This is a genomic window from Streptomyces sp. NBC_01217 (assembly GCF_035994185.1).
In the GTDB taxonomy this organism is placed as follows: domain Bacteria; phylum Actinomycetota; class Actinomycetes; order Streptomycetales; family Streptomycetaceae; genus Streptomyces.
Genome location: NZ_CP108538.1, coordinates 2,585,660 through 2,701,002, shown reverse-complemented (window position 1 = coordinate 2,701,002; position 115,343 = coordinate 2,585,660). Strand labels below are relative to the sequence as shown.

At 68.7% G+C, this 115,343-nt stretch carries 78 protein-coding genes, 1 other RNA gene and 10 pseudogenes (2 of these 89 running past the window's edge); 46 read left to right on the top strand and 43 right to left on the bottom strand.

Annotated features, from left to right (window positions below; genetic code table 11):
* Positions 1–922: the 3' portion of an RNB domain-containing ribonuclease gene (locus tag OG507_RS11730; protein WP_327367129.1), read on the top strand. Its footprint begins 521 nt before the window's first position; the window shows 922 of its 1,443 coding nt (coding positions 522–1,443); its start codon lies beyond the left edge, outside the window; the stop codon is at positions 920–922.
* A gap of 51 nt (positions 923–973) precedes the next feature.
* An RNA gene (rnpB, locus tag OG507_RS11725) (RNase P RNA component class A) lies at positions 974–1,375 on the top strand.
* A gap of 252 nt (positions 1,376–1,627) precedes the next feature.
* Here rnpB and OG507_RS11720 read toward each other — a convergent pair.
* On the bottom strand, positions 1,628–2,920 hold the full coding sequence (locus tag OG507_RS11720; protein ID WP_327367128.1) for an NAD-dependent epimerase/dehydratase family protein: 1,293 nt from the start codon (positions 2,918–2,920) through the stop codon (positions 1,628–1,630).
* Positions 2,921–2,974: 54 nt separating this feature from the next.
* On the opposite strand from OG507_RS11720, the pseudogene OG507_RS11715 reads away from it, so the two are divergent.
* From OG507_RS11715 to OG507_RS11695, 5 genes and pseudogenes are all read left to right on the top strand, one after another.
* A pseudogene (locus OG507_RS11715) lies at positions 2,975–3,205 on the top strand (phosphotransferase); the annotation flags it as partial.
* Between the two features lie 65 nt (positions 3,206–3,270).
* Positions 3,271–3,490, top strand: a pseudogene (locus OG507_RS11710) (NUDIX domain-containing protein); the annotation flags it as partial.
* 172 nt (positions 3,491–3,662) lie between these two features.
* A pseudogene (locus OG507_RS11705) lies at positions 3,663–4,002 on the top strand (helix-turn-helix domain-containing protein); the annotation flags it as partial.
* Positions 4,003–4,250: 248 nt separating this feature from the next.
* Positions 4,251–7,274, top strand: a complete 3,024-nt coding sequence (locus OG507_RS11700; protein ID WP_327367127.1) for an AfsR/SARP family transcriptional regulator — start codon at positions 4,251–4,253, stop codon at positions 7,272–7,274.
* A gap of 546 nt (positions 7,275–7,820) precedes the next feature.
* Positions 7,821–9,086, top strand: a pseudogene (locus OG507_RS11695) (IS256 family transposase).
* 50 nt (positions 9,087–9,136) lie between these two features.
* On the opposite strand, the gene OG507_RS11690 reads toward OG507_RS11695, so the two are convergent.
* Positions 9,137–9,448, bottom strand: a complete 312-nt coding sequence (locus OG507_RS11690) for a helix-turn-helix domain-containing protein (RefSeq protein WP_327367126.1) — start codon at positions 9,446–9,448, stop codon at positions 9,137–9,139.
* Positions 9,449–9,677: 229 nt separating this feature from the next.
* Complete coding sequence (locus OG507_RS11685) at positions 9,678–10,436, bottom strand: SAM-dependent chlorinase/fluorinase (protein WP_327367125.1); 759 nt, start codon at positions 10,434–10,436, stop codon at positions 9,678–9,680.
* 258 nt (positions 10,437–10,694) lie between these two features.
* Here OG507_RS11685 and OG507_RS11680 point away from each other — a divergent pair, with 258 nt between their 5' ends.
* Complete coding sequence (locus OG507_RS11680; protein WP_327367123.1) at positions 10,695–11,561, top strand: class I SAM-dependent methyltransferase; 867 nt, start codon at positions 10,695–10,697, stop codon at positions 11,559–11,561.
* A 55-nt stretch (positions 11,562–11,616) separates the two neighbouring features.
* Here the strand turns inward: OG507_RS11680 and OG507_RS11675 are convergent.
* A pseudogene (locus tag OG507_RS11675) lies at positions 11,617–11,909 on the bottom strand (IS1380 family transposase); the annotation flags it as partial.
* A gap of 503 nt (positions 11,910–12,412) precedes the next feature.
* Here OG507_RS11675 and OG507_RS11670 point away from each other — a divergent pair.
* Positions 12,413–13,186, top strand: a complete 774-nt coding sequence (locus OG507_RS11670; RefSeq protein ID WP_327367122.1) for a response regulator transcription factor — start codon at positions 12,413–12,415, stop codon at positions 13,184–13,186.
* Between the two features lie 807 nt (positions 13,187–13,993).
* Here the strand turns inward: OG507_RS11670 and OG507_RS11665 are convergent.
* The 11 genes from OG507_RS11665 to OG507_RS11615 all read right to left on the bottom strand — a co-directional run bounded on the left by OG507_RS11665 (position 13,994) and on the right by OG507_RS11615 (position 35,090).
* A complete protein-coding gene (locus OG507_RS11665) occupies positions 13,994–17,413 on the bottom strand; it encodes an amino acid adenylation domain-containing protein (protein WP_327367121.1) in 3,420 nt (1,139 codons plus the stop codon).
* Positions 17,410–18,534 carry a capreomycidine synthase gene (gene vioD / locus OG507_RS11660; protein WP_327367120.1) on the bottom strand — a complete coding sequence of 375 codons (1,125 nt, stop codon included), beginning with the start codon at positions 18,532–18,534 and terminating at the stop codon, positions 17,410–17,412. The genes OG507_RS11665 and vioD overlap by 4 nt, the downstream gene beginning before the upstream one ends.
* The gene (locus tag OG507_RS11655; protein WP_327367119.1) at positions 18,531–22,550 is read right to left on the bottom strand and encodes a non-ribosomal peptide synthetase; all 4,020 of its coding nucleotides are present in this window, start codon (positions 22,548–22,550) and stop codon (positions 18,531–18,533) included. The genes vioD and OG507_RS11655 overlap by 4 nt, the downstream gene beginning before the upstream one ends.
* A gap of 26 nt (positions 22,551–22,576) precedes the next feature.
* Positions 22,577–23,830: a cytochrome P450 gene (locus OG507_RS11650; protein WP_327367118.1), complete on the bottom strand. Its 1,254-nt coding sequence runs from the start codon at positions 23,828–23,830 to the stop codon at positions 22,577–22,579.
* Complete coding sequence (locus OG507_RS11645) at positions 23,830–25,185, bottom strand: MFS transporter (RefSeq protein WP_327367117.1); 1,356 nt, start codon at positions 25,183–25,185, stop codon at positions 23,830–23,832. The genes OG507_RS11650 and OG507_RS11645 overlap by 1 nt, the downstream gene beginning before the upstream one ends.
* Entirely contained in the window at positions 25,182–28,550 is a 3,369-nt protein-coding gene (locus tag OG507_RS11640) for an amino acid adenylation domain-containing protein (protein WP_327367115.1), read from the bottom strand. Before OG507_RS11640 ends, OG507_RS11645 begins: the two co-directional genes overlap by 4 nt.
* Before the next feature lie 178 nt (positions 28,551–28,728).
* Positions 28,729–29,568: a hypothetical protein gene (locus tag OG507_RS11635; RefSeq protein WP_327367114.1), complete on the bottom strand. Its 840-nt coding sequence runs from the start codon at positions 29,566–29,568 to the stop codon at positions 28,729–28,731.
* A gap of 58 nt (positions 29,569–29,626) precedes the next feature.
* A complete protein-coding gene (locus OG507_RS11630) occupies positions 29,627–31,201 on the bottom strand; it encodes a carbamoyltransferase C-terminal domain-containing protein (protein ID WP_327367113.1) in 1,575 nt (524 codons plus the stop codon).
* Positions 31,195–32,001 carry a thioesterase II family protein gene (locus OG507_RS11625; protein ID WP_327367112.1) on the bottom strand — a complete coding sequence of 269 codons (807 nt, stop codon included), beginning with the start codon at positions 31,999–32,001 and terminating at the stop codon, positions 31,195–31,197. Before OG507_RS11625 ends, OG507_RS11630 begins: the two co-directional genes overlap by 7 nt.
* A 24-nt stretch (positions 32,002–32,025) precedes the next feature.
* On the bottom strand, positions 32,026–33,306 hold the full coding sequence (locus tag OG507_RS11620; RefSeq protein ID WP_327367111.1) for a cytochrome P450: 1,281 nt from the start codon (positions 33,304–33,306) through the stop codon (positions 32,026–32,028).
* 2 nt (positions 33,307–33,308) lie between these two features.
* Positions 33,309–35,090 carry an amino acid adenylation domain-containing protein gene (locus tag OG507_RS11615; RefSeq protein ID WP_442810964.1) on the bottom strand — a complete coding sequence of 594 codons (1,782 nt, stop codon included), beginning with the start codon at positions 35,088–35,090 and terminating at the stop codon, positions 33,309–33,311.
* Between the two features lie 434 nt (positions 35,091–35,524).
* Between OG507_RS11615 and OG507_RS11610 the strand changes: the two genes are divergently transcribed.
* Positions 35,525–36,475 (top strand): TauD/TfdA family dioxygenase, encoded by a 951-nt coding sequence (locus tag OG507_RS11610; RefSeq protein WP_327367109.1) that lies wholly within the window; start codon positions 35,525–35,527, stop codon positions 36,473–36,475.
* A gap of 619 nt (positions 36,476–37,094) precedes the next feature.
* Here the strand turns inward: OG507_RS11610 and OG507_RS11605 are convergent.
* Both OG507_RS11605 and OG507_RS11600 read right to left on the bottom strand, forming a co-directional pair.
* Positions 37,095–38,036: a D-2-hydroxyacid dehydrogenase gene (locus OG507_RS11605; RefSeq protein WP_327367108.1), complete on the bottom strand. Its 942-nt coding sequence runs from the start codon at positions 38,034–38,036 to the stop codon at positions 37,095–37,097.
* Entirely contained in the window at positions 38,037–38,255 is a 219-nt protein-coding gene (locus OG507_RS11600) for an MbtH family protein (protein WP_327367107.1), read from the bottom strand.
* 294 nt (positions 38,256–38,549) lie between these two features.
* Between OG507_RS11600 and gntD the strand changes: the two genes are divergently transcribed.
* The 11 genes from gntD (at position 38,550) to OG507_RS11545 (ending at position 51,427) form a co-directional block, all read left to right on the top strand.
* Positions 38,550–40,268: a guanitoxin biosynthesis L-enduracididine beta-hydroxylase GntD gene (gene gntD, locus OG507_RS11595; protein ID WP_327367106.1), complete on the top strand. Its 1,719-nt coding sequence runs from the start codon at positions 38,550–38,552 to the stop codon at positions 40,266–40,268.
* Positions 40,269–40,418: 150 nt separating this feature from the next.
* Positions 40,419–41,489, top strand: coding sequence for a pyridoxal-phosphate-dependent aminotransferase family protein (locus tag OG507_RS11590; RefSeq protein WP_327367105.1), 1,071 nt, complete (start codon positions 40,419–40,421; stop codon positions 41,487–41,489).
* A gap of 287 nt (positions 41,490–41,776) precedes the next feature.
* Positions 41,777–44,095, top strand: coding sequence for an amino acid adenylation domain-containing protein (locus OG507_RS11585; protein ID WP_327367104.1), 2,319 nt, complete (start codon positions 41,777–41,779; stop codon positions 44,093–44,095).
* A gap of 135 nt (positions 44,096–44,230) precedes the next feature.
* Complete coding sequence (locus tag OG507_RS11580) at positions 44,231–44,959, top strand: hypothetical protein (protein WP_327367103.1); 729 nt, start codon at positions 44,231–44,233, stop codon at positions 44,957–44,959.
* Positions 44,952–45,269 (top strand): 4a-hydroxytetrahydrobiopterin dehydratase, encoded by a 318-nt coding sequence (locus OG507_RS11575; protein WP_327367102.1) that lies wholly within the window; start codon positions 44,952–44,954, stop codon positions 45,267–45,269. Before OG507_RS11580 ends, OG507_RS11575 begins: the two co-directional genes overlap by 8 nt.
* 130 nt (positions 45,270–45,399) lie before the next feature.
* On the top strand, positions 45,400–46,743 hold the full coding sequence (locus tag OG507_RS11570; protein ID WP_327367101.1) for a PEP/pyruvate-binding domain-containing protein: 1,344 nt from the start codon (positions 45,400–45,402) through the stop codon (positions 46,741–46,743).
* 419 nt (positions 46,744–47,162) lie between these two features.
* The gene (locus OG507_RS11565; RefSeq protein WP_327367100.1) at positions 47,163–48,401 is read left to right on the top strand and encodes a sensor histidine kinase; all 1,239 of its coding nucleotides are present in this window, start codon (positions 47,163–47,165) and stop codon (positions 48,399–48,401) included.
* Positions 48,373–49,068, top strand: a complete 696-nt coding sequence (locus OG507_RS11560; protein ID WP_327367099.1) for a response regulator transcription factor — start codon at positions 48,373–48,375, stop codon at positions 49,066–49,068. The genes OG507_RS11565 and OG507_RS11560 overlap by 29 nt, the downstream gene beginning before the upstream one ends.
* Positions 49,069–49,308: 240 nt before the next feature.
* Entirely contained in the window at positions 49,309–49,779 is a 471-nt protein-coding gene (locus OG507_RS11555) for a hypothetical protein (RefSeq protein ID WP_327367098.1), read from the top strand.
* 220 nt (positions 49,780–49,999) lie between these two features.
* Entirely contained in the window at positions 50,000–50,422 is a 423-nt protein-coding gene (locus tag OG507_RS11550) for a hypothetical protein (protein WP_327367097.1), read from the top strand.
* A 138-nt stretch (positions 50,423–50,560) separates the two neighbouring features.
* The gene (locus OG507_RS11545) at positions 50,561–51,427 is read left to right on the top strand and encodes a metallophosphoesterase family protein (RefSeq protein WP_327367096.1); all 867 of its coding nucleotides are present in this window, start codon (positions 50,561–50,563) and stop codon (positions 51,425–51,427) included.
* Positions 51,428–51,464: 37 nt separating this feature from the next.
* Here OG507_RS11545 and OG507_RS11540 read toward each other — a convergent pair whose 3' ends face one another.
* The 3 genes from OG507_RS11540 to OG507_RS11530 form a co-directional block, all read right to left on the bottom strand.
* Positions 51,465–52,367, bottom strand: coding sequence for a glycosyltransferase family 2 protein (locus tag OG507_RS11540; protein WP_327367095.1), 903 nt, complete (start codon positions 52,365–52,367; stop codon positions 51,465–51,467).
* A gap of 107 nt (positions 52,368–52,474) precedes the next feature.
* Entirely contained in the window at positions 52,475–52,858 is a 384-nt protein-coding gene (locus tag OG507_RS11535; protein WP_327367094.1) for a MazG-like family protein, read from the bottom strand.
* A 31-nt stretch (positions 52,859–52,889) separates the two neighbouring features.
* Positions 52,890–53,552, bottom strand: a complete 663-nt coding sequence (locus OG507_RS11530) for a ScbR family autoregulator-binding transcription factor (protein WP_327367093.1) — start codon at positions 53,550–53,552, stop codon at positions 52,890–52,892.
* A gap of 133 nt (positions 53,553–53,685) precedes the next feature.
* Between OG507_RS11530 and OG507_RS11525 the strand changes: the two genes are divergently transcribed.
* Positions 53,686–54,762 carry a ScbA/BarX family gamma-butyrolactone biosynthesis protein gene (locus tag OG507_RS11525; RefSeq protein ID WP_327367092.1) on the top strand — a complete coding sequence of 359 codons (1,077 nt, stop codon included), beginning with the start codon at positions 53,686–53,688 and terminating at the stop codon, positions 54,760–54,762.
* Positions 54,759–55,709 (top strand): NAD-dependent epimerase/dehydratase family protein, encoded by a 951-nt coding sequence (locus OG507_RS11520; RefSeq protein WP_327367090.1) that lies wholly within the window; start codon positions 54,759–54,761, stop codon positions 55,707–55,709. The genes OG507_RS11525 and OG507_RS11520 overlap by 4 nt, the downstream gene beginning before the upstream one ends.
* Before the next feature lie 49 nt (positions 55,710–55,758).
* Here the strand turns inward: OG507_RS11520 and OG507_RS11515 are convergent, their stop codons facing one another.
* From OG507_RS11515 to OG507_RS11505, 3 genes are all read right to left on the bottom strand, one after another.
* Complete coding sequence (locus tag OG507_RS11515; RefSeq protein WP_327367088.1) at positions 55,759–56,640, bottom strand: PhzF family phenazine biosynthesis protein; 882 nt, start codon at positions 56,638–56,640, stop codon at positions 55,759–55,761.
* An 83-nt stretch (positions 56,641–56,723) separates the two neighbouring features.
* The gene (locus OG507_RS11510) at positions 56,724–57,191 is read right to left on the bottom strand and encodes a lamin tail domain-containing protein (RefSeq protein ID WP_327367087.1); all 468 of its coding nucleotides are present in this window, start codon (positions 57,189–57,191) and stop codon (positions 56,724–56,726) included.
* A gap of 156 nt (positions 57,192–57,347) precedes the next feature.
* Entirely contained in the window at positions 57,348–58,124 is a 777-nt protein-coding gene (locus tag OG507_RS11505; protein ID WP_327367086.1) for an SDR family oxidoreductase, read from the bottom strand.
* Between the two features lie 261 nt (positions 58,125–58,385).
* On the opposite strand from OG507_RS11505, the gene OG507_RS11500 reads away from it, so the two are divergent.
* The gene (locus OG507_RS11500; protein WP_327367085.1) at positions 58,386–60,014 is read left to right on the top strand and encodes an alkaline phosphatase D family protein; all 1,629 of its coding nucleotides are present in this window, start codon (positions 58,386–58,388) and stop codon (positions 60,012–60,014) included.
* Between the two features lie 19 nt (positions 60,015–60,033).
* Here the strand turns inward: OG507_RS11500 and OG507_RS11495 are convergent, their stop codons facing one another.
* On the bottom strand, positions 60,034–61,038 hold the full coding sequence (locus OG507_RS11495; RefSeq protein WP_327367084.1) for a Gfo/Idh/MocA family protein: 1,005 nt from the start codon (positions 61,036–61,038) through the stop codon (positions 60,034–60,036).
* Between the two features lie 86 nt (positions 61,039–61,124).
* On the opposite strand from OG507_RS11495, the gene OG507_RS11490 reads away from it, so the two are divergent.
* Positions 61,125–62,474 carry a multidrug effflux MFS transporter gene (locus tag OG507_RS11490; protein ID WP_327367083.1) on the top strand — a complete coding sequence of 450 codons (1,350 nt, stop codon included), beginning with the start codon at positions 61,125–61,127 and terminating at the stop codon, positions 62,472–62,474.
* Between the two features lie 21 nt (positions 62,475–62,495).
* On the opposite strand, the gene OG507_RS11485 is transcribed toward OG507_RS11490, so the two are convergent.
* Positions 62,496–63,803, bottom strand: a complete 1,308-nt coding sequence (locus OG507_RS11485) for a hypothetical protein (protein ID WP_327367082.1) — start codon at positions 63,801–63,803, stop codon at positions 62,496–62,498.
* A 141-nt stretch (positions 63,804–63,944) separates the two neighbouring features.
* On the opposite strand from OG507_RS11485, the gene OG507_RS11480 reads away from it, so the two are divergent.
* A complete protein-coding gene (locus tag OG507_RS11480; protein WP_327367081.1) occupies positions 63,945–64,952 on the top strand; it encodes a small ribosomal subunit Rsm22 family protein in 1,008 nt (335 codons plus the stop codon).
* A 73-nt stretch (positions 64,953–65,025) separates the two neighbouring features.
* On the opposite strand, the gene ddaH is transcribed toward OG507_RS11480, so the two are convergent.
* Positions 65,026–65,910, bottom strand: a complete 885-nt coding sequence (ddaH, locus tag OG507_RS11475) for a dimethylargininase (protein WP_442810963.1) — start codon at positions 65,908–65,910, stop codon at positions 65,026–65,028.
* A gap of 100 nt (positions 65,911–66,010) precedes the next feature.
* Between ddaH and OG507_RS11470 the strand changes: the two genes are divergently transcribed.
* Positions 66,011–66,628, top strand: a complete 618-nt coding sequence (locus OG507_RS11470; protein ID WP_327367079.1) for a TetR/AcrR family transcriptional regulator — start codon at positions 66,011–66,013, stop codon at positions 66,626–66,628.
* Positions 66,629–66,814: 186 nt separating this feature from the next.
* Positions 66,815–67,546 (top strand): bifunctional DNA primase/polymerase, encoded by a 732-nt coding sequence (locus tag OG507_RS11465; protein WP_327367078.1) that lies wholly within the window; start codon positions 66,815–66,817, stop codon positions 67,544–67,546.
* A gap of 53 nt (positions 67,547–67,599) precedes the next feature.
* Here the strand turns inward: OG507_RS11465 and OG507_RS11460 are convergent, their stop codons facing one another.
* The 5 genes from OG507_RS11460 to OG507_RS11440 all read right to left on the bottom strand — a co-directional run bounded on the left by OG507_RS11460 (position 67,600) and on the right by OG507_RS11440 (position 72,839).
* Entirely contained in the window at positions 67,600–68,532 is a 933-nt protein-coding gene (locus OG507_RS11460) for a hypothetical protein (RefSeq protein ID WP_327367077.1), read from the bottom strand.
* Entirely contained in the window at positions 68,465–69,436 is a 972-nt protein-coding gene (gene efeU / locus OG507_RS11455) for an iron uptake transporter permease EfeU (protein ID WP_327367075.1), read from the bottom strand. Before efeU ends, OG507_RS11460 begins: the two co-directional genes overlap by 68 nt.
* A 34-nt stretch (positions 69,437–69,470) precedes the next feature.
* Positions 69,471–70,751, bottom strand: coding sequence for an iron uptake transporter deferrochelatase/peroxidase subunit (gene efeB / locus OG507_RS11450; protein ID WP_327367074.1), 1,281 nt, complete (start codon positions 70,749–70,751; stop codon positions 69,471–69,473).
* 20 nt (positions 70,752–70,771) lie between these two features.
* On the bottom strand, positions 70,772–71,908 hold the full coding sequence (gene efeO / locus OG507_RS11445; RefSeq protein WP_327367073.1) for an iron uptake system protein EfeO: 1,137 nt from the start codon (positions 71,906–71,908) through the stop codon (positions 70,772–70,774).
* Between the two features lie 187 nt (positions 71,909–72,095).
* Positions 72,096–72,839: an ATP-binding cassette domain-containing protein gene (locus OG507_RS11440; RefSeq protein WP_442810962.1), complete on the bottom strand. Its 744-nt coding sequence runs from the start codon at positions 72,837–72,839 to the stop codon at positions 72,096–72,098.
* On the opposite strand from OG507_RS11440, the pseudogene OG507_RS11435 reads away from it, so the two are divergent.
* From OG507_RS11435 to OG507_RS11425, 3 genes and pseudogenes are all read left to right on the top strand, one after another.
* A pseudogene (locus tag OG507_RS11435) lies at positions 72,796–73,143 on the top strand (HtaA domain-containing protein); the annotation flags it as partial. The gene OG507_RS11440 and the pseudogene OG507_RS11435 overlap by 44 nt on opposite strands.
* Positions 73,144–73,205: 62 nt before the next feature.
* Positions 73,206–74,734, top strand: a pseudogene (locus OG507_RS11430) (HtaA domain-containing protein).
* 81 nt (positions 74,735–74,815) lie between these two features.
* The gene (locus OG507_RS11425) at positions 74,816–75,538 is read left to right on the top strand and encodes a PhzF family phenazine biosynthesis protein (protein WP_327367072.1); all 723 of its coding nucleotides are present in this window, start codon (positions 74,816–74,818) and stop codon (positions 75,536–75,538) included.
* 148 nt (positions 75,539–75,686) lie between these two features.
* Here OG507_RS11425 and OG507_RS11420 read toward each other — a convergent pair whose 3' ends face one another.
* The 3 genes from OG507_RS11420 to map all read right to left on the bottom strand — a co-directional run bounded on the left by OG507_RS11420 (position 75,687) and on the right by map (position 79,014).
* A complete protein-coding gene (locus OG507_RS11420) occupies positions 75,687–76,352 on the bottom strand; it encodes a biliverdin-producing heme oxygenase (protein ID WP_327367071.1) in 666 nt (221 codons plus the stop codon).
* Positions 76,353–76,645: 293 nt separating this feature from the next.
* A complete protein-coding gene (locus OG507_RS11415) occupies positions 76,646–77,863 on the bottom strand; it encodes an IS110 family transposase (RefSeq protein ID WP_327367044.1) in 1,218 nt (405 codons plus the stop codon).
* Between the two features lie 293 nt (positions 77,864–78,156).
* The gene (gene map / locus OG507_RS11410) at positions 78,157–79,014 is read right to left on the bottom strand and encodes a type I methionyl aminopeptidase (protein WP_327367069.1); all 858 of its coding nucleotides are present in this window, start codon (positions 79,012–79,014) and stop codon (positions 78,157–78,159) included.
* A gap of 58 nt (positions 79,015–79,072) precedes the next feature.
* On the opposite strand from map, the gene OG507_RS11405 reads away from it, so the two are divergent.
* Complete coding sequence (locus tag OG507_RS11405) at positions 79,073–79,315, top strand: hypothetical protein (protein ID WP_327367068.1); 243 nt, start codon at positions 79,073–79,075, stop codon at positions 79,313–79,315.
* Between the two features lie 108 nt (positions 79,316–79,423).
* Here OG507_RS11405 and OG507_RS11400 read toward each other — a convergent pair whose 3' ends face one another.
* Both OG507_RS11400 and OG507_RS11395 read right to left on the bottom strand, forming a co-directional pair.
* Positions 79,424–80,725, bottom strand: a complete 1,302-nt coding sequence (locus OG507_RS11400; RefSeq protein ID WP_327367067.1) for an MFS transporter — start codon at positions 80,723–80,725, stop codon at positions 79,424–79,426.
* 119 nt (positions 80,726–80,844) lie between these two features.
* Positions 80,845–81,447, bottom strand: coding sequence for a hypothetical protein (locus OG507_RS11395; protein ID WP_327367066.1), 603 nt, complete (start codon positions 81,445–81,447; stop codon positions 80,845–80,847).
* 88 nt (positions 81,448–81,535) lie between these two features.
* Between OG507_RS11395 and npdG the strand changes: the two genes are divergently transcribed.
* The gene (npdG, locus tag OG507_RS11390) at positions 81,536–82,246 is read left to right on the top strand and encodes an NADPH-dependent F420 reductase (protein WP_327367065.1); all 711 of its coding nucleotides are present in this window, start codon (positions 81,536–81,538) and stop codon (positions 82,244–82,246) included.
* 96 nt (positions 82,247–82,342) lie between these two features.
* The gene (locus OG507_RS11385; RefSeq protein ID WP_327367064.1) at positions 82,343–82,519 is read left to right on the top strand and encodes a hypothetical protein; all 177 of its coding nucleotides are present in this window, start codon (positions 82,343–82,345) and stop codon (positions 82,517–82,519) included.
* 59 nt (positions 82,520–82,578) lie between these two features.
* On the opposite strand, the pseudogene OG507_RS11380 reads toward OG507_RS11385, so the two are convergent.
* Together OG507_RS11380 and OG507_RS11375 are read right to left on the bottom strand one after the other, a co-directional pair.
* Positions 82,579–82,731: pseudogene (locus OG507_RS11380) on the bottom strand (phytanoyl-CoA dioxygenase family protein); the annotation flags it as partial.
* A gap of 104 nt (positions 82,732–82,835) precedes the next feature.
* A complete protein-coding gene (locus tag OG507_RS11375) occupies positions 82,836–83,855 on the bottom strand; it encodes a LacI family DNA-binding transcriptional regulator (RefSeq protein WP_327371936.1) in 1,020 nt (339 codons plus the stop codon).
* Between the two features lie 408 nt (positions 83,856–84,263).
* Here OG507_RS11375 and OG507_RS11370 point away from each other — a divergent pair, with 408 nt between their 5' ends.
* The 5 genes from OG507_RS11370 to OG507_RS11350 all read left to right on the top strand — a co-directional run bounded on the left by OG507_RS11370 (position 84,264) and on the right by OG507_RS11350 (position 91,804).
* A complete protein-coding gene (locus tag OG507_RS11370) occupies positions 84,264–85,550 on the top strand; it encodes an ABC transporter substrate-binding protein (RefSeq protein ID WP_327367063.1) in 1,287 nt (428 codons plus the stop codon).
* A gap of 133 nt (positions 85,551–85,683) precedes the next feature.
* A complete protein-coding gene (locus tag OG507_RS11365; RefSeq protein ID WP_327371935.1) occupies positions 85,684–86,553 on the top strand; it encodes a carbohydrate ABC transporter permease in 870 nt (289 codons plus the stop codon).
* A complete protein-coding gene (locus tag OG507_RS11360; protein ID WP_327367061.1) occupies positions 86,550–87,410 on the top strand; it encodes a carbohydrate ABC transporter permease in 861 nt (286 codons plus the stop codon). Before OG507_RS11365 ends, OG507_RS11360 begins: the two co-directional genes overlap by 4 nt.
* A 55-nt stretch (positions 87,411–87,465) precedes the next feature.
* Positions 87,466–88,719, top strand: a complete 1,254-nt coding sequence (locus tag OG507_RS11355) for a glycoside hydrolase 5 family protein (protein ID WP_327367060.1) — start codon at positions 87,466–87,468, stop codon at positions 88,717–88,719.
* A 55-nt stretch (positions 88,720–88,774) separates the two neighbouring features.
* Positions 88,775–91,804 carry an alpha-mannosidase gene (locus OG507_RS11350; protein ID WP_327367059.1) on the top strand — a complete coding sequence of 1,010 codons (3,030 nt, stop codon included), beginning with the start codon at positions 88,775–88,777 and terminating at the stop codon, positions 91,802–91,804.
* Positions 91,805–92,272: 468 nt separating this feature from the next.
* Here OG507_RS11350 and OG507_RS11345 read toward each other — a convergent pair whose 3' ends face one another.
* Entirely contained in the window at positions 92,273–93,070 is a 798-nt protein-coding gene (locus OG507_RS11345; RefSeq protein WP_327367058.1) for a site-2 protease family protein, read from the bottom strand.
* Between the two features lie 225 nt (positions 93,071–93,295).
* Here OG507_RS11345 and OG507_RS11340 point away from each other — a divergent pair, with 225 nt between their 5' ends.
* Positions 93,296–96,661, top strand: coding sequence for an AfsR/SARP family transcriptional regulator (locus OG507_RS11340; protein ID WP_327367057.1), 3,366 nt, complete (start codon positions 93,296–93,298; stop codon positions 96,659–96,661).
* A 34-nt stretch (positions 96,662–96,695) separates the two neighbouring features.
* Here OG507_RS11340 and OG507_RS11335 read toward each other — a convergent pair whose 3' ends face one another.
* From OG507_RS11335 to panB, 3 genes are all read right to left on the bottom strand, one after another.
* A complete protein-coding gene (locus OG507_RS11335; RefSeq protein WP_327367056.1) occupies positions 96,696–97,544 on the bottom strand; it encodes an ABC transporter permease in 849 nt (282 codons plus the stop codon).
* Positions 97,541–98,554, bottom strand: a complete 1,014-nt coding sequence (locus tag OG507_RS11330) for an ATP-binding cassette domain-containing protein (protein ID WP_327367055.1) — start codon at positions 98,552–98,554, stop codon at positions 97,541–97,543. Before OG507_RS11330 ends, OG507_RS11335 begins: the two co-directional genes overlap by 4 nt.
* Positions 98,555–98,704: 150 nt before the next feature.
* Positions 98,705–99,592, bottom strand: coding sequence for a 3-methyl-2-oxobutanoate hydroxymethyltransferase (panB, locus tag OG507_RS11325; protein WP_327367053.1), 888 nt, complete (start codon positions 99,590–99,592; stop codon positions 98,705–98,707).
* Positions 99,593–99,796: 204 nt separating this feature from the next.
* Between panB and OG507_RS11320 the strand changes: the two genes are divergently transcribed.
* The 6 genes and pseudogenes from OG507_RS11320 (at position 99,797) to OG507_RS11295 (ending at position 114,844) form a co-directional block, all read left to right on the top strand.
* Complete coding sequence (locus OG507_RS11320) at positions 99,797–101,410, top strand: MFS transporter (RefSeq protein WP_327367051.1); 1,614 nt, start codon at positions 99,797–99,799, stop codon at positions 101,408–101,410.
* Positions 101,411–101,538: 128 nt separating this feature from the next.
* Positions 101,539–102,195, top strand: coding sequence for a TetR/AcrR family transcriptional regulator (locus OG507_RS11315; RefSeq protein WP_442811096.1), 657 nt, complete (start codon positions 101,539–101,541; stop codon positions 102,193–102,195).
* Between the two features lie 203 nt (positions 102,196–102,398).
* Positions 102,399–103,439, top strand: coding sequence for an endonuclease/exonuclease/phosphatase family protein (locus tag OG507_RS11310; protein ID WP_327367049.1), 1,041 nt, complete (start codon positions 102,399–102,401; stop codon positions 103,437–103,439).
* A 561-nt stretch (positions 103,440–104,000) separates the two neighbouring features.
* Positions 104,001–107,633: pseudogene (locus OG507_RS11305) on the top strand (LamG-like jellyroll fold domain-containing protein).
* 197 nt (positions 107,634–107,830) lie between these two features.
* Positions 107,831–114,382: an RHS repeat domain-containing protein gene (locus OG507_RS11300; RefSeq protein WP_327367047.1), complete on the top strand. Its 6,552-nt coding sequence runs from the start codon at positions 107,831–107,833 to the stop codon at positions 114,380–114,382.
* A 192-nt stretch (positions 114,383–114,574) separates the two neighbouring features.
* Complete coding sequence (locus OG507_RS11295) at positions 114,575–114,844, top strand: hypothetical protein (protein ID WP_327367046.1); 270 nt, start codon at positions 114,575–114,577, stop codon at positions 114,842–114,844.
* Positions 114,845–114,874: 30 nt separating this feature from the next.
* Here the strand turns inward: OG507_RS11295 and OG507_RS11290 are convergent.
* Positions 114,875–115,343, bottom strand: a pseudogene (locus OG507_RS11290) (mechanosensitive ion channel domain-containing protein) (its annotated part continues 13 nt past the right edge of the window); the annotation flags it as partial.

The window sequence follows — 115,343 nt, the reverse complement described above, 5'->3', positions numbered from 1 at the left end:
CTACGCAGGCGTCCAGCGTCAGATCGACACCGGCACCGCCGAAGAGCCCCTGGCCCTGCTCCGGAACATCGGACGGCTCCGCGAGGAACAGGAGGTCGCCCGCGGCGGCATCTCCCTCAACGTGCCCGAGCAGGAGATCATCGAACGCGACGGCACCTACGGCCTGGAATACCGCGCCCCGCTGCCCGCCGACGGCTGGAACGCCCAGATCTCCCTCCTGACCGGTACGGCCGCCGCCCACCTCATGGCCCAGACCGGCACCGGCATCCTGCGCACCCTGCCGGTCGCCCCCGACGGCGCCGTGGCCCGACTCCGGCGCTCGGCCGAGGCGCTGCACATCGACTGGCCGCACCATGTCCCGTACGCCCAGGTCGTGCGCTCCCTCGATCCGAGGAGGACCGACCACGCCGCGTTCCTCCAGGAGTGCACCACCCTGCTGCGCGGCGCCGGCTACAGCGTCTTCGAGCACGGCGAACTCCCCACCCCCGCCGTCCACGCCGCCGTCGCCGACCTCTACACGCACTGCACCGCCCCGCTGCGCCGCCTCGTCGACCGGTACGCGTCCGAGCTCTGCCTCGCCGCCGTCGCGGAACAGAACCCGCCCGAGTGGGTCCTCGCCGCGCTGCCCGGCCTGCCCAAGGAGATGGCGGACGGAACCAGGCGCGCCAACACGGTGGAGCGCGAGTGCGTCGACGTGGTCGAGGCCGCGCTGCTCAAGGACCGGATCGGCGAGATCTTCGACGCGTACGTGGTCGACGTGTTGGAGGAGGAACCCACCACGGGCACCATCCACATCGACAACCCGGCCGTCGTCGCCCGGGTCGAGGGCGGCACGGAGAAGCTCCCCCTGGGCGAGCGGCTGCGGGTCAGACTCGCCCGGGCGGACCCCGGCTCGGCAAAGGTCCTCTTCGCCCCCGCATGACCGTAGCCACGACGGCCTCCACCAGGCGGGTAGCATGGTCGGCACGGCAGACGAGCCGGGCGGACGGCCGCGTGGGGATCCTCGGATCCCCCCGAGGAACGTCCGGGCTCCACAGGGCAGGGTGATGGCTAACGGCCACCCGGGGTGACCCGCGGGACAGTGCCACAGAAAACAGACCGCCGGGGACCTCGGTCCTCGGTAAGGGTGAAACGGTGGTGTAAGAGACCACCAGCGCCTGAGGTGACTCAGGCGGCTAGGTAAACCCCACCCGGAGCAAGGTCAAGAGGGGCCGTCGCAAGACGGCCCTGCGCGAATGATCGAGGGCTGCCCGCCCGAGTTCGCGGGTAGACCGCACGAGGCCGGCAGCAATGCCGGCCCTAGATGGATGGCCGTCTCCCCGGCCGCCGCGAGGCGACCGGGCGACAGAACCCGGCGTACAGCCCGACTCGTCTGCCCGTAAGCCAGAGGTTCTTTCGTGTTCCGGGTGGGCGGCGTGGCTTGCTCACTCTTTGTGACTATTGTTCGCTGATTTCAGGCGCTGTGTGGCGATCCCGTGGAGGTGAATCGGCCGACCTCTGCTCGGGAGTGCTGCAGTTCGTCAGCCATCAAACGCAGATCCAGTCGGCGGGACCGGAGTGTTCTGCGCAAAGTCGATCAGGGCGCTCAGAGCTGCTGGGGCGTAGCGAGTGTCGCGCGCCAGCCACGTCAAGTACCCCCCGCTGCTCCGCAGACCTCGCGCCCGGCCAGCTCCTGAACGGCGATCTGGAATCCGCGGTAACGACTCTGGGCCCGGTGTTCGAGCTGCCACCCGAGAAGCGAGTGGACGGCCTCCTGTCCCGTCTCCAGGGTGTGCGCACACAGCTCACGGTCCCCGCGTTGCACAGGCACCGCGAGGCGACGGAGCTGGGGCGTCAGCTCGAAGGCTTCGGGCGGGACTCCGCCAGGTCCACCCTGCCTGGAACCCCGCGCTACGAAATCAGTACCTAGCGAGCATCCCAAGCAGCGAGCAGGGCGGCCTCCTTCTCTTCGGCCAGGCCGTGATGGGCCGCCCGCTCGTTGTCGACGGCAGTCTCCCCCCGAGGTCAGCCACGACCTGGTGTCAGTGACGGTTTCCGACAGCGGCCGGCACTCAAAGCCTGCCTCCTGAGCGCGCACGCCTGAAACCGCCCACGTCCCCGGGTGCGTCCTCCACAGCGGCAGCTCGGTCCACTGCTTCGCCCCGTGGTCGAGCAAGAAGCCGCCATCAACCCACTCCAAGGCGGCGTCGGAACCGGTGACCTCGATGCAGGCTCTGAGGAAGCGTTCCATCGTCGCGTGATTCTTAGGGGCGGTCAGATTGAATACCTCGGCTTCTCGGGCGGCCACCGTGCGGTCGCACGCGAACGTCGCCACGTCGCGCGCATCCACCGGGGCAATGGGCTGGTCCGGATCGCCGGGAGCCAGGACGCGCCCACCGCGCTCTACGCGCTTCAGCCACCAGGGGAGTCGGCCGACGTACTCCTCGGGCCCCAAGATCACACCTGGGCGCAGGATCGTGAGGAAATCCTCGAGATTCGTCAGGGCTGCTTTCTCGGAATCGGCCTTGTCCAGGCCGTAGGCCACGTTCGCGTCGCTCGGAACATCCGCCATCGGCTCGGCCTCGGACAGGGTCGGAAGATCCTCGGTGAGAGGCAGTAGCGGCCAACCCGCGTACACCGAGACCGTAGATACGTAGACGTACCGGCTCGTCGCCAGGGCGAGCGTCTGCGTCGCGCGGTCCACCACGTCCGCCGAAGCACCTGACGTGTCGATGATCGCATCCCAAGGACCGAGGCCGGCCAGGTGGGAAAGGTCCGCCTGATTCGTCCGGCCACCCTGGAGGGCGCGGACGCCCACGGGGTTCCTGCCGGTCTTGCCGCGGTTGAACACGGTCACGGACCAGCTGCGCCGCAGGGCCTCAGCCGCAACGGCTCGACCGAGGAAGTGGGAACCGCCCATCACCAGAACGGAAGTCGTCATGGGGCACACGCTACGGACTGGCTTCCCGTTCCATCAGGCGAGGAGACTTCCGACGTGACGCTTCATGAGAACGAGATCCCCGTCGACGAGATGCTGGTCCGAGCACTGCTGAAGGCACAGCGCCCGGAGTGGGCTGGCCTACCGTTGTCGTCCGCAGGCGCGGGCACGGACAACACCATGTACCGGCTGGGCCATGACCTGCTCGTGCGACTTCCACGAACCGCCGACAACGGACAGTCCGTGCGGAAGGAACAGGAATGGCCTCCTCGCCTGGCGCTCCACCTTACCTACGCCGAGAGCTTCGAGGCGGTGTGGGCGACGGCGACGCCCGTACGAGAGGAAGGCTGACCGTGGCCCGCACCGAGTTACTACGACGACCCCCATGCGCCCAAGCCGAACAGCATGGTCGTCGCTGCATCCGCCGTCGTCACCGACGGCCACGGACGCATCCTTCTCCAACGCCGGCGAGACAACGACCTATGGGCACTGCCAGCAGGAGGCATGGACCTCACCGACTCCCTGCCCGGCACGGCCGTCCGCGAAGTCAAGGATGGGCTCGACGTCGAGATCAAATGAGTGGAAGCGAGCGGCCTGCGCATTCAATATTCCGATGTCCAGGCTCTTGACGTGTCGATCAAAGAAGCGGATGGGGCGCTGCCCGTTCGGGCAGCCTGCAATTGAATGAGGCGCTTCCGCATGGGCATTCTCGACGTTGTGCCGGACGTCATGGAACGATCTTGCGGTGGCTGGTGTGATCGCGGCGTCGGAGCCGTCATGGATAGCCCCGTTCACTGGGGCTGAGCCTGCGGCAGTTCGGGAAGCTGGTGGCGGTTCTGCGGCGCAAGGGTGCGGAAGCGGTCCGCAGGGGCCGACCGTGGAGCCTGGCGCTGGAAGACCGGGCACTTCTGGTCGCGGCCTACTGGCGAACGAACCTGACCATGCGCCAACTGGCCCCGCCGTTCGGGGTTTCCAAATCCGCGGTGGACCGGATCATCGATCACCTCGGGCCGATGCTCGCCCTCCAGCCCCGCAAGCGGTTCGCGAAGGACACCGTGCTGATCGTGGCCCGCCTCTCGATGCCCGAGCCGCCGGTACCACCGAACAGCACTTCCAAAACAGGACATTGGGGGTAGGGCTGTTCAGTGACATCAAGTTGTTCAGCGATATCAATGCGATTGTGCTGAGGGGAACCGTCGTACACATGACACAGTTGTATACCCGCAGGGCTCCTCAGGACCTCCGCGCTGCTGAGACTCGCGCAGCTGGGAAGCAACATGGTGGCACTGCGAAGAACGGTCATCCCGAGACATGGCACGCCGATGGGGGAATCGTGGCACACATCAGGGTGTCTGTACTGGGTCCGCTGCGCGTGAGCCGCGGCGAGACGGAAGTCAACCTGGGCAGTCCGCAGCAGCAAGCCATGTTCGCCACGTTGCTCATGAGGCCAGGCCGGTCGGCAACGGCGGCGAGCCTCGTTGAGGCGCTGTGGGGCGAGGACGGGCCGGCCTCTGCCATAACCACGCTGCGCACGTACGCCTGGCGGCTGCGCAAGGCGTTGGAGGCGAATGGCACCTTCCCTCGCCTCCTGCAGTCGGTCGGTGACGGCTACCGGCTTGCCTTGCCCGACTACCATCTCGACTACCGCCAGGTGGAAGAGTATGCCCATGCGGCCCAACGGGCTCGCCGCGCAGATGAACCCGCCCGTGCCTACGAAGCGATCGAGTCAGCGCTGTCGCTGTGGCAGGGAGAACCCCTGGCGGCGATGCCCGGGCCGTTTGCTGCCAGCCAGCGCCACCGGTTCAACGAACTGCGGCTGATGCTGATGGAGGAACGTCTCGACCTGGGGCTCGAGCTTGGACTCAGTAGCGGATATGTCGCCGAACTCCACTCGCTGATCGACCAGCATCCCCTGAGAGAACGCCTCTACTACCTGCTGATGCGTGCACAGTCCCTGGCCGGGCGGCGGGCTGAAGCGCTGGCGACCTACCGGGACGCGCGAAAGGTGCTCATCGATGAACTCGGGATCGAAGCCGGACCTGAGTTGGCGGGCCTGCATCAGCGCATATTGAGCGGAGAAGTACTCGCGTCCGAGCGCCGGGTCGAGAGTGCCACGAAGCCGGCACCCTCCGCGGTCACCTCGCCGGGCGCGTCTGACTCCGCCTTGCCCAGGAAAGCGGCCGTCGACGACCCACCTGCCTCTGAGCCGCCCAGGCAACTCCCGCCCCAGCCGAGCGACTTCCTCGGCCGGTCCCATCTGGCGGTGACGCTCGCCTCCGCGCTGACTGTGGAGAAGCGCTCCGCCCTGCCGGTTGTGGTTCTTGTGGGCATAGGGGGTGTCGGCAAATCTGCTCTGGCCCTTCATGTGGCTCACCACATCAGCCACGCGTACCCAGATGGCCAGTTGCACGCGGAACTGCGGTCCGCCGACGGTGGCGCCGTGAATCCCGAGATCGTGCTTGCTGCCTTCCTCACGGCGCTCGGCCTACGGCAGGACCAGATCCCAGAGACATTGCAGGAGCGGAGCACACTGTTCCGGACCGTGGTCGGCCACCGACGCATGCTGATCGTCTTGGACGACGCTCAGCAAGCAGGCCAGGTCACCCCCCTGCTGCCGGGCGAGGCCCGCTGCGGGGTACTCATCACCAGCCGTTTCCGCCTGGGCGGTCTGCCCGCGGCTTTCCAGGCAGAGCTCACCGGGTTCCACCCGTCGGAGGCACTGGACCTGATGGCTCGCACCATCGGCAAGGAACGAGTGGAGGCAGAGCCTGAAGCCACCCTGAAGCTCTTGGAATCATGCGCGTTTCTGCCGCTTGCCGTTCGCATCGCGGCGGCTCGGCTCGCTGCCCGCCCGTCTTGGTCCATCGAGTCGCTCGCCGTCCGGCTGGCCGACGAGCGAAAACGGATCAGCGAACTCAGGGTCGGCGACATGGCCGTCGCCACCGCTTTAGATCTCACATTCCGCCAGCTCACGGAGCCGCAGGCGCGCGGACTGTGTCTGGTGTCCTCCGTCGCCACCCCTGAGCTGTCGTTGTCCTCCGCGGTAGCCGCACTCGGCGTCGACGAAGTGGCGGCCGAGGAACTGCTGGAGTCCCTGGTGGACGCCGCCATGCTGGAGTCACCTTCAGCAGGCAGATACGGCTTCCACAGTCTGTTGCGCTCGTTCGCCCATCACAGGAGGCCGCCAGGCACGGAGCAGACAGCGGTTCGGAGGCTTCTGGATTTCCTGCTGGCCACAACGGTAAACGCGTTCGAGCAGGTCGTCATCGGCGATCCCATACATGATGCTCTGACGCGGAGCCCCGTTGCCGGTATTCGTTTCGCCACTGTGGCCGAGGCCCGTGCTTGGGCCGTGGCCGAGGCGGAGACCGTGCTCTCACTGGCCGCGCAGGTGGCGCGTGGGGTGGAGAGCGGCTCTCTGAGGGGTGCCGAGGACGAAACTCCCGACATCCTGCTTCGCTCGGCCATCGACATGCTCATCGCGTTCAGCGCCTTCCAGGCCGATGTCGGGGCCGCTCCCTGGGCGGAGGTCACCGAACTGCTCACCGCCACTGCGAAACACTGGTCGGACGGGAAGGCGGAGGGGCGTGCCCGCTTCCTGGAGGGCACCACGGCGCTCGCCATGGGCCGGTTCACACGGGTGCGCGAGCAGGCGGCTATCGCCATCCGACTCTGCCGGGCATCGGGTGACGTGGTGATTCTCCGGCAGGTCCTCAACGACCTGGCCTTGGAAATGCACATGAGGGGAAGACTTGAGGACGCTCTCCAGTATTACGAGGAGGCGATTGTCCTCTCCCGGCGTCTGGGGCATCGGGCCGGTGAAATCACCACCATATTGAACAGCGCGCTTCTGTATGTAAACAAGGGTGAGCCCAGTCAGGCAGTGATGATTTGCGAGGAAATCCTGTCCGGAAGTACGGACCTGACTGACTCTGCGACTGCGTACGCCTATCACATTCATGGCCTTGCTCACCACGTGGGCGGCAACCACCGGGATGCTGCCAAATGGTATGAAAAGGCACTGGTGTTGTGCATCGCGTCCCGACTGCGTGGACGAGAGGAACAGGTGCGCTTCCGGCTGGCCGACACACTCAGGGAATTGGGGGAGCTGGACCGTGCGGCGGAGGAAGCCGAACGCAGTGTTGTCCTCTGCGAGCAGTCAGGGAACCGTCGCCACCACAATCTCGCCCTCATGGTGCTCGGCCATGTTCAGTTGGCTCTCGACCAACTGGCCGAGGCCCGGACGAATCTCACCCGAGCTCACAAATCGCTGGCCGCGCTGGGCGTCCCCGAAGCCGAACGGGCCGCGGCGCTGCTCGCCCGAATTGGTATCCCCGTTACAGGTTCCGGCCGGTGACCATCATGGTGGCGTGGCGCTGAGCCATTTCCAACCTGATCGACTGCCGGCCTCGCCGTTTCGGCTGGGTTGAGACGGTGTCGTTGATCACCAACTGTGCGGTGATCAAGGCACTTTTGCTGTCCGGGCATGGTGGAGTCCCGGCACGACGGACGGGCCACCAGCATGCCCACCCGCGGAAAGCCCCACCTCGAACAAGCAGAAAGGGCCCCGCCGGCAAACTGACAGCTTCTCAGCTCGACTCTGTCGGTGATCTTGGAGTTTCACGGTGTGGCAGCATGACCAGCGGGCATGCTCGGGGCTGTTACGAGTACCGATGAAGTCGTAGAGGTGTCCGTTGTCGCTCCGTCCCCGTTCCGGTGAGCAGTCCCGTCTCTGACCGTGCAGATCGCGCGGGCGAGCAACCCGGGCGGTACGACAGCGATATGGGTGCGAGACCGGCTGGACGGGCTGTGGCGTGACGAGGATTTCGCCGACTGGTATCCGCGCGAGGGAGTGTCTAATAAACGGCGGATCTGTTGATCATGGAGACGCCAAGTGAGTGAGATGACGATCGAGCATGAGTCCGTGGCTGATCCGGCCACGTCGGACGAGCAGTTGATCGCGATGCTGGTCGACCGGGCCCGGAGCGAGGGCCTGCAGCTGACGGGCGAGGGCGGACTGCTGCAGCAGTTGACCAAGAGGGTGCTGGAGTCTGCCCTGGAGGGCGAGATCACGGACCACCTCGGTTACGAGAAGCACGACGCGGCCGGCCGGAACACCGGCAACAGCCGCAACGGGACCCGGTCCAAGACCGTGCTGACCGATGTCGGGCCGGTCGAGGTCAGAGTGCCCCGTGACGTGGAGGGCAGCTTCGAGCCGCAGATCGTGCGCAAGCGGCAGCGGCGGCTGACCGGTGTGGACGAGATGGTGTTGTCGCTGTCGGCGAAAGGCCTCACCTACGGGGAGATCTCCGCGCACCTGGTCGAGGTCTACGGCGCCGAGGTCTCCAAGCAGACGATCTCCACGATCACCGACCAGGTGATGGAGGGCATGGCCGAATGGTCCAACCCGCCGCTCGATCGCGTCTATCCGGTCTTGTTCGTGGACGCCATCAACGTCAAGGTCAGAGACGGCAAGGTCGCGAACCGGCCCATCTACGTAGTCATGGCTGTTACGACCGAGAGCCACCGCGACATCCTCGGAATCTGGGCCGGCGACGGTGGCGAGGGTGCGAAGTACTGGCTGCAGGTGTTCACCGAGCTGAAGAACCGCGGCCTGGAGGACGTGCTGATGCTGGTCTGCGACGGCCTGAAGGGCCTTCCTGACGCGGTCGAGGCGGTCTGGCCCCGAACAATTGTTTAGACGTGCATCGTGCACCTCCTGTGCAACAGCTTCCGATACGCGGCCCGCCAGGACTGGGCCAAGATCGCCAAGGCGCTGAAGCCCGTCTACACGGCGCCGAGCGAGAGCGCGGCAACGGAACGCTTCGGAGAGTTTCAGGACGCCTGGGGCAGAAAGTACCCGGCGATCGTCCAACTGTGGGAGAACGCCTGGGCCGAGTTCGTGCCCTTCCTCTCCTTCGACGTCGAGATCCGCACGGTCATCTGCTCGACGAACGCCATCGAGTCCGTCAACGCGCGGATACGCAAAGCTGTCCGAGCCCGCGGGCACTTCCCCAACGAAGCCGCAGCCTTGAAGTGTGTCTACATGGCACTGATGAGCCTGGACCCGACCGGTAAAGGCCGCAAGAAGTGGACTATGCGCTGGAAGGCACCCCTGAACGCCTTCCAGATCGCCTTCGAAGGCCGGCTCACCCCAGCCAACAACTGAACCTCAACAACCAAGATCAGCCGTTAAATTGACACACCCCGCCCCGGCCGTCACTGAGGGAGTTTTGCGAGGCGTTCGGTACGTGCGGGGCCGACGGCGGGTGTCCGCATGTCGGATGTGCGCCTCGGCGCGAAGTGGATACCGAGGACGACGCCGAGCTGGAAGCGGTTGTCCGCCCCCAAGCGGTCCATCAGCGAGCGCAGAATGTTGGTAACCGTCCGAGGGCTGACGCCGATCCGCTGGGCGGCGCTGGCGTCGGTGTGTCCGGCCCACAACAGCGAGATCAGCTTGTGCTCTCTGTGGTCGAGCAGCAGACCGGAGTCGTGCTCGTTCACAGGTGACTGCTTGGCACGCGTGCCCATCGGCCCGCCTTGCGGACTGCCGTCGGCCGTGCGAGCCGGTGCCTTGGTTGCTCCGGCCTGGAGTGGTGGGTGAAGCGCCATGCGCCGGTCCTCGTCTGCTCGGAAAGGTGCTGACGGGGAAAGTGTCGCAAGGCCCGATCACCGCCGGATCACATATGGCTCACCTGCCGGCCGGTCGGCAGGGACCTGGCGGCTGCACGGCATCGAAACCGCAAGTGCCCCGATCGGATCAGATCCGCTGCAGGTGTATCGAATCGCCGACCCTCCACCCGATGGCCTGCGCCCCTTGACGTCTCACCTGACCGAGTTCATGCAGGCCGAGCGAGCTGCCTGGGTAGACGACCCAGGATCCGTCGTCGAAGTCCATCATCCGCCTCCCGTAGGTCGCCTCGATGTATCGCCCATCCACCTCGACCCGGAGTCGCTCACCCGGGCGCAGGTCGTTCACTGCGCAGAGGAATTTGGCGTTGCCGAAGTTGTCCACGTGGACGATCAGCCCGTCCGACAGGGGAGCGGAGCGAATCGAGCCCTCCGAAAAGGGCATCCCGAGGTCGGCGGGCGGAACCCCACGTACCAATGCACCCACGGCCGGGGCGTGAATGTACTTCCCGCCGAAGGGGACAAAATCCGGGCCCTCCATTTCCACGCATTCAGCGACTCCGAAGTCAGACGTCAGCCACCCCAGGGCTCCGGTGTTCGCCCCGACAAGGAGGAGTCCGTGCTTCTCGGTTCTGACGATGAGCCGCTCTGTACGCTCCCGGAGGCTGTTGACGACACACATAATCAAAGTGCCCGGCCAGGCGAGTTCTGCGACCAGGCGAGTCAGGAAGGCCGCGTTCAAAACAGAGAAGGGTTCGACTGCCACAAGCGGCTCAATCTCGACGGAGACCGGTGGCTCCACAGCCCTCGTGGCCGAGAATATCGCGGATCGCAGCTCCAGAAAGGCAACATCCGTGCAATCCGATACGATGACGACGCGTTCCATCATGAATTCTTCACCCTTCGACTGGCTATTGAATGGCGGAACCCGGTGCACTCGTAAGTTGACAGCGCGGCAAAGAGATCCCCCATGGTGCAGTGAGAATGTGCGGAACCGTACCAGCGCCAGGGAAGCCTGACAGCCCACTGGCCTGCTATCAGGCAGACGTGTTGCTGATATCGGAAATTCAGTTGTGAGTACGGTGGAGCTGAGATACGCTGAGGGCGCAGCTATGGGCTTCCCTACCTTATTCCGATGCGCTTGAGAATGATGAAGAACGTGGCATTCAATCAGTTGGCACATTCTAGAACATATTTTGAAGCAAAAGCCGCCGCCTACGACGAAAATGCGCGCGGAGCATACGGAAGGCTGACGGATGCTCTGCTCTCGGAAGCGTTGGACCTGTCGGTGTTTTCGCGACTGCCGGACAGGTTCACGTTTCTGGACGTCGGCGGCGGGACCGGGCGTTGGACGGAACGGATTGCCACGATGCATCCGCAGAGCTCCGGCGTCCTGCTCGACGTGAGCCCGGGCATGGTGAGACATGCCGAAAAGCGCGCACGCCGCCGCGGTTACGCCCATCGGGTCAGCCATATCAGAGGCGACGCCGACGAAGCAGGCGAGCTGCTGGCCGGGATGACGTTCGACCTGATTATCAACACCCACCACCTGCTGGGCTTCTTCCACTCCCCGGAACTCGTCCTCGGTGCACTCGTTCCCTTTCTGTCGGACCACGGCTTGATGGTGTCTTTTCTGCCCAGTCGCTGGCACGCTGCCTTCGGGGACCTGAGCGTCGGAGACGCCGAACGGGCCCGCAGGAGCCTGTCCGGCCTTTCGTGGGAGGCCAGCGAGGCACCCTACGGGCACCTGTTCACGCCCGGTGAAGTGCGCATGTTGCACACCTCTTCGAAACTCGCCGTCGATCTGCTGACCGGCTTCCCGTGCCTCATCTATCCCGATCCCCTGGGCGCTGCTCCGCCATCGACGAGGTCTGCCGAGGAACGCCTGCGCGATGAGACGTTTTTCCGCGAGGTACTCGCCATGGAGACGGAACTGCTGATCGATCCCGATGCGGGGTCGCGGGGGGCCAATCTCTTCGTCGTGGCATCACGCATCCAGCAGTCCGAAGGCTGACCAGCCTTGTTCCACCGCCCGGTGGGCGACCGCGAGACTTCTCCAACCTCGGTCTGGGGATCTGCGCGAGGGCCCGGTCGAGCGCGGTGATGGATCGGCGGCGGCGTTGGCCAGGAAACACAGCAACGGGTGGAACCCGAAGCCGCCTTTGCAGGTGGGTGCGGCCTGGCCCTTCTCGGAGTGGCGGGTGACCGGCGTGGCGTCGAGGTCCAGGACCAGGCCGGGCAGTATGCGTTCGTCGACGGCGGCCAGCAGCCGCCAGGCCGTCGGCGTGGAGGTCACCGGGCCGAACACCTCGCGCTGGTCCCGCAGGACGGCCAGCTCCACGATTGCCTCGCCGCCGTCAGCCCGGTCGCTTCGGTGAGGTCCGCCGGTAAATGTGCTCCGGCGTGCGTGCGGCCCGGCCGACTACGAAGTCCGCAACTGGCACGGCTGGTACCGACACATCACACCGCACCCTGACCAACGCCATTCAGGTGATCGATCGTCTATCGCGCAGCGAGTACAGCTGATTCCGTGTTGATCGAGGCGTGGTTGAGTCGTCTTCGTACGGGCGAGTGCCCAGGCCTGATAGTCGCGGTGCGAACAGTCTCGAACCGGGAATTGATAGGGGGAGAGTGGTGACACAGTGGGCCGTGGAAGCCGTACCTGGCTGTGTAAGCGCGCGATACAACTGCGTGGTCAACTCGCCGGCCTGCTCGTCGGCGTCGAGTTCCCCTCGGGTGGACTTTGGCGGCAGGCACTGGACGGGCTGAAGGCAATGGGGCCCAGCTTGCCGTCCCCGCATAGCTGGCACCGAGTGTCGTAGCACGACTGTGCGATCTACGTACTGGAGGTACCTTGTTGTGTCCGTGACTGAAACCGGGATTCGACCGGAAGCGATGTACGCCGCGTTGCCTACGGCCAGAGGCACTATTCGACTGGCCATCATGGAAGAAGACCCCCTCATCCGGGCCGGCGTGTCCTCGATAGTTCGGTCTCACACCGGGATCGAGGTGGTCGACGACGTCGACCTGTCGTGGAGGGCGATGACCGCGCCAAGGGCTGACGTGGACGTCCTGTTGGTCGGCGGGGAACTCCTCAGTGACGCCTTCATACAGGCCCTTGCCCAAGGCAACTGCGACAGACCGGATGCCGAGGTGGGGCTGGTGGCGGTACTGCAGGCCAACGACACGGCGACGCTCCGAAGCGCGGTGATGTCTTCCGCACGTGGCTTTGTCGACCGCGGAACCAGCCACAAGGACATCGGGCCTGCCGTGCGCGAGGTGTACGAAGGGCGTACCTACTTGTCGTCGTCCATCGCTGCGACGCTGGTCAGCTGGGCGGCCCGGTGGGCGCACCGCGAACAGCTGCCGGTACCGAAGATCGAGGCCGCCCTGACCGAGCGGGAGCTCCAAATCCTGGAGGCGCTCGGCGACGGGATGACGAACACAGCGATCGCCCGGCGGCTGAACATTCAGGAGGCCACCGTGCGCAGCCACACCTACCACATTCTCAACAAGCTGAACCTGAGTACCCGGACCGAGGCGGCCCTTGCAGGTCATAGCTATGTCCACACGCTTCATGCCAGGGAGCACGAGGACGGCGCGCAGAAGCCCGGCAGGGGGGCCCGCTACTCGGCATAGCCGCCCCTGGCCGAGCCACGCCGGGGATGCGCTTCGGCGCGGCGGACGGATAGGAGCCCTTCGGCCCGGCAGTCCGGTCGCGCCGCGCAGTCTCCTCCGTACTCCGCGACGCCTGAAGTCCGGTGCGGCCGGGGCGGTCTCCCCATAGCCGGCATGCCTCAAGGGTTGTCGCCCCTGTCCGACGGCGGATCGCCTGAGCGAGGCCTATCATCTTCGCCCGGACCCCTCTGCCGGATAGGTGCGGCCTGCCGAGCGGCGCTGCGCCCTGGAAGGCGATGACACGCGCGGAGCGAGGTCGGTGTTCTGTCGTGAACAACGGCTCGGTGCCGACCGCCGAAGTGCCTCCCGAACTGCTGTGGAAGCGCTGCAGCTCGACAGGCCGTTGCGGTCGACGCTCAGGTGGATTCTGGAGCCGTTCTCGCCGCACTGGCAAATCAGGAGGGTTTTCATGAGGCTGGGCCGTGTGGGCCGGTTCGGCATCACCGGCGCGCTGGTCGCCGCGTCGCTCGGCGCGTCGATCGTCTTCACCCCGGCGTCGGCATCCGCAGCAAGCGACTGGTGGTGATATGGCACCGCGGTCAAGCACTGCGCCACCGTCTGGTGGGACTTGGAAGGGTGCGTCCTCCGGCGAGAAGACCTGGCGTCCCAACAACGCGTGGGGCCATCTCTGCAGCTGACCCGCTGAACGCGTCCGCCCCACACCGACCGGTGCGGGGCGGACGCGTTTCCCTCGACGCGCATTTCCTCAGGATCGGAAGGACAACAGCCACTCAAGCCGCACCGGCCCGGCCCTACGTGGGCGTACTGTCATCCCAGCGCGCTGAGCTGGACCGCGGTTTCCTGGTCGGAGAGTTCGAGCACTGCCTGCACCTCTGCCGCCGCCTCCGCGACGTCGACTTCGTCACCGGCGAGTTCTTGCAGCTGGGCGGCGAACAGCGCCGGTGTGGGCGCGTGAAACAGCGCAGCGACCGGCACCTCGATCTGGAACACCTCCCTGATCAGCCCAACCGCGCGGACGGCGGACAGTGAATGCCCGCCCTCGATGAAGAAGTTGTCGTCAGGGCCCATGGCGTCGCAAGCGAGGATCAACGACCACAGCGTGGCGACGACCTGTTGCACGACCGGATCAGCGGCCGCACCGGCGACGGTGCCTGACGGCCGCAGGCTCTCCGGTACGGGCAGCGCGGTCCGGTCCACTGTGCCGTGCCGGGTGAGTGGCAGGGTGTCCAGCACCAAGATCACAGTCGGCACCATGGCCTCAGGCAGCAACTCGGCGACCGCGTCGCGCACGGCGGTTGCCATCACCTCGCCGGTGACATATCCCACGAGGTGATCCTGGCCCCGGTCGTCCCGCTGGGATTCGACTGCGGCCGTCTGCACGCCCTGCACCGCGCGCAGCGCCGCCTCTGTCTCCGCCGGCTCGATCAGCTGGTGGCCGACCTTCAACTTGCGGTCACTTCGTCCGAGGAACTCAAGGCGTCCGTCAGCCAGATGACGCACGAGGTCCCCTGTTCGGTACAGCCTGGATCCGGCGCGCGCGGCATAGGGATCGGGCACGAAGGCGGCCGCTGTACGTACCGGGTCACGTAGGTATCCGCGGGCGAGGACGCTGCCGCCGATGTGGAGTTCGCCAGGCGTACCGGTCGGCACCGGCCAGCCGTGTGCGTCCAGGACGCGCAACTCGGCCCCTGCGATGGGACGTCCGATCAGCATGGTCGACCGGTCCTCCGGAGCGTCACCGACTGTCCCGGTCAGCGTGCAGCAGCCGACGACCGCCTCGGTCGGCCCGTACTCGCTGACGGCCCTGGCGTCCGGTGCGAGATCGAAGAGCCGCCGTTCGAGGTCGGCCTCCAGCACTTCGCCGCCGATGACGAAGCAGATGTCCCGACCTGCCAGAGACCCGGAGGGCAGATGCCGGCAGAGCTCGTCGAGCTGTGCCGGGGTCAGCCGCACCAAGTTGCAGGCCGCCTGGCCCGCGAGCGTGCCTGCCATCCGGGACACGGACCCGGACTCGTCGATGAGGTGCAGCGTGCCACCCTTGGCGAGGGGCAGCCACAGGCTGGTCACCGTCTGGTCGAGGCCGACGGCAGTGTGCAGTGGGGCTGTCGGCGGTGCCACTGGGCAGTACTCGGCCGCGGCCCAGCCGACATAGCCGGCGAGTCCACCATGGGAGACCTCCACTCCCTTCGGGGCTCCTGTCGATCCCGAGGTGTAGAGGACGTACGCAAGGTTGCTCTGCCCGACCGAGGCATTTGGCGGGGCAGTCCGTGCGCTCGGGTCATCGGCTGCCGCTGCCAGGGCGGCCAGCGGGAGCACCCGGATGCCAACGGGCCAATGGGACGACCCGTCCAGCTCCGTGGTCAGAACCACGTCGGCACGTGCGTCCGCCACTATGGCGGCGGCCCTTGCCGCCGGTCCGGCGGCGTCCAGTGAGAGGTACGCGCAACCGTGCTTCCACACACCGAGCAGCGCTGCTACCAGCTCGGCCGACCGGCCTGCCGCCACGGCCACGAGAGAGCCCGGTCGCACGTGCGCGTCTGCGAGCCCGGCGGCGATCCGGCCGGACATTCGGTCCAGTTCCGCATAGCTCACCGTGCGGTCGCCCGACACGAGTGCAACAGCCTGGGGAACTGCTGCCACCTGGCCGGCGATGAGGTCGAGCACTGTGCCGCCGCCGGCCTCGTCCGCGTGAGTGGCGGCGGGGCGGGCCCACCGGTCGAGCTGCCTGCGCTCTGCCTCGGACACCATGCGAGCCGTGATCCGGCTGACAGGCTCGTCCGGATCCGCGGCCACTGCTTCGAGGAGGCGGTGGAAGTGCCCCATCAGCCTTTCGATGGTGTCCGTGTCGAAGAGGTCGGTGGCGTACTCCACGGCGATCTCGACCTCGTCGCCCGCCTGGGCGGCGGTGAAGGACAGGTCGAACTTCGACCGAGCCACGTCGATGTTGTCCATGTGGGTCGTCTTCAGCCCCGCGAACTGCGGGCGCTGCCCGGAGCGGTCCTCTCCGTGGGACTCCAGCGTGACCTGGTACAGAGGGTTGTGGCTCAGCGAGCGCTGCGGGCGCAGCTCCTCTACCAGCCGGTCGAACGGCAGGTCCTGGTGGTCATAGGCGCTCAGGCAGGAACGCCTGGTCTGCTGCAGGAATGCGCGGAAGGTCGGGTCGCCCTCCAGCTGACCCCGCAGCACCAGAGTGTTCACGAAGTACCCCACTGACTCCTCGAACGCACTGTGGAACCTGCCGCCTACAGGTGTGCCGATGCTGACGTCGGGCCGTCCCGAGTAGCGCATGAGGAGAAGCTGGAGGGCGGCGAGCATCGTCATGAACAGCGTGCTGCGTTCGGAGCGGGCGAGGGCGTGCAGGCCGGCGCTGAGCGGGACCGACAGCCGCATGCGCTGTTCCGCGCCCGCGTAGGACTGCTCGGCCGGACGCGGCCGGCTGATCGGCAACGGCAGCAGCTCAGGGGCGTCGAGCAGTTGATCGCGCCAGAAGCTGAGCAGTTGGTCCGTCCGCCCACTGCTGAGGTGGCGATCCTGCCAGGCGGCAAAGTCCGCGTACTGCTCGGCTGGGCGTACCGGCAGCGGCCGACCGGCTCGCGCGGTGTTGTAGGCGTTGGCCAGTTCTCGCATCACGATGTCCATGGACCGTCCGTCGAAGACGATGTGGTGCACCAGCAGCACGAGCACGTGGCGGTCGTCCGCGACCCGCAGGACCTCGGCGCGGAAAATGGGGCCCTTGGCCAGGTCGAACGGCTCGGAGACCAGCCGGGCACAGGCGGCGCCTACGACAGCCTCTCGTGCGGGCTCGTGCGACCGGCGCAGATCGGTCACCGGAACACGCATCGCGGAGACGGGCTCCACAATCTGCACGGGCTTGCCGTCCCGGTCGCCGAACCGGGTGCGCAGGGCGCCGTGACGCGACACGACGTCGTTGACGGCCGCTGTCAGGGCACTGATGTCCAACGGGCCTGCCAGGTCGATGCGCCAGGCAAGTGTGTAGAACGGGTCGTTCTGCTTGACCTGGTCCAGGAACCACAGACCCTGTTGGGCCACTGAGGTTTCGCAGATCTGTGGCTCTTGGGCGCGCAGCTGCTGCCGTCGCTCCCGAAGGCGGCGTTTGAGCAGGGTGCGCTGTTCCTCGGACAGGTCTTCCAGCCGGGCCTGCAGCCGCTCGGTGCCCGTCTGTGTCATCCCGGTGTCCAGCGGCTCGGCCGCGTTTGTTTCAGTCATGACCAGGCACCTCGGCGTGCTCGCAGCACCAGACGCAACCGCTCCAGTCCCTCCACGAATGTGACCTCGTCGCCGCCGAACCCCAGGCGCACCCGATCGGGATGGCCGAAGCCGGATCCCGGAACGAGCAGGACGTCGTGGTGGATGCCCAGCTCGCGGCAGAGGTCCTCGGTGTCCTCGATGCCGGCGAAGGCGGGGAAGGCCGTGCAGCCGCCGGCGGGCTGGGTCCATGACACCAGGTCGGAATCGCGCTGGACCCAGTCGGCCAGTTGTTGTCGGTTGCGGGCTGCCTGGGCCTTCCGCACGTCAAGGATCCGGTCGGCCTGTGAGACGGCTCGGGCGGCGAAGAACTCGGTCAGCGGGGACAGGCAGATGCTGATGGCGTCGCGCAGCGGAACAAATGTCTCCAGGATCTCCGGTGCGGCGAAGCACCAGCCGATACGTGTCCCGGGCAGCCCGTAGGCCTTGGACATTGTGCCGATCGACACGCACCGTTCGTAACGCAGTGCAGGGTCGGGCAACGGCGGCGTCTCGTAGACCAACTCGGTGAAGGCGCCGTCCCAGAGGAGATAGGCACCGTGGTCGGCAACCAGGTCGAGAAATTCGTCGAACTGGTCGCGGGTGAGGGTCGCGCCGGTCGGATTGTGGGGGAAGTTGACGACCACCATGCGGGTGCGGCTGGTGAGCAGTGGGCGCAGGTTGTCCAGGCTGGGCCGGAAGCCGTCCTCCGGACGGAGCTGCCAGCGCTTGAGCCGACAGCCGATGGCCTCGGCGACTGAGCGCAGCGAATGATAGGCAGGGTCCACGACCACGACCTCGTCGCCGGACGTGAGCAGGGCGTTCATGGCTACGAAGATTGCTTCGGTGGATCCGTGAGTGGCCATGATGCGGTCCGTGTCGCCGACGCCGAACCGGACCGCCAACGCCTCGCGCAGCTCACGGCCCCCGTACGATTCGCTGTCGTCAAAGGTGAGCGCGTCCAGTTCTGCGGGGTGGATGCCCAGCAGTCGGCGGAGCTCCGACAGACTCCACGGTTGAACGCCGCTGCTGCCCAGATCGATCTTCGTGTCGAAGTAGAAGTCGCGCATCCAGTCTTCGAGTGGCGCGTGTGGAAGCCTCATGAGGGGTCGCTCGCCTTCAGTTGTGCCCGCAGGACTGCGGCAGTGTCGGGGAGTTGGGGTTCGCGCAGGATGCTGTAGTGGTCTCCTGGCACCTCCACGACGCCGAGTGGCCCGGTCACCAGCCGGGACCAACCGTGATCCACGGCGTCGCCCACCCGCCCGGAGCGTGCGGAGAGCAAGGTGACCGGTCCCGGGTAGGGGGTGGCGGGCCGGTAGTGGTCCAGCGCGACGGCATGCGCCGCGTGGGTTCGGAACAGGCGGTGCAGGAGGACCAGGTCGTCGTCGGGTGAGAGCACACCGGCGGCTTTGGCACGTGCCAGCAACCACTCCAGGCCGGCGCGCACCCCGATCTCCGCAAGGTCGGTATGTGAAAGGTCGAGGTCGAGGCTGCGTCCCCAGTCCGCGGCGAAGTCGGCCAGCAGCGCGACCTCGTCCTGCCGGCTGCCGGTGCTGCCATGGAGGTGGGCCGTTGGCTGCGGCGGGTAGCTGTCCATCATCACCACCGGGAGGGGCCGACCCGTCGACTGGAGGAACTGCCGGGCCATCTCCAGGGCGACGACACCACCCATCGACCATCCCGCGAGGAGGAAATGACGGTCGGTCGCGGCTTTCGGCAGCGCGGCCAGGTAGGCGGCTGCCATGGCCTCGACGCGCTCGCGTGGCACTTCGTCGTGGCTGAGACCACGTGCGACCAGACCGTGGACGGGCCGGTCCGGACCCAGTTCGTCGCCCAGCCCGGCGTAGCACAGGATGTTGCCGCCCAGGGGGTGGACGAGGAAGACGGGAGCCCCCGCACCGCTGCCGCACAACGTCACGAGAGGTGAAGCGCTGCCTGTGGCGCCCTTGTCCTCTTCACTCAGCAGAGCGGCCAGTTGCTCGACCGTGGGTGCCTGGAAGACGGAGGCGGGCCGGATGGCCCGGCCGCCCGCCTGCTCGATGCGGGCCACCATCCGCATGGCTGCCAGGGAGTTGCCGCCGAGGTCGAAGAAATTGTCGTGCAGGCCGATGTCGTCCCGGTGCAGGATCTCTGCCCAGACGTCCGCGACCTGCCGCTCGTGCGGGGTGCTTGGCCGTTCGGCGGTCTTCCTCGCCGGCCGGTCGGCCGTCGGCGCAGGCAGCCTCGCACGGTCGAGCTTCCCATTATCGGTGAGGGGCAGCTCGGCCAGTGTCACGAAGGCGGCCGGCACCATGTACGCGGGCAGTGTCCGGCTGAGCCAGCCGCGCAGCTCGGACACGGGCGGAGGCCCGGCCGGGGTGCCGGGGACGATATAGGCCACCAGCTGGAGTTCCCCGGGTACGTCCCCACGTGCGAGGACCGCGGCCTGCCGTATCGCCGGGTGGCTGCGCAGCGTCCCCTCGACCTCTCCGAGCTCGACGCGGTATCCCCGGATCTTCACCTGATGGTCGGTGCGGCCGAGGTATTCGAGCAGGCCGTCCGACCGCCAGCGGGCCAGGTCGCCAGTTCGGTACATCCGTTCGCCCGGACCGGCGTACGGGTCCGGGAGGAAACGTTCGGCGGTGAGCTCTGGGCGGTTCAAATAGCCACGTGCCAGTCCTGCGCCCGCCACGTGGAGCTCTCCCGCTACTCCGGTCGGCACCTGGTCGAGGCCGGGGTCCAGGACGTAGAGGCGGTCTCCGCCCACCGGCTGACCGATTGGCGGGAGCCCGCTCACGGGGGCGTCGGTGGACCAGTGTGCTGCCCACACCGTGGTCTCGGTGGGCCCGTAGCCGTTGAAGACCCGTGCTTTCGGCAGGACTTGGAGAACCTCCTCGATCAGCGCTCCTGGAAGGGCCTCGCCGATGTTCACCACGGTGGTGGTGCCGGCCGGCAGCCGGCGCTGTGCTGCGAGTACCGTCATTGCCGACGGCGCCCCGCTGATCAGCGTCGTTCCCCCGGCCTGCGGGTCGCGTTCGGCAAGCGCGAGGACATCCCGCACGATCTCCACGCGGCCGCCGCAGGCCAGGGGAGCGAATAGCTCGAAGACCGAGGCGTCGAAGGAGAATGAGGCGGCGCACAGTACCCGCGACAACTGGTCTTCCCCGAACTCGGACACGGTCCAGCGCACCAGATTGACGGCAGCCGAGTGCGGGACGACGACACCCTTGGGCTGCCCCGTGGAGCCGGAAGTGTAGAGAACGTACGCCGGGTGCGCGATGGCGGCCTCGGCCGATGGCACCTCCGGCTCGCACAGGTCGTCCGCCGTTGCCAGGTCGCGGTCGGTGAGCACGCAGACGGGCTGGGCATCCTGCAGCATGAACGCAATGCGTTGTGCCGGGTGGGAGGGGTCCAGCGGCAGGTACGCGCCGCCGGCCTTGAGTACCGCCAGGAAGGCGATGACGGCGTCTACCGAGCGGGGCAGCTGCACGGCAACTACGCGTTCGGGTCCGACGCCGCGTGCTCGGAGGAACCGGGCCAGCCGCTCCGCCCGGGTGTTCAGTTCCGCATAGGTCGTCTCGATGCCGTCGCAGAGCACGGCTGGGGCGTCCGGTGTCCGGTGCACCTGCTCCTCGATCAGGCCGTGCAGCGTGGCGGGCGCGCCCGGTACGGCCGGTCCCCGGCCGTACCGCATCAGCTCCGACACCTCCCCGGGCAGTAGCAGGTCCACGTTTCCCAAAGCCCGCTCCGGGTCAGCGAGGACCTGTGCGAGGAGCTGCGCATAGCGGTGACTCAACCGCTCCACGGTCTCCGGATCGAACATGTCGGTGCGGTAGCCGATCTCGCACCGCAGCGTGTCGCCGTCCTCCACAACGTCCAGGACCAGGTCGAACTTGGCGTCGCGGGTGGTCACCGCGCAGGGGGCGACCTCGATGCCGGGAAGCTGCACAGAGCTCTCGGCGGCGGTGTTCTGGAGGGTGAACACAGCCTGGAACAGCGGGTTGTGGCTCAGAGTCCGCTCCGGCTTGAGCTCCTCGACGACAAGCTCGAAGGGCACGTCCTGGTGTTCGAATGCCTCAAGCACCGTCTGCCGGGTCCGGCCCAGGTACTCCCGGAAAGTGAGCTCGTCCGCGACTTCCCCGCGGAGCACCACGGTGTTGACGAAGAATCCGACCAGCCCTTCCAACGCGGGGCGCGAACGACCGGCAATGGGGGATCCCACCAGGACATCCTGCTGGCCCGACAGGCGGGCCAGCAGCACCTGGTAGGCAGCGAGCAGCACCATGTAAAGGGTGCAGCCCTCCGCGGCTGCCCGTGAACGGACGGCGGCCGTCAATTCGGGAGGCAGAATGAAGGCGAACTGCGCACCGGTGTAGGAAGCCGTAGCCGGCCGGGGCCGGTCCGTCGGCAGGGCAAGCAGCCCAGGGGCGCCGGCCAGGGCACGTCGCCAGTAGGCGAGCCCTTCTGCCAGGGCACCTTGGTCGAACCGCGTCTGCTGCCATACGGAGTAGTCGGTGTATTGCAACGTCGGTTCGGCGAGCGGCGAGGGGCAGCCCGCCCCGAACGCCTCGTACAGCACGATCAGTTCGTCGAAAAAGATCCCGAACGACCAGCCGTCGAAGACCGCGTGGTGGAAGACCAGGACCAGGGTGTGCTCAGCCGGGGCCGAGCGCACCAGCAGCGCGCGGAAGAGTGGGTCCTGGGCCAGGTCGAACGGGCGGGACAGCTCCTCCTCGGCGAGCAGGCGCACCGCCGCGGCCCGCTCCGCCTGCGGGAGCGCGCTGAGGTCTCGCACCGGCAGCCGGACCGGGCATGAGTCGTGGACCACCTGCATGGGAGTGCCGTCTTCGGCGGTGAAGGTAGTCCGCAGCACCTGGTGCCTGCGGACGATCTCCGTCAGGCAACGCTCGAACAACTTCGGTTCGAGGGGGCCGCGCAGCACCATCGCCTTCCCGAGATTGTAGGCGGACCGGTCACTCGGCTCCATGACCCGGTCCAGGAACCACAGCGCACGTTGTGCCATGGACGCCGGCACGTGTGCAGCACCGGAGAGTCCTGCCCGCAACAGGGCCGGGTCGGTGTCGCGAGCTCCGCGCTGCCGCCTCAGCAGCCGAAGTTTCTCCGGCGATAGGGGGGACATGGACGGGCCATGCTGGCTCATCTGTTTTACTCCGGATCCGTGATGCGGGTCGGCTCACCTGGCGTGTAGGTGAGGGGCAGGGCGGTGACGCCGTAGACCGAACTCAGGTCGGGGAAGTAGCTGATGCCATCCGGATCGGCGACGACGTAGTCGGGCATCCGGGTGAGGACCTGTTCCAACATGGCGCTGAACATGGCGCGCACCAGCGCGGCACCCAGGCAGTAGTGCGGGCCTGCGCCGAAGGCCAGGTGATCGCGGTTCTCGCGGTCGATGAGGACGGCGTCGGGCTCCGCGAAGGCGGACGGGTCGCGGTTCGCCGCCGCCCAGGACAGAAACACCCGCTCTCCGGGGCGCAGAGTGGTCCCGCCGAGCGAGGTGTCGGTGGTGACTGTGCGGCTGGTGCCTTGGACAGGGGACATCCAGCGTAGAAATTCGTCGGCGGCCTGCGGAATCAGGGACGGATCGGAGGTGAGCCGTTTTCTGAGTTTCTGGTCTTGTGTGAGGTGGAGCAGCGCCGTCGCGGTCAGCGTGGACGTGGGGTCGATACCGAGCAGGAGCAGATACAGGATCGACAAAATGTCCCCGTCGTCAACCGGCCGGCCGTCAACGGTGGCAGCCAGCAGATGCGGGATCAGTCCGCCGCCGGTGCCGTCCTCACGGTGCTGCTCGACCTGCTCAAGGATCTCCAGGGTGATCTCCTGTCCATGGGCCCGGGCGGCGGCCATGTCGTGTGGTGCGGCCAGTAGCGCTTTGTGTAGGAGCGCGTCGACCTCCGCCCACCGCTCATCCGGCAGCCCGATGTCGCGCATGGTGACAATGGCCGGCACGCGCAGGGTGAGAGCCTGCACGATGTCGCACGAGCCGTCACTGATGACCGCGTCGACGCTCTCCCGTGCGAGCCGACGCAGCTCCGGCAGCCGTTCCCTGACCCGGCCGGCCGAGTAGAACGAGGCCAGCAGCCTGCGGTACTTGATGCTCTCCGGCGCGTCCTGTTCGAGCGGGACGAGCCGTCCGGTCTGACCCAGCGGAGGAATGGTGACGCCTTGGAGGGTTCCGTCGGGAAGGACCTGGCCGGTGGAGAACGCCTTGTCCCGGCCGGCTGACGCGACCTCCGCGTGTCCGGAGGCCATCCAGAAGCCACCCCAGGACGGGCTCCAGGTGACAGGGCATCGCGAACGCAGCTGCTCGTACGTGGGGTAGGGGTTCCGCGACAGCGCGGGATCGTGGCTGTCGAAGGCGGCGATGGTGCGGTCCTCGACCGAAGTAATGGGCTGGTCCACTATTTCTCTCCCTGTGATGAGGCCCTTCGGGGGGACGTGGCCCTCCCCGGGCTGTTCGGGGACGGGGGGTGCATGCGGGTGGTCCGCGCCCCCCGGCGGAGGAGAATCGGGCCGACCAGCAGCGTGACCAGTGCGGACCCCGAACCCAGGAGCAGCATGGTGTGCAGCGGAATGGCGCCGAGCAGTGCGCCGGCCAGCGCCATACCTACGCCATTGGCTGCGACGAGGACACTGAACGCTTCCGAGGTCCGCTCAGCCCGGACGATCCCGGGCGGGGCTGCGAACATCACCGTGTTCAGCGGGGCGGTGCCGAGGCCGAGAACGGCGAACGCAAGACCCAGGGCCCACCACGACCCCGCGTTGGCGAAGGCAACACTGGAGGCTGTCATCAGCAGCAGCAGGACGAAGGCCTGCGTGACTGCACTCGTCTTGATCCTCGGGCCGTACCAGGCGTAGAGCAGTCCCGCTCCCGCGCTGGCGAAGCCGAGCACGGCGGTGAGTACGGCGGCCTGCGCTGTGCCACCGCCCTGTTGCACCGCGCGGGGCAGAACGCCCAGATCGGCCGTGCCGATCAGATGTCCGAAGGAGAAGGAGACGAGGGCCCAGAAGAGGAACCTCGGGTTGCGCCACACGCCGTTCGGCTCCGGTGGGGTGGTGACCGCCGAGTCCGTGCCCTCCTGTGTCAGGTCCTCACCGCTCGTGGTTCGGTCGGAGGCGCTTTCCGAGCTGCGCCGAAGGAGCGCCTTCGGGTGGAGCAGGACCGCGCCGGCCGCCATGGACAGGCCCATGGCGAGTAGTGCATAGGCGGGACTGGCCAGCGAGGTCAGTACGACCAGGAACGGCGCCGTGACCACGACGATCTCGATCAGGACCGAGTCGATGGAGAGTGCCGGCGAGATCAGCCTCTGCGGGACGACCCTGTCCAGCAGGGCACGGGTCGCACCACCCGTCCCGAAGGTCATTACTTGGCCGACGAGGGTGAGCAGGATCAGTAGCCAGGTCGGAGCGCCGAGTGCGAAAGCCGGTGCGAGGGCTACACGTGCTGCGGCGCCGAACAGCAGCAGCCTGAACGTCCAGACCTCGGGGCCGAGCCGGTCGAGCAGCCGGCCGAACACCGGGGCCGACAGTACGCTTGGCACCAGGGAGACGCCGACGAGCATGCCGCCCAGGCCGGGGCCGCCGTTGTAGTGCATGCTGGCGAGGACCAGGGCCATCGGTGCCATGATCGGCGGCAGGCGCAGCAGGGTGGTTGCCACGGCCCAGCACCAGTAAGGGCCTTGCCTGCACAGCTCGATGACCGGTCGGATCGTGTTCTGCGCAGGGGCCGTGGTCTCGTGCGGTGACGCGGTCGTCATGAGGGCTCCGTCTGCTGTGCCGTGGGTGTGTCGCTCAGTCGGCATTCGTCGGTGAGGAGCAGCTTGGTTGCGGCCAGGGGCTCCACCGGAGAGCCGACCGCGTGGTCGGGGTGGGCGAGGAAGTGCATGAGTAGCTGCTCGTACTGTTCGAGCAGTCCGTGCACGGTGGATGTGTCGAATAGGTCTTCGCGGTATGTGGCGGCAATCTGGAGCATGCCGTTGCGTTGGGTGACGACCCAGCCGAGTTCGAATTTGGCGCTTCCCGTGGGCAGCGAACGGAAATCGGTCAGGCGGAGGTCGCCGACCGTGCGGTCCAGCGCGGACTCGTCCTCGAAGGCGAAGAGGATTTGGAACAAGGGAGTGCGTCCGCGTTCGCGGGGTGGACGCAACCGTTCGACCAGTGTGTCGAAGGGCAGCGCTTGGTGGGCGTATGCATCGAGAGACACTTCGCGGACGCGTGTGAGCAGCTCCTGGAAGCTGTTGTCGCCGCTGAGAGTGGTCCGCAGGACGACTGTGTTGCTGACGTATCCGACGATGTTCTCGGCGTCAGGGGCCGCACGGTTGGCCATGGGCGTGCCGACGGTCAGGTCGTCCTTGCCAGTGCGTTGGTGGAGCAGGCAGTAGAAGGCGCTGAGCAGAACCATGAAGGGCGTCACGCCCTGCCGGCGAGCCAGGCGGGCCACTGCGGTCTGCACCGAAGCCGGCAGCTGCCGCTCAAGGCGCGCTCCGTCGTGGCGGGCCGTCGGCGGGACTGGCCGGTCGGTGGGCAATGAGGCTGACGGCGCCGGCGACTCGGTCAGCCGGGCGCGCCAGTGGGCGAGCAGCCGGTCGAGCTCCGCCCCCTGCAGATGCGCGCGCTGCCACAGTGCGAAGTCCCCGTAATGGCAAGGTGGTTCGGGCAGCGGATCGGCGGCGCCGCTCCGGAACGCGGCGTAAAGCCTTCCGAGTTCGTCGATGAGTATCTGCTTCGAGATCCCGTCGAAGATCAGGTGGTGGACGGTGAAGACGAGGGTGTGCTCAGTCGGGGAGTGAGAGAGGACCAGCACACGCAGGACCGGTCCTTCGACTGGGTCCAACGGTGTACGGACTTCCGTCGCGCACAGGGATTCGCCCCGGTCCGGCTCCTGACTGACGTCGACGAACCGCAAGGTGTGTGCAGGCACAGCGGAGACGTACTGGACCGGCTCACCTGCCAGGTCCCCGAAGGTCGTGCGAAGGGCCTCGTGGTGTTCGGCGACGGCTGTCAGCGCACGCGCGAAGATGTCATGGGCGAGCGGACCGGACAGCCGGCACTGCCAGGCCTCGTTGTAGAGCGGAACGTCGGGGGCCAGTCTGCTGAGCACCCACAGGCCTTGCTGCGACACGGAAATCGGAGACGCGCGACGGCCGCCGGTGCGTGCGGCGAGGGAGCGTTCGACCATGGCGCGCCGTTGCGACCAGGAGCCGACTGTTCCGGCCCGGTCCGGGCCGGAGGCATCGGCTGTGCGCAGCCGCTCGTCGACCAGCGCGGCGAAGCTGCGCAATGTAGCCCCATTGAGCAGGTCGGCGGGCGATACGGGCACGCCGTAACGGCGCCTGACCTTGGCGATGACCCTTGCAGCCTGAAGCGAATTGCCGCCCAGGCTCGTAAACGAGTCGTCGCCGTGCACCGTTTCGATCCGGAGAACCGCCGCCCAGATGTCGGCGAGCTCGGCGGCCGCGCCCGTGAGCGGATCAGCAGTCGCTGCGGCCTTGTCGTCACGCTGCGCGGGGACCACGGGCAGCACCGCATAGTCGATTTTGCCGTGGGCGGTGAGCGGCAGCGCGTCTATCAGCAGGTACTCGGTGGGTACCAGGTGCGCAGGCAGCCGTTCGCTCAGATATCGCCGAACCCTGTCGGGCAGGGTGTCGGCCTCGTCCTGGACAAGCTCCACCGCCGGCACGAGGTGGGCCATGAGCCGGTCACTGTCCGCACCTGCGGGGTCACGGCGCAGGGTGACCACGGCCTGCCCCACCTGTGGATGCTGACGCAGGGCCGCCTCCACCTCACCGGGCTCTATGCGAACTCCGCGGATCTTGATCTGGTTGTCCGTGCGCCCCAGGAACTGCAACTGCCCGTCGGCAAGGCGCCGCGCCAGGTCGCCGGTGCGGTAGAGCCGGGAACCCGGCTGCCCGAACGGATCGGGGACGAAGCGCTCGGCCGTTTTCGCCGGCGACCCCAGATAACCGCGCGCCAATGCCGCGCCGCCGACGTACACCTCACCGGCCTCGCCGGGCAGCACCGTGGCCATCGCCGGGTCGAGCACGTGGACCGTCGCGCCGTCGATCGCGGTCCCGATGGGGAGCAGGCCGTCGCAGCGCTCCGCGACCTTGGCGCTGTGGTGGTAAGTCGCCGTGGCCGTGGACTCGGTCGGTCCGTATACGTGGACCAGTGGTACGCCCTGTCGGCGCCATGCCAGCACGCGGTCCGGGCGGACACGGTCGCCGCCCATGACGACGAACCGTAGCGAGCTGGGCAGGAAGCTCTTGTCCTCCTCCAACTCGTCAACCAGCTGGTGCCAGTAGGCCGTGGTGATTTCGAAGCCTGTCACCTGGTGCCGCTCCAGGACCTCCAGGAAGTGCGGCACGCTGGGCAGCGCGCGCCGATACCCGGCCAGGATGACGGTGGCACCGTTCAGCAGCGCCGGGAAGATCTCCTCCAGCGCTGCGGAGAAACTGATCGAGGCCAGTTGGAGGAAGCGGTCCCCTGGGCCGAGGCCGAACTCGGCAGCGGCGGCCCGGGCCAGGTTCACCAGCCCCCGGTGAGTGATCGTCACCCCCTTGGGGGCGCCGGTCGAGCCGGATGTGTAGATGATGCAGACCGCGCCGTCGGGGCAGGCTGCCGAGGCTGGAGGTGTGGACGGCAGGGCCGCCAGTCTCTCGAACCGCTCGTCCAGCAGAATCGTGGGTGCGTCGGTCGCCGGCAGAACGGCCACGGTGCCCGCGTCGGCGACGACGGCCTTGGCCCCGGAGTCGTCCAGGAGGTAGCGCAGCCGCTCGGCCGGATAACCGGAGTCCAGCGGTACGTATGCGGCACCCGCCTTTATGATTCCGAGGAGGGCCACGGCCAGCGCTGGAGAGGGTTCCAGGCAGACGGCGACCCGGTCTTCGGGGCGCAGACCAAGGTTTGACAGCCGGTGCGCGAGCTGGTTCGACAGTGCGTCAAGCTCGGCAAAGGTCAGCTGCTCGGCATGGTCTGCTGTGGGTCCTGCGGCGGAACTCGAAAGGACGGCTGTGGCACCCGGGTTCCGGCGTGCCTGTGCGGAGAAAACGTCGTGGACGCAGACCGCAGGCGCCTCCGGGGGACGTCCCGGCCGTTCCCCGAGCGTGTCGGCTCGCTGCTGCATGTTTTTCTTCCTCGTGTCGGACCGTGTGGCGGAGGATGCGCTGTCCGCCGTGCCCGCCCGCGTTCGACGCTGGTGCGGGCACGCCGGACAGCAGGGGGAACCGGACGGCGAATGCCGGGTGCGTTCTGGGTGCCGGGCGCCGCTTGCGCTGGCTACCTCATTGGTCTCGTGTCGTCGACTACGTCCAGCTCACGACCGAGTGCGCGCCGGTGAAGCCCATGATGTACGACACCGTGGACCGGTTCCCCGTGTTGGCGTCGACCGCGTGCACGAAGGCCCCATTGAAGGCGTAGATATCGCCCTCACGTATGTCCAGGCGGATTTCGTCGAACTCCGCGAGCGATTCCGACGGATAAGGAATGCCGGTCAGTTCGATCCCCAGGGCCCGCCGGGCCTCGTTGTCCGGGCGGATGTTCCAGACGACCAGACGCCCACCCGCCGTGTGCTCGATGCACATGTTCACAGCACAGATGCTGTGTTGGATGACGTTCTGGATCTCGAAGCCCACCTGTCGCGGATCCTGGCATTGGGCCGAGTCCTCGTGCGGATCCAGCGAGAACTCCCCCGGCTGGTCCCAGGCCCGGATCAGTGCCGGGCACGCCGAGCGTCCGTCCTTCTCTGCCACCCGAAGGGTTGCGCCTTCCTGCGCCAGAGCCTGCGCCACGCCCTGACGGAAGGTCGTATAGGGCGAGTCCGGCGTGTCGATCACTGCCTTGACGTCCTTGATGACCTCGGCCGCCTCATCCAGGTAGGCCGTAGTCGACTTGTTCCAGTGGTAAGCGCCCACGTAGTGCGAGGGCTCGCCCTCCCGGTGCTCCAGCGCCGGACTGCGCCAGAACCGGTCGGTCAGCTCCTTCCGCGCGGGCGACGGTATGACATTGCGGAAGATGACTCCCAGCCGCCTGCCGTGCAGGACGTCAAGCACCAGTTGGTAGTCGAGCTCGTCCCGTTCCTCGAAGCGGAAGAACTCGCTGTCCGCCTGGAGGCCGGATACTTTGTTCATTGTCTGCTGCTGCATTTCTGTGCTCCTACGACGGGTCGGGGGAATCGGGTTTTCGGCCCGAGGGATCAAGTGCTCAGATCTTTGGTATGCGCCGAGTCACGAACGTCTCTCCGACCACATAGCCGTCGAGCCCGTGCTCTTCGCCGTACCGGATCAGGTCACTCGTCCGGTTGATGAACCCCGTACCGGAGAAGTTCAACGATGTGTTGCACAGCACGCTGAATCCGGTGATGTCGCGGAACGCGGTGAGGAGTGCGGCGATCCCCGGGTTCTGCTCCGCTGTGACGGTCTGCGTACGGGCCGTTCCGTCCACATGTGTCACGGCCTTGAGGTCCTCGGACAGAACGCTGCTGAAGTAGAGCATGTAGGGGTCGGGCATCGGGCCGCGGAACCAGCGCGGGGCGTCCTCTTCCAGGCATATGGGGGCGATGGGCCGGTAGCCCTCCCGCTGCTTGATCTTGTTGAGCCGCGCGGTCGTATCCGCGGTGAACGGAGCGGCCAGGATGGATCGGTTTCCCAGCGCCCGGGGGCCCACCTCCCAACGTTCGCGGGCCCAGCCGATGATGTTGCCGTCAGCGATGAACTTCGCCACCTCCGCGTAGTCGAGCGGTCGGGTGTCGTACTGGGCCGGGTCGAAGGGCGTGTCCTCGACGAAGGGGGCGCCGGCGTAGACGTCCCATTCCACCGCCGCGGTACCGGTGTAGTGGTGCTGGGCGTCGATGGCCGTCCCCAGCGACGAGCCGCTGTCGTTGGGGCACGGCGGTACGAAGACGCTGGAGAAGAGGCCGCTCTCGCTCCAACGCCGGTTCCACTCGCAATTGAGGCCGCAGCCGCCCGAGATCAGGAGCGGAAGCCCCTCGGTGAGATGCTGCTTCGCATACGAGTGGAACCGGTCGAAGATCGCGTCGGAGAACTTGGCGGCCAGGTTCTTGTATTCCTGTGACTCAAGGCCGATGTTGTGGAAGGGCGACCAGGTCATGTCCTCCTTACCCAGTTCGGCCACGATCTCGCCCTGCGCAAGGATGAACTCGATGACCTCGCGCTCGCTGTCTGTCATGGCCGCAGGGTTGGCGAAACCGGTCAGGGCCATCTGCTTGCCGGCGTCCTGGAGACGCAGCGTGCCCTTGCTCTTGGCCAGACCGCGGTCGGCCAGGCCGAACAGGAAGGCGTACTTGTTGCCCGGATCCGACATCACCTGTTGCAGGTGCGTCACCCTGCCGGCCTCGTCGATGCGGTAGAAGGAACCGATGTTCCCCTCCCAGACCAGGCAGTAGGCGGGCTGGCCGGCCGGGATCGGCGACATGCCGTAGGCCGCCATGATGTGTGACCGCTCGTGCGAGGACGAGAAGATGCGTACGTCGCGACCGAGGAACCGGCCGGCCACATCTGAGACCGAGCCCTCACCCACGCCGAAGTATCCAGTCCGGGAAGGTGGGTTGGAGGCACGGTCGCCCTTCACCCAACCGCCGACTGCCACGATGTCCGGCAGCCGATCGAGCCGTTCCACCGCGTTGAGCAACACATCAGCGGTGAGCGAGGAATAGCGCGGAAACGAGTCCTTCTCGGCCTCCAGCGAGAAGAGCAGCCGCCCGTCCTCAATCGCCGAGACCGCCCCGTCGTGACCTTCTTTGAACGAAAGAATCAGCATCCCAGTCCACCCCTTACTACAGCCCGTTCGGTGCCGCTCATGGCGGCAGTGTCGAGTTCTGACAGGCCCATCCCGAGCCCGTCCACCATGAGCCGCAGCAAGGTCTCAGGGCCCTCCATGAAGCTGTAGTGGCCCCCCTCGAAGACAACCTGCTCACTGTTTCCGCAGGCGGACCAGCCGCCCATCAGCTCGGGCTCCATGCCGATGTCGCCACTCCAGCCGATGGCCGTGATGGGACAAGGCAGCTTGACCGGATCGGCCACGTGGTAACGCCGGTTGACCTCGATGTCTCCCCGCAGCACGCCGAGCGTCATGTCGATGAGCGTCGGCACTGGCGTACCGCCGAGCTGCACCACAAGCGTGCGCAACTCCTCTGCGAGTTCGTCGTCGTTCATCTGGAGGTGCCGTCCGTGGGGGCCGTCCTGCGGGGCGACCTCGGAGGAGACGTACAGCCGTGTCGGTGCGGGCCCGCCCCGGTCGATGGTCTGCCGCGCGACCTCGTAGGCGGCGAGCGCCGCGCTGCAGTGGCCGAACAGGGCGTACGGTCGGTCCAGGTAGGGAGAGAGGACTTCGGAGAGCACGCTCCCGAGTTCCTGGTAGCTCTTGAAGGGCTGTTCTCTGAGGCGGTTCTCCCGGCCCGGCAGCTGCACCGGGACGAAGTTGACACCGCCGTACTCGGTCGGCCAGTGGCGGTACATCGAGGCGCCGCAGCCCGAGTAGGGCAGCAGGAATACGCGCGCGGGTGCGTCAGGAAGCGGTTCCTTCGGGAACCAACGGGCGCGTCGGCCGGTAGTCGGCATCGGCTTCATGTCCTCCGCCTGGTTTCAGTAGGCCGCAGGTCGGCGGTGGCTGCGGAGCTTCGCGGTGATAGGCATGCTGGTCCATCCGTAGATAGTGTTGGAGTGCAGTCGTTCGCCGGGTCCGGAAGGCGCCAGGTCGGTGAACCGACTGAACAGCTCGGCAAACAGGAGCCGTAGGGTCACTTTTGCCACGGTGTGGCCCACGCAGTAGTGCGGACCGATACCGAAGGCAAGGTGCTTGTTCGGCCTGCGGCGCACATCGAAGGTGAAGGGATCTTTGAAGGTCTCCTCGTCACGGTTGGCCGAGCCGAGCCAGACCGCCACCGCATCGCCCGCCTCGATCCGCCGCCCCCGCAGCAGCACGTCCGTTGTCGCGTAGCGGACGAAGTGGGTCGTCGGCGTCGCCCAGCGCAGTGCTTCGTCGACCCCGCTCTGAAGCAGCTCCGGGTGGTCCGCCCAGTCGTCGAGTGCGGGAGTCCCCATCAGTTCGGCCAGCGCGCTCACCGGCACCTGCGCTGTGGTCACATTGGCGCCGAGGAGCAGGCTGTAGCAGTTCGACGTCACCTCACCAACCGTCAGCCGACGACCATCGAGCTCCATGCCGAGCAACAGGCTGACCAGGTCGTCGCCCGGTTCTGCGGCGCGGCGGTGCCGGACCACGTCGTGGAAATAGGCGAACAGCTCGCGGTGGGAGGCGTTGAGCACCGCTCGCTGATCGCGGCCCTGGTGGAATCGAGGGTCCTCGGGCGCTACCGACGCCGTGGTCAGTTCGATCAGTCGTGGCCAGTCCGCCGTCGGCAATCCCATGAGCACACCGGCCACGGCCATCGGGAGCCTGGTCATGGCCGCGGCCAGGTCGTACTCGCCTCCGTCGGCCAGCGGCGCGAGCAGGTCGACGACCACCTGCCTGATCTGCTCACGCCGAGCCAGGGTCGGCTTGACCGCCAGGGCCCTTTGAAGGGGCTCCCGCAGCGCCGTGTGACGCGGCGGATCCGTGGCTGCCATCTGGTGGCCACCTGCCGGGTCACCGCGGCCGAGCAGATAGAGCAGCGTTCCCTGCTCGGAGGTGAACGTCGCGTGGTTGCGCAGGACTGCGTCGGCGTCCGCGTAACGGGTGACCGACCAGTAAGGCGTCCCATCCAGGACATGCCGGCTCACCGGGTCGTGCTGACGCAGCGCGGTCCACACGGCGTGCGGATCCTGCCCGCTGTACAGGGCAGGGTCAGCAAGGTCCGCACCCCCGCGCTGGTACGGGCAGCCGCCGCCGACCACTGCGGTGGCCTGGTAATCGTCGGAGACCGTCATGATCAGGCCACCTCCCTGTGCTGTGCCGTGCGCACTGCGAGGCTGAGTTCTGCGACGGTCGAGTGGAGATACAGCGTGGCCGCGGGGATGTCCGCGTCGAACCGTGCGTGAAGGGCCTCCAGCAGCTCGGCGGCGAGCAGCGAGTGGCCACCGAGGTCGAAGAAGTCGTCCTCGATGCCGATCGGCTCGGTGTCCAGGAGTTCCGCCCACAACTCCGTCAGATCGCGCTGGAGTTCGTCCGACGGCGGCACGTACACGGTGCCGATGTTGCGGACCGTACGTCTATGCGTCGCCAGCGCCGCGTGGTCCACCTTGCCGTTGCGGTCCAGGGGCAGCTCGGAACGCACCAGGACGACGTGAGGAACGCCGTACGCGGGCAGCCGGTCCCGCAGCCTGCGGCGCAGCACGGCGCCCAGGTCGTCGGCGGCGCCCGGGACGGCCACCACGTGCGCAATGAGCTGTGGATGCCCGTCAGGGCCCGGCTCGGCGACCACGGCGGCCTGGACCACCTCCGGCTGCTGCGCGAGCGCGGCTTCGACCGATCCGGGCTCGATTCGGAAGCCCTGGACCTTCACCTGGCGGTCAGCGCGCCCGACGAAGCCCAGACCACCGTCCGGCAGCTGCCGGACCAGATCCCCGGTGCGGTACATGCGGGTACCGGGAGGGCCGGCCGGATCGGGCAGGAAGCGCTCCGCGGTTGCCTCCGGACGGCCAAGGTACCCCCAGGCCAACCCCGCCCCCGAAGCGTAGAGTTCGGCCACGGTCCCGTCCGTTACCGGGCGCAGACCGGCATCGAGCAGGGTGACCCGCGTGCCGTCCACGGCCTGCCCGATCGGCACATCGTCGGTCGTGGGCGGCGTCCGGCTGGTCCAGCAGGTGGTGAACGTCGTGTTCTCGGTCGGGCCGTACCCGTTGGTGAAGAGCAGATGCGGATGGGCCTCCAGAAGTCGGGTGACCAGGGCCGGCGAGGCCACGTCTCCACCGGTGACGACGTGCCGCAGGCCGGCGAAGGCCGGGAGCCGGGACTGAACCAGCTGGTGGAGCACGCCGGTGGGGAGGTTCACCACGGTGACCCCCTCGTCGATGATGGTCCGGGACAGCGCCTCAAGATCAATCCGGCCCGGCGGGTGGATCACCAGTCGGCCGCCGTTGCACAGGGCTCCGAAGATCTCCAGCGTGCAGGCGTCGAACGACGGGGACGCGGCGTGCAGCACGACATCCTCGGGACCGAAGCTCATCCAGCCGGCCTCGCGGACCAGCCGCACCACGCCGCGATGGGTCACGCCGACACCCTTGGGGGCGCCCGTTGAGCCCGACGTGTAGCAGACGTACGCCAGGTGGTCGGGGGTGAGCCGCGCCCGCGGCGTCGACGGCGTGCTGGTGTTCGACAGCGGCAGGCCGTCGAGAACCACGCTGTCGAGGCCGGCCGGGACTCGGCCGGAGAGCTGCTCACTCGTGAGGGTCAGGCTCAGGTTCGCGTCGAGCGCCAGCTCGGCCAGCCGCTGGTCCGGATCGCCCGGATTGAGCACGAGGTAGGCACTGCCTGCCTTGAGCACGGCCAGCATGGCCACAATCAGTTCCGGCGACCTCTCCATCAGCAAAGCCACCGGGGGCCGTCCGCCGGCCCCGCGGACCCGCAACTCACGGCCCAGCGCGTCGGCCCGCCGATCGAGCTCTCGGTAGGTCATGCCGCGGCCCTCATAGGTCACCGCGCAAGCTTCCGGGTGACGCGCTGCGCGGTCAGCAATCAGTTCGTGTATCAAAGAAGTGTCGATTTCGGGCACCAGTAGTCCGGTCCCGGTCGGGGATATTCCGCCGCTTTTTTCGACTGAATTGCCGTCAATCACGTCCGGGCACCTCTCGCCAGGGGCACTTCGCCGTCCGGGTACGACCCCGGCTCTGCCTTCCAGGAAGACAGTAACGGCACCCCGCTGGAGCTGTGAATTTGCAATAGAGTCAATCCGAACTGTGCGCCCTGTTGAGTCGCTCTGCGCGTTCTGTTGATGTCCGCCGGCGATCAGTGGAAGGTGTAGCAATGAGTCCGTGGAACCCTCATGGAATCCCTTGATCGGTCCACTCTGTATTCCAAATACTGGCAGTCGGCTGACAGTCGGGTGTTGGCGCACCGGCGGGGTCGAATCCATTGGTTTTGGTGTTCATCTCGAAAGGCATTCCCATGCCGGTGTCAGAGATAAGTCGTACGTCAAGGGTCCTTCAGGTGGAGCTGGCGCGGGTCTCGCGGGCTCTGGCCGCCGAAGGCGCAACCGGGAACACCGTCCTGTCCATGGGTGCGGTTCCCGCCGAACTGGGAGCTGCCCTGGACGAGATGGTCCGGCCTCCCAGTCCCGCGGTCGGGTACCGGGTGGTCAAGGGCTTGCTGGCGGAATACGACGAGCCAGGGCCGACCCCGCTGCGCTGGTCGCTGGCGGATCCCGGGATCAACGCCGCTTTCGATATCGGCCTGGCGCTCACTGCGTCGCGGCTCGGCCGGGTCTTCGGCTGGACCGGCCAGCAAGACGGCCGCATCGTGCACAACATCCTGCCCAGCCCTGGGCAGGAGCACCTCCAAGTCGGCGCCAGCAGCGTGGTCCCTCTGGCCTGGCACAGTGAGGATGCCTTCCACCCGCAGCGCGCCGACTTTCTGCTGCTGGCCTGTGTGCGCAACCCGGACGGAATCGGCAGCCGACTGTCCACGATCTCCGGCGCCGCACCCTCCGAGGAAGACGTCGATCAACTGGCGCGGCCGCTGGCTGCGGTGATGCCGGACGCCAGTTACGGGGAGGCGGCGGGGGACCGGCCCGGGCTTGTGGGGGCGCCGACGGTGTGGCGGGGAGACGACAAGGGACTCCGTGTGCGGTACGACCCCTCGTACTCCCGCTGGCTCACCGACGACGGGCGTTTCCATCAGGCCTACGGTCGGCTCGGCCAGCGTTTTGAAGACGCCGGCTTCGTCGTTCCGCTGGATCCCGGGGATCTGCTGATCATCGACAACGACACCTCTGTACACGGCCGCGTGGCCTTCCGGCCGCGCTACGACGGCACCGACCGCTGGCTCAAGCGGATACTCGTGCGCTCCGGTCGGCGACGGCCGGCGAGCGAGCAGAACGAGCACGGCTACGACCAGGTCCAGGTCGACCCGTACCGGGCACCGACCCGCAGAGGGGCCTGAGAGAACATCTCATTCGGCCGGATCGGCAGTGGGGAGCGTTGAGCGGCTGGTGCAGGACGAGTCGGGGGAGCTGTTCCAGCGGGGTGGTGTCGCCTGCGCCGATGAAGCCGCAGGGCGGTGGCCGACGGCGGCACAGGGATCGGGGAGGGCCGGCGGCGTAAGAGTTCGTGGCCGGGAACTCCGAGTCCACGACAGTCAGATCCTGATACCCAAGGTCCGCGGCATGCCGCGGACCCGCTCACGTCACGGACCGCGCCGACGCAAGTCCGCGAAACTCTACGCGGACAGGACCTACGACTACGCTCACATGCGGCGATGTCGGCGGCAGCGTGGCATCGCCCCCAAGGGCGTCGAGTCCTCCGCCCGGCTGGCCGGCAGCGCTGGAAGATCGAACGGATCACCGCCCAGCTCGCCGGATGCCGCCGGCTCCACCGCGGCTACGAGGTACGGCCGACCACTTCCCGGCCTTCACCAGCGTCGCGTGCGCCCTCGTCCGCTACCGCCGACTCGCCAAATGAGATGACTTGACTGCTCAACTCCCGGCACCGAGGCCGGCAGCGGTGGCCGTCCGACACCGGACGGCCACCGCTCGGCCGATGACCCTGCTGCCATGGGTCCGTCAGTAACCACGCGCCGCATCTACGACGTTATGCAGGTCGGCATCGGATCGGAACCGACCGACGTTGTCGATGATCAGTTCAAGCGACCGGGTGTCCGTCCCCGCAGTGGCGTCTGCGCTGTGTGGGCTGATTATGACACCGGGCTCCGACCAGAGCTCCGAGAGCGGAGGAGGTGGCTCCGTGTCGAACACATCAAGTGCGGCACCTGACAACTGCCCCGAGCGCAGGGCCGCCAGCAGCGCGGCCTCGTCCACCACCGGCCCCCGGCCAACGTTGACCAGCACTGCGCCGGGGCTGAGCAGCGCCATCTGCTGAGCCCCGATGAGGCCCTTGGTCGACGGGGTCAGCGGTGCCGCCAGGACCAGGATGTCGAGGCCACTGAGGAACTCCGCCAGACGGCCCGGGCCGAAGACCGCGTCGACCTCGGGCACCGCCGCGCCGGAGCGCCGGTATCCCGTGACACGGACACCGAAGGCCGACAGCAACGCCGCGGTGGTACGGCCCAAGTCGCCCAGGCCGACCACGCCCGCCCGACGGCCGTACAGTTCCCCGGCCGCAGCGGGCTGCCAGCGCCGGGACCGCTGATCGCTCAGCAGCGCGGGGAGCCGCTTGTAGTGGGCGAGCAGCAGTGCCAGTACATGCTCAGCGACCGCACGACCATGCGCACCGCTCCCGTTGGTCAGCACCACGGACCGCCCTTCCGCCCACCGCAGCACGCGTGGGGGCACGCCTGCCGCGGTGCTGTGCAACCAGCGGCACTCCGGGTGCGCCGACAGGAACGCGACCAGTGCGTCTTCAGCCGCCTGCCACGCGATCGCAGCTCGACAATCGGCCGCAGTGTCCTCCCCGTGGAGTACGGCCTCCGGCCAGGAGGCGGCGATGCTGTCCGCGATGGCCTGCGGCGCTCCGAACAGGCGCACCCCTACGTGCTCGCCAGCCACCTAGCGGCTTGCTTCGTCGTGCAGTCGGACACTTCGGGGACGCATATCGGTCCACACCGTGCCGATGTGCTCCAGACACTCCTCACGGCTGCCCTCCTTTCCCTCCGGCCGCCAGCCCGCCGGCGGCTGCCGCAGGGCGGGCCAGATCGAGTACTGCTCCTCGCTGTTGAGCACCACGAGGAAGCGTTCTGAATCCGCAGGTGCAGTGGAACGATCCATGGGAATTCCTCTCCTTCAGTTCTTCTTCGCACATGGCGCCGGCCAACTCCAGACACCGTTCACCAGACTACGGACAGCATTCCGATTGTCGACGGCGTAGTGCGCACGACTGTCTCAGAGAAACGTTTAAGACCCTCCACGTAACGCTGATAGGTAATTCCCGGAAAGGCTGATTGACGCCTTCTCCGGCAGATTCCTACGATGGCATTGCGTCATGAATCTCTCTACGGATGGTTGGGTCGGATGAATTACCGTACGGATGGTTCCACCTGCGCCGTCGAAAGTCTCCTCCAGATGCACCCGGACATAGCTCGGGCCCTTGCGGTCTGGGAGGAGGAGCCCCTGGACCGACGTCTGGTGGCCTATGTGGTTCCGGCTGGGCCGGGCCAGTCGATCGATGAGGCGGAGCTCGGGAAACACCTCGCCGGCACACCGCACAGCCCGGACGCCTTCGTCGAGTTGGCCGAGCTCCCGCAGGACGAACACGGTGGAGTGGACTCGGCGGCACTGCCGGCGTACGTCGTTGCCACGGACCTGCTCGCCCTCTGGGGGCGGGAATTCACCGATGCCCATGTCACTCTGCACGACGAGTTCTTCGAGCTCGGCGGATACTCGCTCCTCGCCGTTCGGCTCACCGTCCTGATACGGGAGAGGTACGGCATCGACCTGCCGCTCGCGGACTTCTTCGATCTGCCCACCGTGCTGGATGTGGCTGAACACCTTGTCGCCCGAGGCGCGTCTGCCGCGGCGTCCCCACCCCTGGATGCGGCGCCGCCGAGCATGGACGAACTTCTCGACGAGATCGGCCAGCTCTCCGAGGAGGACGTCCTCGCCCTGCTGGGGCCGGACTCCGGCATGGAAGCAGCGGACCCGGCAACCGGACCGTCCCACCCGTCCTCGGCGACTGTCGTGCACCACGCTTCCGTCCACCGTGAGAGCGGGCCGGACCGTGCAACAGCCGAGACACGGACCAGAGGCGGTATCTGGACCATTGAGCTGACGGGCGATGAAATCGGGCAGGTCGAAACCCTGATTCGACAGCTCCTGACGGCCCATCCGACGATCAAGAGCGACGGTTTCCTTGAGGACGTCGTGCTCTGTGCGCAGGAGATGCCGCGGACCATACGTCGCCAAGCCAATGAATTCCGGCTCCACGAGCCGGCCGGAGGCTGCCTGTTCACCGGCCTACCGGTGAACGATCAGCAGATCGGGGACACTCCCGCGCAGTGGGGAGGACAGGCGGAGGGCCAAGGGGCCACGCGCCGCGAGGACGCATTCCTGCTGATGTGCGCTTCCTTGCTGGGCGATCCCATCAGTTGGGCGACCCAACAGCACGGCCGGCTCATCCACGACGTGATCCCCATCGCTGGGCACGAGCTTGAGCAGATCAACTCCTCGACCTCGGCACCCCTGTGGTGGCACACGGAGGACGCCTTCCACCCGTTCCGCGCGGAGTACGTGGGACTCATGTGCCTGCGGAACCCGGACGCGGTGGAGACAACGTACGCGGTCTTCGACGACCTGAACCTCCCCTCGGAGATCCGCGCGACCCTCTTCGAGCCGAGGTATGTCATCCGGCCGGACGAGTCACACCTGCCCAAGAACCGGGACACCAACAGCCGGCTGGACGCCCCCGCGGAACTGCTGCAGCGCAGCTTCGCCTGGGTCGAGCGGATGGCCACGGCGCCGGAGAAGGTTCCTGTGCTCTTCGGCGACCCGAACCAGCCGTACGGACGGCTCGACCCGTACTTCATGGACCGCGTCGACGGGGATCCCGCAGCAGTGGCAGCCTTCGACGCCCTGACAGCGGAGATCGACGACAAGCTGAGCGAAATCGTACTCAGCCCCGGTGACGTGCTCTTCATCGACAACTACAAGGCTGTGCATGGCAGGAAGCCATTCACAGCGCGCTTCGACGGCCGCGACCGGTGGCTGCGCAGGACGAACGTCAGCCGCGACTTGCGTAAGTCCCGCGGCGCCCGGACCGCCTCGGGCTCCCGCGTCATCTTCTGAAGCCCACACGGCCCCGTCTCCTCTTTCGCCTGTCACCGCGCGCTGCGAGAAGGCGTCCACCAACGGAAAGGCACACGACCGGATATGAAGAAGTACCGGCTGATGGTACCGGGACCAACCCCTCTGCCCCCGCCCGTTGCGGCGGCTGCGATGCTGCCCCTTGAGGACGAACGCACCCAGGCGTACGCCGAGGTGTTCACTCGGGTGCTGGAGAATCTGCGGCGGCTCCTGGCCACCGACAACGACGTGCTCCTCTTCACCTCAAGCATGACCGGAGCCTTCGAGGGCGCGCTGCAAAACCTCCTCTCCTCTGGCGACGGTGTGCTGGTCGTCAGCAACGGTGCGTTCGGGGAACGCTGGGCAGCCATGGCCGAGGCCTACGGGCTCAAAGTCACCGCAGTCCGGCATGAATGGGGCCACCCCTGGGATCTGGAGCGCATCGCCGCGGCCGCCTCCGACACACCTGGCCTGCGCGTGGCCGTCGGCGTCCACTGCGAGACGTCCACCGGCATGGTCAACGACATCCGCGGCTTCGCCGCCGCGACCGCGCCGCTGGTGACCGTGGTCGACTCCGCCTCCGGGGCTGGTGCCTGCGAGCTGCGTACCGACCAGTGGGGAATCGACGTTGTCGTCGGAGGATGCCAGAAGGCCCTGATGACACCGCCGGGACTGGCCTTCACCAGCATCAGCGAGCGGGCCTGGGCACTCCACCGGCAGGCCCGGCTGCCCCGCTTCTATTTCGACTGGACCGAAGCCCGCGAGGCCTTGCAGGCCGAGGTGCCGCGCACCCCGTGGACGCCTGCCATCTCACTGATCAACCAGCTGGACGTGGCACTGCGGCAGATCCACGAGGAAGGCATGGACAACGTGCTCGACCGCCATGTCCGGCTCGGCCGTCTGGCCCGGGCCGGAGTCCATGGCCTCGGGCTGCGGCTGTTCTCCCCGGATGAGGACCGGCACGCGGCGGTGACCGCCGTGAAACTACCCGCCGACATCGATGGCGACGCATTCGTGAACCTGCTGCTGGAGCGGTACGGCATCCAGCTCACCGGATCGCAGGGCCCGTTGCAGGGGACGGTGCTGCGATTGGGGCACTGCGGGTTCGTCGACGCCTTCGACGTCCTCACCGCGCTAGCGGCGATCGAACTGGGGCTGGCCGAGCTCGGTCACACGGTCGCGCCCGGCAGCGGCGTCGCCGCGGCCATGCAGGTACTGCGATGACGCCCCCTGTCGTGAACAGCCGTGAACACTGTGCCATCTCATCCGGTGCTCCCTGGACGTCTCGGACCCTCGGTCTCCCGGTACGTGATCACCGCCGCCCAGAAGCGTTCTCGCGAGTGGCCGAAGGCCTCGCCCGCACCCTCGCCATCCACATAGCCTGAAAGGGAGCCACTGTCATGGCCCTGGTCTCCGAAGACCGACCGCCATACGGCACCCCAGCGGAGACATTCGAGCCCGCTGGATCAGACGTCCCTCGGCTTCTTGACGTCTGCGTATTCTCAGGAGCGGTGGACGACAGCCACGCCGGCCAGGACGGTGTCGACCTTCCGCTGTCCCCCGAGGCCGGCGCTGTGCTCGCCCGGTACTCCCGCGGTGACGACGACACAGCACTCGATGTCCTTCTCGCAGTGGTGGCCATCCTGCTGCGTCGCTACCACGGTGACGGTCCCGTCGCCTTGGACGTGCCGGCTGCGGACATAGGAATGCCCGGACACACCGGCACGGCCTCCCTGGTAGTCCGGTTCGCCCGCGGGAACACCCTCCGGGACGTACTGCTGGAGGTGCGGGACCTCGTGGCCGCCCTGCGCGACGGTGCCAAGGGTTCATCCCTCCCCGGGCCGCCCACCCTGAAGGACCGGCCCCTGCGAGCCGACGTGCTCGTGAGCCTCGGCTCCCCCGAGCCCACGACGGTCGACCACGACGTGACCATCACCCTTGGCGGCCGTGATACGGACACACTGCGGATCAGCAGTCCCAGTGGACGGGTTCCGGGGTGGTTCCGGAGCAGCATCGGCGCCCACTTGATGAGCCTGATCGGCCTGTTCGAGGACAGCGGTCGACCGGCCTCGTCCGTGGAGGAGGTGGTGCGCGAGCACGTGGAGGAGGCCGTCCGCGGCTTCAACGCCACGGAGCAGGACTTCTCAACGGATCGCACCGTCCTGGAACTGTTCCGGGAACGAGTGCGCCTTGCCCCCGAGGCCGAGGCGGTCATCAGTGCGTCACGCATTCTGTCCTTCGCCGACCTCCGTCGTCACTCCCTTGACATCGCACGGGACCTGCGGAGGCGCCTTGGGGTGTCGGAGGGCGACGTCGTCGCGGTCCTGACGGCCAGGGACCACTGCGCGGTCACGGCGGTGCTCGGCATCATGGAAGCCGGGGCCCGCTACCTTCCGCTCCACCCGGAGTGGCCACAGGACAAGACGCGGCACATCCTCGCGCAAGTCGGCGCCCGGGCGCTCCTCGTGCATGAGCGCCTTGCCGGTCCCGCCACAGCCGCCCTGGGGCTACCGTCGCTGGTGCTCGCACCGGATGCCGGCCCAGGGGCGCCGGAGGCGGAAGCCGCGCACGAGAAGGCAGGAAACGCACACACCGGCATGCCGGGGCTGCGGGATCCCGACGCCCCAGGACCCGATGACATCGCGTACATAGTGTTCACTTCCGGAACTACGGGTGTGCCGAAAGGTGTGGCGGTCGCGCACCGGGGCTTGAGCAACACCGTGCTCGATCACATCGAGCGCTTCGCGATGGTCCCCACCGACCGCTATCTACAGTTCATGGCAGCCTCCTTCGACGGATTCCTGCTCGACATCTTCTCAACACTGTGCGCCGGCGCTGCACTTGTCATCGCCGACGAGGACACGATCCGTGATCCGGGCGCCCTCATGGCGTGGAGTGACAAACACCAGGCCACGGTCTCCACGATCACCCCGTCCTATCTGAGGCTCCTCGACCCCGCCCGGCTTGCCGGTCTGCGCATTCTGGTCTCCGCGGGTGAGGCGATCAGCCCCGAGCTGGCCGCCCGTCTCGCACGGCACACGACGCTCTACAACGGATACGGCCCCACCGAGGCGACGATCAACTCGACCCTGCACCGCATCGATCCGCACCGGGGCGAGACATCCGTGCCAATCGGTGGACCCAGTGCCAACAAGAAGATCTACGTGGTGGACAACGGGCTGCGACAGCAGCCCGTGGGGGTCGTCGGGGAGATCTGCATCGCAGGCGTGGGACTCGCCGCCGGGTACGTGGGCGACGAGGGTCTCACGAGCGAAAAGTTCGTGCCGAATCCCTTCTCGGGCGGTCCGCGGCTCTACCGGACCGGCGACTACGGGGCCTGGACGCCGGAGGGCGAGCTGCTGTTCCGGGGGCGGTCGGACAACCAGGTCAAGGTCAACGGTTACCGGATCGACCTGAAGGAGCTGGAGGACGCTCTTCGGGCCCACCCCGAGGTCATCAGCAGCTTCGCCACAACGTTCACCACCTCCCATGGCACGGACGAGATCGCCGTCTTCTTTCGAAGCGACACCCTTGACGAGGAGGGCGTCCGAGAACACCTGGCGTCCGCGATCGCCGAATACATGCTGCCGCACAGGGTCGTCGCGGTCCCCGACTGGCCGCTCACCGTGCACGGCAAGACGGACGGTGCCGCCCTGCGACACCTGTTGCGGAACCAGGACGTGCTGAGGAAGAAGACCATCGGGCGGCTGACACGATGGCTTCACGAACGCGCTGTGCCCACGGCTGCCCCTCCCGCGGCGATCGCCGGCGAGGTCACCGCTCTCACAGCCGAGGAGCGTGCGTCGCTCCCCGCCTCACCTTCTTCGTGAGGTTCACCGAATCCCCGGCAGACACCGCTGTTCCTCTGCGCAACAAGGCAGACGGGCAGTGCTGGGTTCCCGTTCTCTCGGCGGCCTCTGAGACCTGGTCGTCGAGATACTCGCGCACACCACAAGGAGAGACCAGTGATCGACGCCCAACTGCCCGACAGCTTCGATGATGAGGACCGCGGCACGTGGAGCCTGCTCATGGAGGACTTCCGCACCCGACTGCGTCAGCATGGCTGCGCCCAGGCACAAGCCGGGTTCGAAGCACTGGATCTGAGCGAGCACATCGAGAGCATGCATGCCGTGGACAAGCGGTTCTACGATCTGTCCGGCTGGCACATGCATCCGGTGGAGGGGCTGCTGTCGGGCTCGCACTTCTACGGGATGCTGCACGACAAGCGTTTCCCCACCGCACCCGCCATGCGCAAGCGGTCCGAACTGAGGTTCGCGGAATTTCCCGATCTCTTCCACGACGTGGTCGGTCACCTGCCGATCCTCGTCGACCGCACCTATGGCGACTTCCTCACCGGCCTCGCGGAAATCGCCCTGAGGCACCTCGACAACGAACCGGTCATGAAGGCCCTGGCCCGTTTCTACTGGTTCACCACCGAGACCGGCCTCGTCAAGGAAGCGAGCGGTGTCAAAATCTTCGGCGGAGCCACCCTCACCTCAAGTGCGGAAGCGGCCAATGCCATGGATAACCCCGCGCTCCAGACCCCCTTGACCGTTTCCGAGGTCTTCGCCACGGACTACGACATCTTCGACCTCCAGCAGAAATACTTTGTCGCCCCGTCCTACGAGGGCCTGGAGGGTCTGCTCGACGAACTCGAGGAGGCCGTGAATGCGCTGCAGACCCTCCATGTCTGAGCGTGAGAAGGCCGCCGAGCTGTCGCAGAAGGAGATCGAGGACCGGCTGGCCGAGCTACCCGGCTGGTCCCCCGACGGCGACCGGCTCACCCGTTCCTACCGGCTCGCCTCGCATCCCGCGGCAACGGCCCTGGTCGTTCACATCGCCCGGGTCCAGGATGAGCTCAACCACCACTCCGACCTCACCCTCGGCTACGACACCGTCGCCCTGAAGATCACCACGCACTGCGCCGGCAGCAAGGTGACCGAGAGGGACTTGGAGCTCGCCCGGCGGGTGGAGGCCCTCGCACCGGCGCACGACGCCTGCTGAGCCTCCGGCTCCCCGCCGCGCAGCACCTGTACCGCTGCGACGGGCCGGCCTCGTCGCTCATCGGACCGACGGGGCTGGTCGAGCCCTTGGATTCGGATCCCACCGAGCGGACGATGGAGAGGGCAGAACCATGGACGGTCACGGCGACGGGTTACGGCACTACCGGCCGCTGGAGCACTGCGAAGGCCCGCTGGGCGGAAAGGCCGAGCGATTGCGGACGCTGCTGCGAGCCGCTCTGCCGGTGCCCAAGGCGTTCGTACTCAGCCACGAAACCCTTGATGCACTGGATCCGGGAGAATTCCTGGCCGAGACACGAAACCTGCTGCTCACCGGGTTCCCCAGGGGGTCTGCGGTGGTTGTCCGCAGTTCTGCGACGGGTGAGGACGGCCCCCTGGCCGCCGCGCCGGGGGTGTACGACTCCTACCTGAACCGCCGCACACCTCGCGAGGTCGTCGAAGCGGTGCGCCGGGTGCGAAAGGGGCTGCACGCGGCTGACGCCGAGGCGTACCGACGCTTGCGGAGAGACACCCGGCAGCCTGAGATGAACGTCGTCGTGCAGCGAATGGCGGCATGTGCCACTTCCGGGGTCCTGTATACCCGGGACCCGCTCTCCGACGAACCCGCCATGCGTGTGGAATCGTCCGAGGGCCTCGGTACGCCAGTCGTCGCCGGGCTGGGCTGCGATCACTCGTGGGTGATCCCCCGCCCAGGGCAACATGCAGCGTGGGGGCCAGAGGGATGGGAAATGCCGGAGGAGGGCACTCTGTCCGACCTATTGACCTGTCTGGCCTCCACGGTGGAGCAACTGTTCCACCGGCCGCAGGACGTGGAGTGGGGGCTGGAGAACGGTGCTCTGCGAGTGTTCCAGTCGCGTGACATCGTTGGGTTCCCGGCCCCGCTTCCACCGCCTCACCTGCGGCCCGCGCCGCATCCCGGCGGGGTGCCGGTGTCGCCCCTGTCCCGGGGATACGCGGTCGGGTCCGTGGCCGCGGCCGGCAAGCATGCCATCGGCCCCGGGGAGATCGTTGTCCTCGATTCGATGCCGACCGCCGCGGAGCTTGAGTCCCTGCGCAACGTGGGCGGGCTTCTCCTGCGCCGCGGCAACGCGCTGTCGCACTCCGCCGCTCTCTGCCGGGAATTGGGCATCCCCATGGCGCTGTTGCCGGAGGCGTGGACGGAGCAGCGCGGGGAAATGCTGCTGGATGCGGTTACCGGCCGGTTGACGCGGCTGTGCGAGCTGCCCGCGCACGACCAAGGGCTGGCCGTCCGCGCGGCGAAGCGTCGGTCGGGCGATGCCGCACCAGGCCCGTCAGCCCTGGACCGTGCGGCCACCCTCACTGTTCCAGTCCTCGCCGTCGTCGACCGTGGTGGGCGCGGTGTCGGACGCAACGGACACCGAGACAGTGGAACCGGCCTGGAACCCGGCGGACGGTACGGAGCCGGAGGTGCCGTGGCCCGCGAAGCCGACGAGTGACAGCAGGCCTGCGGAGAGGAGGGCGGTGGCGCCCTTGACGACGGAGCGAAGACTGTAGAGTGAAAGGATCATTGCGAGGTCTTCTTTCTACGGTGAAGCCGGGTGATGCAATTACCTTCGCAAGCCTCACTGGATGGCCGAGCAGGGCTGGATGATCGCCGATCTACGCCCGATGACCAGTCGATCACAGCGGCTGTCGACAGCTCGTCATCCAGTGCCTGGCGAGTACGGGAAACTGACACCCCGTAGAACCGTAGATTTCGGTCGTGGACCACGACCGGGCCGACCGAACACCGGGGATTCGCTGTTCGCGGCCGGACGTTCCTCGAACGGGCGGATACCGCCGGTCGAGGCACGCCTTCACGCGAGTGTCACGCGAGACGATGCCCGATGCGGCCGTCGACCCTACCGTGGGTGACATGGCGGAGATCAGCGGTTTGAGGCGGGGGACGCGGCCCCGGATCGGTGTGCTGGACGCATTGGGCGTGGCGCTGCTGTTCGTGTCGTCGGCCGCGGCCGCCTCGGTCGTACGGCACGGGCACCAGTTCTCCCTGCGGTGGCCTGTCGTGGCGCTGGCGGGTGTCGGTTGCGTTGCGTTGTTGTGGCGGCGCGCTCACCCTTTCGGCGTACTGACGGTCGCGGTTGCCTGCGGTGTGGCCTTCCAGGTGCTCGGGATTCGGGAGAGTCCGCTGGTGATCAGCCCGGTCCTGGTGTCGGTCTACAACGTGGCCGCGCTGACCGACCGGCGGGCCACCTGGGCCGCGGCATCGTTTTCGGCTGTCGTTCTGGTGGGCTCCGCCGTGATGTCCGACCCGCACTCATGGCTGGCGCCCGATAATGCGGCGATGCTGGCGTGGACGGCGCTGCCGGCTGCTGTCGGGGACGGGGTGCGCTCACGTCGCGCATACGTGGTGGCGGTGGAGGAGCGGGCAGAACACGCGGAGCGCACGCGTGAGCAGGAGGCGCAGCAGCGGGTGGCGGCCGAGCGGGTGCGGATCGCGCGCGAGCTGCACGACATCGTCGCGCACCACATCGCCTTGATCAACGCCCAGGCAGGCGTGGCCGTCCATCTGGTGGAACGGCGGCCGGAACAGATCCTGGCCGCTTTGGAGGACATCCGGGACACCAGCCGGTCCGCGCTGGACGAGCTACGGGTGACCGTGGGGCTGCTGCGGCAGTCCGGCGATCCGGTGGCGCCGCGTGATCCGATGCCGGGCCTTGCGCGCGTACCGGCGCTTCTGGCGTCGCTCGAACGCGCCGGCCTGACCGTGAGCCATACCCGGCGGGGCATCGCCGAACCGCTGGCGCCGACGGTCGACCTGGCCGCGTACCGCATCGTGCAGGAGGCCCTGACCAACGTGCACAAGCACGCCGGCGCCGACCATGCGCGATTGTCCCTGCACTACCGTCCTGAGCGGCTGACGATCACCGTTGAGGACGACGGACGGACCGGAGGGAACCACGACCTTCCGGGGACGGGGCACGGGCTGATCGGGATGCGTGAGCGCGCTTCCACGGTCGGGGGCTGGCTGTACGCGGGGGTGCGCCCGGAGGGCGGCTTCACCGTGACGGCCGAACTGCCGCTGCGTCCGGGCCTGGTGATGGGCAAACCACCGAAGAAGGATGGGCATGACGATTCGCGTACTGCTTGCCGATGACCAGGCCCTGCTGCGGGGTACCTTCAGGATGCTGTTCGACTCCACGGACGACATGGAGACGGTGGGGGAGGCGTCCAATGGGCAGGAAGCACTGGATCTGGCCCGTGCGGAGAGCCCCGATGTGGTCCTGATGGACATCCGCATGCCGGAGATGGACGGCCTTGAGGCCACACGGCTCATCAGTGAGTCCGAGGACCTCACGGGGGTGAAGGTGCTCATCCTGACCACCTTCGAGGACGACGAGCACGTCGCCGACGCGCTGCGCGCCGGTGCGAGCGGTTTTCTCGGCAAGGGGGCCAGGCCCGAGGAGCTCCTCGACGCCGTCCGCACGATCGCCGCCGGCGAGGCACTGCTGTCCCCGTCAGCGACGCGTGCGCTGATCAAGCGCTTTCTTGCGCAGCCGGACCCGTGCGCGGGGGACGTGCACGAGCGGCTGGAGTGCCTGACACGGCGGGAACGCGATGTCGTGGGGCTGGCGGCACTGGGGCTGTCGAACGACGAGATCGCAGAACATTTCTTCGTCAGCCCCTTGACCGCCAAAACTCATGTCAACCGGGCCATGACCAAGCTGGCGGCTCGTGACCGGGCGCAGCTCGTCGTCATCGCCTATCAGTGCGGCCTGGTCAGTCCGGCAACGGAATCCGGGCGTCCGCAGGCGTCCGAGTAGTCGTCGGCGCGGTATGCGCATGTCGTCGCGGTCGTAGGCAGGCGTGGCGGATACCGCAGCCGTGGTAGCCGGGAATCGCTGCGAGGGGACGATGTGCTGGGGGCCGTTCCTGGGCGAAGGTGAGAGGGCGAACGGAGGTTTCGCCATGATCGAAGCCCACAGCCCGACCAAGCGGTACAACGCCGAATCGATCAAGCCGCACAACGCGCGCCGATCACACTGCTCGCCGCCACGGTGACCATGGGCGTGGTCTTCACGGCCGTCGTGCTCGCACCGATGACCGCGGCCCGCGTCGCCGCCCTCTTCGGCGGCCGAGCGGCCCTCTCCTCCCAGCACCTGACCACACCGCCGGACCGACTGGGCCCGGCTCACCACCCCCTACGCGGCCGCGGCGACCACGCGACCGGCACCCCAGCACAGGAAGGACCCATTCCCATGCTCACGGCAACCGCGAGGATCCGCACCACCAGTGAACGACCGGCAGCCTGCCCCACGCGCCGGGACGGGGACGACTGCCGTGCAGCCCTGCCCGTACACCTCTCCCTTCTCCACGACGCCCTGGCCGACAGCAACGGCCGGACGTCCGGGGACGGCCGGGCCGAAAGCCGTGGGGCACCCTGCCGACGCAGCCCGGCCCGCACGGCCGGGGCCACGCACCTCACCCTGTCCCAATGGGTCAGCAGGACCGCGAGGATCGGGTCCCAAAGCTGACGCGAATGCAACGACGAACCCGGGCGGCCCGGCACAGGGCCCCCGGGATGGGGCGGTCCCAGGCCTTGTCGATCACCGACCGATCCGATGGAGACGGCGGAGGCCCGGCTCGCCTGCCGTTCCACCGGTTCCGCCAGGCGTCATGCTCATGATGGCTGGATGGCTGGATGGCTGGATGGCTGGATGGCTGGATGGCTGGATGGCTGGCTAGGCTGCGGGCATGAGCGATGTGTACGCCGTGGATCTCGCCCTGGACCTCAGGGCCTCCGTATCGAGCGCCGTGCTTGCCGATCTGCGATGGCATCTCGGCACCGAGGACGCGGCGGAGGGTTCCGCCGACGGGATCGGCGACATGGCTCCCCTGCTCGCGGAGCGTGGACCCGCGATGCGCATCGGCGGGGTCCTGGTCGGTGAACTGGCCCGGACGGCCGACGGATGGTCCCTGACGGCACGTCAAGAGGTGCATGCGGAGCTCCTGCCCGAGCTGGACTCGTTGGCAGAGCGGCTCGCGTGGCATTCCCGCACCGAGGGGGTCATCGGGCAGATCCGCTTCTACGAGGAAGAGGTCCCCGACCTCCTGGTCAACAGGGCAGGGGAACTGATGAGAACGGCCCTGGCGCCCAGGGGAGAAACGTCCCGCTGATCACTCAGCGGTCACACGTCGGCCGATGCAGTCGCAGGGAACCCCTGTGACAGACGCGCGACAGCCGAGGGGTGTGATGTGACGGGGCCACATCATGGGAGACGATCTCGTTCGGTCCTTCCTCGGGAAAGGTTCTCCATGTCCGATCGCGCCCACGGAAACCGCGGGTCTCTGCTCGCGGTGAGCGACCTGCATGTCGGGATGGCGGACAACCGTCCCATCATCGAGTCCCTGCGGCCGGATTCGGACGAGGACTGGCTCATCGTCGCCGGTGATGTCGCGGAGCGGGCCGAGGACGTGGAGTGGGCGCTCGGGCTGCTCGCGGGCCGGTTCGCCAAGGTGATCTGGACTCCCGGGAACCATGAGCTGTGGACGACCAAGAGCGACCCGGTCCAACTGCGGGGCCAGGCGCGGTACGAGCATCTGGTCGAGCTGTGCCGGGGGCTCGGGGTGTCCACTCCGCAGGACCCTTATCCGCTGTGGCCCGGCCCCGAGGGGCCGGTGGCCATTGCGCCCGTGTTCCTGCTGTACGACTACAGCTTCCGGGCGCCGGGCACGACGACCAAGGAGGAGTCCCTCGCGTACGCGCACGAGACGGGGGTGGTGTGCACCGACGAGTTCCTGCTGCACCCCGACCCGCACCCGGGCCGTGACGCCTGGTGCCGGGCGCGGGTGGCGTGGACCGAGCGCCGCCTCGCGGCACACGATCCGGAGATTCCACTGGTCATCGCCGGTCACTGGCCCCTGGTCCGGGAACCGATGGCCGTCCTGACGTACCCCGAGTTCGCCCAGTGGTGCGGCACGGAACTCACCGCCGACTGGCACCGGCGCTTCAATGTGGCGGCCATGGTCTACGGCCATCTGCACATCCCCCGTACGACCTGGTACGACGGTGTGCGCTTCGAGGAGGTCTCCATCGGATACCCCAGGGAATGGCGAAAGCGGGGCCATCCCAAGGGGCTCCTGCGGCGGGTTCTTCCGTACGGCGACGGCTCAGCGGGCTGATCGGACGGCCGTCGGGGCCCCATTCCTCGGCGCGGGGTCAGATGACCGGCGGCCGTCCCAGTTTCGTCATCTGCCACACCGTGCGCCACCGCATGGGCTTCCGCGGCCCGCACGGTGTGCGGACCCCCTCGGCGAAGCCGCCGGCCCAGGCGCGCAGGCCCGTCGCCGACCGGGTGCGGGCCACGGTCAGGAGGGTCCAGATGCCCAGGTAGGCCGGGACAAGGGGGAGAGGCAGATTGCGGCGGGCCAGCCAGACCCGGTTGCGGGCCGTCATCCGGTAGTAGACGGAATGCCTGGCCGGGGAGGTCTTGGGGTGCTGGAGCAGCAGATCGGGCTCGTACAGGATCTTCCAGCCCGCGTCGAGAGCCCGCCAGGACAGGTCCGTCTCCTCGTGCGTGAAGAAGAACTCCGCGGGCCAGGGCCCCGTCTGGGCGAGCATCTTCATGGAGAGGGCGTGGCCGCCGCCCAGGAACGCGGTGACCGGGCCGCGTCGCATCGGGTCGGTGGAGCGCAGGCGAGGGACATGGCGGCGCTGGGTCTCGCCGTGCTCGTCGGCGATCCGGAAGCCGACGATGCCGAGCCGCGGGTCGGCGGCGTACAGCTCCTGCACCTTGCGGAACACCCCGTCGTCGACCAGGAGTCCGTCGTCGTCGAGCTCGATGACGACATCGACGTCGCCGAACTCCGCCAGCCTGCGCAGCGCGACGTTGCGGCCACCGGGGCAGCCCAGGTTCTCGTCGAGCTCGATCGCCGTCACACCGCCGGAGAGACCGGACAGTCCGGGAAACGCGGTGAAGTCAGGGAGCGGTGAGCCGTTGCCGACGACGACCAGCCGGGCCGGCCGGACGTCCTGCCCGGCCACCGAGGCCAGCAGGGCTTCGACCTGCTGCGGGCGATCGCCCATGGTGACGATGGATACGGCGATGCGCGGTTGGGACACGGTCGGCACTCCTGGTCTCGCTGGGGTGCCCGCGATCGTATCCGCAAGACTTCTTCGCCTGTTGTTCAGCCACCCGTTGTCTTCGTGCCGTGCCCTGTGATTCTTCGTCAGGGTGAGGTGTCGGGGGTGTTTTGTGCCGAGCCGGACCGGCCGTGCGAGCGTGCCGCGATGCGCCGCACATGCCCGTCGAAGGTGGCGGCCGCATCGGGGGTGAGGGTGCGCAGGGCGACCATCGCCGTCACGATGACGTCGCAGAGTTCGGCCTCCACGTCCTGCCAGGAATGGGTGACACCCTTGCGCGGGTTCTGGCCGGTGGCCCCGATGACGGCCTGGGCGACCTCGCCGACCTCCTCCGACAGTTTCAGCATCCGCAGCAGAAGATCCTGCTCGGGCGGCACACCGGTCTCCGCGTCGAGCCAGTCGTGCAGCTCGTCGATCGTCTTCCAGGTGTCGGGGCCGCCGGGTCGCCTGCGCTGTTCATGTCGGTCCATGGCGTCCACCCTGTCAGCCGCCGCGGTCCCGTCAGCCGGGTGCGCCCGCCTGGCTGGGGACCGATCCGAGCGTGCCGAACAGGCGCTCGCCCCGGTCCTCGGCCATGTCGAGCGTGGCCAGCACGGCCGGGGTCGAGATGCTCGGCAGTACGTAGTGCAGGAGGACCGAGATCCGTCGCCCCAAGTCCTCGCGCTTGCACAGGGCTTGGGACATCACCTGAATGCCGGAGAAGGAACCCGCCAGCATCTCGGCGGTCTCGCGGGGATTGACGTGCGGCAGGAGTTCGCCCTGGTTCCTCGCGGCGGTCAGCAGGTGTTCGAGCCGGTCTATCCAGGCGCGGAACGGGGTGCCCCGGTCGAGGCCCTCCACCGCCTGGTCCATCGCCAGTCCGACGCTGGCACGCACCAGCGGCTCATGGCGGAGCCGGTGGGCGAGCAGCATGCCCTGGTCGACCAGTTCCTGAAGCTTCGTCAGCTGGGGAGGGAGCGGATCGCTGTCCAGCTGTACGTCCATCACCCCGAGCGCCAGGTCTTCCTTCGAGGTGAAATGGAAGTAGAGCGCCCCCTTTGTCACCCCGGCCCGCGTGAGGATCTCGCTGATGGTGGCACTGCTGTAGCCCCGTTCGTCGAATACGGCGGCCGCCGCCACCAGGATTGACCGTCGAGTCTGGATCGCGCGCGCCTGCTGGGCCATCAGCTACGAGTCTCTCTCAGTCGTGGCGTGGTCAGCGCCACTGGGATATGGCTGGATAGGAAAACCGGACTGTCAGTATCTTACTGCGGGGGCGGCCCGCCCTCCCGGTATGGATCCTCTGGGAGGAAAATTCATGGTTCAGCTCACCTCGCACAGCGCTTCGGTGTCCGTCGAGGGCGGCGGCACCGCCGAATTCGCCGCGGCTCGCCGGGAGGACGAGACGGCACCGAGGGGCAGACGGACCGATTCGGACTTCCCGAGACATCTGGTCCACCGGTCCGATGCCGAGGACGTCTTCCCCACCGGCTGGACTCCGCAGACCGACACCCAGTTCTCCGTATCCGCCCGTTGGCCGCACGCGCACCGCTTCTTCGCACCCGTGTCGGGCCGCTACCAGGATCCGCTGCTGATCGCGGAGACCATGCGGCAGACGACGATGCTCCTGGGGCACGCGGCGTTCGGAGTCCCGGTCGGGGACCAGTTCGTGATGTGGGAGCTGGCGTACGTCTGCGAGCCCGATCAGCTGCTCCTGGGCGAGGCGCCCTGGGACATCACCGTGGATGTGTCCTGCTCCCGGATCCGGCGGCGCGGCCGGAGCATCGGCTCCATGCACGTCGAACTGCTCCTGCACCGCCTCGGTACCGTCCTGTCCAGAGGCGGAGGGCGTATCAGCTGCACCTCGGCCAAGGTGTACGACAGGCTGCGGGGCGACCGGCAGGGTGTGATCGGCGCACCGATACCCCTCCTGCCCGCCGTCGCACCGGCCGAGGTGGGCAGGATTGATGAACGCGATGTCGTGCTGTCGCCGGGGCCGCGGCGGAACGTCTGGCGGCTGCGGCTCGACACCGGACACCCGACGCTGTTCGCCCGGCCCAATGACCACGTGCCGGGCATTTTGCTGTTGGAGGCGGCCCGTCAGGCGGCCGTCGCCGTCACCCCCGGCCATGACTTCCTCCCGGCGTCCGTGAAGACCGACTTCCTGCGGTACGTGGAACTCGACCGCCCCTGCTGGATCGAGGCCCGGTCCGTCCCGGCCGCCGACCGCACGGCGACCGGGGTGCACGTCTCGGCGACCCAGGACGGCGAGCCGGTCTTCAGCTGCGTCCTCGAATCCCCGGACCTGCGGCACGACGCGGCAGGGGAGCAGGCCGGGGGCGTGGCGGGAAACCGGGGGAGCCTGCCGGGCGACCGGCAGAATGAACTGTCATGACACTGCGCATACTCATCACCGGAGCGGCCGGCTTCATCGGAAGCCATGTGGTGGCCGCGGCCCGGACCACCCCCGGCCTCCGGCTGCGGCTGATGACCCACCGGGCCGCGCTCGCCCCGTCCGCCACCTCCGGCACCGCAGGCACCGGGACCGGCATCGAGACGGTGTACGGGGATCTCACCGACCCCGCGACGCTGCGCGGCAGCTGCGAGGGGATCGACGCGGTGATCCACTGCGCCTCGCAGATCGGCGGCGACGAACCGACCGCACGGTCTGTAAATGATCATGGAACCCGGGCTCTGGCCGAAGAGGCGGCCCGCTGCGGGGTCACCCGGATCGTCTATCTGAGCACGGCATCCGTCTACGGCCGGGGCCCGTTCGTCCGGCTGCGGCCCGGGCAGGCCGAGCCCGATCCGGCCTCGGCCACCAGCCTGACCCGTGCCGCCGCCGAACAGCACATCCTCGCGGCGGGCGGTGTCGTCGTGCGCCCGCACATCGTGTACGGGACCGGGGACCGGTGGGCCGTGCCCGGACTGGTCGGGCTGGTCCGGCAGCTCTCGGCCGGGCTGAGCGGGTGCGAGGCGCGGCACTCGATGATCGACGTAGAGGCGCTGGGACGGGTCCTGCTGGGTGCGGCGCTGTCCCCGAAGGAGCCGTCCGGGGTCTACCACGTCAACCACCCCGAACCGGTGAGCTGTTCGCAGCTGCTGTCCACGGTCGTCGACGAACTGCGGCTGCCCCGGTGGGCCACCGGCGTCGATGTGGACGAGGCGCGCAAGAGGCTCGCCGACGTCCCGTACGCGCTGCATCACCTCGGGATGCTCGCCGTGGACCACTGGTTCACCGACGAACGCGTCGGCCAGGACTTCGACTGGGAGCCGGGCGAAGGGTTCGCGGCCTCCTTCGCCCGGCACGCGCCGTGGTACCGCCGACACCTCGGCGGCTGACGGTCCTACGGCATCCGCCCGGCGTCCCCCGGCGCCCTCCTGCGCCCCGTCAGGCCTCGATCCGGGTACCCGTGCCGCTCACCCGCACCCGCGCGTCGCCCGCCCGCAGTTCGACGGTGAGCGTGCCGGGGCGGCCCATGTCCTCACCCTGGTGAAGGGTGAGGACCGCGGTGTCCGGGACAAGGCCCAGGGCGCGCAGGCAGGCGCCGAAGGCGGCCGCCGCCGCGCCCGTGGCGGGGTCCTCCACCACGCCGCCGACCGGGAACGGGTCGCGGACGTGGAAGACGTCCGGCGCCGCCCGCCACGCCAGCTGCAGGGTCGTCAGGTCCAGTCGGCGCATGAGGGCTTCGAGGCGCGGGAAGTCGTAGTCGAGGTCGGCGAGCCGCTCACGGGTCGCCGCCGCCAGCACCAGGTGACGGGCGCCCGCGTAAGCGATCCGGGGTGGCAGGGCCGGGTCGAGATCGGCGGCCGGCCAGTCCAGGGCGGCGAGCGCCTCCGCCAGGTCGTCCGGGGCGATGTCCATGACGTCGGGTTCGACGCTGGTGAGCGTGGCGCGCAGCTCGCCGTTCTCCCGGTTGACGGTGACCGGGACCGTACCGGCGCGAGTGCTGAACAGCAGATCGCCGGGGCCCTCGCGCTCGGCGAGTGCGAGGGCCGTCGCCACGGTGGCGTGGCCGCAGAAAGGGACCTCGGCCTTCGGGCTGAAGTAGCGGATCGTGTACGCCCGAGCGGCCGGAGAGTCTGTGTCGCCCGGCTCGTCCCGCGCGGTCAGAAAGGCCGATTCGCTGTAACCCAGCTCCGCCGCGACGGCGAGCATCGCCGTGTCGTCGAGACCGGACGCGTCAAGGACGACACCTGCCGGATTGCCGCCCTCCGGGTCGGCGGAGAAGGCGGTGTAGCGCAGGATCTCGGTAGCTGAATTCTGGCTCATGCCGCAGCCTAACCCTGCCGCGGTCCGGGGCGTACGGCCTCCGGCCGACCGCAATCCGGTGCCCCGGGCCGCGAACGCACCGCTCAGTGGCAGTTCTTGGTGCCCGTGCTCGACTTCGTCCAGGAGCAGGAGTCCTGCAGCTTGCCGCTGGGCTTGATCAGCCGGGCCTTGTCACCGGTGTTGTTCCAGACGTACCAACCACGGTTCCAGTAGACGTGGCCCGAGGCGTTCCTGCCCTTGCCTGTGTGGACCTTGACGGTCTTGCCCGCGCCGATGGTGTAGCTGCCGAAGGTGTAGGTGTACCCGGTGTTGTCCTTCAGCTTGTAGCCCTTGAGCTGCAGCTTCGACTTGCCGTTGTTGTGGATGTCCACCCACTCGGCGTTGAGGGACGTCTTGGAGCCGGTGTCCTTGCCGGGGCTGTCGTACTGGATCCTGCCGAGGTGCAGCCCGCCCTGGTGCGAGGCGGCGGAGGCCGGGGCCGTGACGAGCAGCGAGCCGGCCAGGACGGTGGCGGCGGCCAGGGCGAGCGGTGCGGCGGTGCGTATGCGCATGCTGTGGTCCTTGTGTGGAGTTCTGGTGAAGAGCTGTGAGCATAGAGGCAGCACGCGCCGACTCGGGTGAGAACTGTGCATTCCGGCAAGCATGGGGTCTGTGTGATCGGCCGGGTGGCAACCGCCCACGCCGGGCGGCCGGTTCGGGCGGATCCGTCAGCCGCGTCCGATGTACGGCATCGCCGTCGCCAGGACCGTGGTGAACTGCATGTTCGCCTCCAGGGGCAGCTCCGCCATGTGGAGCACCGTCCGGGCCACGTCCGCCGCCGCCATCACCGGCTCCGCCGCCAGTTCGCCATTGGCCTGAAGGACGCCGGTCTGCATCCGCTCGGTCATGTCCGTGGCCGCGTTGCCGATGTCGATCTGCCCGCAGGCGATCCGGTACGGACGGCCGTCCAGCGAGAGCGACTTCGTCAGGCCCGTCATGGCGTGCTTGGTCGTGGTGTAGGCGACCGAGTGCGGGCGTGGCGCGTGGGCGGAGATGGAGCCGTTGTTGATGATCCGGCCACCCTGCGGGTCCTGCTCCTTCATCAGCCGGTACGCCGCCTGCGCGCACAGGAACGCGCCCGTCACATTCACGTCCACCACCGAGCGCCACTCCTCCACCGGGAGGTCCTCGACCGGGACGGAACGCGGGCCGAACGTACCCGCGTTGTTGAAGAGCAGGTCCAGGCGGCCGAAGCGCTCCCGTACGGACGAGAAGAGCGCCGCCACGTCCTCGGGGCGTGACACATCGGCGGGGACGGTGATCACCCGGGCGTCCTGGCCGGCCAGTGCGGCGGTCTCGGCGAGGGGCTGCGGACGCCGGCCCGCGAGCGCCACCGACCAGCCGGCGCCGGTCAGGGCGAGAGCCACCGCGCGGCCGATTCCGGAGCCCGCACCCGTCACGACCGCCGTCTTCTGCGGACCGGATTCCAGCAGTTCGTCGCTCATGACGCCGCAGCGTACGCCCTCCCGTCGGGCGGTCCGTGCAGGGCCACGCAGCGTCAAGAAGGCCTGTGGAGCGGCGGGTTCGATCTGTGGACGGTCACCGCTTATGATCATGACTTCCGTCACGTATGCGCATTTTGCCCCGTGAACCCATTCCTGCCGCATTCCTCATCCGCGCGACGCCCGAGCGACGCGAACACGACAACCGCTCGATGTCCTGGGCCGGTGCACTTGCCGAGTACGCCACCAGCCAGGGGAGGACAGATGACGCACTCATCGCACCAGCAGGAGCTGCGTGACGCCGCCGGGCACGTCGGGCGCCGCCGCTTTCTCACCGTCACGGGGGCCGCCGCCGCGCTCGCGTTCTCGGTCAACATGCCGGCCGCGGGCACCGCGAGCGCCGCCGAGCTGGACGGCCGGAAGATCGGCGAGGACCCGTTCACCCTCGGTGTCGCATCCGGCGACCCGCTGCCCGATTCGGTCCTGTTGTGGACCAGACTCGCTCCCCGTCCGTACGAGGCCGGCAGCGGACTGCCCCGGGCCCGCGTCGAGGTGCGCTGGGAACTCGCCCGCGACGAGCGCTTCGCCGGCATCGTCAGGCGCGGATCGGCCACCGCCCACCCGGAGTTCGACCACAGCGTCCACGTCGAGATCAAGGGCCTCCAGGCGGACCGCGTCTTCTACTACCGCTTCCGCACCGGCACATGGACCAGCCCCGTCGGCCGGACCCGCACCGCGCCCGCCCCCGGGGCCCGCAACAGCTCGCTGAGCCTGGCCGCCATCTCCTGCCAGGCCTACCACGACGGCTACTTCACCGCGTACAAGCACCTCGCCCAGGAGGACGTCGACGTCGTCTTCCACCTCGGCGACTACCTCTACGAGTACGCCGTGACCGCGACCGGCGGAGCCCGTAACTACACCGACCGCACACTCCCCGCCCACTTCAACAAGGAGACGGTCACACTGGAGGACTACCGGCTGCGGTACGGCCTCTACAAGTCCGACCCCGATCTGCGCGCCGCCCATGCCGCGCACCCCTTCGTCGTCACCTGGGACGACCACGAGACCGAGAACAACTACGCGGGCGGCATCCCCGAGAACGACGTGCCGCCGGAGGAATTCCTGCTGCGCCGCGCCGCCGCCTACCGCGCGTACTGGGAGAACCAGCCGCTGCGCACCCCGCAGCGGCCGACCGGTCCGGACATGAAGCTCTACCGGCGCCTGCGGTTCGGCCGGCTCGCCCAGTTCGACATCCTCGACACCCGCCAGTACCGCAGCGACCAGGCGTACGGCGACGGCTGGCAGAAGCCCGGACCGGAGTCCGAGGACCCCTCGCGGACCATGACAGGCGCCACCCAGGAGCGCTGGCTGCTCGACGGCTGGAAGGCCTCGCGGGCCACCTGGAACGTCGTACCGCAGCAGGTCACCTTCGCCCAGCGGCGCGATGTGCCGACCGACGCCTTCAAACTGTCGATGGACGCGTGGGACGGCTACTCCGCCTCCCGCGACCGGATCCTGAAGGGCGCCGAGGCCGCCGGGATCGACAACCTGATGGTGCTGACCGGTGACGTCCACGTCGGCTACGGCTTCGACCTGAAGAAGGACTTCGACAATCCCTCGTCCCGCACGCTCGGCACGGAGATCGTCGCGACGTCCATCACCAGCGGCAAGGACGGCTCCGACAAGCCGGCCAGCTGGAACAACCAGATGCAGGCCAACCCGCACATGAAGTTCTTCAACGGCCGCCGCGGATACTCCCTGATCACCCTGGACACGAAGCGGGCGCGCGCCGACTACCGCACAGTGTCGGCCGTCACCACGCCCGGTGCGCCCGTCGCGACGGCCGGATCGTTCGTCACGGAGGTGGGCAACCAGGGCCTCACGCCCGCGTGAAGCCCTGCCCCCCTCCCGGTCAGCCGAGGCCGTCGGCCGGGTAGCGGACGCCGATGCGGTCACGTACCGCGTCGAGCGTCCGCATCACGGCGAGGGAGCCGTCCAGCGGCACCAGCGGCGACTCCGTCTCGCCCGCCCGCAGCGCCCGCGCCACCTCGGCCTGCTCGAACTGCATTCCGCGCAGCCCCTCGCCCGCGGCGCCCGCGGTGAACTCCTGCGGCTCGTGGCCCTCCCGGTGCAGCACGAACCGCTCCGGGTAGAAGAAGCCGCGCGGGAAGTCGATCCGCCCCTTCGTGCCCGTGACCGAGGCGGTCAGCGGGGTGTCCGCGACGATCGAACAGTTCAGCAGCGCCGAGGCGCCCGCATCCGACCAGCCCAGCAGCATCGCGGTGTTCAGGTCGACGCCCTCGGGGGAGAGCAGCGCGTCGGCCTGCACCCGGTCCGGCTCGCCCAGCAGCAGATGCGCGAACGACACCGGATAGACGCCGAGGTCCAGCAGCGCGCCGCCGCCCAGCGCCGGGTTCCGCAGCCGGTGCTCGGGACCGAAGGAACCCGCGAGCCCGAAGTCGGCCTGCACGGTGCGGATGTCACCGATGGCGCCGTCCCGGACCAGCTCCGTCATGCGCCGGATGACCGGGTTGCAGTACGTCCACATCGCCTCCATCAGGAAGAGGCCGCGGTCCCTGGCGAGCTTCACCAGCTCGTCCACCTCCCGCGCGTTGAGCGTGAACGCCTTCTCGCACAGCACGTGCTTTCCGGCCTCCAGACAGAGCGCGGCCGCCTCCCGGTGCGCCGAGTGCGGCGTCGCGACGTACACCACATCGACCTCGTCGTCGGCGGCGAGCTCGGCCCAGCTGCCGTACGCCCGGGGAATCCCGAACCGCTGCGCGAACGCCTTCGCCGAGGCGTCCGTACGGGACGCGACGGCCACCACCTCCGCGCCCGGCAGCGACCGCAGATCCTCGGTGAACGTCGCGGCGATACCGCCGGTGGCCAGTACGCCCCAGCGCACAGTCCCGCTCATGCCTGTCATGACTGCTCCCAAAAAGGTCTCGACCAGCCCCGCTGAGCTGAGAGCATAGATGCGGATTCAACGACATGGAGATGAGAATGCCGGAGAGCGGCGCAAGCCGGGCCCAGCAGGAACGTACACACATATCGACCACCGGGACCCGGGCCGCGAGGCCCGCAGCCACCGGCACACCTCCCGGGAAAGCCACCGGCACGCCTCACGGGAATCCGGCCGCCACCGGCGCGGCCCGGCGCACCGGGCTCCTCGTCACCCTCGTCCTCGGCGGCCTCACCGCACTGCCGCCGCTCTCCATGGACATGTACCTCCCGGCCCTGCCCGCGGTCACCGACTCCCTGCACGCCCCCGCCGCGACCGTCCAGCTCACCCTCACCGCCTGCCTCACCGGCATGGCGCTCGGGCAGGTCGTCGTCGGGCCGATGAGCGACCGCTGGGGCAGGCGCAGGCCGCTGCTCCTCGGCATGATCGTCTACGTCGTCGCCACCGCGATCTGCGTCTTCGCCCCCACCACCGAACTCCTCATCGGCTTCCGCCTCCTGCAAGGACTGGCCGGTGCGGCGGGGATCGTCATCTCCCGTGCCGTGGTGCGCGACATGTACGACGGCGTGGAGATGGCCAGGTTCTTCTCCACCCTGATGCTGATCTCCGGCGTCGCACCGGTCGTCGCGCCACTCATCGGCGGACAGGTGCTGCGGTTCACCGACTGGCGCGGGATCTTCGCCGTCCTCACCGTCGTCGGCGTCCTGCTCACCCTCATCGTCTGGAAGTGGCTGCACGAGACCCTGCCGCCGCAGGACCGGCACACCGGCGGCATCGGCGACGCGCTGCGCACCATGCGCGGGCTGCTCGCCGACCGCGTCTTCACCGGCTACATGATCGCGGGCAGCCTCGCCTTCGCGGCCCTCTTCTCGTACGTCAGCGCCTCGCCGTTCGTCGTGCAGGAGATCTACGGAGCCTCGCCGCAGACGTTCAGCCTGCTCTTCGGCATCAACTCGGTCGGCCTGATCGCCGTGGGCCAGATCAACGGCAAGGTGCTGGTCGGCCGGATCAGTCTGGACAAGGCGCTCGGCTTCGGGCTCGCGGTCATCGTGCTGGCGGCGGCCGCGTTGCTGCTGATGACGTCCGGGGTCTTCGGGCACGTGGGCCTGGTCCCGGTCGCGGCCGGGCTCTTCGTGCTGATGTCGGCGATGGGGCTCGCGATGCCGAACACGAACGCGCAGGCCCTGATGCGTACGAAGCACGCCGCCGGGTCCGCCTCCGCGCTGCTCGGCACGTCGTCGTTCCTGATCGGCGCCATCGCCTCGCCGCTCGTCGGGATCGCGGGCGAGGGGACGGCCGTTCCGATGGCGCTCGTACAGCTGGTGTGCGCGGTGGGCGCGATGGCCTGCTTCCTGGCGCTGTGCCGGCCCTGGCAGCAGCGGGCGTCGTAGAAGAGCGGCCGGGCGGCGGCCCTAGCGGGCGCTCGGGTAGCCGATCAGGTGCGGGCGGTCCTTCTCGTCCGTCCAGCGGAACAGGCCGACGCCGTCCGATGTCACCGCGCCCGGGACCAGCTGGTTGGCGGGCAGGGCGCCCGTCGTGCCGCTCCTGACCGCGACCGCGACGGGGGTGCCGCCGCCGGCCAGTACGTCCGTCGCGTTGCGTGCGTTCGCCGCGCCGTACGCGACGCCCTCGTCGTTCACCGACGCCAGCGTCAGCGGTTTCGTGCCGTCCGCGCCCTCGAAGCAGAACGCCCGCTTCGTCGACAGGTCGAAGGCGAGCGGTCCGGCCACCAGGAAGCTGCCGGAGGGCGCGGCGACGAGCTGCGGATACTGGCCCGGCTTTATCGCGGGCTTGCTGCACTCCACCGAAGCCAGGGGCTTGCCCGTCTCCAGGTCGTGCACCGTCCACAGGTCGTGGGTGGCGGCGCGCGCCGCCCCCTTCGCGAGCTGCCACTTCGCCAGCACCAGGCCCGGGATCACCGACGTCGGGATTCCGCTGAGCCGGTCGGTGCCCTTGGGGGCGACGTCGCGGCTGAACCACCCGCCCTGCACCCAGAACTCCTTGGCCCCGCTGACCAGCAGGCCCCTCTTCGCCAGCCCGCGCACCTCGGTGAGCTGCTTGCAGGTCGTGCAGCCCTTGGGGTATTTGAGCGCGGCGGCGGTGACCTCCGTCACCCGGCCGGTCACCGGGTCGACCACCGCGCTGCTCGTCCGGCCGTCGCTGATGAGGATGCCGGGGCCGGTGGCCGAGACCGTTGGTACGGAGTTCCACGGCACCTCGACGCGCCGCCGGGAGCCGTCCTGCACGTCGTACACATCCAGCGAGACGATCGTGTCGGCGGGGGTCAGCGCGTTCTCCCCGACCTTCCCGTACGACCACGTCACGAAGTACTCGTGCTCGTCCACGGTGACCGGGAGGAGTCTCGGGAAGTGCTGAGGGGACGGGGGCCGCCAGCTCTCGCCGTGCCAGCCCGCCTCGCCGGTCCCCGAGTCGATGGTCCGCAGCTGGTACTTGGTGTCCGAGATCCGTACGAGATAGGCGAGGCTCCCCGTCGTCCGGGAGAGCGCGTAGTCGGGCGAGGTACCGATGAGCTCCCAGCCGTGCTCCGTCGCGAACACGGAGGGGACGGTGAGCCGTGTCACCGGGGCCGCACTCGCCCCGACCTGCTTCTCCGGCTTGTCGGAGGCCTTCTCACCACTGCCGCAGGTGGCCAGCAGAAGAAGCAGGGCGAGCAGGAGCACTCCGCCGACCAGAACCAGGCGCACGATCTTCTGTCTCATGGTTTCCCTCGATGGGCGATCCCGACCTCGCGCCGGTCAGCGTAGCAACTGGCGCAGTTCCCACGGCAGTTCGGATCCGGCGCCGTCCGGAGCCGGTGGCAGGCCGGAAACAGCCGGCTCGCCGCCGCCTACAATTCGTCGGTGAATGCCACCCTCCCCACCGCGGAAGCCCTGCGCACGGCGCTGGCCGCACTGCTCGACGGGCTGCCGCCCAAGCAGGCGGCCCAGGCCGTCGACCGGCTGATCGCCAACTACCGCGGCACCACCCCCACGGACGCCCCGGTGCTCCGTGACCGCTCCGACGTCGCCGCGTACGCCGCGTACCGGATGCCCGCGACCTTCGAAGCGGTACGGTCCGCCCTCGCCGCGTTCCAGGAGACCGCCCCGGACTGGGCGCCCGCCACACACACCGACGTCGGCGGCGGCACCGGGGCGGCGAGCTGGGCCGTGGCAGGGGCCTGGGAGGGGCCGAGGACGACCGTCCTGGACTGGGCGGAACCCGCACTCGCCCTCGGCCGCGAACTGGCCGCGATCTCCGGCATCCCCGCCCTGCGCACCGCCGAGTGGCGCCGGGCCCGGATCGGCGCGGGCCTCGAACTCGCCCCCACGGACCTGATCACCGTCTCCTACGTGCTCAAGGAGCTGACCGCGGACGTCCGCACCGCGCTCGTCGACACCGCGGCGGCCGCCGCCCAGGCGGTCGTGGTCGTCGAACCGGGCACCCCCGACGGCTACGCCCGGATCATCGAGGCCCGCGACCGGCTGATCGCGGCCGGGCTGAAGGTCGCCGCGCCCTGCCCGCACGACGACACCTGCCCCATCGAGCCGGGCACGGACTGGTGCCACTTCTCGGCCCGGGTCAGCCGCTCCTCGCTGCACCGGCAGGTCAAGGGCGGCTCACTGCCGTACGAGGACGAGAAGTTCAGCTACGTCGTGGCGACCCGCTTCGGGACGGAGCCCGCCCGGGCGCGCGTCACCCGCAAGCCGCAGATCCGCAAGGGACAGGTGCTGCTGGACCTGTGCACCCGCGAGGAGGCGCTGAAGCGCTCCACGGTCACCAAGCGGCACGGCGAGCTGTACCGCGCCGCCCGGGACATCGCGTGGGGCGAGGAGTGGCCGCCGCGCGGGACGGGTCCGTCGGGTGACTGAGAGCGCCGGGAGCGCTTGAGGGACGGGAGGGCCGGGAGGGCCGGGAGCGCTTGAGCGCGTCCGGCGCCCGCGGTTACCCGCGCAGCTCCTGCGTGCAGCACTTCACACTGCCGCCGCCCTTCAGCAGCTCGCCCAGATCCATCGGCACCGGCTCGAAGCCGCGCGCCCGCAACGGATCGAAGAGCCCCGTGGCGCCCTGCGGCAGCAGCACATGGAGGCCGTCGCTCACCGCGTTCAGACCGAGCGCCGCCGCGTCCGCCTCCCGGGCGATCAGCGCGTCCGGGAAGAGCCGTGCCAGCACCGACCGGCTGCCCGGCGAGAACGCGCCCGGGTAGTACATGATCTCGTCGCCCGCGTCGTCGAGCACGGACAGGGCCGTGTCCAGGTGGTAGTAGCGCGGGTCGACCAGATCGAGCCCGATCACCGGGCGCCCGAAGAACTCCTGCGCCTCGTCGTGCGAGAGCGGACTGGACCGGAAGCCCCGCCCGGCCAGGACATACGACGAGGTGACGGCGAAGTCGCCCTCGCCCTCGTTGACGTGGGCCGGTTCATGGATCTCGGTGAAGCCGTTGTCGCGGAACCACTCGCGATGGGCCCCGGCCTCCTCGTACCGCTCCTGGTACGCGAACCGGGCGCCGAGCACCCGGCCGTCGATGACGGTGGCGCCATTGGCGGCGAATACCATGTCGGGCAGTCCGGGCCGGGGGGTGAGCAGTTCCACGGTGTGCCCGAGAGCGCGATAGCGGTCGCGCAGATCCTCCCACTGGGTCTGGGCCAGCGGCAGATCCACGGGCTTGCTCGGGTCCATCCAGGGGTTGATGGAGTACGTCACCCTGAAGTGGACCGGAGCGCACATCAGGTAACGGCGGGGTACGGCTTCACGAGGCAATGAAGGCTCCTCACGAAAAGCAGGGGTCGCCTGCCGGGGGACATCGCACGGGTGTGTGCGTGAGCCCATGGTCCACTCTCCGGGGCCCGCGCGCAGTGATCCGATCGGGTGGTTCCACACGGTGATGAGACGACACGTATCGACTCGTGCCGCTGCTAGATTTACCGGCATGGTAGAGAACCGGCCACCCGACGCCAGCCGGCGCAGCGAGCGCTCCCGCCGCGCGATCTACGACGCGGCGCTGGGGCTGGTCGGCGAGGTGGGTTACCCCAGGACCACCATCGAGGCCATCGCTGCCCGGGCCGGCGTGGGGAAGCAGACGATCTACCGGTGGTGGCCCTCCAAGGCGGCCGTCCTCCTGGAGGCCTTCGTCGCTCTCGGTGACCGCGCGGCCGGGGAGAACGGCGGAGGCGGCGCACAGGGCATCCCGGACACCGGCGACCTCGCGGCCGACCTCAAGGCCGTACTGCGCGCCACCGTCGACGAGCTGACCGACCCCGCCTTCGAGGCGCCGACCAGGGCGCTGGCCGCCGAGGGGATCGTCGACCCGCAACTCGGCGCGGAATTTGTCCGGAAACTGCTCGATCCCTCGCTCCAGCTGTATGTCGCACGGCTGCGCGCCGCCCAGGAAGCGGGCCAGGTGCGCGCCGACATCGACCCGCGGATCGCCCTGGAACTCCTTGTGGGCCCGCTCACCCACCGCTGGCTGCTGCGCACCCTCCCGCTCACCCACGCGTACGCGGACACCGTCGTCGACTACACCCTGCGCGGGCTTGCGCACCCCTGAGAGCGCCCTGAACGCGCCCTGGGAGCGCCTTGGAGCACCCGAAGACCCACCCGTCATTTCATGACATCGAGTGGCATAGTGCCCAGCTCATGGCATCGTCTCCCGTACCCCGCTTCGGGACTCCGGCCACCCGAGGCGCAGGATGGTGGGACGATGGGCAGGGGCAACGCTGAGGTAAGGGGATAGATGGGCGCCGATGTCGGCCGTTATCGCGGCTCAGAGAGCAAATTTTCCCAATGGCTTCGCCGCCGGCCCAAACCGCAGCAGGGCGAGGCCGACGGCACAGCCCGGGAGGCGCTGCTTCTCGCTGTCGCCGAGGCAGGAATGCCCATCGCGCCCGCCGCCCACCCGATCGGCTACCGATGTTCGTGTGAACGCATCGGCTGTCCCACCCCCGCCCGGCACCCCGTCTCCTTCGCCTGGCAGACGCAGTCCACCACCGACCGCGCCCAGATCGAGCGCTGGGCCCGCAGTCAGCCACAGGCCAACTTCATCACCGCGACCGGCATGATCCACGACGTGCTCGACGTGCCGCTGTCCGCGGGCACCCAGGCCCTGGAGCGGCTCCTCGCCGCAGGCATCGACGTCGGCCCCGTCGCCCGCTCCGGCGACGACCGGATGCTCTTCTTCACCGCCACCCGCGGTACGCCCGAGGACGAGGACGAGTGGTGGCCCTGCGAGCTGGACTGCCACCCCGAGACCATGGACGAGCATCCGGGACTGCGGTGGCACTGCCGCGGCAGCTACGTACTCCTGCCGCCTGCCGAACTGCCCGGTGAGCTGGATGTGCAGTGGGTGCGGGGGCCGGAGCACCTGCTGCCCGATCCGCTGACGCTGCTGGAGACGCTCACCGACGCGTGTGCGCAGTACGCGGACGAGGTCGGCCACGGCCCGGTGGCCTGGCCGCTGACGAGGTGACCGGGCCCGTCCGGTGACCGCTGAGTCCTGATCCCCGGACGGGCTCGACCCGGTCAGGAACCCTTTGCCGCCGTCAGGCCCGGCAGGCGGTTCAGCATGACCACCCTGCCGTTCCCCGCACCCTTCTTCGGGACGTACACCAGCTGGCTGGAGACCCGCTCCTTGGTGAGGGTCGACTTCACCTCACCGGTCAGCAGAGCCTCCACGTCCGCGTTGAGCGGCGGACGCAGCCCCTTCGCCGCGGTCTGCCGTTCGTAGTGCCTGCTGCTGAAGAAGACCAGCGCTCCGCCGTCGTCCGTCTCCAGGCCGAGCGGGGCGAACGTGCCGCTGTCCAGGGGCTGGTCGATGTACTGGTACGAGAAGCCCGCCCGCCGGGTCGTGCGGCGCGCCTCCCGCCAGTCCGACGTCGCGCTGCCGGGAGCGAAGACGTCCGGGGTGCCCTTCTGCAGGTACTGCGTGTACTGGGTGCCCAAGTCCTCGGGCGCCACGGTCAGTTCGGCGCTGTCCACGGCCACCGGCACGGCCCCGCCTTCGCCGTCCTTCGCGAAACCGGGCAGTGCGGACGGCGCGACGACCGACAGATATGCGGCCTTCCACCCCGCGCCGGGCCCGGACTTCTCGAAGACGACCAGCCAGCGGGTGTCCAGCTTTCCGCCGTCCTCGTCACGGTTGGAGTCGGTGTCCGCGAGGAACCACCGTGGCCAGCCGGCCTTCTGCGGGACGAGATATCTGGCGTCGGTCAGCTCCAGCGGCGTGTGGTTCGCGTTGCCGTCCGGATTGTTCTTCTGCCGGGCCTTCAGCCCGGCCTGGTTGATCACACCGAGCGGGCCCGTGACCCGGTCCGCGTCCAGAGCCGGGTCATAGGCCTTGTCCGCGGCGTTGTACGCGGTGGTGAAGTCCGAAAGGGCCTTGGCGGCCTCAGACTTCGTCGACGCCGGTACGACTTCCAGCTCGCCGTGCACCGTCACGCACCCGCTCGCCGTCATGCACAGCACCGTCGCCGTCACGAGCACCGTCGCCGGCCGAACCGGCCTCAGGCTTCTCATCCGTTGCTTTCCGCGCCTTCTGATCCGTCGCCCCCACTGACCGTCCGAACCCTACCGGGGCGAGGAACAGCGCGAGAGTGGGGATCAGATACAGCGCCCACACCGTGATCTGGAGAACGGTCGGGTCGGGCTGGAAGTTGAACGTGCCCTTCAGCAGCGTGCCGTACCAGCTGTCAGGCGGGATCGTGGCGCTGATGTCGAACGCCCGGTTGTGGAGCCCGCCCAGGAACTCGGCCTCCTGGAGGTCGTGGACGCCGTACGCGAGCACGCCCGCGGCGACGACCACCAGCATGCCGCCCGTCCAGGTGAAGAACTTCGCCAGGTTGATTTTCAGCGCACCGCGGTAGAACAGCCAGCCCAGCACGACGGCGGCCGCGATGCCGAGGAACGCACCGATCATCGGGTGCCAGCCGTCATCCGCGGCATGCACCGCACGCCACACGAACAGCGAGGTCTCCAGGCCCTCCCGGCCCACCGCGAGGAGCGCCGTGGCGACCAGCGCGCCGGTGCCCATCGCGAGCGCCGCGTCGAGCTTGCCGTGCAGCTCCTTCTTCAGATGCCGCGCGGTGCGCCGCATCCAGAAGACCATCCAGGTGACCAGGCCGACCGAGACGATCGACAGCGAACCGCCGAGCGCCTCCTGGGCCTTGAACGTCATCTCCTGCGAACCGAATTCGAGTCCGGCACCGAACGCCAGGCTGACGACGACTGCGATCCCGACCCCGACCCAGATCGGCACCAGCTTGTTCCTGTTGCCGGTCTTCACGAGGTAGGCGATGAGAATGCACACGACCAGGCTGGCCTCAAGGCCCTCGCGCAGGCCGATCAGGAAATTGCTGAACACGTCTCGGTTCTCCCTCTGTCTGCTTCGAGTCCCGTTACGAGAACAGCGCCCGGCCCCACCAGTCGTCCTTGTCGCGGACGCCCGGCGGGACGGCGAAGTGCGCCGAACCAACGTGCTGGATGTACTCGTTGAGTGCGTCGTGCGCCGCGAGGCGGCGCTGCAGCGGAATGAAGGCCTTGCGCACATCACGCTGGTAGGCGAGGAAGAACAGCCCGGCGTCGAGCCTGCCGAGGCCGTCCGTGCCGTCGGTGAAGGAGTAGCCGCGGCGCAGGATCGTCGCACCGTCGTTGCTGTCCGGGTGGGCGAGCCGCACATGCGCGGTCGGCAGCATCGCCTTCAGGAACGGCTCGTCGCGCTCCTTGGACCTGCCGACCGGGGCGCCCTCGCCCTTGTCCCGGCCGAAGACGTCCTCCTGCTCCTGGAGCCCGGTGCGGTCCCAGGTCTCGATGTGCATCCGGATGCGCCGGGCCACCAGGTACGAACCCCCGGTCATCCAGCCCGCCTCGTCCTTCTCTCCGACCCACACGTGCTTGTCGAGGGCGGCGGTGTCGGTGCCGGAGATGTTCCGGGTGCCGTCCTTGAAGCCCATCATGTTGCGCGGGGTCTGGGCGTCGGGCGTCGTCGAGGACGTCTTGCCGAAGCCCAGCTGGGACCAGCGGATCGCGGTGCGGCCCATGCCGATCCTGGCGAGGTTGCGGATGGCGTGCACCGCGACCTGCGGGTCGTCCGCACACGCCTGGACGCACAGGTCGCCGCCGCTGCGGGCCGTGTCGAGGTTGTCGCCGGGGAACTTCGGCAGATCGACGAGCGCCTCGGGGCGCCTGTCCTCCAGACCGAACCGGCCCTTGGCGAACAGCGAGGGGCCGAAGCCGATGGTGAGCGTGAGCCGGGACGGTTTGAGGCCCAGCGCCTCGCCCGTGTCGTCCGGCGGAGCCTCCGCGAGGCCGCCGTACGCACCGTCGCCCACCGCGTGACCGGCCGTCATCCGCTCGGCCGCCCGCGTCCACTCCTTGAGCAGCGCCATCAGCTCGGCGCGGTCCTTCGTCGTCACGTCGAACGCGGCGAAGTGCAGCCTGTCCTGTACGGCGGTGGCGATACCGGCCTGGTGCGCGCCGTGGAACGGCACGGCCGCACCGCTGTCCGCGGTCGGTACCGCGTCGCTCTCCGTGCGCACCGCGGCGACCGCGCCACCGGCCGCGACCGCGCCCAGCGCGAGACCGGCGCCGCCCCAGCCGAGCAGCGCCCGGCGGGAGGGGGCACGGCCACCGGCCCCGGCGGCGTCGTCCACCGTGGTGCTCTGTGTCTGCTCGGACATGACCGGAGCCTCCCCGTCCGTTACTTGGTGACCGCGGCGGCGAGCTTGGACAGCGGCTCGGCCAGCGCGTTGACCGCGTCCGAGAGCTCCTTGCGGTCCGCCTTGCCGACCTTCTCGTACGAGGTGAACTCGTACGAGCTCTTGTCCGTGCGGTACTTGTCCAGCAGCGTGTTCAGCGCCGCGAACTGCTTGTCCAGGGACGCCGTCAGCGCCGGGTCGTTCTTCGAGGCGATCGGCTTCAGCAGCTCGTAGGACTGCTGCGCGCCCTCGACGTTGGCCTTGAAGTCGACGAGGTCGGTGTGGCTGTAGCGCTCCTCCTCGCCGGTGACCTTGCCGGTCGCGACCTCGTCGAGGAGTTCCTTGGCACCGTTGGCCATCGAGGTCGGGGTGATCTCCGCCGTGCCGACCCGCTTCTGCCAGTCGAGCAGGTCCTTGTAGAGGACCGGGGCGAGGGCCTTCTCCTCGGCGCCCAGCTTCTTGTCCTGCCACAGCGCCTTCTCCAGGCGGTGCCAGCCGGTCCACTTCTGGCCGTCCTCCAGGCCGTCCTCGCGGATGTCGACCTTCGGGTCGATGTCGCCGAAGGACTCGGCGACCGGCTCCGTGCGCTCCCAGCCGAGCCGGGAGTCGGCGTAGACCTTCTTGGCGGCCTCGATGTCACCGGCGGCGACGGCGTCCGTGAAGGCCTTCGCCTTCGGCAGCGTCTCGTCGGCCTGGGCCTGGACGTACGTGCGGTAGGCGGCGACGGCCTTGTCCATCTCGGGGCTGCGCTTGGCCGCGTTGGCGCCGGTGACCTCGATCTTCTGCCGGATGCCGTTGCCCTTCATGCCGGGCTTGCAGGCGATCTCGTACGAACCGGCCTTGATCTCGGCCGTGATGGCGGCCTTGGTGCCGGGGCCGATGTTCTCGCGCTCGGCGACGATGCGGTCGTCCGGGAACAGGACGTAGACCTCGGTGACCTTCGAGCCCTTGTTCTGCACGGCCAGCTCGATGTGACCGGCCGGCAGCTTCTTCTTCGACACCTCGCAGGAGTCGTCCTTCGCGACGACCTGCACGGCGCCGTCACCCTTGCCGTCGCTCTTCTCGGCGCAGCCCGTGACGGCGGTCAGTGCGGCCACGGCCGCGGCAGCGGTGACGACGGAGGAACGAACGGCTCGCATGCGGGCTCCACAAGATGAAGGAGAAGGAGGAGAAGACCGGACAAAGACAAGTGAGGCGGACCTAACTTAATGGAGGCTTACCTCACCGATACCCCCGGGTGCAGTGATTCAGCTCTCATCCGCGCGATGCGGGAACAAGGCGATCACGAGCAGTTCATGGGCAACCCATGGAGGGGTCAAGCAATGGTCAAGCGGTTCTTGTCGGTACGACGAGGGGCGTCCCGGTCCGTGGATGCGCGAACACCTCGACGGGCTGCCGGTAGACCTCGCCGAGCAGCTCGCCCGTGAACACCTCGGCGGGCGGGCCCGCCACCGCGATCCGCCCGCCGTGCAGCACGACGGCCCGGTCCGCGTACGCCGCGGCCAGCCCCAGATCGTGCAGCACGACGACGACCGCGTCACCGGCCCCGGCCCGCTCCCGGCAGATCCGCAGCACCAGTTCCTGGTGGCGCAGATCGAGCGCCGCGGTCGGCTCGTCGAGCAGCAGCAGTGGGGCGCGCTGCGCCAGCACCCTGGCGAGCGCGACCCGGGCCCGTTCGCCGCCGGACAGCGCGGAGAAGGGGCGTGCGGCGAACTCGGTCACCTCGGTGGCCGCCATCGCCGCGGCGACCGCCGGATCGTCCTCGTCCGCCCGCTCCGTCCCGGCCCACGGCGCCCGTCCCATGCGTACGACGTCCTCCACCGGGAACGGGAACGACAGCGTGGCGGACTGCGGCAGCACGGCCCGGCGCAGGGCCAGTTCGGCGGCCAGCGCCGCCAGCAGGGTCGACTTCCCTGCCCCGTTGGGCCCGACGAGCGCCAGCACTTCGCCCGCGTGCGTCACGAGCGACGGTGAGCGAAACGAGGCCGTCCCGCTCGTCACCTTCACCGCGAAGGACTTCACGCCGAAGGACGGTCTCGCCGTCCTCACCGAGGCCCCCGCGGCGCTCACCGCCGACGGCGCCGCGGCGTTCGGCTCGCTCTACAGGGCGGGCACCGCGATGGACCCGGTGTCGCTGGCCGTCGCCTGCGACACCGCGGCCGAACTGCCCGCCCTGCCCGACCTGGGCAGCGTCGCCGAACCGTCCGGATCGCCCACGGCGAAGACCACCACCGCGGCATCGGCGTCCGACGCCGGTTCCGGTTCCCGCACCGGGCTGTACCTCGGCATCGGCGGCGCGGGCGTGCTCGCCGCCGCGGCGGGCGCGCTGTACGTGACCCGCCGCCGCGCCGGCACCCGGCAGAACACCGACTAGACCCCCGTCCCCGGCACCACCCCCGATTCATTTCCTGTCATTTCCTGAGGAGACCAACGACCATGGCAGCCACCCGCCGTCCCATAGCTCTCGCCGCCGCCGTCGCCACGGCGGCCGCCTCGGCGCGACCGTGTTCGCCCTTCCGGCGCTCGCCGCCGACAGCACCGCCCCCGACGGGGCGGCCGCCGCGGCGCCGAAGCTGGAGCTGAAGGACGGCACGCTGGAATGGGGCCTCAAGGAGTCCTTCCGCAAGTACCTCGCCTCGTCGTTCTCCGGCGGGAAGATCACCGTCAAGGACGGCGCCACCCAGGCCCCCGACAACGGTGTGTTCACCTTCGTCAACGGCAAGGGCACCTACGACACGGCCACCCATGGCACCGACACCGCCTTCGGTGGCGGCGTCAACTTCTACGCCCACGGGGGCGTTCTCGACATCACGCTCTCGGACGTGAAGCTCTCCACGTCCGGCACCGGCGGCGCGATCACCGTAGACGTGGCGACGCCCGAAGGCACCAGCAACGACGTGGCGTTCGCGGCTCTCGACCTGTCGGCGGTGAAGCCCGGCCAGGGCGCGGGCGGCGCGATGGTCTTCAAGGACATCCCGGCGACGCTGACGAAGGCGGGCTCCGAGGCGTTCAACGGCCAGTACAAGGAGGGCGAGGTGCTCGACCCGGCCACGCTCTCGGTGACGCCCGTCGCGGCCCCCACCACCGAACCGACCACGAAGCCGACGACGAAGCCCACCACGAAGCCGACCACCAAGCCCACGGGGAAGCCCACCTCCACCGCATCCCCGTCCGCCCCGGCCACCGGAAAGCCGGCCGCCACCGACGGCGCGATCGTCGACGGCACCCTGGACTGGGGCGTCAAGAAGTCCTTCCGTACGTACGTCACCGGCCCGATCGCCCACGGCAAGGTCGAGACCACGGCCGGCGCCACCGCGACCGGCGACGGCTACCGATTCCCGGACGCCACCGGCCACTTCGACGCCGACGAGCAGACCCTCGACGCCGGCTTCGACGGCAAGGTCCGCTTCCTGGGCCACGAGGAGAACGGCTCCTACGCCCTCGACCTCTCCCTCACCGATGTGGAGATCCAGGTGAACGGGACGAAGGGCACGCTCATCTCGGACGTCTCCACCAAGGACCGCGAGACCGGGAAGGCCAACACCTACACCGGCCTGGCCGTCGCCGACCTGAAGCTGCCGAAGGGCGAACTCGCGGCCAAGGACGGCGTGGTGACCCTCTCGGCCGTCCCGGCGACCCTCACCGCCGACGGCACCGAGGCCTTCGGCGGCATGTACCAGGCGGGCGAGCAGCTCGACGCGCTGACCGTCGCGGTCGCCCTCGACGAGGACGCCGATCTCCCGGGCGGCACCGGCTCCACCGGTTCCACGGGCTCCACCGGCCAGGCGGGAGGCTCCACGGCCACCGGCGCAGGCAGCGTGGGCGGCGGCTCGGTCGGCGGCTCCGGCTCCCTCGCCGCCACCGGCTCCGAGGTCCCGACGGGCGCCCTGATCGCCGCCTCGGGTCTCGTCGTGGCGACCGGCGCCGGGGCCGTGATCGCCGCCCGCCGTCGCCGTACCGTCTGATCCGCCCGCACCGCCCGGCGACACCGCCCGGGTGACGGCCCAGCTGTACGGCCGTCACCCGGGCGGTGCTTGAATGCCCACGTGAGCGACAGCGACTTCGACGTACCCGCAGGCATCGACGTACTGCGCGTGTTCTGCGGTCCCGACGGCCGGTACGGCAACCACCTCGGTGTCGTACGCGACGGGCGTACATACCCCGACGAGGCGTCCCGGCAGGCGCTGGCCCGCCGGCTCGGCTTCAGCGAGACCGTGTTCGTCGACGACCCCGAGCGCGGGCACGTCGACATCTACACCCCGGGACTCCGCCTCCCCTTTGCCGGGCATCCGCTCGTCGGCACCGCCTGGCTGCTCGATCTGGAGATCCTGGAGCTGCCGGTCGGGGAGATCTTCGCCCGCCAGGACGGGGAGTTCACCTGGATCACCGCACGCCCCGAGTGGGCGCCGCCGCGCACGCTGGAGCGGTACGCGTCCGTCGCCGAGGTGGAGGCGCTGACCGGGCCGCCGCCGGGCGAGGGCTGGCTGTACGTATGGGCCTGGGAGGACGAGGCGGCGGGACGGGTCAGGGCGCGGGCGTTCCCGCGGCGAATCGATGAGCGCGGCGTCAGCCGCTCCGGTGGAGCCGGGGCTTGCACCGGGGGGATCGTGGAGGACGAGGCGACGGGGGCTGCGGCACTGCTGCTCAGCGCGGAGCTGGGCCGCGCCCTCAACATCGCACAAGGACGCGGCTCCCAGATCCTCACCGCACCCGCACCCGACGGCACAGTGGAGATCGGAGGCCGCGTCGCCCTCGTCGTCCGTGGTTAGCGCCTCATCCCAATTTCGGCTTGCCCGGCGGAAAACCCAGCCCGACGGGCGGAAAATCCAGCCCGTCCGGCGATTGAGGGCAAAGACAGCATGATGAACCGGGCCGACCAATCGACCCGGCCACCCCCGACGCCGCGCCGCAAAGGCGCTACGCGCTGAGCGGGAACACCTCGCCCAGCTCCCGGAACACCGCCGTGTTCAGCGCGAACGCCCGCTTGCACTCGTCGACGATGCGCTGCTTCTCCAGATCGTCCGCGTTCACCGCGTCCAGCAGCTCGCGGTAACCCCGCTTGAACGAGGCGGGGTTGGAGATCCCCTCGAAGACATAGAACCGGACCCCGTCACCCTTGCGCGCGAAGCCCCAGGTCCGCTCCGCCTTGTCGCGGATGATCTGGCCGCCCGAGAGGTCGCCGAGGTAGCGGGTGTAGTGGTGCGCGATGTAACCGGCGGGCCAGGTGCGGGCGCACTCGGCGACCCGGGCGGCGTACACGGCCGTGGCGGGCAGCGGCGCCAGGCCCTCGCGCCAGCCGGCACCCCGCAGATGGGCCAGATCGCGCTCCAGCTCCGCGGTGCGCATCAGCTCGGGCTGTATGAACGGACCGGCGACCGGGTCGCTCCGCAGCGCCTGGGCCCCCTCCTCCAGCGCCTGGTACACGAACCACAGCTGCTCGGTGTAGCGCGTGTACGCGTCGACTCCGAGGCGTCCGCCGAGCAGGTCGCTCATGAAGGTCGAGGTCTCCGCCTCGGTGTGCTGCTCGTGCGACGCGGTGCGGATCAGCGTCGAGAAGGGCGTGGCGGCGGCGGTTGCGTCCAAGGCGGGCCTCCGGGGACCGAGGGGGACGGGAAGTCCAGAGAGAAAGCGTGAGCAGAGGAAGAAACAGAGGCATGAGCATCGGCAGCGACTGCGTACGGCAGCGGCTGTCGACATCCCCGATCTTCTTACTTAGGCTTACCTAAGTCAACAGCTTCCCGACGGCCTGTCGGTAAAAACGATACGCCCGTATCCGCCTCCGTGCCGGAGCACGCAAAAGCGGCCGCCCGGGGGTGCCTCTATGTGTTTCGTCAAGGCGCCCGTGGTGGGTTTGGGGTAGTTCGGTGTTGCTGGGGTCACGCGGCGAGCTCAACGTCTTTCGGCGCCCGAGTCTCGTAGAAGGTGCCGTCGCGGAGCATGGCGAACAGGACGCTGATGCGTTGGCGGGCGAGGCGGAGGAGGGCTTGGGTGTGGGTCTTGCCGCGGGCGCGTTGCTTGTCGTAGTAGGCGCGGGAGGCGGGGTCGGCGTTCATACAGGCGAAGGCAGAGAGGAACATGGCGCGTTTGAGCTGCCGGTTTCCGCCTCGGGGGGCGTGTTCGCCGTGGATAGAGGTGCCCGACTGCTTTGTCGTGGGCGCGAGACCGGCGTAGGAGGCCAGGTGGGCGGCGGTGGGGAAGCTGGAGCCATCGCCGACGGTGACCAGCAGGACGGCGGCGGTCCTGACGCCGACGCCGGGCATCGAGGTCAGGACCTGGGAAAGAGGGTGGGCCTCCAGCAGGGCGTTGATCTGGGCTTCCATTGCCCGGCGTTGGGTGTGGACGGCGGCCAGGGACGCGGCGAGAGAGGGGATAACGATGTCGAGGGTGCCGGCGCCCGGGACCACAACGGTTTGCTCGTCGAGCGCGTCGAAGACCTCGTCGATCAGCCGCTGGGCCATGCGTGGGGCCTTGGGCCGGATCAGTTCGACGAGCCTGCGGCGGCCGGCTTTGCGCAGGGCGGACGGGGAGCCGTAGCGCTCCAGCAGCCAGGTCACAGCCTGGTGGTCCAGACGTGGCCCGAGGACGCGTTCCAGGGAGGGGTGGAACTGGGTGAGCAGGCCGCGTATCCGGTTGGAGGTGCGGGTGGCCTCTGCGGCGAGGTCCTGGTCGAAGCCGACGAGGACGGTGAGCTCGGCGGTGATCTCGTCGGTGAGTTCGAGCGAGCGCAGGGTGTGCGGCATGGTGCGGGCCGCGTCCGCGATCACCGCGGCGTCCTTGGCATCGGTCTTGGCCTCGCCGGGGTAGAGGTCGGCGATCCGGCGCATGGCCAGGCCGGGCAGGTAGGCGACGCGGCAGCCGGCGTCGCGGGCGACGGTCAGCGGGAGGGCACCGATGGAGGCGGGCTGGTCCACGATGACCAGGACGGTGCCGAACTTCGCGGCAAGTTTGTCGAACACGGCCCGCAGCTTCGGTTCGCTGTTGGGCAGCGGCTTGTCGAAGACCTTCTTGCCGGCCGGGGTGAGTCCGTGGCCGTGGTGAGCGGACTTGCCGACGTCCAGGCCGAGGAACACGCCCACGTCTTCGATCTCGAACATCGCACCCTTCCAGGGGTGTTGACGGTGCCGGCCTCGGCTCGGGTGTCGTGCTCGCGCATCCACGTTATGCAGACCTGCCGCCCGCGAACTGCCCGGCATTGCGCCGGACCGGACGGTGGCCGGACCTCTGATCAGCGTCTCCGACGAACACCCCCGGACCCGGCGACACCACCCCCCAGGTCATGCCTTCGACAGGGGGCAACAGTCATACCGGGCCCGGAGGCCAGCGGCCCCGTTGCAGGACCGCGAAAAAGATAACGGGGCGGCCGCTTGCGGAGGAGCTGTCCGTGTGGTTACGGGAGCGTCAGGATCTCGGTGCCCGTCTCCGTCACCACCAGCGTGTGTTCGAACTGGGCGGTGCGCCTGCGGTCCTTCGTCACCACGGTCCAGCCGTCGTCCCACATGTCGTAGTCATGGCTGCCCAGCGTCAGCATCGGCTCGATGGTGAACGTCATGCCGGGCTGTATGACGGTGGTCGCGTGCGGGCTGTCGTAGTGCGGGATGATCAGACCGGAGTGGAACGAGGAATTGATCCCGTGCCCGGTGAAGTCGCGCACCACGCCGTACCCGAAGCGCTTCGCGTACGACTCGATGACCCGCCCGATGACATTGATCTGCCGGCCCGGCCGGACCGCCTTGATGGCCCGGTTCAGCGACTCCTCGGTGCGCTCCACGAGCAGCCGGGACTCCTCGTCCACGTCGCCGCAGAAGTACGTGGCGTTGTTGTCGCCGTGCACACCGTTGATGTACGCCGTGACATCGAGGTTGACGATGTCGCCGTCGCGCAGCACGGTGGAGTCCGGGATGCCGTGGCAGATCACCTCGTTGAGCGAGGAGCAGAGCGACTTGGGGAATCCGCGGTAGCCGAGCGTCGACGGGTAGGCGCCGTGATCGCACATGAACTCATGGGCGACCCGGTCGAGTTCATCCGTCGTGACGCCCGGCGCGATGTGCTTCGCGGCCTCCGCCATCGCCTGCGCGGCGATCCGGCCCGCGATGCGCATGCGCTCGATGGTGTCGGCGTCCTGGATCTCCGGACCGGTGTACGGGGTGGGGGCCGGCTTGCCCACATATTCGGGACGCCGGATGTTTCCGGGCACGGAACGGATGGGAGTGATCTCCCCGGGTACGAGCAGCGACTGGCCAGACATGTCAGCGAGTCTAACCAGCGTGCTTGGGGCAGCATGGCCCCGAGGGAAGGAGCCGACGATGGCCCTGTTCAAGAAGCGCACGGTCGGCAAGCCGGGCGAGTGGTACTACTGCCTGCAGCATCAGAAGGTCGAGGAGGGGCCCGAGTGCCCGGCCAAGGACCGTTTCGGGCCATATACCACGCGTGAGGAGGCGGAGCACGCGATGCAGACGGCGCAGGAGCGGAATCTCGAGTGGGAGACGGACCCCAAGTGGCACGACCGGGGCACGACCGGGGGAGAATCCGGCCCGTCCGGCGACTGAGGTCCGGGTGATCGAAGGCCGGGTGATCGAAGGCCGGGAGATCGAAGGCCGGGCGATCGAGGTCTGCGCGATCGAGGGCCCGGGGTCCGGGGGCGAAGCCCCCGCACCTCAGACGCCGGAGGGGCTGGATTCCCGGGCTTCACGCCTGCGCACCGCGTCCTCGTCCGTCTCGGAGTCGTACGTCAGCAGCTTCGGCAGTGCCGCCGTGAGCAGCGCGACCGAGGCCACGCACGCCACACCCCCGCTCCAGATCGCGGAGCGGGTCCCCGTCCAGCCCGCCATCGCGCCGGCCCGCACCTGGCCCAGCTGTGGGCCGACGCTGTACGAGAGCACCTCGATGCCCGCCAGCCGGCCCCGCAGCTCCTCCGGGATGGTCTGGTTCCAGATCGTGGAGCGGCCCAGACCGCTGAGCATGTCGCCCGCGCCCGCCACCGCCAGACAGACCAGCACCGGCCACACCCCGCTGAACCACCCGGCCGCCGCGATCGCCAGCCCCCACACCGCGGCCCCGAAGACGACGAACAGCCCGTGCCGCCGCACCCGCGACGTCCAGCCGCTGGTCAGGCCCAGGACCAGCGAGCCGACCGAACCCGCCGCGTACATCAGGCCCAGCGACCATTCGGCGTCCAGCTCGTCCGCGAGGAACGGGAAGATCGTGTTCGGGTAGGCGAAGAACATCGCCGCCAGGTCGACCGCGTACGTCCCCAGCAGCACCGGGCGGCTCCAGGCGTACCTCGCTCCCTCGGCGATGCCGCGCAGCGAGGGCTTCTGGCCGTCGCGGGCGGGCGGAGCGGGCGCCAGGCGCAGACACAGGAGCACGGAGACGGCGAACGTGACCACCGTGACCATGTACGCCGTGGCGTGACCGGCGTAGGCCACCACCAGCCCCGCCACCGCAGGGCCGGTGATCGCGCCGAACTGCCAGCGCAGCGAGTTCAGCGCGGCGGCCGCGGTCAGCTGGTCGTGCGGCACGATCCGGGCCATCAGGGAGTCCAGCGCGGGCCGCTGGAGCCCGGAGAGCGCGGAGACCCCGCCCGCGACGAGGTAGAGCGGCCAGAGCATCGGGTCGGGCAGCGCGGCGTTCACCAGGAGTACGAGAGCGAGCAGCCCCAGCCCCGCCTCGGTGCCCAGGATCACCTTGCGGCGGTCCGCGGAGTCCGCGAGCGCCCCGCCGTACAGGCCGAAGACGACCAGCGGCACCAGCTCGACCGCGCCCATCGCACCGACGGCCAGCGGTGAACCCGTCAGCTCCTTGATCTGGAGCGGCAGCGCGATCAGTGCCATGAAGCTGCCGAAGTAGGTCACCAGGCCCTGGACCCACAGCAGCCGGAAGTCGGCCGAGGAGCGCAGGGGCGAGAGGTCGGGCAGCAGAGCGGCGAGCCGGGCGGCAGGGGAGGGAGCTGAGGTCACGAGGGGTCATGGTCCGACGCCGTAGGTGCCCTGTGCAACAGCTTTTCGCCCCAGCTCCCAGCCTTCGGCCCCCAGCCCCCGGCCCGCCAGCCGCTCCGCCCCCCCGGCATCCCGGGCATTCACCACCGGGCCGGTGGCGGGGCCGTCAGCTGGTCGGCGAGGCGGGACAGCCGGTCCCGGAAGCGGCGGCGGCCGCGCGGCGCGGGGGCGCTGTTCTCCCCGGCCGCCGCGCTCACCAGATGCTGCACGATGTCCAGGTCGACGTCGTCGGCGCCGGTCGCCGCGAGCGTCTCGTGGGCCAGCCCCCGCACCTCCGGATCGCCGTCGTCCAGCGAGAGGACCGTCGCTCCGGCCCGCCGGGCGTCGTGCACCCGCTCCAGCAGTCCGGCGCAGGGCCGCTCCGGGGCCACCAGGAGCAGTGTCTCGCCCCGCCCGGCCGCCTCGATCCGGCCCAGACCGACGGCCAGATGCACCGGATCGCCCGGCTCCACCCGGTGCCGTACGAGCGTGGGCGTCAGCTCCGGCAGCCCGGACCAGGTGGACTCGTCCACCAGATGGGCCGCCAGGTGCCACGGCTCGTACGCCGCCGTCCCCACCAGCAGCAGCCCGCCGCCCTGCGGGACGACGGACGACCTGAGCGACCCGGCGAACCGCCGGGTCGCCGCGGGCCACTCGGTCCCGGCGAGTACTTCACGCAGCAGGGCGACGCGTACGGCATCCATGGCCCGGCATCATGCCGCAGGACCGCCCCCCGCACGGGCGAACGGCGCCGAACCAGCCGAACGGGGGGCGCGCAGTAATGTCGGGCCCATGACTACGAATGACAACGGCAGCGCACCCAAGCCTCCCGCCAAGGACCCCTGGGACCTCCCCGATGTGTCCGGGCTGACCGTCGGTGTGCTCGGCGGCACCGGACCGCAGGGCCGCGGGCTCGCCTACCGCTTCGCCCGCGCCGGGCAGAAGGTGATCATCGGCTCCCGCGCCGCCGACCGCGCGCAGGCCGCCGCCGACGAGCTGGGACACGGTGTCGAGGGCGCGGACAACGCGGAGTGCGCCCGGCGCAGCGACGTCGTGATCGTCGCCGTGCCGTGGGACGGGCACGCCAAGACCCTGGAGTCGCTGCGCGACGAACTCGCGGGCAAGCTCGTCATCGACTGCGTCAACCCGCTCGGCTTCGACAAGAAGGGCGCCTACGCCCTGAAGCCCGCGGAGGGCAGCGCCGCCGAGCAGGCCGCCGCCCTGCTGCCGGAGTCCCGGGTCACCGCCGCCTTCCACCACCTCTCGGCGGTGCTGCTCCAGGACGAGACCGTCGAGGAGATCGACACCGATGTGCTGGTGCTGGGCGAGGCCCGCGCCGACACCGACCTCGTGCAGGCCCTCGCCGGCCGCATCCCCGGCATGCGCGGCGTCTTCGCCGGGCGGCTGCGGGGCGCCCACCAGGTCGAGTCGCTGGTCGCCAACCTGATCTCCGTCAACCGCCGCTACAAGGCGCACGCGGGTCTGCGTATCACCGACGTCTGAGCCGGACGCGCTACCGGCGCACCCTGCGACGAGCGGAAAGGGGCATGAGGGACACTGGACGGGACCGTGCATCACCCCGGACAGGAGCCGATCCCCATGCCCCGCCTCGCTCTCTACGCCATCGCCGTCTGCGTCCTGGCCGTCGTCGCGGCCGTGATCTCGTTCGTCCAGGGCAGCTGGTTCGGCATCGTCTGGGTCCTGCTGGCCGGGCTCTCGTCCAACATGGCGTGGTTCTATCTGCGCCGGCACCGCTCCCAGGCCGCCGCGGGTTAGAAGACTCATGACGATCTTGGTGAGGGGCTGTCCGGCCGTCAGACCGGGTGGCCCCTTCGGTCATGCGGGACGTCGAACGCGTCGGGCCTCACGTCGATGATGGCGTCGCCATGCAGGTTCTGGGCGTCGCCTTGCCCGGGGCTGCGTAGATGCACCGCGTGGTGGTCGACGGTGGGACCCGGGCCCACCAGACTGTGTAGTGTGCCTGAGATGCCCGACCGGGAACAACCGTGAACCGGGACTCCCCGACGTCGTCGGAGTGCGCAGGGAGCGGACGCGCATCCGGTATGCGGTGGCATGGGTACCGTCATGCCCGTCAACTGCCGTGTGCCGGAGCCGTACTCCCGCGTTCGATCAGCCCGGGCAGAGGCACCTGTACGGTGCGGGCCGCGCCGCCGTCGAGCAGTGCGGTCAGCTCGCGTGCGGCGATCCGTCCGAACGCGACCGTGTCCCGGGAAAGTGCGGTCAGCCAGGGGACCGTCAGCCGGCACAGCGCGGAGTCCTCCCACGACACGACCGAGACATCGCCGGGAACGGAGCGGCCGAGGCCCGCGACGACCGTGGCTCCGGCCGCGGCCATCACATCGTTGTCGTAGATGATCGCGGTCGGCGGCGTGGACTGTTCCAGCACTCTGCGGGTGACGGCCGCGCCCTCCGTATCGGAGTAGTCCGTGGTCACCGAGTGGGCCTCGGCCAGCCCGCGCCGGTCGGCCTCGATGCGCAGGGAGCGGATGCGTCGGTCGGTGTGGGCGAGGGAAGGCAGCCCCGCGATGTGCACGATGCGCCGATGGCCCAGCTCGTGCAGCCGGCCGACGATCGCCGCCATGGCGCCCGCATCGTCCGCGCGCACCTGCGAGAGCCCCGGGTGCGGACCCGTGTCGCTGCCGGGCAGGGCCCCGATCACGACTCCGGGCAGCCCGAGTTCGTCCAGCAGGCCGGGGCGGGGGTCGTCCGTACGGGGATCGACGACGAGCACCCCGTCGACGCGGTGCTCCGCCCACCAGCGCCGGTAGACGGCGCACTCGGCCTCGACATCCTCCACCACCTGGAAGAGCAGCCCGAGTTGACGCTCGGCCAGCACCTCCTGGATGCCGGAGATCAGCTGGAGGAAGAACGAGTCCACGCCCAGGCTCGCCGCCGGGCGCGCCACGACCAGCCCCACGGTGGCCGACCCCTCGCCCGACAGCGCGCGGGCGGCGGTGCTCGGCCGCCAGCCCAACTGCTCGGCGACGCGCCGGATCCGGTCCCGGGTGATCTCCGAGACGCCGGGGCGGTCGTTGAGCGCGAAGGAGACGGCGCTCTCCGACACTCCGGCGCGCTGGGCGATGTCCTTCATGGTCGGCCGTCGCGCGGGTGTGCGCTTTGCCGGCCGGGTCTCCTCGGCCGGCGGCCCCTTCGGTGTCACCCGGTGCCCCTCTTCCTGCGTTCCCCGTCGCTCCTGGGAGGCGTGGTGCTCACTCGCCCCCGGTGCATCGTAAGCCTTGCCGGTGCTTTGGTCGACCGAAGTGCTCGGTCAACTAATGCGCTTGAGTGCAAGGCCTCTAAAGCGCATTAGTCAAGCGTCGTCAATAGCTCCATATACCGCTCTGACCTGCAAGTATATGAAAAGTTGAGGCTAACTTCAGGCGAATGTATTGACTTTGCGCCGTGTGCATTGGAAGGTCTGCTGGGCGTACGCAGCCGGAGTGTCGTCGACCTCGGCCTGTCGTCCGCACGCCTGGTCCGAGCAAAGGAGCCGTTCACCGTGCGTATCTCCCGCAGAGCAGTAGCCGCTGCCGCCGTACTCGCCACCGTCCTGCCGCTGAGCGCGTGCGGAGGCGGATCCGGCGACAACTCGTCCGACGCCTCCGGGAAGGTCGAAGGAAAGATCACCTTCCAGACCTGGAACCTGCAGGCGAACTTCAAGGACTACTTCAACGGGGTGATCGCGGACTTCGAGAAGAAGTACCCGGGGACCGAGGTCAAGTGGGTCGACCGGCCGGCCGAGGGCTACGCGGACAAGATCAGCGCCGACGCGGCCGGCGGCACGCTGCCGGACGTCGTCAATGTCTCGCCCGACCTGGTCGCACCGCTGGCCAAGGCGGGGCTCGCACTGGACCTCGACAAGGCGGCGGCGAAGTACCGCAAGGAGTACCTGCCGGGCGCCTGGCAGAGCCACCAGATGCCGGGCATGGAAGGGACCTACGCCTTCCCCTGGTACCTCAACACCGGACCGCTCTTCTACAACAAGTCCCTCTTCAAGGACGCCGGACTCGACCCCGAGAAGCCGCCGACCACCTACGACGAACTCTTCGACGCAGGTCTGGAACTGGCCACCAAGAGCAAGGGCAAGGTCGCCACACTGGCCAACGTGCCCACCATCGAGGACTTCGGCCGCTACGGCGGACAGCTGATGAACAAGGAAGGCACGGGCTTCGCCTTCAATGACGCCAAGGGTGTCGAACTGCTCACCCACTACAAGGAGCTGTACGACGCCAAGGCACTCGACCCGCAGGCGCTGACCGCGACCCCCGAGTCGTCCGGCCACAAGTTCCTGACCGGGTCCGTGGCGATGAACCCGGGCAGCGCACTGGACCTGGAGAACTTCAAGAAGCAGGCCCCGAGTCTCTACAAGAACATCGGGATCACCGACCAGATCAGCAGCACCGGCAAGGCCAACATGTACGTCATGGGCGTCATGGTGAACGCGCAGACGAAGCAGAAGCCGACGGCCGTGGCCTTCGCCCACTACGTGACCGACGCGACGCGGCAGATGGACTTCGCGAAGCAGGTCGCCATCTTCCCGAGCACCGCCGGATCCCTCGACGACCCGTACTTCACCGAGGAGGACGGCACCGATGTGACCCGGGTCCGGATCGCCGCCGCCAAGTCCCTCAAAACGGCGGTCAATTACACGCCGGTGCTCTTCAGCGACCAGATGAAGACCGAGCTGCGCAACCAGGTGGCGAAGGCGCTCCAGGGCAAGCAGAGCCCCAAGGAAGCTCTTGACAACGCTGTCAAGGCCTGCGACCGGCTGCTGCAGCAGAGCTGAGCTCCCCGTGAAGACCCCCCTCGTGAAATCGGCCACGGCAACTCCGCCGATCCGGGACAGCGGCGCAGCGGTACCGGCGGCTCGGGGCGCACGTCCCGGCGACCGCCGGTCCGGCCGGCTCCCCGGCCACCGGATACGCCGCCATCTCCCCTTCAGCCCATGGCTGTTCGCGGCCCCCGGCCTGCTCGTCGTCGGAACCTTCAGCCTGTTCCCGTTCTTCAGCACCCTGGTCAACGCCTTCACGGACCGCCGGACGCTGATGCCCGGGAAGTTCGTCGGCCTGGCGAACTTCCAGGAGCTGATCCACGACGAGATGTTCTGGATCGGGCTGCGGAACAGCACGCTGTACGTGGTCGGAGTCGTGCCCGCCCTCGTTCTCCTGCCGCTGCTCCTGGCGATGCTCGTCCAGCGGAACATCCCCGGCATCACGTTCTTCCGCTCCGCCTTCTACACCCCCGTCGTCGCCTCCATCGTCGTCGTGGGGCTGATCTGGGTGTGGATGCTCGACGACCGGGGGCTGGTCAACGCGGTACTGGAGGCGGTGGGGATCGGCCGGGTCGGCTTCCTGAGCGACCAGTGGCTGCTGCTGCTCAGCGCGATGACGGTCACGGTCTGGAAGGGCCTCGGCTACTACATGATCATCTATCTGGCCGCGCTGGCCAACGTCCCCAGGGAACTCCACGAGGCGGCCTCCGTGGACGGCGCCGGCGCCGTCCGCCGGTTCTTCACCGTGACCGTTCCCGCCGTCCGCTCCACCATGGTCCTCGTCGGGGCGCTGGCGTCGGTCGCCGCCTTCAAGGCGTTCTCCGAGGTCTATCTGATGGCCGGTCCCTCCGGCGGCCCGGCCGGTGAGGACACCACCCTGGTGATGCTCGTCCAGCGCGTCGGCACCGGGCTGACCGGGCGGGTCGGCTATGCCTCCGCGATCTCCGTCGTCATCTTCGTCGTGACGGTCGCTCTGATGCTCCTGGTGCTCCGCGCCGACCGCAAGGAGGACACATGAGCATCCTGACCCTCACCGACGGCGACGGCCGCCGCATCCCGATATGGCAGCTCCTGCTGCGCTACGTCCTGCTGCTCGCCGTACTCGCGCTGACCGTCGGACCGTTCCTGTGGCAGCTCTCGACCTCCCTCAAGGGGCCCGGAGAGGACATCTTCAGCTCCCCGCCGAAGTTCTTCCCCGGCCACCCCACCCTGGACAACTACACGCGGGTCGCCGAGACCATCCCGGCCTGGGACTACGCGCTGAACTCCGTCAAGGTGGCGACCGCCAATGTGGTCACCAACTGCGTCGGCTCCGCGCTGGCCGGCTACGCGCTGGCCAGGATGCGGTACCGGGGGCGCAGGGCCGCGACGCTGGCGTTCATCCTCGCCATGCTCGTACCCGTCGAGGGCATCATCATCGCCCAGTTCACCACCATGCGTGAGCTCGGTCTGAACAACACCCTGATCGGTGTGCTGCTGCCGGGATCCGTCGCCGCGATGAACGTCCTGCTGATGCGCAACGCGTTCCTCAACCTTCCGCACGAGGTGGAGGAGGCTGCGTTCGTCGACGGCGCCAATGTCTGGCAGCGGTTCTTCTGGATCGCCCTTCCCTCGGTCAGAGGCACCCTCGCCGTCGTCGCGATCTTCGCCTTCATGGGGGCCTGGGACGACTTCCTGTGGCCGCTGATCGTGCTGAGCGACCCGGCGAACTTCACCCTGACCATCGGGCTGAACTATCTGCACGGCACGTTCGCGAACGACGAACGGCTCGTCGCCGCGGGCACGATCATCGCCGTGCTCCCGCTCATCGTGCTCTTCGCCTGCCTGCAGCGTTTCTTCTTCCGGGGTGTCGGGGAGGGCGCCGTCAAGGGCTGACCGCCCCCGCCTCCCTCCGCCCCTTCGCACCACAGAACCAGGACACCCGTACCGTATGCCTCACTCCCCGCTGCGCTTCGGCGTCAACTACACACCCAGCCAGGGCTGGTTCCACCACTGGCTGGACTTCGACCTCGACGCCGTGCGCGCCGACCTGGACTCGATCGCCGGCCTCGGCCTCGACCACATCCGGGTCTTCCCGCTCTGGCCGCTCTTCCAGCCCAACCGCACCCTGATCCGGCCGCGCGCCGTCGAGCAGCTCGTCCAGCTCGCCGACGCAGCGGCCGAGCGCGGCCTCGACGTCAATGTGGACGGACTGCAGGGACACCTGTCGAGCTTCGACTTCCTGCCCGCGTGGACGCAGACCTGGCACCGGCGCAACATCTTCACCGACCCGGACGTGGTGGCGGGCCAGGCCGAATACCTGCGTACGCTCGCCGCGGCCCTCGCCGACCGACCGAACTTCATCGGAATGACCCTGGGTAACGAGATCAACCAGTTCTCAGGTCCTCCGCACCCCGACCCGGATCCCATCACCCCCGTACAGGCGGGAAGTTGGCTGCGTACCCTGCTCGCCGCCTGCGAGGAGGGGGCGCCGGGCAAGTTGCATCTGCACGCCGAGTACGACGCCGCCTGGTACCAGGACGACCACGCGTTCACGCCCGCCCACGCGGCCCGGATCGGCGTGGTCACCGCCGTGCACTCCTGGGTCTTCAACGGCACCGCCCAACGGCACGGCCGCACCGGAACCGCCACCGAGCACCACGCCGCGTATCTGATCGAACTGTCCAAGGCGTGGGCCACCGACCCGCACCGGCCCGTCTGGCTGCAGGAGGTCGGTGCCCCCTCGCCACTCATCCCCGCCGAGCACGCCGCCGCGTTCACCGAGGCGACCGTGGCGAACGCACTGGACTGCGAGGACGTGTGGGGCGTCACCTGGTGGTGCTCCCACGACGTGTCCCGGTCGCTGGCAGACTTCCCCGAACTCGAATACAGCCTGGGCCTGTTGACCAACGACCGGCAGGTCAAACCGGCCGGGAAGGCCATTGCCGGGATCGTGGCGGACCGGCGGGACACGGAGTACCGCCCGGCGCCCCGCACCACCGCACTCGTCGTCGACACCGGAGACGACGACACCGCGCCCCGGCGCTCCACATGTGCCCCCGGCGGAGCGTTCTTCGAGGCGTTCGCCCGGCTCACCGCGGACGGGGTCCGGCCCACCGCCGTCCTCGCGAGCCAGGCCGGGAACAAGGAGCACCTGGCCGCGCGCGGCATCACCGACGTCCTCGTCCCGGACCAGGTCCGCTGACGCACCCCTGCCACGCAACCGGACCCGCACCCCAACCCACCACGGAGTCACCCTCATGCATGACGACCGCACCCTGGTCGAAGCCCGTCTCAAGCGCGTTCTCGACGAGCGCATCCGGCCGGCCGTATACCCGCAATCCATACCGTTGGACGTCGCCGTCTGGACTGCGCCGGGCGAGCCCGTACCCGTTGCCGAGGGCCTCGCCGGCCCGACCGCACCGATCGCGGTGGGCGACCGGTGGGGCGCGCCCTGGGGCACCAGCTGGTTCCGGGTCTCCGGAACCGTCCCGCAGGCATGGGCGGGCCGCACCGTCGAGGCACTCCTCGACCTCGGCTTCGACGAGAACATGCCGGGCTTCCAGTGCGAGGGCCTTGTCTACCGGCCCGACGGCACCCCGGTGAAGGGCCTCAACCCGCGCAATCAGTGGGTGCGCATCGCCGCCCCCGTCGCGGGCGGCGAGGAGGTGCTGCTGCACATCGAGGCCGCCTCCAACCCGGTCATACTCGACTACCACCCCTTCCTGCCGACGCAGCTCGGCGACAAGGAGACCGCGGGCAGCGAACCGCAGTACACCCTCGCCCGGATGGATCTCGCCGTCTTCGACGAGAACGTGTGGAACCTCGTCCAGGACCTGGAGGTGCTGGGCGAGCTGATGCAGGAACTTCCCGTCGACGCCGCCCGCCGCTGGGACCTCCTGCGAGCGATCGGCCGCGCCCTCGACGCGGTCGATCTGCAGGACGTGAACGGCACCGCGGCCGCCGCCCGCGCCGAGCTCGCCGACGTCCTCGCCACCCCCGCCGAGCCGTCCGCACACCGCATCAGCGCCGTCGGCCACGCACATATCGACTCCGCCTGGCTGTGGCCGCTGCGCGAGACGGTCCGCAAGGTCGCCCGTACGACGTCCAACATGACCGCTCTCCTGGAGGACGAGCCCGACTTCGTCTTCGCGATGTCCCAGGCCCAGCAGTTCGCCTGGATCAAGGAACACCGTCCCGAGGTCTACGCCAAGGTCAAGAAGGCCGTGGCGGACGGGCGGTTCGTGCCGTCCGGCGGCATGTGGGTCGAGTCCGACACGAACATGCCGGGCTCCGAGGCGATGGCCCGCCAGTTCGTGCACGGAAAGCGGTTCTTCCTCGACGAGTTCGGCATCGAGAACGACGAGGCGTGGCTGCCCGACACGTTCGGATTCGCCGCAGGTCTGCCGCAGATCATCAAGGCGGCGGGCTCCAAGTGGCTGCTCACGCAGAAGATCTCGTGGAGCCAGACCAACAAGTTCCCCCACCACACCTTCCAGTGGGAAGGCATCGACGGCACCCGGATCTTCACCCACTTCCCGCCCGTCGACACCTACAACTGCTCGATGAAGGGCAGCGAGATCGCCCACGCGGCGAAGAACTTCAAGGACAAGGGCGTCGCCCAGCACTCCCTCGCGCCGACCGGCTGGGGCGACGGAGGCGGCGGCACCACGCGCGAGATGGTCGCGAAGGCGGCCAGGATGCGCAGCCTCGAAGGGTCGGCCACCGTGACCTGGGAGACCCCCACCGACTTCTTCACCAAGGCGGAGGCGGAGTACCAGAACGCCCCGGTGTGGGTCGGCGAGCTCTACCTGGAGCTGCACCGCGCCACCCTCACCAGCCAGGCGAGGACCAAGCGGGGCAACCGCCGCAGCGAGCACCTGCTGCGCGAGGCCGAGATGTGGGCCGCCACCGCCGCCGTGCGGACCGGGTTCCCTTACCCGTACGGGCAGTTGGACCGGATCTGGAAGACGGTCCTGCTGCACCAGTTCCACGACATCCTGCCCGGCTCCTCGATCGCCTGGGTGCACCGCGAGGCCGAGAAGACCTACGCGGCCGTCGCCGAGGAACTGAACGGCATCGTGGACGCGGCGCAGCGTGCCCTGGCCGGCGACACCGCGGCGGGAGGGACGCTCCTCTTCAACTCCGCACCGCACACCCGCGGCGGCGTCCCGGCCGGTGGCGCCGCCGCCGCCACCGTGGGCAGCGGCGGACAGCTCGCACCGCGCGAGGCCGGCGGCCACGTACTGGACAACGGCCTGCTGCGGGTCGAGATCGACGGCCGCGGTCTGGTGGTGTCCGTGTACGACATCGGTGCCGAGCGCGAGACCGTGGCGCCCGGCCGGGCGGCCAACCTGCTGCAGATCCACCCCGACTTCCCGAACATGTGGGACGCGTGGGACGTCGACGCGTTCTACCGCAACTCCGTCACCGACCTGACGGACCTGGACGAGCTCACCCCTGTCGAGGACGACGGCTCGGTCGGCGTACGCATCGTCCGCAGCTTCGGCGACTCGAAGGTCACCCAGCTGCTGACACTGGCCCCGGGCGCCAAAAGGCTCGACATCGACACCGAGGTCGACTGGCACGAGACGGAGAAGTTCCTCAAGGCCGCGTTCCCGCTGGACATCCATGCCGAGCGGTACGCCTCCGAGACACAGTTCGGCCACTTCTACCGGGCCACCCACACCAACACCAGTTGGGAGGCGGCCAAGTTCGAGGCATGCAACCACCGCTTCGTCCACGTGGAGGAGCCGGGCTGGGGCGTCGCGCTCGTCAACGACTCGACCTACGGCCACGACGTGACCCGTACAGTTCGCGACTCCGATGCCGGGACGACCACCACCGTCCGGGTGTCCCTGCTGCGTGCCCCGCGTTTCCCCGACCCCGAGACCGACCAGGGCGTGCACCGCTTCCGCCACGCGCTCGTGCCCGGCGCGACGATCGGCGACGCGGTCCGCGAGGGCTTCCGGATCAACCTTCCGGAGCGCCGGGTGGCCGGCGACCGTGAGGTGGCACCACTCGTGACCGTCGACAACGATGCGGTCGTCGTCAGCGCGGTGAAGCTGGCCGACGACGCGAGCGGCGATGTGGTCGTACGGCTCTACGAGTCGACGGGCGGCCGCGCCAGGGTCCGGCTCGGTGTGGGATCCGAGCTCGGTGACCTCGTGGCGACCGACCTGCTGGAGCGGCCGCTGACCGGGGCGACGGTACCGGAGCGGGCGGGCGACGGCGTACAGCTGACGCTGCGCCCGTTCGAGCTGATCACGCTGCGGTTCGGGCGCAGCTGATGCGTGCCGCTGACGCATCGCTGCTCATCAGCCGCTGAGGGGATGGCCGGACTGCGGCGGAAAGCCATGAGCTTTCTCGTGAGTACGCCGCAGGCCGGCCGGCCACGGTCCGCCCCGACCGGCGCTCGGGCCGCCGGAGGCGGGCGAACACGTCTCCGGCCCCGCCGCCCCCCGCGACCGGGTGCTGTCCTGGGCCTGCGCCCGACACGGCTTCGAGCCCGTCCACGCCATGCGTACGGACGACGGTCCGAGCGATCCGGTCATGCGGACAGCGCTCTTCAGCACTCGCGAGACGCGGTCCAGCTCCTCGCACGCCTCGGCCACACCGCGGAGTTTCCGGCCGCCAGGCATGCTGCGGGTGGGGCAGGTGCTCGACGACAAGGTCACGCACGTTGTCGAGCACCTGGTCCGCATCCCATTCGGCCCGCCCCCCCGGACCTCCAGGGGGCGGGCCGCAGACCGCCCTCGTCAGCCGTTGACCGCGCAGAACGGATCGGCCGTCCGCCAGAAGCGGTAGGTGTCGAAGCCGCAGTACGTCGTGGCGTCGCTGATGCCCAGCGCCCGCAGCAGGGCGTGGATCACGTCGAAGAACGAGTGGTTGAGCTCGGGGATCCACAGGAGGGCGAAGATCGCGATCAGTCCGAACGGGGCGAACGGCTCGACCTGCCGCCGGATCCGGTGCGGGAGCCAGGGCTCGATCACGCCGTAGCCGTCCAGCCCCGGGACCGGGAGGAAGTTGAGGATCGCCGCGGTGACCTGGAGCAGCGCCAGGAACCCGAGCGCGTACTGGAAGGCGACCGGGACACCGTCCAGCGCGTGCAGCCAGAACGGCGCCGTGCAGACGAGCGCGAACAGCACGTTCGTCAGCGGCCCCGCCGCCGAGATCAGGCTGTGCCTCCAGCGCCCGCGGATCCGGCCCCGCTCGATGAACACCGCACCACCGGGCAGCCCGATCCCGCCCATGATCACGAACAGCACCGGCAGCACGATGCTCAGCAGCGCGTGGGTGTAATTCAGCGGATTCAGGGTCAGATAGCCCTTCGCCCCGATGGAGATGTCCCCGCTGTGCAGCGCGGTACGGGCGTGCGCGTACTCGTGCAGACAAAGCGAAACCACCCAGGCCGCCGTCACGAAGAGGAAGAGCGGGATCCCGGGCCACTGTGTGAAATCCGTCCACACCGCCCAGCCCGAGACCGCCGTCACGGCGACGATTCCGAGGAAGACCGGGCTGATCCGCCGGTCGCTGCGGGCTGCTGCGGTGGTCATCGGCGGACTCCAGGTGGCTGGCCGGGCGGGGGCGTGGCGGGGCGGGCGTGACATGGCGGGGCGGACGGCGAGTGCGACCGTACAGGCGACACGTCACAAACGTCTCGCGCGGGGGCGGTGGTTCCGTGAAGGGTGGGGGCATGACGAGCGATCCCGGCACACGGCGAACACGGATACGGACGTACATGCGTCCACTTCCCGATTTCGGTCACGGAGAATAGGCGCGTGCGCTACTGCATCCTCGGGACCACCCAGGCACTCCGCGACGACGGCACGGCCGTCGCCATCGGCGGGGCGCGGCTGCGTGCCCTGCTCACCGTCCTGGCGCTGCGCCCCGGCCGCACCGTCCCGGCGGCCGTGCTCGTCGACGAGGTGTGGGACGGCGATCCGCCGGCCGACGCGGTGGGCGCGCTTCAGGCGCTCGTCGGACGGCTCCGGCGGGCCCTCGGGCATTCCGCGATCACCTCCGCGGAGAGCGGCTACCGGCTCGCCGCCGAGCCGGACGCGGTCGACCTTTACCGCTTCGAGCGGCTCGCGGGGGAAGGGGCGCGGGCGCTGGCGGAGGGCGACGCGGCGAAGGCCCGGACCGTGCTCGACGACGCGCTCGCCCTGTGGCGCGGACCGGCCCTGGCCGATCTGCCCGGCCACGGCGCCGTCGCGGCCCGCTGGGCGGCCCGTCGGCTGGACGCCCGCCGCAGCGGGCTCGCCGCGGCCCTCGCGCTCGGCCGCGCGGACGAGGCCCTGCCCGAACTGGCCGCGCTCTGCGCCGAGCACCCGATCGACGAACCTCTCCAGGCGTTGCGGCTGCGGGCCCTGCGCGACGCCGGGCGTACGGCGCAGGCGCTGGCGGCCTACGACGAGGTGCGCACCGTCCTCGCCGACCGCCTCGGTACCGACCCCGGCCCCGAACTGCGCTCCCTGCACGCCGAGTTGCTCCGCCAGGACGGGGCGCGCCCGGCCACAGCGGCTACGAGGGCCGAGGCGGCGGCGACCACGGCAGCCGGCCCGCACCGGCCCTCCCATCCCCGGCCTCCCACCGCCCCGCCCCCGCACACGAACCTCCGGGCCAGGCTCACCAGCTTCGTCGGGCGCGAGGGCGATATCGACGCCCTGCGCGAGGACCTCTCGCACGCCCGGCTCGTCACCCTCCTGGGCCCCGGCGGCGCGGGCAAGACCCGGCTCTCCCAGGAGGCCGCCGAGTCCGTCGCACCCGCCTGGCCGGACGGCGTCTGGCTGGCCGAACTCGCCCCCGTCGACGACCCCGAGGCCGTACCGGAGGCCGTGCTGACCGCGCTCGGCGGCCGCGAGACCGTGCTGCGCGGGGCGGGCGCCGAGGAGTTCAGGGTCGCCGAAGGGAACGCGGGCGACCCCCTCGTACGCCTCACCGAGCACTGCTCCCGGCGCCGCATGCTGCTGCTCCTGGACAACTGCGAGCACCTCGTCGGGGCCGCCGCCGCCCTCGCCGACCATCTGCTCGCCCATTGCCCCGGCGTCACCGTGCTCGCGACCAGCCGTGAACCCCTCGGGGTGCCGGGAGAGTTCGTCCGCCCCGTGGACCCGCTGCCCGACCCGATGGCGCTGCGGCTGCTCGCCGACCGCGGGGCCGCCGCGAAGCCCGGCTTCCGGATCGACGCCGACGAGGAGACCGCCGCTGCCGCCGCCGAGATCTGCCGCCGCCTCGACGGACTGCCGCTCGCCATCGAACTCGCAGCCGCCCGGCTGCGGATGCTCACCCCGCGCCAGATCGCCGACCGGCTCGACGACCGGTTCCGCCTGCTCACCAGCGGGGCCCGTACCGTACTGCCCCGCCAGCAGACCCTGCGCGCCGTCGTCGACTGGTCCTGGGATCTCCTGCACGCCTCCGAACACGCCGTACTGCGCAGGCTGTCGGTCTTCGCGGGCGGCTGCACCCTGGACGCGGCCGAGGCCGTCTGCGCGGACGGGCCGCAGGACGCGCGCGAGGTCGCCGGGGTGCTCGGCTCGCTCGTCGACAAGTCCCTCGTCGTCGCCACGCCCGCCGACGACGGCGAGATGCGCTACCGGCTGCTGGAGACCGTCGGTGAGTACGCCGCCGAACGGCTCGACGGGGCAGGGGAACGGGACACCGTGGAACGGCACCACCTGGTGTACTTCCGGGAGCTGGCCCGCGCCGCGGAGCCCGGACTCCGCGGCGCCGGACAGCGGTCCGTCATCGAACTCCTCCAGCGCGAGTACGAGAATCTGCGCACCGCCCTGCGCCGCGCCGTCGCCGCCCGCGACGAGCAGGAGGCGCTCTGCATGGTGCTCTCGCTGTGCTGGTACTGGCAGATGCGCGATCTGCGGGCCGACGCGCGGCAGTGGGCCGACGCGACCGCGGCACTGGGCCCCGACCCCTTCGCCCCGCCCGCCGAGCCCGCGCCCGACCTCTTCGAACGCTGCACCGACGCACCGCCGCCCATGAGGCCCGAACTGCTCCAGGAGGCCCGCCGCCAGGTGGCCCTGATCCAGCTGGCCAGCATGGACCACGCCAAGGACGAGTGGGCCGACGAGCGGAGCATGGCCCGGCTGCGCGTCGTCGCGCGCACCTACCGGCCGGGCCAGCCGCAGACCTGCCGCACCCCGGCGTCGCTCTGGTTCTTCGCGGTCATGCTCACCGGGGACGCGAGCGACCTGCGCGAGCTGCTGAACGAAACGGTCCGTGCCAGCAGGGAGTTCGGATACGAGTGGGAGCTGGCCGCGGCCCTCCAGATGCGGGCCAATGTGCTGGCCAACCGGCCCGAATGGGCGGGCGAGGCGCAGACGGACGCCGACGAGAGCCTGGAGATCTTCAGCCGGCTCGGCGACGACTGGGGCGCCGCCGAATCGCTCTCCTCCCGGGGCGAGGCCAACGAGAGGCGGGGCGCTTACACCTGCGCGGCCGAGGACTACCAGGCCGCCATCGGCTATGCGGAGAAGCTCGGTGCCCAGTCCCAGGTATCGGTCCTGCGCACCAGATACGCGTCCGTTCTCAGTGAACTGGGCCGTGGCGCGGAGGGCGAGGCGATCCTGCGCGAGGTGCTCGCCGAGGGGCGTCAGGCCGGACACGAGGCGATGCCCGCAGCCCAGCTCTTTCTCGCCATGTGGCTGGGCCGCAGCGGTCGTACGGGCGAGGCGCGCGAACAGCTGACGGCGCTGCGCGAGGAGTTCAGCTCCCGGACGGTGGCGATCTTCGAGGGGTTCGTGCTGGGCGGACTGGCCTGGCTGGACAACCAGGACGGGCTGTACGCCGATGCCCTGCCCCGCGGCCTGGAGGCGCTGACCCTCTCCCGCGACCGGCTGTCGCAGATGGTGGCGCCGCAGATGTCCGTCATCCATCTCGTCACCATCGCACGGGCGTTGGGCGGGCTCGGCGGCGAGCGGCGGGCCGTGCTCGCGGCCCGGCTGCTGGGGGCCGGCAAGGGGCTGCTGCCCAAGGGCCATGTGCAGACGTCGATGGAGCGGCAGGACTACGCGCAGGCGGAGGAACTGGCCGTCGCCGTCCTCGGCCGGGCCGCCTACGACGCCGCGTACGCCGAGGGCGGCGGCCTCTCCCTGGAGGAGGCCACCGCCCTCGTCGACGCGCACCGGGACTGAGATCGCCGGGTCCGGTCCCCGGCCGGGCCGGTGGTCAGGACTTCTTGCGGAACTTGGCGACCGCGAGAGGCGCCATCACCGCGGTCAGCACCGCGGCCCAGCCGAGCGTCACCCACACCGAGTGGGCGATCGGTCCGCCCATCATCAGCCCGCGCGCCGCGTCCGCCAGATTGGAGAGCGGGTTGTACTCGGTGAACGACTGGAGCCAGCCGGGCATCGTCTTGGTCGGGGCGAAGATCGAGGAGCCGAACTGGAGCGGCATCAGCACGAGCATCCCCATTCCCTGAACCGCCTGGGCCGTCTTCATGGTCAGTCCGAGCAGGATGAAGATCCACATGATGGCGGCACCGAACACCGCCGACAGCGCGACCGCCTCGATCAGCCCGAGAACCGAGGTCTGCAGCTCCATGCCGAGCGCGAATCCCATGGCCAGCAGGATCAGGGTGGCGACCATCATCCGGCCGAGCTCGACGACGATCTTGGCGATGAGCACCGAGGAGCGGGCGATCGGCATCGTCCGGAACCGGTCCATGACGCCCTTGCGGAAGTCGTCGTTGACGCCGGTGCCGACCGCCATGGCGATGTTCATGCCCATCATCGCCATCAGACCGGGGATCAGATAGTTCAGATACTCCTGCCGGCCGCCGCCCATGCTGCCGCCGACCGAGCCGCCGAACACGTACACGAACAGCAGCGTGAAGATGATCGGCATCAGGAGCGCGTCGAACATCGACTCCGGATCCTTCTTGATCTGGAGCAGATTGCGCCGCACCAGCGCACCGATGTGCCGCAGATTGCTGCGCAGTCCGATCCGGCCCTCGTCGTGGACCGGCTTCACCCGGGCGGGCGCGGCGGGGGCGGGCTTCAGGGTCGTCGTGCTCATGCCGCGACCTCCTCGGGGATCGTGTCGGTGGCGGAAGTGCTCTTCTCGCCGGTGATGGCGAGGAAGACCTCGTCCAGGCTGGGCAGCGCGGTGGCGACATGCGCCAGCGAGAAGCCCCGGGTACCGAGCAGGCCGATGACGGCGGTCAGCTGCTCGTCGCTGAGGATCGGTACGTACAGCAGTCCCTCGTCCGGGACGGCCTGCGCGCCCGCGACCCCGTCGAGACCGGCTTCTCTGATCGCCTGCGCCATCGCGGGCAGTTCGGCGGGGAGCGAGGGCCGGATCTGCAGGGTGCGGCCGCCGACCTTCGCCTTGAGCTCGTCGACGCCGCCGCGGGCGATGATCCTGCCCTTGTCGATGACGGTCAGCTCATTGGCGAGCTGCTCGGCCTCTTCCATGTACTGGGTGGTGAGCAGGACGGTCGCCCCCTCCGCGACCATCCGCTGCACCTCGTCCCAGACCTCGTTACGGGTACGGGGGTCGAGCCCCGTCGTCGGCTCGTCCAGATACAGGACGGCCGGGCTGCCGATCATGGAGGCGGCCAGGTCGAGCCGGCGCCGCATGCCGCCGGAGTAGTCCATCGCGGCACGCTTGGCCGCGTCCGTGAGCGAGAACCGCTCCAGCAGCTCGTCGGCGCGGGACCGAGCCTTCTTGCGGGGCAGATCGAGCAGCCGCCCGATCATGTAGAGGTTCTCCCAGCCGGAGAGCTTCTCGTCGACCGAGGCGTACTGCCCGGTCAGGCCGATGGTGCGGCGCAGCTGCCGGGGCTGCTTCACCACGTCGTAACCCGCCACGACGGCGTGTCCGGCGTCGGGGACGATCAGGGTGGAGAGGCAGCGTACGAGCGTGGTCTTGCCGGCTCCGTTGGGGCCGAGCACACCGAGCACGGTGCCCTCGCGGACATCGAGGTCCACGCCGTCCAGAGCCTTGGTCTCGCCGTAGTGCTTGACCAGTCCCCGGACCTCGACGGCGTTGGGGCCGCTCCTGGGGTTCTTGTCGATTCGCGTCATGCCCACTATGACACCAGGCGCCACCGACAATCCACCGACAGCAGGCCGACAGCCCGCCGATGGGGGATGTCGGCGGGCTGTCGGTGGTGCCGGTGGTGGTCCGTGCCCGGGCCTTCTCTGCCGGTCAGGCCCGGGTCTGAACTGTCCGGACTAGTGGAAGGTGTGCTCCGGGGCCGGGAAGGCGCCTGACACGACCTCCTCGGCGAACTCCTTGGCCGCGTCACCGAGCACCTTGCGCAGGTTCGCGTACTGCTTGGTGAAGCGCGGCACCTTGCCGCCGGTCAGCCCGACCATGTCGGTGTAGACCAGCACCTGGGCGTCCGTGTCGGAACCGGCGCCGATGCCGATGGTCGGGATGTGCAGGGTGCGGGTGACCTCGGCGGCCAGCTCGGCCGGTACGAGCTCCAGGACGACGGCGAACGCGCCCGCGTCCTGCACGGCCTTGGCGTCGCGCAGCAGCTGCTGGGCGGCCTCCTCGCCGCGGCCCTGCACCCGGTAGCCCATGGCGTTGACGGACTGCGGGGTCAGACCGATGTGGGCCATGACCGGGATACCGGCGTCGACCAGCAGCCGGATCTGCTCGTGGCTGCGCTCACCGCCCTCCAGCTTGACCGCACCGACCCCGGCGTCCTTGATCAGCCGGGTGGCGTTGCGCAGGGCCTGGACGGGCCCTTCCTGGTACGCCCCGAAGGGCAGGTCGGCGACGATCAGGGCGCGCCTGGTGCCCCGTACGACAGCGGCGGAAAGGATGGTCATCTCGTCCATCGTGACGGGCACGGTGGTCTCGTAACCGAGATGGCAGTTGCCCATGGAGTCGCCGACGAGCATGACCGGGATGCCGGCCTCGTCGAAGACGGACGCGGTCATCGCGTCGTAGGCGGTGAGCATGGGCCACTTCTCGCCGCGCTCGGTGGCGGCGGCGATGTCATGGATGGAGATGCGGCGGGTGCTCTTGCCTCCGTACAGCGCCTTGCTGCTGTCGGTGGGGGCTCCCGCGGGGGATGCGGCGGATTTGCTCTGCGCAGCCTGAAGCGACATTGCCAACGGCTCCTTCGTCATCTCGAGGCGCCCTGACGGCGTCCCCGGACCGGTTCCATGGTTGCATCCCCCGGCCGTCCGCGGGAAGTGGGCCCGCACACGTGCCCCGGGATGGCGTCCGCGCATGTCCCCCGGGAGGCGCCCGGCGGTAAAAACTTTATAATACGAGACGGTCTCGTATTGAAATCGTATTAGGGTCCTGGCATGTCCATACCGTCGGGCGCCCGTGCCGCCCTGCCCCAGGTTCCCGAAGCGGTCCACCGCCGCCGCTGGGCGATCCTCGTCGTTCTGATGTTCAGCCTGCTCATCGTGGTGCTGGACAACTCGATCCTGAACGTCGCGGTCAAGACCATCGCCAGTCCCGCACCCACCGGCCTCGGTGCCACCCAGAGCGAGCTGGAGTGGGCGATCAACGCCTACACGCTCGTCTTCGCCGGACTCCTGTTCACCGCGGGCCTGCTCGGTGACCGCATCGGCCGAAAGAAGGTGCTGCTCTTCGGCATCCTCCTCTTCGGCGTCGGTTCCGCCTTCGCCGCCATGTCCGGCTCGCCCGGCGAGCTGATCACCTGGCGTGCCGTGATGGGCTTCGGTGCCGCGTTCGTCATGCCGTCCACGCTCGCCGTCCTGATGAACGTCTTCGAGCGCGACGAGCAGCCCAAGGCCATCGGCATCTGGGCAGGCAGCGTCGGCCTCGCCATCGCGATCGGCCCGATCACCGGCGGACTGCTGCTCGAACACTTCTGGTGGGGCTCGATCTTCCTGGTCAATGTGCCCGTGGTGATCGTCGCGCTGATCGCGATGGTCCTGCTGGTGCCGGACTCCAAGGACCCGAACCCGGGCCGGACGGACCCGGTCGGCGTGCTGCTGTCCGTCGTCGGCCTGGTCCTGCTGGTGTACGGCATCATCCGCGGCGGCCAGCTCGCCGACTTCGCCGACCCCGTCGTGCTCCTCTCGATCGTCGGCGGTCTGATCGTCCTGGTCGTGTTCGTCCTGCACGAGAAGCGCACCGGCCACCCGGCCATCGACGTCTCGTACTTCAAGGATCCGTCGTTCTCCGCGGCCGTCGCCGCCATAGCACTGGTCTTCTTCGCGCTGATGGGCGTGACCTTCTTCTCCGCCTTCTACATGCAGAGCGTGCGCGGCTGGAGCGCGCTGCAGGCCGGTCTGCTGATCCTGCCGCTGGCCGTCGCCCAGATGATCTTCGCGCCGCGCGCCCGGCTGGTCGTCGACCGGTTCGGCGCCCGCATGGTCTGCACCGTCGGCATGCTGCTGGTCGCGCTCGGCCTCGCGGCGTTCGCGCTGTTCGACGCGACCACACCGGTCTGGGTGCTGTGTGTGCTCTTCTTCGTCCAGGGCACGGGCATGGCGCATGTGATGACGCCGGTCACGGTCTCCGTGATGCAGGCGCTGCCCAGGGAGAAGGCCGGTTCCGGATCGGCCGTCAACAACACGTTCCGGCAGGTCGGCGGGGCGCTCGGGATAGCCGTGCTCGGCTCGGTCCTGTCCACCGTCTACCGCGGCGCCATCGAGGGGCACCTCGGCGCGCTTCCGGCCGGTGCGAGGGAGGCGGCGGGGGAGTCGATCGAGGCGACGCTCGGCATCGCGGACAAGCTGGGCGCGGAGGGGGCTCCGCTGATCGCCGCGGCGAACGACGCGTTCCTGAAGGCGATGCATGTCACCGCCGTCGGTTCGGCGACCATCGCGCTGGTGGGCGCCCTCGTGGTCGCGATGTTCCTGCCGGGGAGGACGCCCGCCGGACCGGAGTCCGGCGGCTCGGGCGAGGAGGAACGGCCGGTACGTGCCGGGGCGGGCCGGTGACGTCCCCGGAAAGCTGAGAACGCCGCCCCCGGGTTCCGGACGGACCCGCCGGAATCCGGGGGGCGACTCACAGAGGCACCGCAACTGTCGGCGAGAATCGAAGCGGCGAACGGTGCGGCGAGAGGTGGATTCAGGTGCAGGCAGAGGCAGAGGTGCCGGGCGGCGGCGGTCCGGTCCGGGAGGATCCGGAACCGCGAAGGGGCCGGCCACGCAGCGCGGCGGCCGAGCGGGCGATCCTGAACGCCGTCGTCGAACTGCTGGAGGCCGGTGAGCCCCTCGCAGGCCTGTCCATCGAACGGATAGCCCGTACCGCGGGCGTCGGCAAGGCGACCATCTACCGGCGGTGGAGCGGCAAGGAAGAGCTCTTCGTCGACGTCCTGCGCGACATCGAACCCCCGGAAGCCACCGTCTCCGGCACCGCCGGACTCGCCGACCTGCGGCTGCTGCTGGAGTCACTGCGCAGGCGCGGCCTCGCCCAGCGCTCCTCCGTCCTCCTCCACAACGTCTTCGCGCAGATGAAGAGCCACCCCAAGCTGTGGTCCGAGTACCACTGCACCGTCATAGCGCCGCGCCGCGCCGCCATGCTGGCCGCCGTGCAGCGGGCGGTGGACGCGGGCGAACTCCGCGGGGACCTGGACGTGGAGCTGATGGACGACCTGTTCCTGGGCCCCATGCTCGTACGCACCATTCACCGGCCCGACGCGCCGCTTCCCGAGGATCTCGCCGACAGCATCATCAGGGTCCTGACCGAGGGCCTCGCCCCCCGCCCCGCCACGGACGGCTGACGCGAGCCGTAACCGCACCGAGCCGCCCGAATATGTGATCGTTCTGTCACAAGCCCCCACAGAACTCTCCCGGCCGGAACCCATCGCGTCCCGCCTTTCGTCCTCGTGGCAGTACGGCCGTCGTGGACGGCAGGAAACACGCCGCCCATCGCCTAGGGTCGAGGGCGCGGCGACATGCACGGCAAGGCAGTGAGGACAGCGCGATGGTGCAGGCGTACGGAGCGGACACCGGGAACGACCGTGCGGAGCCGCAGCGCACCGGGGCCGGATCCCGCTTCCGGGGCCTGCGCGACAGATGGGCCCGCTGGACAGACGACAGGGGCATCTGGCGACGCGGAATCGTGCTCGCCGTCTGCGCGGTCCTGCTCACGCTCGTGATGGTCTTCCACGCCGAGATCCCGAACACCATCGGCAACCTGGGCAGCCTCACCGAGACGTTCCTGCCGTGGATCGGCGTGTTCATCCCGCTGCTGCTGGTCCTGGGCCTGGTGCGCCGCTCGGCGACCGCGCTGATCGCCCTGCTGCTGCCGGTCGCGGTCTGGCTCAATCTCTTCGGCGGGCTGCTGCTCTCCGACAAGTCGGGCAGCGGCGGCGACCTCACGGTGGCCACCCACAACGTCAACGCCGACAACCCCGATCCCGCGGGTACCGCCGGGCAGGTCGCGGGCTCCGGCGCCGACATCATCGCCCTGCAGGAACTGCCCGGCGACCAGGTCCCGGCGTACGAGGCGGCGCTCGCCGACCGCTTCCCGTACCACTCGGTCCAGGGGACCGTCGGGCTGTGGAGCAAGTACCCGATGAGCGGCACCCGGCCGGTCGACATCAAGATGGGCTGGACCCGGGCCATGCGTTCCACGGTGACGACGCCCAAGGGCGAGGTCGCCGTCTATGTGGCCCATCTGCCGTCCGTACGGGTCAAGCTGCACGCCGGATTCACCGCCAACCAGCGCGACAACAGCGCGGACGCACTCGGCGAGGCCATCGCCGACGAACGGCTCGGCAAGGTGATCCTGCTCGGCGACCTCAACGGCACGATGAACGACCGCTCGCTCAACGAGGTCACCTCCCAGATGAGGTCCACCCAGGGCGCGGCGGGCAACGGCTTCGGCTTCAGCTGGCCGGCCTCGTTCCCGATGGCCCGGATCGACCAGATCATGGTGAAGGGCGTCGAACCACTGTCGTCCTGGACGCTTCCGGCCACGGACAGCGACCACCTCCCGATCGCCGCCCGCGTCGAACTCTGACCGGTGGACGGCAGGCGACCAGCGGACTTGGGGCGTCTCCGGGATCAGACCATGTGGTATGTCGCCGGTGATGCGTCCAGAGCACCGCACGGACTGTGCGGGCTGCCTACCGCACGACGTAACGTCTATATGTAGCGAGTGGGGTGGATTGCGGCGTTTGGCGGCGGGTACCTCACTCCCACGGGTATGTGATTTACATCACTTGAGTGCTGGCGTGGAGAAGGGCTAACTGGCTGCATCCAAACCGGTTGGCCCTGTTCCGCTTGCTGCCGGAGAGTCGGTGGAATTGGGCACCTTGGTCATGTGGCCGCGCTCGGCCGACGCCGGAGGGGTGCTTACGCATGGTAAAGGGTGGCTCGCTTTGAGAGCTGAGGCCATTCCAGGCATGCGGGTCAATTCCCCGGTTCAAGGCCCTTCTTGACTGTGTATTCATGGGATGTCCCTGTTGACGCTCAGGGTTGAGGTGGCGTTGACTCCGTCTCTGCTTGTAATGGCCGTGTGACTCTGGGGTGGGGACTTGTGGAGTTCGGTGCAGGATTTCGGCATGCCCGAAGACGGCGTATGGGCGGCCTGGCAATGGCCGCCGCATTGTCGCTGCTTGTGTTGCCGGTGCCGGAGAGCCACGCGGTCACCGCTGCGATGGACTCCGCTGATCTGAGCGAAGGCGGCCGGGCCCTGGCGGAGGCGAAGGCCTCGGGCAGCCGTGTGGAGGTGCTCGGGGAGCGTTCGGAGCGAACGACGGTGTTCGCGAATCCCGATGGATTCACGTTCACCCTTGAGTAGTCCGTCGTTCCCGTCAGAGTGGCCAAGGGCGAGGGCGACTGGCAGGCGCCGGATGCCACACTGGAGCGTCGCCCGGATGGGTCCGTCGGTCCGAAGGCTGCCGCAGTGGACATGGTGTTCTCCGGTGGCGGTGACGACTCGCTTGTGAAGCTGTCCGAGCGGGGGCGGTCCCTTGAGCTGGCCTGGCCGACGAAACTTCCCGCGCCTCGGATCGACGGCCCGAGCGCGGTCTACGGCGATGTGCTGCCAGACGTGGACCTGATGGTCACGGCGACAGCCGAGAGCTTCCAGCAGGTGCTGGTGGTCAGGACACCCGAGGCAGCCTCGGCCCCGGAGCTGAAGAAGCTGTCGTTCGGGCTGAAGACGAGAGGACTTGAGGTCCGCACGGGTGCTGCCGGGAATCTCGCCGCGGTGGACGAAAACGGACAGACGGTCTTCCGTGCGCCGCCAGCCCGGATGTGGGACTCGGCGGGCGCGGCGGCCACCGAGCAGCCCGAATCGCTGAAGAGTGGCGCCGTACCGACGGCTGTCGTCGAGGGGTTGAGCAGGAACAGCGACGTGTCGGAGACGGGCGCTTCGGGTTCAGGACTTGAGCCGGGGCAGGGCGACAACATTGCTCGGATCGATGTACAGGTGGCCGATGACGCGTTGGCGGTAGTGCCGGACGCGGAGATGCTGGCGAAGACGGACGAGACGGCGTTTCCGCTGTTCATCGATCCGACGGTGACGTGGGGGGAGTCGGAGCGGACCCTGCTGCGGTCGGACGGGTATGAGTCCTATGGGTGGGGCAACGATGACGACGGCAAGGGCAAGGGCGTCGGTAAGTGCGGTACCTGGAACGGGTATTACTGCGGGCCGGGGTACGTGCAGCGGCTGTATTTCGAGTTCTCCCCGGCGAGTCTGAAGGGCAAGCAGGTGCTGGACGTGACGTTCCGGGTGACGGAGCCGTGGGCGTTCCAGTGCGATCCGCGGTGGGTGGACCTGGTCCGTACGAACAACATCTCGTCGTCCACCACGTGGTCGTCCAGGCCGAAGGATCTGGACCTGATGGTGGACCGGAATGTGTCCGCCGGTCGGGGATCGCTGTGTGATCCGGATTCGCCTGACGCGCCCATCGAGTTCAGGGACAGCGCGGACGAGACGAATGAGAATCTGACGCCGACGGTCCGTGATTTCGCCGCGGGTAAGTTCTCGCGGCTGACGTTGATGCTCAAGGCTCATGACGAGGGTGACACCGCGGCGTGGAAGCGGTTCAAGAACGATGCGGTCCTCTCAGTGAAGTACGTTGCCCTTCCAGCACTGCCTATCGAGGTTGGTCTGGTCGCGGGATCGGGCTATGTCTGCTCGACGAACTCCGCGGCCCCGACTGTGGTGAGTGATCCGACGCCGCTCGTCACGGGGGAGCCGAAGACGGCCACGGGCGGTGAGTCGGGAGCCAACCTGCGGATTCGTTGGCGGACGGACAAGTGGGACGGCTCGGCGTGGGTGACGGCGCATACGGATCTCGACGGCCCCACTTCCGGCTATGTGGGCAATCTGGTTAAACAGTCCAGAAGCCTGCCGATGCTGCAAGAGGGCGTGCAGTACCGGTTGAAGGCGCTGACGATGTCGTACTACGAGGACGGCTCGAACCGGCTCAACACCGGCTACACCACACCGTGCTACTTCAAGGTCGACCCGACTGCACCCAAGGCGCCGCAAATTACTATCAACACCACGTACAGCGAGTGCTGGCCCAACGCCTGCATTCCAGGCGGCGGCCCTGGCGTTGCCGGTAAGTTCACCTTCGCTCCGGCCACCGGTGACACCAACAACGTCGCCTATCAGTACCGGCTGAGTCTTACCGATGCGTGGCAGCCTGCTGGCTCCGGCTCGACAGTGACGCGTGACATCACGCCTGAGCGGTCCGGAACGCACCGGTTGTACGTGCAGGCCAAGGACAACGTGGGCCGATGGGGCGCCGAAAATGTGGTGGACTTCCTGGTCGCGGCGGGTGAGGGCCCGGTGGGCCGCTGACACTTCGACGAGGCCAACGGTGTGGCCGTCGACTCGGCCACAGCCGGTGGCGCCGAGCGCCATGACGCGACACTCGGTGCCGGCGCGATTCGTGACGACCGTGGACGCCGCGGGCTGATCACCCACGATGCCCAGGGGCAGCCGTTGGCGGAACCGGTGACTGACATGGGGCTTTCGCTGGATGGCACGGGTGCGTATGCCGCGACCGATGGACCGGTTCTGGAGACCCGTTCCGCCTACACGGTCTCGGCGTGGGCGCGGCTGAACAGCAAGGCGCAGGACGCGATTGTGCTGTCTCAGGACGGTGCCAATTACAGTGCGTTCGTCCTGTGGTACGAAACGGCGTACGACAGCTGGGTGTTCGGCGTCAAGGAGAAGGACGAGGACACCGGGACGGCGTATTACGGCGTGCGAGGCAGGGTTCCCGCCTCGGTGGGGGCGTGGACGCATCTGGCGGGCAGTTACGATCCGGCCACTCAGGAGCTGCGCCTCTATGTGAATGGTGTGCTGCAGGGCACGCAGTCGGTGCCAGGGTCGTGGCCCTCGACCGGGTCGTTCAACATAGGCCGGTATCTGTGGGCGGGGCAGCGGTACTGGCCCTTCAACGGCTCGATCGACGAGGTTGCCGCCTGGCAGCGGAAGCTGAGCGACGCGGAGATTGCCGAGGATGCGAGGCTGCTGACGGCTACCGGCTATGCGGCCACGGAACTCGTCGCGGACTGGCTGCCGTCGTTCGGCAGCGGTTCCACGATCGGTGACACGACCTCCGGTTACGGGCATGACCTGACGCTGACCGGTGGGGCATCGCTGGATGGTGAGGAACTGGTTCTCGATGGTGTGGACGATGCGGCCACGGCGGCGGCCCCGTTGGTGGACGACACGGGTTCGTTCACGGTGACCACCTTGGTGTCGCTGGACGAGGCGAAGCTTGCCGCGAAGCCGGTGGGATACGTCGGACAGGTTCTTGGTCAGAGGACGGTCGACGGTTCCGCATGGGGGCTGTGGTTCGAGGTCACGGACCATAAAACTGTGCTGGACGAGGAGACTCTTGAGGAGAGGCTCGTGCCGGTTGGGTTCTGGCGCTTCGGGCGGCTGAACGTGGACGGCACGTCAACCTCGGTGGTGTCGGACGAGGAAGCGGCGATCGACTCACCCGTGCGTCTGACCGGCATCTTCGACGCCCAGGACGCGACGGTTTCGCTTCGGGTGGGCTACGTACTCAACGGCGAGCCGAAGACGTTCACGGCAAAGGCCGGCTTGGGCCAGTTCGCCATCGGCAAGGGGTTCAACGGCGGGACGTGGAAGTACTTCCTGCCCAGCCGCATCGCCGAAGTCCGAGTCTGGGCCGGAGCGATAGCGAGTCAGGAACAGGCCGAGGACCTGACGGGCGATTAGCGGGAGGCCGGGACGGCACGACGATGCCGTGCCGTCCCGGCCCGGCTCCCGGCGGCCATTCCTTGAGGAAATGCCGCGTTGACCGACCTCTTCTCAGACATGACTCTCTCGGGTGGGGACAGACGATCATGGCGCTTGGCATAGGCACGTCACGTAGGTGGCTGAGGGTAGTTCGACGCCCGGAGAGCCGTCTTCTGATGGCCTCCCTGGCCCTGGCACTGGCGGTGCCCCTGGGCCTGACTCCGGTGGCCGTGGCACAGTCGGGCGGCCTGGGACGTCCGGACCTGCCCGAGCAGAGAGTCAGCAAGGTCGACAAGGTCACCGGCCTGGGTGCGAAGGCGGCCCGAGCCCGCGTGACCAGGGATCGCGAGGCCAACGCCGCGCAGGCGAAGAGGGCCAGGAAAGAACAACGGGTCACCTGGCCCGGTCCCGGCACCGCGAAGGTCACGCTCGAACCCGCCGACCAGGCCGAGGCGAAGCCCGGCGGCCTCCCGCTGACAGTCGTCCCTTCCCGCGCGAAGGGCAGTGCCCCGGGTATCACCGACGTCAAGGTGACCACTCTGGACCGGAAGACCACTGGCAGGCTCGGGATCACGGGTGTGGTCCTCACCGCCGAAGCGGACCGACAGGGCCGGGCCGAAGTGAGCGTCGATTACAGCTCCTTCGCCTCCGCGGTCGGCGGCGGTTGGTCAGGGAGGCTGCGCCTGGTGCAGCTGCCGGACTGTGCGCTGACCACGCCGGAGAAGCAGAAGTGCCGTACGCAGACCCCGCTAGATTCGCAGAACAACGTGAAGAAGCGCACGGTCACCGCTCAGATCCTCCTCACCGGGAGTTCTGCCAAGACTGCGGTACAGCCCGACCAGGCCGCCGCAGGCACGCAGGTTCTCGCGCTCACAGCGACGGCGGCTGGCGCCGGTGAGTCCGCCAAGGGCAGCGGCGACTACAGCGCCACCGGACTGTCGGAGTCCTCCTCGTGGCAGGCGGGCGCGAGTTCAGGTTCCTTTAGCTGGTCCTACGGATTCACTCTGCCGCCCGCAGCCGCCGGCCCCACTCCGTCCTTGGCACTCTCCTACGACACGGGGGGCATTGACGGGCGAACGGCGACGACGAACAACCAGGGCACCTCGGTCGGTGAAGGCTTCTCGATGACCGAGTCGTACGTCGAGCGCAGTTACGGCAGTTGTGACGACGACGGGCACGACGATGTCTTCGAGCAGTGCTGGAAGTACGACAACGCACGGTTGGTGCTGAACGGCATCGCGTCCCGCCTGGTCAAGGACGACGCGTCCGGCAAGTGGAGGCTCGAAGGAGATGACGCCTCACAGGTCACACGGTCAACAGGCGCGGACAACGAGGACGACGACGGTGAGCATTGGACCGTCGTCAAGGGAGACGGCACGAAGTACGTGTTCGGCCTCGACAAACTCGACCGCGAGAGTACCGAGCGCACCAACTCCACCTGGACTGTGCCCGTGTACGGTGACGACAGCGGGGAGCCCGGCTACGACAAGGGGAGCTCGTTCGAGAACCGTTCGGTCACACAGGCATGGCGGTGGAACCTGGATTACACGGTCGACACTTACGGCAATGCCGCGACGTACTGGTACTCCAAGGAAGCGAACTACTACCAGAAGAGCACAGCGACCAAGGCCGATACGCCCTATATCCGCGGCGGTTACCTGAAGGAGATCAAGTACGGACTGCGCGAGGGCGCACTGTTCACCGATGACGCGGATGCCAAGGTCACCCTCGACTACGCGGAGCGCTGCACCGCATCGGACTGCTCCAGCCTGAACAAGGACACCTCCGACAACTGGCCGGACGTGCCCTTCGACTCCATCTGCGCCGAGGACGCCGACGACTGCCGGGCGGAGGCCCCTTCGTTCTTCTCTCGCAAGCGGCTGACCGGGGTCAGTACCTTCTCCTGGTCGGCCGCTGCGAGTAAGTACGAGCCGGTGGACTCCTGGGATTTCACCCAGCAGTACCTGGATGGCGGGGACATCGGGGACACATCCGATCAGGTCCTGACCCTGAAGTCGATCAAGCGCACTGGCCTGACCGGCGCCGCCATCGCGCTCGATCCCGTGTCCTTCACGTACCAGATGCGGCCGAACCGGGTGGATGCCACCGACGACATCCTGCCCCTGACCAGGCCACGTATATCGAGCATCACCTCCGAGACCGGCGCGATCACTACGGTGACGCTGTCGAGCCCCGAATGCGCGCGCAGCGAGGTCATCGGGGCGGATCAGGACTCCAACACCCGCTCCTGCTACCCGCAGTACTGGAACATCAACGGCGCCTCGGAGGCGTCGGTCGACTGGTTCCAGAAGTACCGGGTCCTGGCCGTCACCGTCTCCGATCCCGCGGGTCAGAACGACACGGTGGAGAACGAGTACGCGTACAGCGGTGCCGCCTGGCATTACAGCGACGAGCCGTTCACGCCCAAGGACGAGCGGACCTGGTCCGACTGGCGCGGCTACCGTCAGGTCACCGTCTACAGCGGGGCGAGGGATACCACGCGCTCCAAGACGGTTCCCGTGTACCTGCAAGGCATGGACGGGGACAAGAAGAAGGACGGCACCACCCGTGCCGCCACCGTCCCTGCCCTGACCACTCCGGCGCTCGGCATCCCGGATCTCAAGGACACCGACCAGTACGCGGGCCAGCTGCGACAGAGCGTCACGTACGACGGTGCCGCTCCCATTTCGGCCACCATGAACATCCCGTGGTCGAAGGAGACCGCCCGCCAGACCGTACCGGGCGCGGGCGACCACGTGGCGCGCTACGTCCGTACTGCGGCGTCGACGAACTACACCTATCTCACCGTGCCGAAGACCTGGCGCTCCACGGGCACCGCCAGTTCCTTCGACGACTACGGCATGACCAAGGCCACCTCCGACTACGGAGACATGGCCAAGTCCGGTGACGAGACCTGCACGCGTTACTGGTACGCCCGAAACGACGCGGCCGGGCTGACCGGCCTCGTTTCCCGTACCCGCACGGTAGCGAAGACCTGCTCGGTCACCGAAGCCGCCCTCAGCCTTCCCACGAACAGTGATACCCGTGGTGACGTGCTGTCCGACACCGCCACGGTCTACGACACCGCTACCGTAACCGGCTGGACTCCGGACCAGAAGCCGGCCAAGGGGGCCATCAACTGGACAGGCCGCGCCACCGGGTACCCGGCCATGGAGAGCGGCGGTGAGCGCAATCCCACCGGCTGGCAGAGGATCGCCGCGACGACCTATGACACCCTCGGGCGGCCGAGGACCATCACCGACGTCCAGAACAACGTGTCCGACACCGCCTACACCCCCGCGGATTCGGGTCCGCTGACCAAGACGGTCCTCACCAATGCCAAGGGCCACACGGTTGTTGGCTTCCTTGATGCGCGCCGAGGACTTCCCGAGCGCACCTATGACGCCAACCTGTACAAGACGGAGCAGGCGTACGACGCACTGGGGCGGCTGACGGACGTCTGGGCACCCAACCGCATCCGTGGCAGCCAGAGCCCCAATTCCACTTTCACCTATCACCTGAACAGGACCAAACCGTCCTCGGTGGCGACATCGACCCTCAAGGCCGACGGCGAAACATACAACACCAGCTACACGGTGTACGACGCGCTGCTGAGACCCCTGCAGACCCAATCCCCGACCCCGCTCGGCGGTCAACTGCTGACTGACACCCGCTACGACAGCCGCGGCCTGGCGTACGAAACCTACGCCGACATCTTCGACAACACGACCACGCCGCAAGGCACCTACACCCGCGCAGAATACGGTGAGGCGCCCACGCAGAACGAGACGGTGTTCGATGGCGCCGGACGACCGACGACAAACACTCTCTACGTCTTCGGCGTCAAAAAGTGGTCCACCACCACGAGTTACACCGGGGATTCGACGGCCAACACCGCGGTGAACGGCGGAACCGCGACCCGCACCATCACCGACCCACGTGGACGCGCGGTGGAGACGCGTGAGTACGCCGGTCAGATGCCGGACGACGCGGGCTTCGGCAGCACACTCGGAGTCCCGTACACCTCCACCAGGACCGACTACACACCGGACGGCCTGCAGAGCCTGATTACCAGTGCCCAGGACGGAGCACAGTGGAGTTACACCTACGACCTCTTCGGCCGGCAGGTGAGCGTGGACGACCCGGACATGGGCCGGAGCTTCACCGAGTACGACAGCCTCGATCGGGCCGTGAAGGTGACGGATTCACGCGGCGAATCCATTCTGACCAGCTATGACCAGCTCGGCCGCGCCGACAGCACCTGGGCGGGCGAGAAGACCGACGCCAACCTGCTGACCAGCCGTGACTACGACACCATCGCGAAGGGACAGCTGAGCTCTTCCACCCGCTACGCCGGCGGCCTGAGCGGAGCGCGGTACACGAAGGCCGTCACCGCCTACGACAACCTCAACCGCGCCACCGGCACTCAGCTCAAACTCCCGGACACCGACCCGCTGGTGAAGGCCGGCGTGCCGACCACCCTGGACTTCTCCAGCTATTACCGCATCGACGGAACACTGCTGAGCAGCACCGAGCCCGCGGTCGGAGGGCTGGCCAAGGAGACTGTCGAGCGGCGTTACAACGGTCTCGGCCAGACGATTTCCGTCACCGGAACCACCGGCTACCTTCAGGATGTCGACTACTCCGCCCTCGGCCAGGTGCAGCAACTGGCGCTGGGCACCGGCGGTATCGAGGCCAAGAGCGCCTACATCACGAACACTTACGAACAAGGAACAGGCCGGCTCACCCGGAGCCATGTCACGGACCAGACCCACCCATACATGCTCCAGGATCTCAACTACACGCAGGACGACGCCGGGAACATGACGTCGATCTTCGACGACGCCACCCTCGGCGGTACGGGCAAGGCCGACCACCAGTGCTTTGCCTACGACGCCCACCGGCGCCTCACCGAAGCCTGGACCCCGCAGACCGCGGACTGCGCCGACACCGGCCGCACCACGACCAACATCAGCGGCGCCGCGCCCTACTGGACCAGTTACACGTACACCGCCTCAGGGCAGCGCGACACCGAGACGACGCACGCCACTTCGGCGAACACGTCGACGGCCACCACCACGTACGAGTACGGCACCGCAACAGGACAGCCCCACCCTCTGACCAAGACGACCGGCGCGAAGAGCAGTACCTACAGCTACGACGAGACCGGCCATACCACCACGCGACCCGGCATCCAGGCCACCCAGACCCTGGTTTGGGACAGCGAGGGCAAGCTCACCAAAACGACTGAACCCGCGGTCGGATCGAAGTCGGCTCTCGACACCGGCTACCTTTACGACGCCGACGGCGAACTCCTGGTCCGCAGGGCAGCTGGTGACGGTGACACGGTCCTCTACCTGGGTTCGACGGAGGTGCGCCTCACGACCAAGGGGGCGACCAAGGTCGTTTCCGGTACCCGCTACTACAGTGCCGTCGGCCAGACCCTCGCTGTCCGAACAGCTACTGCCGGAACCGCAGGTACCAAACTCAACTTCCTCGCGGCCGACCACCACGGCACATCCAGCCTCGCCATCGAGGCCGGCACACAGGCGGTGACGAAGCGCTACAGCACTCCCTTCGGGGCACCCAGGGGCGACGAGCCGACGACTGACTGGCCCGATGACAAGGCGTTTCTCGGTAAGCCCTCTGACGTCACCACGGGGCTCACACACATCGGCGCCCGGGAGTACGACACCGGAATCGGTCAGTTCATCAGCGTCGACCCGGTCCTGAGCATCGAACAGCACCAGTCGCTCAACGGCTATACCTACGCCAACCAGAACCCCGCCACGAACAGCGACCCGACGGGCCTCGCGTGCTACGGCGGCAACCACTCCGCCAGCTGCAATCCGAACGGTCAGGGCGGCGATCTTCCGGGAAGCGACAACTGCTATGGCGGCAATCACTCGGCCAGCTGCAACCCCAACGGACAGGGAGGCGCCCTCCCTGGCAGTACACACAGCGACAGGGGCAGCGGAAGCGGCCGGTCGGGCGGCACAGCGCGGCTGGGCGGGACCCCTGCCAGCAGCAGTACCCCACCGCTCCTGCTCGGCCCTGCACCCGATACCGCCCTGCAGTGCTACCAGACCTCTGCATGCACGACGAACTCGGACCTTGGCCCCCTCTACCGGAAGCTCGCCGAAATGTTCAAGGTGGCACAGGCGCGGCACGAGCTGGAAGCGCAGTGCGACAAGCACCCGGGGACGAAGCAGTGCATCGACCTCGCATTCGAGGGACAAAACTGGGAGGACATGTTCACGGACGAGAACGGCGTTTTCAACGGGTGCACGTCCTACGGGCATCAAGCCACGCGCTGCGGAGACAAGGGAAATCTGTCCGGCGAAATCGGACCGCCCTGGCTGGGCAAATCCGTAGGGGTCGCGGAGCACGGATTCGGCGGAGCCGCTTACTGCTTCGTGATCTGCGTCGGGGTGACACAGGCCGGCGACGGGCACGGCTATCTCAACATTGGTGCGGTCGGATTTGGAGGCAGGGCCGTCTCCGGCGGGGCCGCGACGGCCAAGAGCGGCGATCAGTCCTGGTTCAGCGTGCAGGGCTGTGCGAGCTTGGGGCCCGGTGCGTGCGGAACCATCGGGACCCGGTCGGATCCGAACGCACCGACGTGGTCCACGGAGCAATCCAGCACGGGTGATTACTGGTACGGGGGCTCCGCGGCTCCAGGAATAGGGTGGTTTGTCGGTTTGAACATAGCCATTCCGCTCTACTAGAAACTCCACCGGAAAGGAAAAGCGCTGTTCCGTGCTCCATTCGTTTCATCAGGCCACCGACGGCTTCCTCACGCAGAGTTCATGTGCCGGTGAGGGGAAGCCGTCGGCGTACTCGGTATCTGCTGCTATCTTTGGCTGTGGAAGTGGTCGGGTGGCGGCGTGCCCAGCGGTCGACATGGTAGGGGTCATCGAATGAAATTCTTCGGCATGATATCCGAATCGGCCGCGCGGTCACCCGCGCCTGCCTGGGTGATGTTCCCGATTGGTGTTCTCACGATTCTTGTCGGTGTCTTCGTCGCGACGAATTTTCGTGGAATTCCGAAGAAATGGCACGAGAGCTTCGGGGGGCGTGAGGACCGGGGCTTCTCGTCCTCCTATGCACAGCAGAGGCTGATCGGCGTCGTGCTGATCGCCGGGGGCGGCTGCGCACTCGTTGTCACGACGGTGCGTCTGTTCTCCTGATGCGTGGTCAGTGCCCCGGGAGGTCGAACGTCATTTCGGCAGGTTCGGCGGCGGGGTGACCGGGGTCGTGGCCAGGGACTGGGGGACGTCGTCGAGGCGTAGGCCGAGGGGGCGGCCGTCGGGTCGGCCGGGGAGGGCTCCTCCGGCTGGAGGGGGACGCCGCCGACGATGCGGATGCCCGCCTCGTCGAAGGACCGCTTGATCCGCCAGCGCAGCTCGCGCTCCACGCCCAGCGCCTTGCCCGGCATCGTCTTCGCGGTCACCCGGACCGTCATGGAGTCCAGCAGCACGGAGTCCAGGCCCAGGATCTCCACGGGGCCCCACAGACGCTCGTTCCAGGGGTCCTCCTTGGCCATCGCCGCCGCGGCCTCGGTGATCACCGCACGGACCGTGATGACCTCGCCGGAGGCGACGCCCGCGTCGACGGTGTCGCCGACGCCGTACTGGTCCTCCAGGATCATGAAGACACCGGAGAGGGAATCGGTGTCCAGATTGCGCG

What these genes read in the sequence shown, in the direction of transcription:
- OG507_RS11720 (WP_327367128.1), bottom strand. Translation starts at nt 2,920, where the DNA reads ATGACGACTTCCGTTCTGGTGATGGGCGGTTCCCACTTCCTCGGTCGA.
- OG507_RS11690 (WP_327367126.1), bottom strand. Translation starts at nt 9,448, where the DNA reads ATGGGCACGCGTGCCAAGCAGTCACCTGTGAACGAGCACGACTCCGGT.
- OG507_RS11685 (WP_327367125.1), bottom strand. Translation starts at nt 10,436, where the DNA reads ATGATGGAACGCGTCGTCATCGTATCGGATTGCACGGATGTTGCCTTT.
- OG507_RS11680 (WP_327367123.1), top strand. Translation starts at nt 10,695, where the DNA reads ATGATGAAGAACGTGGCATTCAATCAGTTGGCACATTCTAGAACATAT.
- OG507_RS11665 (WP_327367121.1), bottom strand. Translation starts at nt 17,413, where the DNA reads ATGACTGAAACAAACGCGGCCGAGCCGCTGGACACCGGGATGACACAG.
- vioD (WP_327367120.1), bottom strand. Translation starts at nt 18,534, where the DNA reads ATGAGGCTTCCACACGCGCCACTCGAAGACTGGATGCGCGACTTCTAC.
- OG507_RS11655 (WP_327367119.1), bottom strand. Translation starts at nt 22,550, where the DNA reads ATGTCCCCCCTATCGCCGGAGAAACTTCGGCTGCTGAGGCGGCAGCGC.
- OG507_RS11645 (WP_327367117.1), bottom strand. Translation starts at nt 25,185, where the DNA reads ATGACGACCGCGTCACCGCACGAGACCACGGCCCCTGCGCAGAACACG.
- OG507_RS11640 (WP_327367115.1), bottom strand. Translation starts at nt 28,550, where the DNA reads ATGCAGCAGCGAGCCGACACGCTCGGGGAACGGCCGGGACGTCCCCCG.
- OG507_RS11635 (WP_327367114.1), bottom strand. Translation starts at nt 29,568, where the DNA reads ATGCAGCAGCAGACAATGAACAAAGTATCCGGCCTCCAGGCGGACAGC.
- OG507_RS11630 (WP_327367113.1), bottom strand. Translation starts at nt 31,201, where the DNA reads ATGCTGATTCTTTCGTTCAAAGAAGGTCACGACGGGGCGGTCTCGGCG.
- OG507_RS11625 (WP_327367112.1), bottom strand. Translation starts at nt 32,001, where the DNA reads ATGCCGACTACCGGCCGACGCGCCCGTTGGTTCCCGAAGGAACCGCTT.
- OG507_RS11620 (WP_327367111.1), bottom strand. Translation starts at nt 33,306, where the DNA reads ATGACGGTCTCCGACGATTACCAGGCCACCGCAGTGGTCGGCGGCGGC.
- OG507_RS11600 (WP_327367107.1), bottom strand. Translation starts at nt 38,255, where the DNA reads ATGGATCGTTCCACTGCACCTGCGGATTCAGAACGCTTCCTCGTGGTG.
- gntD (WP_327367106.1), top strand. Translation starts at nt 38,550, where the DNA reads ATGCACCCGGACATAGCTCGGGCCCTTGCGGTCTGGGAGGAGGAGCCC.
- OG507_RS11590 (WP_327367105.1), top strand. Translation starts at nt 40,419, where the DNA reads ATGCTGCCCCTTGAGGACGAACGCACCCAGGCGTACGCCGAGGTGTTC.
- OG507_RS11575 (WP_327367102.1), top strand. Translation starts at nt 44,952, where the DNA reads ATGTCTGAGCGTGAGAAGGCCGCCGAGCTGTCGCAGAAGGAGATCGAG.
- OG507_RS11570 (WP_327367101.1), top strand. Translation starts at nt 45,400, where the DNA reads ATGGACGGTCACGGCGACGGGTTACGGCACTACCGGCCGCTGGAGCAC.
- OG507_RS11565 (WP_327367100.1), top strand. Translation starts at nt 47,163, where the DNA reads ATGGCGGAGATCAGCGGTTTGAGGCGGGGGACGCGGCCCCGGATCGGT.
- OG507_RS11560 (WP_327367099.1), top strand. Translation starts at nt 48,373, where the DNA reads ATGACGATTCGCGTACTGCTTGCCGATGACCAGGCCCTGCTGCGGGGT.
- OG507_RS11555 (WP_327367098.1), top strand. Translation starts at nt 49,309, where the DNA reads ATGGGCGTGGTCTTCACGGCCGTCGTGCTCGCACCGATGACCGCGGCC.
- OG507_RS11550 (WP_327367097.1), top strand. Translation starts at nt 50,000, where the DNA reads ATGAGCGATGTGTACGCCGTGGATCTCGCCCTGGACCTCAGGGCCTCC.
- OG507_RS11545 (WP_327367096.1), top strand. Translation starts at nt 50,561, where the DNA reads ATGTCCGATCGCGCCCACGGAAACCGCGGGTCTCTGCTCGCGGTGAGC.
- OG507_RS11535 (WP_327367094.1), bottom strand. Translation starts at nt 52,858, where the DNA reads ATGGACCGACATGAACAGCGCAGGCGACCCGGCGGCCCCGACACCTGG.
- OG507_RS11530 (WP_327367093.1), bottom strand. Translation starts at nt 53,552, where the DNA reads ATGGCCCAGCAGGCGCGCGCGATCCAGACTCGACGGTCAATCCTGGTG.
- OG507_RS11525 (WP_327367092.1), top strand. Translation starts at nt 53,686, where the DNA reads ATGGTTCAGCTCACCTCGCACAGCGCTTCGGTGTCCGTCGAGGGCGGC.
- OG507_RS11520 (WP_327367090.1), top strand. Translation starts at nt 54,759, where the DNA reads ATGACACTGCGCATACTCATCACCGGAGCGGCCGGCTTCATCGGAAGC.
- OG507_RS11515 (WP_327367088.1), bottom strand. Translation starts at nt 56,640, where the DNA reads ATGAGCCAGAATTCAGCTACCGAGATCCTGCGCTACACCGCCTTCTCC.
- OG507_RS11510 (WP_327367087.1), bottom strand. Translation starts at nt 57,191, where the DNA reads ATGCGCATACGCACCGCCGCACCGCTCGCCCTGGCCGCCGCCACCGTC.
- OG507_RS11505 (WP_327367086.1), bottom strand. Translation starts at nt 58,124, where the DNA reads ATGAGCGACGAACTGCTGGAATCCGGTCCGCAGAAGACGGCGGTCGTG.
- OG507_RS11500 (WP_327367085.1), top strand. Translation starts at nt 58,386, where the DNA reads ATGACGCACTCATCGCACCAGCAGGAGCTGCGTGACGCCGCCGGGCAC.
- OG507_RS11495 (WP_327367084.1), bottom strand. Translation starts at nt 61,038, where the DNA reads ATGAGCGGGACTGTGCGCTGGGGCGTACTGGCCACCGGCGGTATCGCC.
- OG507_RS11490 (WP_327367083.1), top strand. Translation starts at nt 61,125, where the DNA reads ATGCCGGAGAGCGGCGCAAGCCGGGCCCAGCAGGAACGTACACACATA.
- OG507_RS11485 (WP_327367082.1), bottom strand. Translation starts at nt 63,803, where the DNA reads ATGAGACAGAAGATCGTGCGCCTGGTTCTGGTCGGCGGAGTGCTCCTG.
- ddaH (WP_442810963.1), bottom strand. Translation starts at nt 65,910, where the DNA reads ATGGGCTCACGCACACACCCGTGCGATGTCCCCCGGCAGGCGACCCCT.
- OG507_RS11470 (WP_327367079.1), top strand. Translation starts at nt 66,011, where the DNA reads ATGGTAGAGAACCGGCCACCCGACGCCAGCCGGCGCAGCGAGCGCTCC.
- OG507_RS11465 (WP_327367078.1), top strand. Translation starts at nt 66,815, where the DNA reads ATGGGCGCCGATGTCGGCCGTTATCGCGGCTCAGAGAGCAAATTTTCC.
- OG507_RS11460 (WP_327367077.1), bottom strand. Translation starts at nt 68,532, where the DNA reads ATGACGGCGAGCGGGTGCGTGACGGTGCACGGCGAGCTGGAAGTCGTA.
- efeB (WP_327367074.1), bottom strand. Translation starts at nt 70,751, where the DNA reads ATGTCCGAGCAGACACAGAGCACCACGGTGGACGACGCCGCCGGGGCC.
- efeO (WP_327367073.1), bottom strand. Translation starts at nt 71,908, where the DNA reads ATGCGAGCCGTTCGTTCCTCCGTCGTCACCGCTGCCGCGGCCGTGGCC.
- OG507_RS11415 (WP_327367044.1), bottom strand. Translation starts at nt 77,863, where the DNA reads ATGTTCGAGATCGAAGACGTGGGCGTGTTCCTCGGCCTGGACGTCGGC.
- map (WP_327367069.1), bottom strand. Translation starts at nt 79,014, where the DNA reads ATGTCTGGCCAGTCGCTGCTCGTACCCGGGGAGATCACTCCCATCCGT.
- OG507_RS11405 (WP_327367068.1), top strand. Translation starts at nt 79,073, where the DNA reads ATGGCCCTGTTCAAGAAGCGCACGGTCGGCAAGCCGGGCGAGTGGTAC.
- OG507_RS11395 (WP_327367066.1), bottom strand. Translation starts at nt 81,447, where the DNA reads ATGGATGCCGTACGCGTCGCCCTGCTGCGTGAAGTACTCGCCGGGACC.
- npdG (WP_327367065.1), top strand. Translation starts at nt 81,536, where the DNA reads ATGACTACGAATGACAACGGCAGCGCACCCAAGCCTCCCGCCAAGGAC.
- OG507_RS11385 (WP_327367064.1), top strand. Translation starts at nt 82,343, where the DNA reads ATGCCCCGCCTCGCTCTCTACGCCATCGCCGTCTGCGTCCTGGCCGTC.
- OG507_RS11375 (WP_327371936.1), bottom strand. Translation starts at nt 83,855, where the DNA reads ATGAAGGACATCGCCCAGCGCGCCGGAGTGTCGGAGAGCGCCGTCTCC.
- OG507_RS11360 (WP_327367061.1), top strand. Translation starts at nt 86,550, where the DNA reads ATGAGCATCCTGACCCTCACCGACGGCGACGGCCGCCGCATCCCGATA.
- OG507_RS11355 (WP_327367060.1), top strand. Translation starts at nt 87,466, where the DNA reads ATGCCTCACTCCCCGCTGCGCTTCGGCGTCAACTACACACCCAGCCAG.
- OG507_RS11350 (WP_327367059.1), top strand. Translation starts at nt 88,775, where the DNA reads ATGCATGACGACCGCACCCTGGTCGAAGCCCGTCTCAAGCGCGTTCTC.
- OG507_RS11345 (WP_327367058.1), bottom strand. Translation starts at nt 93,070, where the DNA reads ATGACCACCGCAGCAGCCCGCAGCGACCGGCGGATCAGCCCGGTCTTC.
- OG507_RS11335 (WP_327367056.1), bottom strand. Translation starts at nt 97,544, where the DNA reads ATGAGCACGACGACCCTGAAGCCCGCCCCCGCCGCGCCCGCCCGGGTG.
- OG507_RS11330 (WP_327367055.1), bottom strand. Translation starts at nt 98,554, where the DNA reads ATGACGCGAATCGACAAGAACCCCAGGAGCGGCCCCAACGCCGTCGAG.
- panB (WP_327367053.1), bottom strand. Translation starts at nt 99,592, where the DNA reads ATGTCGCTTCAGGCTGCGCAGAGCAAATCCGCCGCATCCCCCGCGGGA.
- OG507_RS11320 (WP_327367051.1), top strand. Translation starts at nt 99,797, where the DNA reads ATGTCCATACCGTCGGGCGCCCGTGCCGCCCTGCCCCAGGTTCCCGAA.
- OG507_RS11310 (WP_327367049.1), top strand. Translation starts at nt 102,399, where the DNA reads ATGGTGCAGGCGTACGGAGCGGACACCGGGAACGACCGTGCGGAGCCG.
- OG507_RS11300 (WP_327367047.1), top strand. Translation starts at nt 107,831, where the DNA reads ATGGCCTCCCTGGCCCTGGCACTGGCGGTGCCCCTGGGCCTGACTCCG.
- OG507_RS11295 (WP_327367046.1), top strand. Translation starts at nt 114,575, where the DNA reads ATGAAATTCTTCGGCATGATATCCGAATCGGCCGCGCGGTCACCCGCG.